At 38.8% G+C, this 115,343-nt stretch carries 106 protein-coding genes and 1 other annotated feature (1 of these 107 only partly in view); of the genes, 97 read left to right on the forward strand and 9 right to left on the reverse strand.

Annotation, left to right across the window (positions count from 1 at the left end):
• Positions 1-27: 27 nt before the first annotated feature.
• Together IV80_RS00290 and IV80_RS00295 are read left to right on the forward strand one after the other, a co-directional pair.
• Entirely contained in the window at positions 28-1,791 is a 1,764-nt protein-coding gene (locus tag IV80_RS00290) for an ABC transporter ATP-binding protein (RefSeq protein ID WP_057747836.1), read from the forward strand.
• 25 nt (positions 1,792-1,816) lie between these two features.
• A complete protein-coding gene (locus tag IV80_RS00295; protein ID WP_057748600.1) occupies positions 1,817-3,574 on the forward strand; it encodes an ABC transporter ATP-binding protein in 1,758 nt (585 codons plus the stop codon).
• 44 nt (positions 3,575-3,618) lie between these two features.
• On the opposite strand, the gene IV80_RS00300 is transcribed toward IV80_RS00295, so the two are convergent.
• On the reverse strand, positions 3,619-4,242 hold the full coding sequence (locus IV80_RS00300) for a lysophospholipid acyltransferase family protein (RefSeq protein WP_057747839.1): 624 nt from the start codon (positions 4,240-4,242) through the stop codon (positions 3,619-3,621).
• An 86-nt stretch (positions 4,243-4,328) separates the two neighbouring features.
• Between IV80_RS00300 and IV80_RS00305 the strand changes: the two genes are divergently transcribed.
• From IV80_RS00305 to IV80_RS00470, 34 genes are all read left to right on the forward strand, one after another.
• A complete protein-coding gene (locus IV80_RS00305; RefSeq protein ID WP_057747842.1) occupies positions 4,329-5,084 on the forward strand; it encodes a tRNA1(Val) (adenine(37)-N6)-methyltransferase in 756 nt (251 codons plus the stop codon).
• Positions 5,071-5,349, forward strand: a complete 279-nt coding sequence (locus IV80_RS00310) for a GIY-YIG nuclease family protein (protein WP_057747845.1) — start codon at positions 5,071-5,073, stop codon at positions 5,347-5,349. The genes IV80_RS00305 and IV80_RS00310 overlap by 14 nt, the downstream gene beginning before the upstream one ends.
• A gap of 71 nt (positions 5,350-5,420) precedes the next feature.
• Complete coding sequence (locus IV80_RS00315) at positions 5,421-6,416, forward strand: D-2-hydroxyacid dehydrogenase (protein ID WP_057747846.1); 996 nt, start codon at positions 5,421-5,423, stop codon at positions 6,414-6,416.
• A gap of 218 nt (positions 6,417-6,634) precedes the next feature.
• Positions 6,635-7,450 carry a 30S ribosomal protein S2 gene (gene rpsB, locus IV80_RS00320; protein WP_057747849.1) on the forward strand — a complete coding sequence of 272 codons (816 nt, stop codon included), beginning with the start codon at positions 6,635-6,637 and terminating at the stop codon, positions 7,448-7,450.
• Between the two features lie 94 nt (positions 7,451-7,544).
• A complete protein-coding gene (tsf, locus tag IV80_RS00325; RefSeq protein WP_057747852.1) occupies positions 7,545-8,423 on the forward strand; it encodes a translation elongation factor Ts in 879 nt (292 codons plus the stop codon).
• Between the two features lie 153 nt (positions 8,424-8,576).
• The gene (pyrH, locus tag IV80_RS00330) at positions 8,577-9,299 is read left to right on the forward strand and encodes a UMP kinase (RefSeq protein WP_057747855.1); all 723 of its coding nucleotides are present in this window, start codon (positions 8,577-8,579) and stop codon (positions 9,297-9,299) included.
• A 1-nt stretch (position 9,300) separates the two neighbouring features.
• Positions 9,301-9,864: a ribosome recycling factor gene (gene frr, locus IV80_RS00335; protein WP_057747858.1), complete on the forward strand. Its 564-nt coding sequence runs from the start codon at positions 9,301-9,303 to the stop codon at positions 9,862-9,864.
• Between the two features lie 171 nt (positions 9,865-10,035).
• Positions 10,036-10,806 (forward strand): isoprenyl transferase, encoded by a 771-nt coding sequence (locus IV80_RS00340; RefSeq protein ID WP_186806033.1) that lies wholly within the window; start codon positions 10,036-10,038, stop codon positions 10,804-10,806.
• A gap of 14 nt (positions 10,807-10,820) precedes the next feature.
• Positions 10,821-11,606 (forward strand): phosphatidate cytidylyltransferase, encoded by a 786-nt coding sequence (locus tag IV80_RS00345; RefSeq protein WP_057747861.1) that lies wholly within the window; start codon positions 10,821-10,823, stop codon positions 11,604-11,606.
• Positions 11,607-11,626: 20 nt separating this feature from the next.
• Positions 11,627-12,895 carry an RIP metalloprotease RseP gene (rseP, locus tag IV80_RS00350; RefSeq protein WP_057747864.1) on the forward strand — a complete coding sequence of 423 codons (1,269 nt, stop codon included), beginning with the start codon at positions 11,627-11,629 and terminating at the stop codon, positions 12,893-12,895.
• Positions 12,896-12,917: 22 nt separating this feature from the next.
• Positions 12,918-14,633 carry a proline--tRNA ligase gene (locus IV80_RS00355; protein WP_057747866.1) on the forward strand — a complete coding sequence of 572 codons (1,716 nt, stop codon included), beginning with the start codon at positions 12,918-12,920 and terminating at the stop codon, positions 14,631-14,633.
• 125 nt (positions 14,634-14,758) lie between these two features.
• On the forward strand, positions 14,759-19,087 hold the full coding sequence (locus tag IV80_RS00360) for a PolC-type DNA polymerase III (RefSeq protein ID WP_057747869.1): 4,329 nt from the start codon (positions 14,759-14,761) through the stop codon (positions 19,085-19,087).
• A gap of 122 nt (positions 19,088-19,209) precedes the next feature.
• Positions 19,210-19,683, forward strand: coding sequence for a ribosome maturation factor RimP (rimP, locus tag IV80_RS00365; RefSeq protein ID WP_057747872.1), 474 nt, complete (start codon positions 19,210-19,212; stop codon positions 19,681-19,683).
• 17 nt (positions 19,684-19,700) lie between these two features.
• On the forward strand, positions 19,701-20,819 hold the full coding sequence (gene nusA / locus IV80_RS00370; protein WP_057747875.1) for a transcription termination factor NusA: 1,119 nt from the start codon (positions 19,701-19,703) through the stop codon (positions 20,817-20,819).
• Between the two features lie 28 nt (positions 20,820-20,847).
• Complete coding sequence (gene rnpM / locus IV80_RS00375; RefSeq protein WP_057747878.1) at positions 20,848-21,144, forward strand: RNase P modulator RnpM; 297 nt, start codon at positions 20,848-20,850, stop codon at positions 21,142-21,144.
• The gene (locus tag IV80_RS00380; protein WP_057747881.1) at positions 21,137-21,451 is read left to right on the forward strand and encodes a L7Ae/L30e/S12e/Gadd45 family ribosomal protein; all 315 of its coding nucleotides are present in this window, start codon (positions 21,137-21,139) and stop codon (positions 21,449-21,451) included. The genes rnpM and IV80_RS00380 overlap by 8 nt, the downstream gene beginning before the upstream one ends.
• 4 nt (positions 21,452-21,455) lie before the next feature.
• On the forward strand, positions 21,456-23,984 hold the full coding sequence (infB, locus tag IV80_RS00385; RefSeq protein WP_057747884.1) for a translation initiation factor IF-2: 2,529 nt from the start codon (positions 21,456-21,458) through the stop codon (positions 23,982-23,984).
• Positions 23,985-23,998: 14 nt separating this feature from the next.
• Positions 23,999-24,352 carry a 30S ribosome-binding factor RbfA gene (gene rbfA, locus IV80_RS00390; protein WP_057747889.1) on the forward strand — a complete coding sequence of 118 codons (354 nt, stop codon included), beginning with the start codon at positions 23,999-24,001 and terminating at the stop codon, positions 24,350-24,352.
• A 138-nt stretch (positions 24,353-24,490) separates the two neighbouring features.
• Positions 24,491-25,408, forward strand: coding sequence for a tRNA pseudouridine(55) synthase TruB (gene truB, locus IV80_RS00395; protein WP_057747892.1), 918 nt, complete (start codon positions 24,491-24,493; stop codon positions 25,406-25,408).
• A 9-nt stretch (positions 25,409-25,417) separates the two neighbouring features.
• On the forward strand, positions 25,418-26,380 hold the full coding sequence (gene ribF, locus IV80_RS00400) for a riboflavin biosynthesis protein RibF (protein ID WP_057747895.1): 963 nt from the start codon (positions 25,418-25,420) through the stop codon (positions 26,378-26,380).
• An 80-nt stretch (positions 26,381-26,460) separates the two neighbouring features.
• Positions 26,461-27,507 carry a heat-inducible transcriptional repressor HrcA gene (hrcA, locus tag IV80_RS00405; protein ID WP_057747897.1) on the forward strand — a complete coding sequence of 349 codons (1,047 nt, stop codon included), beginning with the start codon at positions 26,461-26,463 and terminating at the stop codon, positions 27,505-27,507.
• A gap of 14 nt (positions 27,508-27,521) precedes the next feature.
• Positions 27,522-28,118: a nucleotide exchange factor GrpE gene (gene grpE, locus IV80_RS00410; RefSeq protein WP_057747900.1), complete on the forward strand. Its 597-nt coding sequence runs from the start codon at positions 27,522-27,524 to the stop codon at positions 28,116-28,118.
• 23 nt (positions 28,119-28,141) lie between these two features.
• On the forward strand, positions 28,142-30,007 hold the full coding sequence (dnaK, locus tag IV80_RS00415; RefSeq protein ID WP_057747903.1) for a molecular chaperone DnaK: 1,866 nt from the start codon (positions 28,142-28,144) through the stop codon (positions 30,005-30,007).
• Positions 30,008-30,114: 107 nt separating this feature from the next.
• A complete protein-coding gene (gene dnaJ, locus IV80_RS00420) occupies positions 30,115-31,251 on the forward strand; it encodes a molecular chaperone DnaJ (RefSeq protein WP_057747906.1) in 1,137 nt (378 codons plus the stop codon).
• A 169-nt stretch (positions 31,252-31,420) separates the two neighbouring features.
• A complete protein-coding gene (gene lepA / locus IV80_RS00425; protein ID WP_057748604.1) occupies positions 31,421-33,259 on the forward strand; it encodes a translation elongation factor 4 in 1,839 nt (612 codons plus the stop codon).
• A 166-nt stretch (positions 33,260-33,425) separates the two neighbouring features.
• Positions 33,426-33,731, forward strand: coding sequence for a hypothetical protein (locus tag IV80_RS00430; RefSeq protein ID WP_186806034.1), 306 nt, complete (start codon positions 33,426-33,428; stop codon positions 33,729-33,731).
• A gap of 254 nt (positions 33,732-33,985) precedes the next feature.
• Positions 33,986-35,299 carry a uracil-xanthine permease family protein gene (locus tag IV80_RS00435; protein ID WP_057747910.1) on the forward strand — a complete coding sequence of 438 codons (1,314 nt, stop codon included), beginning with the start codon at positions 33,986-33,988 and terminating at the stop codon, positions 35,297-35,299.
• A gap of 133 nt (positions 35,300-35,432) precedes the next feature.
• A complete protein-coding gene (locus tag IV80_RS00440) occupies positions 35,433-36,071 on the forward strand; it encodes a DNA-3-methyladenine glycosylase (RefSeq protein ID WP_057747913.1) in 639 nt (212 codons plus the stop codon).
• 14 nt (positions 36,072-36,085) lie between these two features.
• Entirely contained in the window at positions 36,086-37,036 is a 951-nt protein-coding gene (prmA, locus tag IV80_RS00445) for a 50S ribosomal protein L11 methyltransferase (protein ID WP_057747916.1), read from the forward strand.
• Between the two features lie 4 nt (positions 37,037-37,040).
• Positions 37,041-37,784 (forward strand): 16S rRNA (uracil(1498)-N(3))-methyltransferase, encoded by a 744-nt coding sequence (locus tag IV80_RS00450; RefSeq protein WP_057747919.1) that lies wholly within the window; start codon positions 37,041-37,043, stop codon positions 37,782-37,784.
• Between the two features lie 42 nt (positions 37,785-37,826).
• Positions 37,827-38,153 (forward strand): hypothetical protein, encoded by a 327-nt coding sequence (locus IV80_RS00455; RefSeq protein ID WP_057747920.1) that lies wholly within the window; start codon positions 37,827-37,829, stop codon positions 38,151-38,153.
• A gap of 30 nt (positions 38,154-38,183) precedes the next feature.
• Positions 38,184-40,418 carry a RelA/SpoT family protein gene (locus tag IV80_RS00460; protein ID WP_057747923.1) on the forward strand — a complete coding sequence of 745 codons (2,235 nt, stop codon included), beginning with the start codon at positions 38,184-38,186 and terminating at the stop codon, positions 40,416-40,418.
• Positions 40,419-40,505: 87 nt separating this feature from the next.
• Complete coding sequence (gene dtd / locus IV80_RS00465; RefSeq protein ID WP_057747926.1) at positions 40,506-40,952, forward strand: D-aminoacyl-tRNA deacylase; 447 nt, start codon at positions 40,506-40,508, stop codon at positions 40,950-40,952.
• Between the two features lie 14 nt (positions 40,953-40,966).
• Positions 40,967-41,584, forward strand: a complete 618-nt coding sequence (locus tag IV80_RS00470; protein ID WP_057747929.1) for an HAD-IA family hydrolase — start codon at positions 40,967-40,969, stop codon at positions 41,582-41,584.
• Between the two features lie 7 nt (positions 41,585-41,591).
• On the opposite strand, the gene IV80_RS00475 is transcribed toward IV80_RS00470, so the two are convergent.
• Positions 41,592-42,458, reverse strand: coding sequence for an N-acetylmuramoyl-L-alanine amidase family protein (locus IV80_RS00475; protein WP_057747932.1), 867 nt, complete (start codon positions 42,456-42,458; stop codon positions 41,592-41,594).
• A 126-nt stretch (positions 42,459-42,584) separates the two neighbouring features.
• Positions 42,585-42,764: a binding site (T-box leader), on the forward strand.
• A 58-nt stretch (positions 42,765-42,822) separates the two neighbouring features.
• Here IV80_RS00475 and hisS point away from each other — a divergent pair.
• From hisS to IV80_RS00510, 7 genes are all read left to right on the forward strand, one after another.
• The gene (hisS, locus tag IV80_RS00480) at positions 42,823-44,115 is read left to right on the forward strand and encodes a histidine--tRNA ligase (RefSeq protein ID WP_057747935.1); all 1,293 of its coding nucleotides are present in this window, start codon (positions 42,823-42,825) and stop codon (positions 44,113-44,115) included.
• Between the two features lie 12 nt (positions 44,116-44,127).
• Positions 44,128-45,918 (forward strand): aspartate--tRNA ligase, encoded by a 1,791-nt coding sequence (gene aspS / locus IV80_RS00485; protein WP_057747938.1) that lies wholly within the window; start codon positions 44,128-44,130, stop codon positions 45,916-45,918.
• A 143-nt stretch (positions 45,919-46,061) separates the two neighbouring features.
• Positions 46,062-46,592, forward strand: a complete 531-nt coding sequence (gene msrA / locus IV80_RS00490) for a peptide-methionine (S)-S-oxide reductase MsrA (protein ID WP_057747941.1) — start codon at positions 46,062-46,064, stop codon at positions 46,590-46,592.
• A 9-nt stretch (positions 46,593-46,601) separates the two neighbouring features.
• A complete protein-coding gene (locus tag IV80_RS00495) occupies positions 46,602-47,480 on the forward strand; it encodes a YitT family protein (protein ID WP_057747943.1) in 879 nt (292 codons plus the stop codon).
• A gap of 16 nt (positions 47,481-47,496) precedes the next feature.
• On the forward strand, positions 47,497-48,648 hold the full coding sequence (locus IV80_RS00500) for a CDP-glycerol glycerophosphotransferase family protein (protein ID WP_057747946.1): 1,152 nt from the start codon (positions 47,497-47,499) through the stop codon (positions 48,646-48,648).
• The gene (locus IV80_RS00505) at positions 48,649-49,854 is read left to right on the forward strand and encodes a CDP-glycerol glycerophosphotransferase family protein (RefSeq protein WP_057747949.1); all 1,206 of its coding nucleotides are present in this window, start codon (positions 48,649-48,651) and stop codon (positions 49,852-49,854) included.
• A gap of 4 nt (positions 49,855-49,858) precedes the next feature.
• Positions 49,859-50,782, forward strand: coding sequence for a deoxyribonuclease IV (locus IV80_RS00510; RefSeq protein WP_057747952.1), 924 nt, complete (start codon positions 49,859-49,861; stop codon positions 50,780-50,782).
• Positions 50,783-50,836: 54 nt separating this feature from the next.
• On the opposite strand, the gene IV80_RS00515 is transcribed toward IV80_RS00510, so the two are convergent.
• Entirely contained in the window at positions 50,837-51,649 is an 813-nt protein-coding gene (locus tag IV80_RS00515) for a pyruvate, water dikinase regulatory protein (RefSeq protein ID WP_057747955.1), read from the reverse strand.
• Positions 51,650-51,852: 203 nt separating this feature from the next.
• On the opposite strand from IV80_RS00515, the gene rpsU reads away from it, so the two are divergent.
• The 11 genes from rpsU to rpoD all read left to right on the forward strand — a co-directional run bounded on the left by rpsU (position 51,853) and on the right by rpoD (position 62,579).
• On the forward strand, positions 51,853-52,038 hold the full coding sequence (gene rpsU, locus IV80_RS00520) for a 30S ribosomal protein S21 (RefSeq protein WP_002830340.1): 186 nt from the start codon (positions 51,853-51,855) through the stop codon (positions 52,036-52,038).
• A 64-nt stretch (positions 52,039-52,102) separates the two neighbouring features.
• Positions 52,103-52,546, forward strand: coding sequence for a GatB/YqeY domain-containing protein (locus IV80_RS00525; protein ID WP_057747958.1), 444 nt, complete (start codon positions 52,103-52,105; stop codon positions 52,544-52,546).
• A gap of 87 nt (positions 52,547-52,633) precedes the next feature.
• Entirely contained in the window at positions 52,634-53,545 is a 912-nt protein-coding gene (locus IV80_RS00530) for a PhoH family protein (protein WP_057748607.1), read from the forward strand.
• 19 nt (positions 53,546-53,564) lie between these two features.
• Positions 53,565-54,041 (forward strand): rRNA maturation RNase YbeY, encoded by a 477-nt coding sequence (ybeY, locus tag IV80_RS00535; protein ID WP_057747961.1) that lies wholly within the window; start codon positions 53,565-53,567, stop codon positions 54,039-54,041.
• A complete protein-coding gene (locus IV80_RS00540; RefSeq protein ID WP_057747964.1) occupies positions 54,019-54,423 on the forward strand; it encodes a diacylglycerol kinase family protein in 405 nt (134 codons plus the stop codon). The genes ybeY and IV80_RS00540 overlap by 23 nt, the downstream gene beginning before the upstream one ends.
• A 16-nt stretch (positions 54,424-54,439) precedes the next feature.
• Positions 54,440-55,351 (forward strand): GTPase Era, encoded by a 912-nt coding sequence (gene era / locus IV80_RS00545; RefSeq protein ID WP_057747966.1) that lies wholly within the window; start codon positions 54,440-54,442, stop codon positions 55,349-55,351.
• A gap of 11 nt (positions 55,352-55,362) precedes the next feature.
• On the forward strand, positions 55,363-56,121 hold the full coding sequence (recO, locus tag IV80_RS00550) for a DNA repair protein RecO (protein ID WP_057747968.1): 759 nt from the start codon (positions 55,363-55,365) through the stop codon (positions 56,119-56,121).
• A gap of 284 nt (positions 56,122-56,405) precedes the next feature.
• Positions 56,406-57,314 (forward strand): glycine--tRNA ligase subunit alpha, encoded by a 909-nt coding sequence (gene glyQ / locus IV80_RS00555; protein ID WP_057747971.1) that lies wholly within the window; start codon positions 56,406-56,408, stop codon positions 57,312-57,314.
• A complete protein-coding gene (gene glyS, locus IV80_RS00560) occupies positions 57,314-59,392 on the forward strand; it encodes a glycine--tRNA ligase subunit beta (protein ID WP_057747972.1) in 2,079 nt (692 codons plus the stop codon). The genes glyQ and glyS overlap by 1 nt, the downstream gene beginning before the upstream one ends.
• A 168-nt stretch (positions 59,393-59,560) precedes the next feature.
• Entirely contained in the window at positions 59,561-61,390 is a 1,830-nt protein-coding gene (gene dnaG / locus IV80_RS00565) for a DNA primase (RefSeq protein ID WP_057747974.1), read from the forward strand.
• A gap of 7 nt (positions 61,391-61,397) precedes the next feature.
• On the forward strand, positions 61,398-62,579 hold the full coding sequence (gene rpoD / locus IV80_RS00570) for an RNA polymerase sigma factor RpoD (RefSeq protein WP_371861630.1): 1,182 nt from the start codon (positions 61,398-61,400) through the stop codon (positions 62,577-62,579).
• Positions 62,580-63,297: 718 nt separating this feature from the next.
• Here the strand turns inward: rpoD and IV80_RS00575 are convergent.
• Both IV80_RS00575 and IV80_RS00580 read right to left on the reverse strand, forming a co-directional pair.
• Positions 63,298-63,705 carry a type II toxin-antitoxin system death-on-curing family toxin gene (locus IV80_RS00575; protein WP_057747977.1) on the reverse strand — a complete coding sequence of 136 codons (408 nt, stop codon included), beginning with the start codon at positions 63,703-63,705 and terminating at the stop codon, positions 63,298-63,300.
• 1 nt (position 63,706) lies between these two features.
• The gene (locus IV80_RS00580) at positions 63,707-63,928 is read right to left on the reverse strand and encodes a hypothetical protein (protein ID WP_057747980.1); all 222 of its coding nucleotides are present in this window, start codon (positions 63,926-63,928) and stop codon (positions 63,707-63,709) included.
• An 858-nt stretch (positions 63,929-64,786) separates the two neighbouring features.
• Here IV80_RS00580 and IV80_RS00585 point away from each other — a divergent pair.
• Complete coding sequence (locus IV80_RS00585; protein WP_236699547.1) at positions 64,787-65,509, forward strand: hypothetical protein; 723 nt, start codon at positions 64,787-64,789, stop codon at positions 65,507-65,509.
• An 812-nt stretch (positions 65,510-66,321) separates the two neighbouring features.
• Here the strand turns inward: IV80_RS00585 and IV80_RS10045 are convergent.
• Entirely contained in the window at positions 66,322-66,477 is a 156-nt protein-coding gene (locus IV80_RS10045) for a hypothetical protein (protein WP_162259287.1), read from the reverse strand.
• Between the two features lie 236 nt (positions 66,478-66,713).
• Between IV80_RS10045 and IV80_RS00595 the strand changes: the two genes are divergently transcribed.
• Genes IV80_RS00595 through clpB form a run of 3 tightly spaced genes read left to right on the forward strand, consistent with a single transcriptional unit; the run spans position 66,714 to position 70,851 of the window.
• Positions 66,714-67,421 carry a tRNA (adenine(22)-N(1))-methyltransferase gene (locus IV80_RS00595; protein ID WP_057747989.1) on the forward strand — a complete coding sequence of 236 codons (708 nt, stop codon included), beginning with the start codon at positions 66,714-66,716 and terminating at the stop codon, positions 67,419-67,421.
• On the forward strand, positions 67,411-68,217 hold the full coding sequence (locus IV80_RS00600; RefSeq protein WP_057747992.1) for a Nif3-like dinuclear metal center hexameric protein: 807 nt from the start codon (positions 67,411-67,413) through the stop codon (positions 68,215-68,217). Before IV80_RS00595 ends, IV80_RS00600 begins: the two co-directional genes overlap by 11 nt.
• 33 nt (positions 68,218-68,250) lie before the next feature.
• Entirely contained in the window at positions 68,251-70,851 is a 2,601-nt protein-coding gene (gene clpB / locus IV80_RS00605) for an ATP-dependent chaperone ClpB (protein ID WP_057747995.1), read from the forward strand.
• 98 nt (positions 70,852-70,949) lie between these two features.
• On the opposite strand, the gene IV80_RS00610 is transcribed toward clpB, so the two are convergent.
• Complete coding sequence (locus IV80_RS00610) at positions 70,950-71,129, reverse strand: YjzD family protein (protein ID WP_057747998.1); 180 nt, start codon at positions 71,127-71,129, stop codon at positions 70,950-70,952.
• Between the two features lie 136 nt (positions 71,130-71,265).
• On the opposite strand from IV80_RS00610, the gene dnaE reads away from it, so the two are divergent.
• From dnaE to IV80_RS00710, 20 genes are all read left to right on the forward strand, one after another.
• Complete coding sequence (dnaE, locus tag IV80_RS00615; protein WP_057748001.1) at positions 71,266-74,625, forward strand: DNA polymerase III subunit alpha; 3,360 nt, start codon at positions 71,266-71,268, stop codon at positions 74,623-74,625.
• Between the two features lie 110 nt (positions 74,626-74,735).
• Positions 74,736-75,707, forward strand: coding sequence for a 6-phosphofructokinase (gene pfkA / locus IV80_RS00620; protein ID WP_057748004.1), 972 nt, complete (start codon positions 74,736-74,738; stop codon positions 75,705-75,707).
• A 67-nt stretch (positions 75,708-75,774) separates the two neighbouring features.
• Positions 75,775-77,538 (forward strand): pyruvate kinase, encoded by a 1,764-nt coding sequence (gene pyk, locus IV80_RS00625; RefSeq protein ID WP_057748007.1) that lies wholly within the window; start codon positions 75,775-75,777, stop codon positions 77,536-77,538.
• A 93-nt stretch (positions 77,539-77,631) separates the two neighbouring features.
• Positions 77,632-78,087 (forward strand): DUF441 domain-containing protein, encoded by a 456-nt coding sequence (locus IV80_RS00630; RefSeq protein WP_057748010.1) that lies wholly within the window; start codon positions 77,632-77,634, stop codon positions 78,085-78,087.
• A gap of 9 nt (positions 78,088-78,096) precedes the next feature.
• On the forward strand, positions 78,097-78,963 hold the full coding sequence (locus tag IV80_RS00635; RefSeq protein WP_057748013.1) for a CvfB family protein: 867 nt from the start codon (positions 78,097-78,099) through the stop codon (positions 78,961-78,963).
• 4 nt (positions 78,964-78,967) lie between these two features.
• Entirely contained in the window at positions 78,968-79,855 is an 888-nt protein-coding gene (xerD, locus tag IV80_RS00640) for a site-specific tyrosine recombinase XerD (RefSeq protein WP_057748016.1), read from the forward strand.
• 91 nt (positions 79,856-79,946) lie between these two features.
• The gene (locus IV80_RS00645; protein WP_057748019.1) at positions 79,947-80,315 is read left to right on the forward strand and encodes a hypothetical protein; all 369 of its coding nucleotides are present in this window, start codon (positions 79,947-79,949) and stop codon (positions 80,313-80,315) included.
• Positions 80,299-81,069, forward strand: a complete 771-nt coding sequence (locus IV80_RS00650) for a segregation and condensation protein A (protein ID WP_083490457.1) — start codon at positions 80,299-80,301, stop codon at positions 81,067-81,069. The genes IV80_RS00645 and IV80_RS00650 overlap by 17 nt, the downstream gene beginning before the upstream one ends.
• On the forward strand, positions 81,059-81,661 hold the full coding sequence (scpB, locus tag IV80_RS00655; RefSeq protein WP_057748024.1) for an SMC-Scp complex subunit ScpB: 603 nt from the start codon (positions 81,059-81,061) through the stop codon (positions 81,659-81,661). Before IV80_RS00650 ends, scpB begins: the two co-directional genes overlap by 11 nt.
• Positions 81,651-82,367 carry a pseudouridine synthase gene (locus IV80_RS00660; protein ID WP_057748027.1) on the forward strand — a complete coding sequence of 239 codons (717 nt, stop codon included), beginning with the start codon at positions 81,651-81,653 and terminating at the stop codon, positions 82,365-82,367. The genes scpB and IV80_RS00660 overlap by 11 nt, the downstream gene beginning before the upstream one ends.
• A gap of 6 nt (positions 82,368-82,373) precedes the next feature.
• Positions 82,374-83,435, forward strand: coding sequence for a helix-turn-helix domain-containing protein (locus IV80_RS00665; RefSeq protein WP_057748031.1), 1,062 nt, complete (start codon positions 82,374-82,376; stop codon positions 83,433-83,435).
• Positions 83,425-84,903: a RecQ family ATP-dependent DNA helicase gene (locus tag IV80_RS00670; protein WP_057748035.1), complete on the forward strand. Its 1,479-nt coding sequence runs from the start codon at positions 83,425-83,427 to the stop codon at positions 84,901-84,903. The genes IV80_RS00665 and IV80_RS00670 overlap by 11 nt, the downstream gene beginning before the upstream one ends.
• A gap of 47 nt (positions 84,904-84,950) precedes the next feature.
• Positions 84,951-85,541, forward strand: coding sequence for a LysM peptidoglycan-binding domain-containing protein (locus IV80_RS00675; protein WP_057748038.1), 591 nt, complete (start codon positions 84,951-84,953; stop codon positions 85,539-85,541).
• A 23-nt stretch (positions 85,542-85,564) separates the two neighbouring features.
• Positions 85,565-86,251, forward strand: coding sequence for a (d)CMP kinase (cmk, locus tag IV80_RS00680; protein ID WP_057748040.1), 687 nt, complete (start codon positions 85,565-85,567; stop codon positions 86,249-86,251).
• A gap of 74 nt (positions 86,252-86,325) precedes the next feature.
• Positions 86,326-87,564: a 30S ribosomal protein S1 gene (rpsA, locus tag IV80_RS00685; RefSeq protein WP_057748043.1), complete on the forward strand. Its 1,239-nt coding sequence runs from the start codon at positions 86,326-86,328 to the stop codon at positions 87,562-87,564.
• Between the two features lie 75 nt (positions 87,565-87,639).
• Complete coding sequence (der, locus tag IV80_RS00690; RefSeq protein ID WP_057748047.1) at positions 87,640-88,950, forward strand: ribosome biogenesis GTPase Der; 1,311 nt, start codon at positions 87,640-87,642, stop codon at positions 88,948-88,950.
• Between the two features lie 208 nt (positions 88,951-89,158).
• Positions 89,159-89,434: an HU family DNA-binding protein gene (locus IV80_RS00695; RefSeq protein WP_057748050.1), complete on the forward strand. Its 276-nt coding sequence runs from the start codon at positions 89,159-89,161 to the stop codon at positions 89,432-89,434.
• A gap of 110 nt (positions 89,435-89,544) precedes the next feature.
• Entirely contained in the window at positions 89,545-90,813 is a 1,269-nt protein-coding gene (locus IV80_RS00700; protein WP_057748052.1) for a tetratricopeptide repeat protein, read from the forward strand.
• A gap of 71 nt (positions 90,814-90,884) precedes the next feature.
• Complete coding sequence (locus tag IV80_RS00705; RefSeq protein WP_057748055.1) at positions 90,885-91,310, forward strand: hypothetical protein; 426 nt, start codon at positions 90,885-90,887, stop codon at positions 91,308-91,310.
• 16 nt (positions 91,311-91,326) lie between these two features.
• The gene (locus tag IV80_RS00710) at positions 91,327-91,803 is read left to right on the forward strand and encodes a nucleoside 2-deoxyribosyltransferase (RefSeq protein WP_057748058.1); all 477 of its coding nucleotides are present in this window, start codon (positions 91,327-91,329) and stop codon (positions 91,801-91,803) included.
• 54 nt (positions 91,804-91,857) lie between these two features.
• Here IV80_RS00710 and IV80_RS00715 read toward each other — a convergent pair whose 3' ends face one another.
• A complete protein-coding gene (locus tag IV80_RS00715; protein ID WP_057748061.1) occupies positions 91,858-92,733 on the reverse strand; it encodes a YitT family protein in 876 nt (291 codons plus the stop codon).
• 143 nt (positions 92,734-92,876) lie between these two features.
• On the opposite strand from IV80_RS00715, the gene IV80_RS00720 reads away from it, so the two are divergent.
• The 17 genes from IV80_RS00720 to IV80_RS00800 all read left to right on the forward strand — a co-directional run bounded on the left by IV80_RS00720 (position 92,877) and on the right by IV80_RS00800 (position 110,339).
• On the forward strand, positions 92,877-94,100 hold the full coding sequence (locus tag IV80_RS00720) for a CCA tRNA nucleotidyltransferase (protein ID WP_057748064.1): 1,224 nt from the start codon (positions 92,877-92,879) through the stop codon (positions 94,098-94,100).
• A 3-nt stretch (positions 94,101-94,103) separates the two neighbouring features.
• Complete coding sequence (locus tag IV80_RS00725) at positions 94,104-96,008, forward strand: ABC-F family ATP-binding cassette domain-containing protein (protein ID WP_057748066.1); 1,905 nt, start codon at positions 94,104-94,106, stop codon at positions 96,006-96,008.
• 17 nt (positions 96,009-96,025) lie between these two features.
• A complete protein-coding gene (locus tag IV80_RS00730; RefSeq protein ID WP_057748069.1) occupies positions 96,026-96,976 on the forward strand; it encodes a thymidylate synthase in 951 nt (316 codons plus the stop codon).
• A gap of 22 nt (positions 96,977-96,998) precedes the next feature.
• Positions 96,999-97,508 carry a dihydrofolate reductase gene (locus tag IV80_RS00735; protein WP_057748072.1) on the forward strand — a complete coding sequence of 170 codons (510 nt, stop codon included), beginning with the start codon at positions 96,999-97,001 and terminating at the stop codon, positions 97,506-97,508.
• 67 nt (positions 97,509-97,575) lie between these two features.
• Positions 97,576-98,421: a DegV family protein gene (locus IV80_RS00740; protein ID WP_057748075.1), complete on the forward strand. Its 846-nt coding sequence runs from the start codon at positions 97,576-97,578 to the stop codon at positions 98,419-98,421.
• Between the two features lie 90 nt (positions 98,422-98,511).
• Complete coding sequence (locus IV80_RS00745) at positions 98,512-99,450, forward strand: SGNH/GDSL hydrolase family protein (protein ID WP_057748080.1); 939 nt, start codon at positions 98,512-98,514, stop codon at positions 99,448-99,450.
• 4 nt (positions 99,451-99,454) lie between these two features.
• Positions 99,455-100,057 carry a YpmS family protein gene (locus IV80_RS00750; RefSeq protein WP_057748083.1) on the forward strand — a complete coding sequence of 201 codons (603 nt, stop codon included), beginning with the start codon at positions 99,455-99,457 and terminating at the stop codon, positions 100,055-100,057.
• A 10-nt stretch (positions 100,058-100,067) separates the two neighbouring features.
• A complete protein-coding gene (locus tag IV80_RS00755) occupies positions 100,068-100,295 on the forward strand; it encodes a YozE family protein (RefSeq protein ID WP_057748085.1) in 228 nt (75 codons plus the stop codon).
• Positions 100,296-100,309: 14 nt separating this feature from the next.
• Positions 100,310-101,737 (forward strand): S41 family peptidase, encoded by a 1,428-nt coding sequence (locus IV80_RS00760; protein ID WP_057748088.1) that lies wholly within the window; start codon positions 100,310-100,312, stop codon positions 101,735-101,737.
• A gap of 14 nt (positions 101,738-101,751) precedes the next feature.
• Positions 101,752-102,621 (forward strand): ribosome biogenesis GTPase YlqF, encoded by an 870-nt coding sequence (gene ylqF / locus IV80_RS00765; protein WP_057748090.1) that lies wholly within the window; start codon positions 101,752-101,754, stop codon positions 102,619-102,621.
• Positions 102,599-103,369, forward strand: coding sequence for a ribonuclease HII (locus tag IV80_RS00770; protein WP_057748093.1), 771 nt, complete (start codon positions 102,599-102,601; stop codon positions 103,367-103,369). The genes ylqF and IV80_RS00770 overlap by 23 nt, the downstream gene beginning before the upstream one ends.
• A 31-nt stretch (positions 103,370-103,400) precedes the next feature.
• Positions 103,401-104,315: a DNA-processing protein DprA gene (gene dprA, locus IV80_RS00775; RefSeq protein WP_236699548.1), complete on the forward strand. Its 915-nt coding sequence runs from the start codon at positions 103,401-103,403 to the stop codon at positions 104,313-104,315.
• Between the two features lie 51 nt (positions 104,316-104,366).
• Positions 104,367-106,445, forward strand: a complete 2,079-nt coding sequence (gene topA / locus IV80_RS00780; RefSeq protein ID WP_057748098.1) for a type I DNA topoisomerase — start codon at positions 104,367-104,369, stop codon at positions 106,443-106,445.
• A gap of 95 nt (positions 106,446-106,540) precedes the next feature.
• Complete coding sequence (gene xerC / locus IV80_RS00785; RefSeq protein ID WP_057748101.1) at positions 106,541-107,449, forward strand: tyrosine recombinase XerC; 909 nt, start codon at positions 106,541-106,543, stop codon at positions 107,447-107,449.
• Positions 107,450-107,466: 17 nt separating this feature from the next.
• The gene (gene hslV / locus IV80_RS00790; RefSeq protein WP_057748103.1) at positions 107,467-108,009 is read left to right on the forward strand and encodes an ATP-dependent protease subunit HslV; all 543 of its coding nucleotides are present in this window, start codon (positions 107,467-107,469) and stop codon (positions 108,007-108,009) included.
• Between the two features lie 11 nt (positions 108,010-108,020).
• Positions 108,021-109,442, forward strand: coding sequence for an ATP-dependent protease ATPase subunit HslU (gene hslU, locus IV80_RS00795; RefSeq protein WP_057748106.1), 1,422 nt, complete (start codon positions 108,021-108,023; stop codon positions 109,440-109,442).
• 18 nt (positions 109,443-109,460) lie between these two features.
• A complete protein-coding gene (locus IV80_RS00800) occupies positions 109,461-110,339 on the forward strand; it encodes an aldose 1-epimerase family protein (RefSeq protein WP_057748108.1) in 879 nt (292 codons plus the stop codon).
• 59 nt (positions 110,340-110,398) lie between these two features.
• Here IV80_RS00800 and plsY read toward each other — a convergent pair whose 3' ends face one another.
• Positions 110,399-111,010, reverse strand: coding sequence for a glycerol-3-phosphate 1-O-acyltransferase PlsY (gene plsY, locus IV80_RS00805; protein WP_057748111.1), 612 nt, complete (start codon positions 111,008-111,010; stop codon positions 110,399-110,401).
• 170 nt (positions 111,011-111,180) lie between these two features.
• Between plsY and parE the strand changes: the two genes are divergently transcribed.
• Together parE and parC are read left to right on the forward strand one after the other, a co-directional pair.
• Positions 111,181-113,193, forward strand: coding sequence for a DNA topoisomerase IV subunit B (gene parE / locus IV80_RS00810; RefSeq protein ID WP_057748114.1), 2,013 nt, complete (start codon positions 111,181-111,183; stop codon positions 113,191-113,193).
• Between the two features lie 78 nt (positions 113,194-113,271).
• Positions 113,272-115,343, forward strand: partial view of a DNA topoisomerase IV subunit A gene (gene parC / locus IV80_RS00815; RefSeq protein WP_057748613.1) — the 5' portion only. The gene runs 334 nt beyond the window's last position; the window shows 2,072 of its 2,406 coding nt (coding positions 1-2,072); its start codon is at positions 113,272-113,274; the stop codon falls past the right edge of the window.

Raw genomic sequence — 115,343 nt, forward strand, 5'->3', positions numbered from 1 at the left:
TATAAATAGATATTGGAGGATTTTATTGTGTCAATTTTTCGAAAATTAGCTTGGTTTTTTAAAATAGAAAAATGGAATTACTTAATTGGGGTCCTTTTCTTATTGTTGGTTGCTATTTTAAATGTTGTGCCACCAAAAATTATTGGTAATTTGGTTCAGGAAATAAGCACGCGTGGGTTAACAGGAAGATCGTTAATTCTTTCCTTATTGATTTTAGCAAGTGTGGGAATCCTGCAATACCTTTTTCGATTTATTTGGCGAGCCAGGATTTTTGGTGGCGCCGCACGACTTGAAAAAACCTTACGAAGTCGCTTGTTCACACATTACATGAAAATGGATCAGACGTTTTATCAAGAACATCGAACAGGAGACTTAATGGCACATGCCACTAATGATTTACAGGCAATTCAGCAGGTAGCTGGTTCTGGAATTTTATCATTTGCTGATTCCATTATTACAGGGATTACGACGGTTGTCGCAATGATGACTTTAGTTGATTGGCGTTTGACCCTTCTGGCAATGATTCCATTTCCATTATTGGCGATAAGTGCTGGTTATTTGGGCACAAAGATTCATATTGCCTTTCGTAAATCACAAGCGGCTTTTTCACGTTTGAACAATAAAACCCAGGAGAGCATCATGGGAATTAAAGTGATTAAATCCTTAGGGCAAGACAAGCAAGATACCGAGGACTTCGAAAAGTTAGTGGATCAAACTATCAAAATTAATCGAAAAGTCAACATGTTGGATGCTTTGTTCAATCCCATGACGACCATTTTGATCGGAATTTCCTATATGATTACATTGGTTCTAGGTGGTTCTTTTGTGGTTCATAATGTGATCAATATTGGACAGTTAGTTTCCTTTATCTCTTACATCACCATGCTCATTTGGCCAATGTTTGCAATCGGCAACCTATTTAACATTATGGAACGTGGAAATGCCAGCTATGACCGTGTTAATCTACTTCTACATGCAAGGTCAAGTATCATCGATGATAAACATGCCGTTCAAAAAAGAGCGACAGGTGATTTGGAGTTTGATGTAAAATCCTTTACGTATCCGGGAGATGAACAAAAAAGTATAGAAAATGTGTACTTTAAGCTTCTAGCTGGGAACACAATCGGCTTGGTCGGTCGAGTTGGTACAGGAAAATCGACCCTGATGAAATTGATTCTACGTGAATTTGATGATTATCAAGGTGCCATTACGGTTGGCGGAATCAACATTAAGGATTATGCTTTAAATTCTTATTTGCCATCGCTTGGATATGTACCAGAGGAGAGTTTCCTGTTTTCGGATACGATCAAAAATAATATTAAATTTGGCGACTTTGAAGCCACAGATGAAGAGGTGAAAGAAGCCGCCAAAAAAAGTGATCTATACGAAGATATTTTGGATCAGCCTGATCAGTTTGATACTGAAGTCGGAGAGCAAGGTGTTTCGCTATCTGGCGGACAGAGGCAACGTTTGGCCATTGCAAGGGCACTGATCATCAAACCAGAAGTGCTGTTGCTCGATGACGCCCTTTCGGCAGTAGATGGTGAAACAGAACACGAAATTTTACAGGAATTACGTGCTGAAAGAAAAGACAAAACCACAATCATTGCTGCCCATCGACTAAGTAGCGTCATGAACGCTGATGAAATCTTGGTCTTGGATGATGGACACGTCATTCAACGAGGGACACATGCTCAGTTAATGAACGAGACGGGTTGGTATAAAGAAATGTTCCACCGTCAACAAATGGAAACCAAGATTGAAAAAGAAGGTGAACTTCGTGCAGAATAAAAAAGAGTCCATTTGGGCCCACACAATGACAACAAAAGAGCAGTTTAAAACTATCAAACGTATGCTGCCTTTCACAAAGCCGTTTTGGAAGCAATTTGTGGTTGCTATTATTTTTGCTGGAATCGTGAGTGTTATCAATATCTTGTTGCCAAGGCTGATTCAATATTATATGGATCATTATTTAGTTCATAATTCGACACCATTGTCTGTGATGTTTGGATTTGCTGGATTATATTTCTTGGGTGCAATTTTCCAAGCAATTTTTCAATTTGCACAGACATTTCTCTATGCAATGGGAGCAGAACGAACTTTAGAGCGTGTGAGAATTCTTTTGTTTCGAAAACTGCATAAACTGGGAATGAGTTACTTCGATGCAACGCCAGCGGGCTCAATCGTTTCACGAGTCACAAATGACACAATGAGTTTACAGGATTTTTGGACCTTATTTATGACATTAATTGTCGGTGTTTTCGGAATTGCCTCTGCTTTGGTAGCCATGTTTACCACGGATGCCAAAATCACATGGGCGACACTAGTGTTATTGCCTTTTTTGGTATTTATTATTTGGTTTTATCAAAAATATAGTTCTACCGTTTATCGTCGTATGCGGGAAAATCTGAGTCAGTTAAATACTAAAATTAGTGAATCGTTAGTTGGAATTGGCGTAATTCAACAGTTTCGTCAGGAAAAACGTATTGAGTCAGAGTTTGAAAAAACCAATAATGATTATTTGTTTGCTCGCATGTCCATGATTCGAATGAATTCATTACTTTTAAATCCAATCATCAATCTAATGTATGCGCTAGGTGTGGTAATCGCTTTAGGTTTGTTTGGGATTAATGCCTTTAAGAATCCTGTGGCAGCTGGTGTGATTTATGCCTTTGTGAGCTATATCAATAGTTTTTACAATCCAATGTCATCCATGATGGATTATTTATCCACTTTCCAAGATGGTTTGGTTGCTAGTACCAGAATTTTGCGAATTTTAGATAATAAGTCCTATCAACCGAAGCAAAACGCTAAATCTCATTTGAAAATTACAGAAGGCAAAATTGAGTTTAAACACGTTACTTTTTCATATGACGGAAAAAATGATGTTTTGAAGGATCTTAATTTTACCGTTAATCCGGGCGAAACAGTGGCTTTGGTGGGTTCAACGGGAAGCGGTAAAAGTTCCACAATCAACTTGTTGATGCGCTTTTATGAATTTCAATCAGGGCAAATCTTGGTTGATGGCCATGATATTCGGGAGTTTCCTGCTGCCGAACTACGTCAAAAGATTGGTTTAGTTTTACAGGAACCATTCTTATTCTACGGTGATATTGCTTCTAATATTCGCATGTATAATGATGAAATTACGGACGATGATATTAGACGTGCTGCACAATTTGTTCAAGCAGATAAATTTATTGAAGACTTGCCTCAAGGCTACCACAACAAAGTTATTGAACGTGGTGCAGAATATTCAGGTGGTCAGCGTCAATTGATTTCCTTTGCAAGAACAATTGCGGGGGATCCCAAGATTTTGATTTTGGACGAAGCCACTGCTCATATTGATACGGAAACTGAAGATATGATTCAGGGAAGTTTGAAAAAAATGAGTCAAAGCCGAACATCATTGGTGATTGCTCATCGTCTCTCCACAATACAGGATGCCAACCAAATTCTTGTATTGAAACACGGACGAATTATTGAACGAGGAACCCATGATGAACTTCTAAAAAAACATGGTTTGTATTATGACATGTATGAACTTCAAGGGAATACTGACTTTAATGCCTAGAAAAAATCTGGTCATCACTCAAAAAAGGGTGTTGACCAGATTTTTTATTTTTTCGTCACATCAACGTATTTAAAATCAGGGTTAATCTTTTGGTCTAGCTGATTAAATGCTTGTTGTAGTTGCTTGTCTAGCGCATCACGACCGGCTTCGTCCATTTTTTGTTTGCGATCGATTTGAATGGGTCTTCCAAAGGCCACTGTAATTCTTTTTCGCGAAAAAAGAGATTTAAAAGTTAGTGGTCCTTGATACACAGTAGGGATGAGTGGCACATTTGCCATCTTTGCGATTACCACTGCACCCCCTTTTAAATGTTGAGAATGTCTTGAACCGGATGGAAAAATAACTGTCGACAGTTCACCCTGACGTAAGATTTTGACTGGCGTCTTTATTGCAGAAGGACCTGGATTAGTTCGGTTCACGGGAAAAGCGTGACAATGGACCAAAATCCAACGAATAACGGGATTTTTAAATAGTTCTTCCTTAGCCATGAACGAAAACTTTTTAGGGCTGGCAGCAAGTGCATAAAGGATTGGATCAAACCAAGTGCGATGTGGACCCACAAGGATGTAGGAACCTTTAGGAAGATTTTGGCGATTGACGTAATGTGGACGACCATTAATAATGTATAATAATATACGTATTAAAACTCTTAAAAATGAATAGACCATTTTGCAAGTCTCCTAACATGCTAAATTATTAACTCAAGTATGACCAAAAATTAAAATTGTTGCAAGTGTTGATTAGGGTGGGAACAATGAATGAATCAATTGAAATAAAAGAAAATGAACGTGTGGATCAACTTTACAGTCAAAACGTAAAAATTATTCAGAGTCCAGAAGTTTTTTCGTTTTCATTAGACGCTGTTTTGCTGGCAGATTTTGCTCAGTTCAAAAGCACGGCGAAAATAAAAATTATGGATCTTTGTGCAGGAAATGGTGCAATCGGGTTATTTGCTAGCCAAAAGACTAAGGGGCAGATCGATCAAATTGAATTGCAAGAAAAACTAGCTGATATGGGCAAACGAAGCATTTTACTGAACGGTCTGGAAAATCAAGTACACATGCACCAGCTTGATTTAGCCAATACGTTTACCAAGTTTTCAAAAGATAGTTTTGATTATGTCTTATGCAATCCGCCGTATTTTAAAAATGAAGTCAGCAGCAAGAAAAATCCCAACCCTTATTTGGCAATTGCCCGTCATGAAATAAAGACTTCGTTATCTCAAGTATTACAGGTAGCCTCGGGCTTGCTGAAAATGAATGGCAAGCTCTATTTGGTACATCGACCTGACCGTTTTTTGGATATTTTGAATACTTTGAAAGAAAATCGATTAATGCCCAAGCGAATTCGGTTAATTTATCCTAAACGTCATCAGGAAGCCAATATGGTTCTAATAGAAGCTATTAAGGATGGCCGCCCAGATGGCATTCGCTTTTTGGATCCTTTATATACCTATGAAGGGACAGAATATTCTAGCGAAGTAAAGGGACTTTTATATGGCAACAGATAAACGGGAACATTTTTTCTTTTATGTTTTGTTATGTGCAGATGGCACATTGTATGGCGGTTTTACAGTAGATGTTGCTAAAAGGGTGGCTACCCATAATGCAGGAAAGGGCGCAAAGTACACCAGAAGTCGGCGGCCTGTCCGGTTGGTATATTCAGAAGAATTTACTCATAAACACGACGCTTTAAGTGCAGAGTATCACTTTAAACATCAACCACGTAAACAAAAGCTAGCTTTCTTGAAAGCCAATGGTGTTTGCATAGAATGAAATGAAAGTGTCCAATGGCTTTTTTTGTTGTGTTATACTAAAAGTACATTTGTTAAGGAGGAATTTTTGTAATGAAAATTATTGCTTATGGTATTCGCGATGATGAAAAACCATATTTAGATGAATGGGTCAAGGATAATAATGTCGAAGTTAAGGCTGTTGCTGATCTTTTAACTGAAGATAACATTGACTTAGCTAAAGGTTATGATGGGGTTGTTGCATATCAACAAAAACCATATACTGATGGCATCTTTAAGAAGATGGATGAATTTGGAATCCATGCATTCTCCTTACGAAATGTTGGGGTTGATAACGTTCCGGTTGATTCCGTTAAGAAATATAATATTAAAGTTTCGAACGTTCCTGCGTACTCACCAAGTGCAATTGCTGAATTATCTGTTACTGGTTTGATGGCTTTATTACGTCGAATTCCTAGATTTGAAAACAAAATGGCAAAAGGTGACTTCCGTTGGGCTCCAGATATTGCTCAAGAACTCAACGAATTGACTGTTGGTGTTGTCGGTACTGGTCGTATTGGCCGAGCTGCGATGCAAATTTTCAAAGGCTTTGGCGCTAAAGTGATTGGCTATGATGTTTTTCGTAATCCTGAATTAGAAAAAGAAGGCATCTATGTAGATACTTTGGACGAAATTTATGCGCAATCTGATGTCATTACATTACATGTACCAGCATTAAAGGATAACTATCACATGTTAAATGATGATGCCTTTGGTAAAATGAAGGACGGTGTTTACATCCTTAATTATGCGCGTGGCTCACTTATTGACACAGATGCATTGATTCGTGCTTTAGATAGCGGCAAAGTTGCTGGTGCCGGCCTTGATACTTATGAAAATGAAGTAGGTATCTTTGATGTTGATCATAAAGGTGAAAAGATCAATGATGATGTCTTCAACAATCTTTTTGCACGTGACAACGTTTTGATTACACCACATGCTGCTTTCTACACGACTAAAGCTGTTAAGAACATGGTTCAAATTTCTTTGAACAATAATAAGAGCTTTATTGAAAATGGCAAGGCTGAAAATGAAGTTAGCTTTGACTAATTAATAAAAATCTCAGAAAAAGGAGCTTTTACGACAATTTTGTAAAAGTTCTTTTTTTGTATTCAAAACAATAACTTGCAGTATGCAAAGTTTTTCGGTATACTTATTGCTGGTGTTAAACCAAATTCGCACCTAGTTGGATGATCTGACCAGTGCTCAATGAGTTCTCAGACCAGTCGAAAACTAGGAAGGAAAAAACTATTGGAGGTATTTTTATTATGGCAGTTATTTCTATGAAGCAATTGCTCGAAGCTGGTGTTCATTTTGGTCACCAAACACGTCGTTGGAATCCAAAGATGAAACCATATATCTTTACAGAACGGAACGGAATCTATATTATCGATTTACAAAAGACCGTTAAAATGATCGATTCTGCTTATAATTTTGTTAAGGATATTGCAGCAGACAATGGTGTTGTGTTATTTGTTGGTACTAAGAAGCAAGCACAAACAGCTATCGAAGAAGAAGCAACTCGTGCTGGTCAATTCTATGTGAACCATCGCTGGTTAGGTGGAACTTTGACTAACTGGAACACAATCCAAACTCGTATCAAACGTCTTAAAGATCTTAAAAAGATGAACGAAGACGGCACATTTGAGCGTTTGCCAAAGAAGGAAGTTGCTCTTTTAAACAAGCAAAAAGACAAGTTAGAGAAGTTCTTGGGTGGTATTGAGGATATGCCTCACCTTCCAGATGCTATCTTTATTGTTGATCCTCGTAAAGAACAAATCGCTGTCAAAGAAGCTCGCAAGTTGAACATCCCGATCGTTGCTATGGTCGATACAAATACTGATCCTGACCAAATTGATGTGATTATTCCATCAAATGACGACGCAATTCGTGCCGTTCGTTTGATCACTTCAAAAATGGCTGATGCTGTTATTGAAGGCCGTCAAGGTGAAGATCAAAATACGGATCAACCAGCAGCTAACGAAGCACCTGCTAGTGAAAGTGCAGCAGATAGCAACGTTTCAGCAGATTCTCTTGAAAACCTCAAGAAAACTGTTGAAGGCGGCTCAGATTCTGCAAAATAGTTAATGATTAGGCTGTCGTAAGTCTCGACCTTTTTGGCCTGAGATTGAGATGGCCTTTTTAATGGAATGATGATTAAAAAAGGAGGCCATGGTTATGGCAAGTATTTCCGCATCACAAGTTAAAGAATTACGCGATAAGATCGGTGTTGGTATGATGGACGCCAAGAAAGCATTAGTTGCTTCTGATGGTGACATGGATAAGGCGATTGACTTTCTTCGCGAAAAAGGAATTGCAAAGGCTGAAAAGAAGAGTGGACGCGTTGCTGCTGAAGGTTTAGCCGACGTTGAAATTCATAATGATCAAGCAGCTATTGCTGAAATCAACTCTGAAACCGACTTTGTGGCATCAAATGATCAATTTATTGATTTAGTGAAGGGGATTACTTCACAGTTGGCTTTAAGTGCCCCAGCAAGTGTCGATGATGCTTTAAGTCTTGAAACTACAAAAGGTACAATTAAAGATGATATCATCGAAACGACTCAAGTAACTGGAGAAAAGATTACGTTACGTCGCTTCGATGTTGTTAAGAAGGCTGCCAACGAACATTTTGGTGCTTATTTGCATATGGGTGGTAAAATTGCTACTTTAGTAGTTTTAGACGGTGCAGACGACGCAACTGCTAAAGACATCGCAATGCATGTGGCTGCGATCAATCCTAAATATGTGAACCGTGAACAAGTCCCTAGTGAAGTGCTTGATCACGAACGTGAAGTTTTGACTAAAGAAGCTGAAGAAGAGGGTAAACCAGCTAAAATCATTGATAAAATGGTTGAAGGACGTCTCAACAAATTCTTAGCAGAAATTAGTTTGGACGACCAGGACTTTGTAAAGGATCCAGACCAAACTGTTGCCAAATATGTAGCTTCTAAGGGCGGTAAGGTAAAATCATTCATTCGTTATGAAGTTGGCGAAGGAATTGAAAAGAAATCTAATAATTTTGCTGAAGAAGTTCAAAAAGAAATGGGCAAATAACCGAAAAGTTTTAAAAAAGACATTTTGCAAAGCCAAGATGTCTTTTTTTATGCCTACATAAAATAGAATCAGGAACGAGTAAATTGCGAATAGATGGTTTCTCAGACTAGTTTTATGATAAACTAGAACGGAAGAATACGAGGAGGAAACACCATGACAGAAGTTAAATATAAACGCGTAATCATGAAGCTTAGTGGCGAAGCACTTGCGGGAGATAAAGGTTCCGGAATCAACCCGCCTGTTATTAAAACGGTGGCTGAAGAACTCAAGGAAGTTCATGATATGGGTGTTCAAATTGCTATCGTTTGTGGCGGTGGAAACATGTGGCGTGGTGAAACTGGCGAACAAATGGGAATGGAACGGGTGCAGGCAGACTATATTGGGATGCTTGCGACAGTTATGAATGCCTTAGCACTTCAAGACAGCTTAGAAACGCTAGGGGTTCCTACTCGAGTTCAAACAGCGATTGAAATGCGTCAGATTGCTGAACCATACATAAGGCGTAAAGCAGTCCGTCATTTAGAAAAAAATCGCATTGTTATTTTTGCGGCTGGAACAGGTAGCCCATATTTTTCAACAGATACAACGGCAGCCTTAAGAGCAGCTGAAATTAATGCAGATGCCATTCTCATGGCAAAAAACGGTGTTGATGGCATTTATTCAGCTGACCCAAACAAAGATACCTCAGCGGTTAAATACGAAAAACTTACACATATGGATATTATTGATAAGGGACTTAATGTGATGGATACCACCGCAAGTTCTTTGTCCATGGAAAATAATATTCCGCTAGTTGTCTTTAATTTAAATCAACCAGGGAATATTAAGAAGGTTGTTGAAGGACAAAACATCGGAACAACTGTTAGGGGGAAATAGTATGGCAGCAGAAAATGAAATTATCAAAACGGCTCAAGCAAAAATGACGAAGGCTGAACAAGCTTTAGAACGTGAATTAGGAAATATCCGTGCCGGGCGTGCTAATGCTAGTCTCTTGGATCGAATCAAAGTAGATTACTATGGCACCCCAACACCGGTTAACCAAATGGCTTCAATTACTATCCCGGAAGCTCGTGTTATTATGGTCACACCATATGATAAGTCAGCTCTAAAAAACGTGGAACAAGCAATTTTAATGTCTGATTTAGGAATTAACCCGGCTAATGATGGGACTGCAATTCGATTAGTGATTCCACAACTAACTGAGGATCGGCGTAAGGAGTTGGCTAAAGATGTTAAGGCAGAAGGCGAACGTGCCAAAGTGGCTGTACGTAATGTACGTCGGGATGCTATGGATGACCTTAAAAAAGGTGAAAAAGCCAACACTTACACAGAGGACCAATTGCATGACTTAGAGACACAAACGCAAAAAGTTACAGATGCTGCAATCAAAGCAGTGGATGCAATTGTGGCAAACAAAGAAAAAGAAGTTTTATCTGAATAATTGACGATCGATAAACTAAACAAAAACACAAAGAGCCTGACAGTTATCATCAGTGCTGTTTGTGTTTTTTAATTTTTTATGAAACGCAATGAAATTTTGTCCGATAATATCAACTTTAGGAATTTTCTGCTAAAATAGATGTTATGCATGTATACGAGATGGAGTGATAAAGTGTTTTCCAAGACGAACAAATCTGATGCACAAATGAGTAGTGAAACAGTCAAGTTGGATGAAAACATTCCTAACCACATTGCGATCATTATGGATGGAAATGGTCGCTGGGCTCAAAAGCGACATTTACCAAGAGTGGCGGGACACCGACAAGGAATGGATACTGTAAAAAAAATCACAATTAGTGCCAGTCACTTGGGGGTTAAAGTCTTAACATTATATGCCTTTTCAACCGAAAATTGGAAACGCCCATCAGGAGAAGTGAGTTTCTTGATGCATCTACCTGGCGATTTCTTTGATACGTTTGTGCCTGACCTAATTAAACATAATGTGCGTGTTAATGTTATGGGATATATTGATCAGTTACCGGATTACACGCAAGCGGCTGTGAAAAAAGCCATTAAAGATACAGAAAAATGTACAGGAATGGTTTTAAATTTCGCCTTAAATTACGGTGGTCGCTCTGAGTTGGTGACTGCCATTCAAAAAATAGCACAAAAGGTCTCAAATGATCAGTTACGTCCTGAAGACATTGACGAGACTACGGTTGATTCAGAGTTAATGACAGCTAGTTTAACGCCATACTCGGATCCCGATTTATTGATTCGAACAAGTGGAGAAGAACGTATTTCAAATTTCTTACTTTGGCAAATCGCCTATAGTGAGCTTGTGTTTACAGATGTGTTATGGCCTGATTTTACGGATGCTTCACTTAAAGACTGCATTTATCAATATCAGCAAAGAAACCGCCGTTTCGGTGGACTAAAATAAGGGAGTTATGAAGAATGAAACAACGTGTGACAACTGCAGTTATTGCTTTAATTATTTTTATCCCGGTAATCATTTATGGCCACTGGCTAATCGAGTTAGCGGGCCTCGTTCTTGGTCTGATTGCCGTTAATGAAGTATTGATCATGAAGAAGTTAATTTTAGTTTCGCCGGAAGCTATTATGGCAGATATTGGGGTGATTGCTCTGATTGCCCCGCTTAGCTGGTTTAGTTGGCTACCACCACAAATTGATCGAACTTTTGTGTTCTTCTTGTGCGTGCTTGCCTTATTAGTTCGAACAGTTTTCAGTCGTAATCGGTTTACGTTCGACGATGCCGGATCGGTGACACTTGCGGTTACTTACATTGGATTTGGGTTTAACTACTTCATTGCTGCACGTAATGTGGGGTTACCAATGTTGCTTTATATCCTGTTTGTCATTTGGTCAACAGACAGCGGCGCTTATATGATCGGAAGAAGGCTAGGTAAGCATAAACTTGCACCACATATTAGTCCAAATAAAACTTGGGAAGGTTCTATTGGAGGCAGTCTTTTGGCTACGGTTATTGGAACAATATTTTTAGCCTTTTATCCTACCCAATATAATTTCTTTTTGATGATTGTACTCACTCTAATCTTCTCTATTACAGGTCAATTTGGTGATTTAGTCGAATCAGCTTTAAAACGTCATTTTTCGGTTAAAGATTCCGGAAACATCTTACCTGGTCATGGTGGTATCTTTGACAGATTTGACAGTATGTTACTCGTTTTACCTATTGTTCATTTATTTGGACTAATCTAATTAATAAGTGAGGTATGCCATTGATACAAACGATTATTACATTCATAATTGTCTTCGGTATTTTGGTGATTGTTCATGAGTTTGGTCACTTTTACTTTGCAAAGAAATCTGGAATATTAGTTCGAGAGTTTTCAATCGGCATGGGTCCAAAGATCTATGCGTATTCCAAAAATGCAACTACCTATACATTGCGTATTTTGCCTATAGGTGGTTACGTGAGAATGGCCGGATTGGAAGATTCGGATGAAGAACTGAAGCCCGGAACGCCAGTTAGTTTAATCACAGGAAAAAATGGTAAAGTGGCGACGATCAATGCGAGTCATGATGCAACTCTTCTGAATGGCATACCTGTCGAAGTGACGGGGAGCGATTTAGAAAATGAATTGTGGATTGAAGGATATGAAAATGGGGACGAGGAAACACTTAAACGCTATGAGGTTGACCATGACGCTTCTATCATTGAATCTGATGGTACGAAGCTAAGGATTGCACCCAAAGATGTTCAGTTTCAGTCCGCTAAGCTATGGCAACGAATTTTAACAAATTTTGCCGGTCCGATGAATAATTTTATTTTAGCGATAATTGTGTTTGCCTTAGTTGGAATTTTGCAAGGTGCAGTTCCTACAAATTCAAATCAGGTCACAGTTATTTCAAATTCGGTGGCTGCTAAGGCCGGTTTAAAAACCAATGATCGTATTGTATCGGTTTCAGGTCAAAAAACAAACTCGTGGTCGGATTTGCAAGATACGATTTCGAAACGTCCTAATCAGAAAACAAAAGTGATTGTCAAACGAGATGGCAAAAGCCATTCGTATGAGTTAATACCTAAATCTGTTAAAGGCAATGAAGGCCGAATCGGCCAAATCGGAATTGAAAGTGCCTTGACCAGTAATATTGGTGCTCGAATCATGTATGGATTTACAGAAACGTGGAAGTTAACCGCAATGATCTTTACATTACTAGGCCATATGATTACGCATGGCGTGAGTGTCAATGATTTTGGTGGACCAGTGGCCATCTATGCGCAAACATCGGCTGCTGCTAAATTAGGCTTTACATCAGTGCTTACCATGCTTGCTTATCTATCACTGAATCTTGGAATTGTGAACTTAATTCCGATACCTGCTTTGGATGGCGGCAAAATTCTGTTGAACTTCATTGAAGGTATTCGTAGGAAACCAATGAAACCTGAAACAGAAGGGATTATAACCTTGATTGGCTTTGGTTTGTTAATGCTTTTAATGATTCTCGTGACTTGGAATGATATACAACGGTATTTTTTTAGATAATTAAAATTGATGGAGGAAAATAATGAAACAATCAAAAATGTTAATTCCAACTTTAAAGGAAGTTCCCAATGATGCTGAGGCTAAAAGCCATCAAATGATGTTGCGCGCCGGCTATATTCGTCAGGTTTCAGCTGGTATGTATGCATACTTACCATTAGCTTTTCGTACCATTGAAAAAATCAAAAAGATCATTCGTACAGAAATGGAAAAGATCGACGCTGTGGAAATGTTGGTTCCCGCTGTCTTACCAGCAGAGTTGTGGGAAGAATCCGGTAGACTAGCTACTTATGGACCTGAGCTTTTTAAATTTAAGAACCGTCATGATCGTGATTTTATTTTAGGCCCTACTCACGAAGAAACTTTTACCACTCTTATTCGTGATGAAGTGAAATCATATAAGCGATTACCATTGACTCTGTATCAAATTCAGATGAAATATCGCGATGAAGACCGTCCTCGTTACGGATTGTTACGTGGGCGCGAATTTTTGATGAAAGATGCTTATTCTTTCCATGCGGAAAAAGAAAGTTTGGATCAAACTTTTCGTGACATGGAAAAAGCTTATCAAAATATTTTTAACGCTTGTGGTTTAAATTATCGTGAAATTGTTGGAGATGCAGGAGCTATGGGCGGAAATGACTCAAAGGAATTTTCTGCAATTGCCCCAGTTGGTGAAGACACCATTGCTTATTCTGAAGAAAGTGACTATGCTGCTAATTTGGAAATGGCTAGCAGCAAATATTTAGAAATTGCAAGCGACGAATCACCTCGAGACATAGAAAAAGTTGCAACTCCTAATGCTAAAACAATTGACGAAGTTGCAGAATTTTTGAATCTAGAATCGGATAAACTGATTAAGACTTTATTATACGTAGCAGACGAAAAGCCGGTAATGGTGCTTGTCCGTGGTAACGATCAAGTCAATGAAACTAAGGTGAAGAACTTCTTGAAAGCTGATACCTTAGTTCCTGCAACTGACGACCAAGCTGAAACATATTTGAACGCTGATTTTGGCTCGTTAGGTCCGGTTGATGTAAATGTTGATGAGTTAACAATTTTAGCTGATCTTTATGTAAAAGATATGGTAAATGCAGTGGTAGGTGCTAACCAGAACGGTTATCATTACAAAAATGTGAACCCTGATCGAGACATCAAAGTTGATGAATTTGGGGATTTCCGGACTGTCCAAGAAGGAGAACTTGCGCCAGATGGCAAAGGTAAGTTGAAGTTTACCAAGGGAATTGAAATTGGTCATATTTTCAAATTAGGGACCCGTTATTCGAAGGCCTTGGGTGCGACTGTTTTAGATGAAAATGGACGAGCAAATCCAGTTATTATGGGAAGTTATGGCATTGGTGTCAGTCGTTTACTTTCAGCAATTGCAGAACAACGAGCTGATGACCACGGTCTAGTTTGGCCAAAAAATATTGCACCATTCGACATTCATGTAGTACCGGTTAATGCAAAAAATGAGGATCAAATGGCCTTAGCTAACCAAATTGAAGAAACGATGACAAATGCCGGTTATGAAGTTTTGGTAGACGATCGTAAAGAACGCGCAGGTGTGAAATTTGCTGACTCTGATTTGATTGGCATTCCAGTTCGTATTACAGTTGGCAAGAAGTCTGCTGATGGTATCGTTGAAGTGAAGTTACGCCGGACGGGGGAAACTCTGGAAGTGAAGATCGAAGAATTAGTAAATTCAGTAGGCATTTTGCTAAAAAACGAAAATCAATAATGTCTTTTGAGTAAAAACTTAGATAACGGCAAATCGGCAGGTACTTTTAAGTAGCGACTGATTTGTCGTTATCTTACTCATATGTCCATAGTTTGTTGAATTTATAAAGGGGAAGGAATTAAATTTTGAGTTTAGATAGCAAAGAGCAATTTCAAAAACTTCTCGAACAAATTGACTATCCTAATCGTGATGAGCCATACTTTCACTCGGCTGAAATCAAAAGTGTGGTTGTTCATCGTCAATCAAAAGAATGGACGTTTTCGTTTCGGTTTGAACAGCCATTACCATTTGATGTCTTTCAACAATTTTCCAATCACTTGTTAATTGCTTTCAAATCAATTGCAAAAATTACTTTTCAAATTGAAACGAATGCGTCAGAGATTGATATTAGCCTAATTGATGCTTATTGGGAATGGATCGTGAGACATAGTCATATTTCTTCACCATTGACTCAAGAGTTATGTGGGCATCATGTCCCGGTGATTAATGATGGACGAGTAATTTTCGCAGCAGAAAATGAAATTGTTCAAAACTTTTTAACCACGACCGCTTTGGGGCCAATCGAAGCAACGTACCAGCAGTATGGATTTCCTGCGTTTTCAATTCACACTATTGTTGATGCTTCAAATTCACAAAGCATGATTGAAGCCTTAAAGGCAAAAAAGGCAAAAAGTGATGCCGAATTAGCTCAGAAAGCTTCTGCAGCAATTTTGAAACAAGATGAAAAACGACAGAAGAAGCAAGTAGCAGGCGTTAATATTGATGGACCAGTCCGAATTGGGAAGCAGATTAATCCCGATGAAGATGTTACACGACTAGAACAAATTACACAGGAAGAGCGTTCGGTTGTCGTGGAAGGCTATATTTTTGATGTTGAGGTACGAACCTTACGCTCTAAACGACAATTGTTAATTTTTAAAATTACAGATTATAGTTCTTCGATCACTGTGAAGAAATTCTCACGAAATGATTCAGAGGAACAACTCTTCTCAACTGTTCAAAAGGGACTGTGGGTCAAAGTTCGGGGCAGTGTGCAAGAGGATACATTTATGCGTGATCTCACCTTAAATGCCTATGATGTCATGGAAGTGAGTCATCCAAGCCGACAAGATAGTGCACCGGCTGATCAAAAAAGAGTAGAACTGCATTTGCATACTAATATGAGTCAAATGGATGCCACCAATAATATTACAGATTATGTGAAACAGGCTGCTAAATGGGGACAAAAGGCTATTGCAGTGACTGACCATTCTGGTTTGCAGGCTTTTCCTGAAGCATACGCGGCGGGAAAGAAAAATGGTGTGAAAATTCTTTACGGTGTTGAAGCCAACTTGGTAGATGATGGTGTGCCAATTGGATACAATGACCAAAAGGTGCCACTAAAAGGTGCTACCTATGTGGTATTTGATGTAGAAACAACTGGGCTTTCGGCCATCTATGACAAAGTTATCGAGTTGTCAGCTGTAAAAATGCGAGATGGTAACGTCCTTGACCAGTTTGAAGAGTTTATTGATCCTGGATTTCCATTGTCAGAAATGACTACCAATCTCACGAGTATTACAAATGAGATGGTTAGAGGATCAAAATCTGAAAAAGAAGTTTTTACACTTTTTCGTGAATTTTATGGTGATGCCATTATCGTTGGACATAATGTGACTTTTGATATTGGGTTTATGAATACGGGATATGCGCGTTACGATATGCCACCGGTTAGCAACCCTATCATTGATACCCTAACTTTAGCACGATTTTTATACCCGACACTTAAAAGTTATCGTTTAAACACACTAGCTAAAAAGTTTAATGTGAATTTGGAACATCATCACCGGGCGATATATGATGCTGAATCGACAGGACATTTATGTCACTTATTTTTGAAAGATGCCGAAGATCGCTATCATATTAAATATCATAATCAACTGAACGACCACATGACTGAAAATGACGCGTATAAACATGCACGACCGTCACATGCAGTTTTGCTTGCACAGACACAAGCCGGGTTGAAAAATTTGTTTCGTTTGGTTTCTCTTTCAAACGTTCAATATTTTTACCGGGTACCAAGAATTCCGAAGTCTGAGTTAAATCGACTTCGAAATGGCATTTTGGTCGGATCAGCTTGCAGTTCCGGTGAAGTCTTTACCGCTATGATGCAAAAGGGGAAAGAAGAGGCAAAACAAAAAGCAAAATTTTATGATTATTTGGAAGTGATGGCCAAACCTGTTTACCAACCAGAAATTGAACAAGGGTTGATTCAGGATAATCGACATTTGGAAGAAATTCTTACCAATATTGTGAACCTTGGTGAGGAACTAAATAAACCTGTTGTGGCAACTGGGGATGTTCATTATTTGAATCCCGAAGATGCCATCTATCGGAAAATTTTGATCCATTCTCAAGGTGGTGCGAACCCACTTAATCGTTCTACGTTACCCGATGTGCATTTTCGAACGACTAATGAAATGTTAGACGACTTTGATTTTTTGGGGAAGCAGAAAGCGTTGGAAGTTGTGGTTAAAAATCCAGCAAAAATTGTCGATCAAGTCGAAGAAATAAAGCCAGTTAAAGATAAGCTGTATACGCCAAAGATGCCTGGGGCAAAACATCGCATTGAGCAGTTAACCATGGATAAGGCTCATGAATTGTATGGAGATCCATTGCCGCAAATCGTAAAGGAGCGGTTGGATAAAGAACTCAAAAGTATTATTGGTAATGGGTTTTCGGTAATTTATTTAATTGCGCAACGTTTGGTACACAAAAGTAATAAAGACGGCTATTTAGTAGGTTCACGTGGCTCCGTTGGGTCTAGTTTAGTGGCAACTATGTCTGGAATTACTGAAGTCAATCCTTTGCCGCCACATTATCGGTGTCCAAACTGTCAATACACTGAATTCTATACCAAGGGTGAATATGGATCAGGATTTGATTTACCTGACAAACTTTGTCCTGAGTGCCATACACCACTTATTGGGGACGGTCAGGATATTCCTTTTGAAACTTTCTTAGGTTTCAAAGGTGATAAGGTTCCCGATATCGATTTAAACTTTTCTGGAGATTATCAACCCATTGCGCATAATTATATGCAAGTGCTCTTTGGCAAGAAAAATGTTTTTCGTGCGGGGACGATCGGTACAGTCGCCGATAAAACGGCGTATGGATATGTCAAAGCTTATGAGCGAGATACTGGGAGCAATTTTAGAAATGCTGAAATTGATCGTTTAGCCAAGGGGGCCACAGGTGTGAAGCGCACAACTGGCCAACATCCGGCTGGTATCCTAATTGTTCCAGACTACATGGACATTTATGATTTTACGCCGATTCAATATCCGGCTGATGATCAGAGTGCGGCTTGGGAAACGACGCATTTTGATTTCCATTCCATTCATGACAATATTTTAAAAATGGATATTCTGGGTCATGATGATCCAACGATGATTCGTGCTTTGCAAGATTTATCTGGCATAGATCCTAAGACGATTCCGACGGATGATCCCGGAGTGATGAAGTTGTTTTCTGGTCCCGAAGTTTTGGGTGTTACGCCAGAGCAAATACAATCGAAAACGGGAACTTTTGGGGTGCCTGAATTTGGGACGCGATTTGTTCGTGGTATGTTGGAGGAAACACATCCAACAACTTATGCTGAACTCCTACAAATTTCCGGTTTGTCACATGGAACCGATGTTTGGCTGGGGAATGCTGAAGAGTTGATAAAAGCTGGAACCGCAACTTTGAAGGATGTTATTGGTTGCCGTGATAATATCATGACCGATTTAATTCATTACGGTATGGATTCTCAGACGTCGTTCCAAATCATGGAAAGCGTGCGTCATGGTCGCGGAATTCCGGACGGTGACGAAGATAAGATGCGCCAGGCTAATGTACCCGATTGGTACATTGATTCCTGCGGAAAAATCAAATATATGTTTCCACGAGCACATGCTTCAGCTTACGTTTTAATGGCGCTCCGGATCGCTTATTTCAAAGTCTATTTTCCAATTCTTTATTACAGTGCATATTTTAGTGTCCGCGCAGATGATTTTGACCTGGTTGCTATGGCTCATGGTAAAGAGGCAGTAAAAAATGCCATGAAAGCCATTAATGATAAGGGCATGGATGCGTCCACAAAGGAGAAAAACTTATTAACGGTTTTAGAGTTGGCCAACGAAATGTTGGAGCGAGGTTATTCATTTAAGATGGTTGATGTCAATAAATCGGATGCTTCACAGTGGTTGATTGAAGGAAAATCATTATTGGCACCATTTAACGCTGTGCCTGGCTTAGGTTTGAATGTAGCCAAACAAATTGTGGCGGCCCGTGAAGACAAGCCGTTTCTTTCTAAAGAGGATCTTTCTAAGAGAGGAAAGGTATCTAAAACTTTAATTGATTTTATGACTGAAAATGGTGTCTTAGCGGATTTACCAGATGAAAATCAGTTGTCCTTGTTTGATATGTAAGTTATTTGTACAGTATCCGCCAGATATGGTATACTGTTATTGAATCTAAGTGCAGTAGATGAGTGAGCAGAAATGCTCACTCTTTTTCTTGACAATATTTGAAAATTATTGGAGGTTTCAGTTTGGCAAGTGTTGTAGAAACAGTACAAAAGGAAGTAGAGCCCCTCATTGAAGCTCACCACTTTGAATTGGTAGATATTGAGTTTGTAAAAGAAGGCAAAAGTTGGTATCTTCGCGTATACATTGACAAACCTGGTGGGATTACAATTGAAGATTGTGCCATGGCTAGCGACCAGATTAGTGAAAAGCTGGATAGCTTGGAGCCAGACCCATTTCCACAGGCCTATTTTCTTGAAGTTTCTTCCCCTGGTGCTGAGCGACCAATTAAAACTTCAAATGACTGGGAAAAAGCCGTTGGGAAATACATTCATATCTCTTTGTATGCCCCTATTGATGGTCAAAAAGTATTTGAAGGAACGCTAGAAGATTATTCAGGTTCGACAATTTCATTATCATATATGGATAAAACCAGAAAAATCAATCAACAATTTGAGCTAAAACAAATTGGATTTGCGCGCTTCGCAATTAAATTTTAAAAGGAGAATTTGAAAAAATGAGCAAAGAAATGATTAGTGCCCTGAATACTTTAGAAGAGGAAAAGGGGATTAAAAAAGAAGTTGTAATTGATGCTTTAGAGGCTGCTTTAGTTTCAGCATACAAGCGTAATTATGGCCAAGCTCAGAACGTTGACGTTGAGTTTAACGAGAAAAAGGGAGACATCCACGTTTATGCTGTTAAAGAAGTGGTGGATGAAGTCCTTGATGATCAACAACAGGTGAGCCTATCTGAAGCTTTGTCAATTAACAAAGCTTATGAATTAGGTGATCATATTAAATTTGAAGTGACTCCTAAGAACTTTGGACGTATTGCTGCCCAAACAGCTAAACAAGTTATTTTGCAGCGTGTTCGTGAAGCAGAACGCGAAATTATTTACAACAAGTATAGCGAATATGAAAATGAAATTGTGACAGGTGAAGTGGCACGTCGAGATAATCGTTTTGTTTATGTCGACCTTGGTGGCGTTGAAGCTGTAATGTCTAAGCAAGACCAGATTCCGACTGAACAATATGAACCACATGACCATATTAAAGTTTATGTTACCAAAGTTGAGAATAGTGGTAAGGGCGCTCAGGTCTTTGTGAGTCGTAGCACACCAGATTTATTGAAACGTTTGTTTGAACAAGAAGTGCCAGAAATATTTGATGGGACAGTTGAAATTGTTTCAGTTGCTCGTGAGGCCGGTGATCGTGCAAAAGTGGCGGTCCGTTCTAATGATCCTGATATTGATGCCGTTGGAACCTGTGTGGGTCCCCGTGGTCAACGGGTTCAAACAATTGTGAATGAGCTTAATGGCGAGAATATGGATATTGTAGAGTGGGATGAAGATCCTGCTAAATACATTTCCAATGCCTTAAATCCTGCTGAAGTAGTTGATGTACTTTTTGATGAAGAAAATGAACGCACTTGCATTGTGATCGTTCCAGATTACCAGCTCTCGTTAGCAATTGGAAAACGTGGGCAAAATGCACGTTTGGCAGCAAAGCTAACGGGTTACAAAATTGATATAAAATCTGAAACGGATGCTAAAGATCTTGTTGAAGAACCAGATGACATGGAAATTAATGAATCTGATGATTCAGCAGATACCACTGATACAGATATAGAAGACTAACGTACAGGTTTAGTCAGGAGGTTCTAACATGAAAAAAAGAAAAATTCCGTTGCGTAAAGATATCGTGACGGGTGAAATGTTTCCGAAACGAGAGCTTGTTCGCGTTGTCAAGAACAAACAAGATGAAGTCTCGTTAGATCCAACGGGAAAGAAGCCAGGTCGAGGCGCTTATATTGAACTTGATGTCAAAATAGCAAAGCGAGCAAAAGAAGAGCGGACTTTTGATAAGGCTTTTAAGATTAAAATTGATGATGACTTTTATGATGAATTGATCGCATATGTTGACCATCAACAAGCCCGAAAGGAATTGTTCAAAAATGAATGATAGGCAAAAGTTTTCGAACTTGTTAGGCCTTGCTCGAAAAGCTGGAAAATTAATAACTGGGGAGCAACAAGTGTTACAATCAATTCGAAGCCAAAAAGCAAAACTGGTTGTTATAAGCACTGATTTAGGAATGGCAACCCAGAAAAAAATTTCAGATAAAAGTGAAACTTATCAAGTTCCTTTGCTATCATTTATGGATCGACTTGTACTTAGTCAAGCAATTGGACAACCAAGAGCGGTCGTTGCAATTGAAGATCAAGGATTTGCAAAAGCTTTATTAAAGTTAAATATTGAAGAAGGAGCGTGAAGATATGGGGAAAAAACGCATATACGAATTAGCTAAGGAAATTAATGTTTCTAGTAAGGATATTATTGCCAAAGCTAAAGAGGCGGGTTTTGACGTAAAAAATCACATGTCCACCCTTGGTGAAAATGAGGAACGTCAAATTCGACATTCATTCGCTACTAAAAATAATTCCAAAAATGAATCACCTAACAAGCGACCAGCTATGTATCGTTCAGCAAAAACTGGCAAAACAGTTGTTGAACGTTCTGAGGTGAAAAAACAGGAGAACAGTTTGCAGCAAAATACAACTAATAAACAGGGAATTCAATCTAACCATACAGAGCACAACAAACGACCAGCTGCTCAAAACCGCAACCAAACTAACCGATCCAATTCTACGTCGCAAAAACCACAGCGACAGAATAGTTCTGCAAGCAGCACTCGAAATAATTCAAATCATTCGAGTCAAAACAGGGCAGGTGGGCAAGCAGGACGTACCAGTTCGCAAACAAGAAGTTCACAAAATGGACAACCACAAAGAACTAACAATAACAGTACTGCTCGTACTACAAACAAGAGTCGTACCAATTCTAATTCAAATCGTCCAGGGAATAATTCACAGAATACTTCAAATAGTCGGGATAACCGTCGTAATAATTCTCAAGGTAATCGAAATTCAAATTCTGGAAGAAATCGATTTAATAATAACCGAAATCGTTACAAGAAGACTAAAAAGAATGGCCGATTACGTCAAGTTGAAAATAAACCAGCACCAACTAGAAAAAATAAGCCATTGCCATCAGTATTTGAATATACAGAAGGCACAAATGTGGCTGAAATTGCTAAAAAGATCCATCGCGAACCAGCGGAAATTATTAAGAAATTATTCATGTTAGGCGTAATGGTTAACCAAAATCAGTCGTTGGATAAGGACACGATTGAAATTTTGGCAGCTGATTACGGTATTAAAGCTGAAGAAAAACAAGAAGTAAATGTTTCTGATATTGATAAAATGTTTGAAGCAGAAGAAGCAAATACAGATCATCTTGAAAGTCGTCCACCCGTTGTGACTATTATGGGACATGTTGATCATGGTAAGACCACTTTACTAGATAAATTGCGTCACAGTCATATTACAGCTGGAGAAGCTGGTGGGATTACCCAGGCAATTGGTGCTTACCAATTAAAGCATGATGGTAAATTAATTACATTCTTGGATACACCAGGGCATGCTGCATTTACAGAAATGCGAGCTCGTGGTGCTGATATTACTGATATTACAATTTTAGTTGTAGCTGCTGATGATGGGGTGATGCCTCAGACTGTCGAAGCTATTAATCATGCTAAGGCTGCTAATGTACCAATTATTGTTGCAGTTAATAAAATTGATAAACCAGGCGCTAACCCTAACCATGTCATGGAACAATTGACCGAATATGGTCTTATTCCTGAAGACTGGGGTGGTGATACCATCTTTGTTGAAATCTCAGCTAAATTTGGCAAGAACTTGGATGAACTTTTAGATATGATTTTACTTCAATCAGAAGTCATGGAATTAAAGGCAAATCCAAAGCAAAATGGTGCCGGCTCCGTAATTGAAGCACGCTTGGACCCAGGTAAGGGATCAATTGCCACTGTGCTAGTTCAACAAGGAACAATGCATATAGGTGATCCAATCGTTGTGGGAAGCACGTTTGGTCGTGTGCGGACAATGACTAATGAATTGGGTCGTCGGGTTAAAGAAGCTACCCCTTCAACACCTGTTGAAATTACTGGCTTGAATGATGTCCCAGAAGCTGGTGATCGCTTTGTGATTTTTGATGACGAGAAATCTGCTCGTGCGGCTGGTGAAGAACGTGCTAAAGAAGCTTTGATGGAAGAGCGCCGTTCTAACAATCATGTCACTTTAGATAACCTATTTGATTCTCTTAAAGAGGGTGAAATGAAGGAAGTTGACATCATTATTAAGGCAGATGTTCAAGGGTCTGTTGAAGCCTTAGCCGGCAGTCTAAAGAAAATTGATGTGAAGGGTGTACGTGTCAATATCATCCATACAGCGGTTGGTGCAATAAATGAAAGCGATGTGGCTTTGGCCGAAGCAAGTAATGCCATCATTATTGGATTCAATGTTCGTCCAACTAATCAAGCTAAGCAATTAGCAGACTCATCTGATGTGGATATTCGTTTACATCGAGTTATCTACAATGCCATTGATGAAGTAGAATCGGCTATGAAGGGAATGCTTGAACCTACCTATAAAGAAGAAATTACAGGTCAGGTTGAAGTTCGCCAAATTTACAAGGTTTCTCACGTAGGAACTGTTGTTGGTGGTTATGTCACCGAAGGCTATATTCAAAAAGATAGTGGTGTTCGTTTAATTCGTGATGGTGTTGTCATTTATGAAGGTAAACTTGCTAGTTTGAAACGCTTTAAAGATGATGTTAAACAGGTTAAACAAGGTTACGAATTAGGGTTAACTATTGATGGCTACAATGATATTAAAGTTAATGATGTTATCGAAGGTTACATCATGAAAGAAGTTCCTGTAGAATAACAAGGAGGATCATTATGGCAAGATTATATCGAGCTGATCGACTTGGTCAGGAAATTGAAAAAGAAATTAGCGATATCATTCGTAAAAGAGTACGTGATCCTCGTGTTCAAGGAATTACTATTACTGGTGTTAACGTGACAGGCGATTTGCAGCAAGCGACTGTTTATTACAGTATCCTGTCTGACAAAGCTTCTGACGGTGAAAAAGTTGCGACTGGATTGAAAAAAGCCAAGGGCCTAATTAGAAGTGAATTAGGTTCAAGACTATCAATTTATAAAACACCAGATCTAATCTTTGAACGTGACGCTTCCGTACAATACGGTGATCGAATTGACCAATTAATCAATAAGCTCAATTCAAAAGATTAAGTTTTATTTCATTAATTACGAATTACGCAAAAAGAATGATCTGTTTTCTTACGGATCATTCTTTTTTTGTTTCTGGATTTTATAGATTATCGAGAGCTATGCTATAATTTAAAACAGTAAAAAATTGGAGGTTGTTTTATGGACGGAATCATTCCTTTGTATAAACCGAAGGGCATGACAAGCTTTGATTGTGTTGCAAAAATTCGACATATTTTGCACCAAAAAAAAGTTGGTCATAGTGGTACGCTAGATCCTAATGTAGATGGTGTTTTACCAATTTGTGTTGGGAAAGCAACAAAAGTGGTCAATTATTTGATGAATTCAGGAAAAGTCTATGAAGGATCTGTCACTTTAGGTTTTTCCACGACAACTGAAGATTTGGATGGCGAAGTTATTGACGAAAAAAACTTAGATAAGCCTTTTCGGGAATGTGAGATTGATAATGCCATGGAACAATTAACAGGTGAAATTACACAAATCCCACCTATTTATTCGGCTGTTAAAGTAAATGGCAAAAAGCTTTACGAATATGCAAGACAAGGTATTGAAGTTAAACGACCTGAACGTAAAGTTACTATTTATACTTTTGAACGAACCGGACAGGGCACCTTTGATAGTAAGAAAGGAACCCAAACGATTCCTTTTCGAGTGCAGTGCAGTAAAGGTACTTATATACGAACGCTAGCGGTCTCCCTTGGAAAGATACTAGGTGTGCCTGGTGTGATGTCACAATTAACTCGAATAAGTAGTGGCGGCTTTAAATTATCAGAAACAGTGACGTTTGAGCAATTGAATCAAGCAGTGATGACGCAAACGCTGTCTACACTTGTGCGACCAATTGATTTTGCGTTAAAAGACTATCCTCATTTTGCACTATCTGAAGATCTTTGGATGAGGGTTCAGAATGGTGCAATTTTAAAGCGGAGTAATTTTGATCAACCAAAACAAGCCACTTCAATCTTAGCGCTGACTTATCACGATCGTGTTCAAGCTTTGTATCAATATGATTCAAAACGGGCGGCCTACCGCCCGTTAACGATGTTAATTACTGGTTAGGAGGGTATCATGAAAATTATTTATTTACATCATCCATATGATAAAGAACAGATACCGGATCATCAAGTCGTACTTGCACTAGGCTTTTTTGGTGGTGTACATCGTGGTCATCAAGCAGTGATTAAAAAAGCTCGGATTGAAGCGAATAAACGACAGTTACCACTTGCTGCAATGACATTCGACCATCATCCTTCAGTTGTTTTTCCAAGACCTAAAATGGATAGCTTGAGATATTTAACATCTGTTAAACGAAAAGCGGAGCTAATGTCCCAGTTTGGCGTTGATGTGTTATACGTGGTGAGTTTTACGTCTGCTTTTGCGCATTTAAAGCCACAAGAATTTGTGGATCAATACATGATTGCCTTACATGCTCAAGCTGTTGTCGCGGGATTTGATTATACTTATGGACCACGCGAGATTGCCGATATGACACATTTACCAAAGTACACCAACGGACGTTTGGACATTATTACCGTACCTGAACTTTTACTTGATGGGCAAAAAGTGAGTTCTACACGCATTCGAAAAGATCTTGAAACTGGCAATGTAGATCATGCTAATCATTTTTTGGGCTATGTGTATCAAACCTCAGGATTAGTTGTGCATGGAGAAGCTCGTGGGCGAACACTGGGATTTCCGACCGCCAATGTGGTATCAGACCCTAACGTGCGTATACCCGGTATTGGAATTTATGCCGTTCGGATTAAAATCAATTCCAAATGGTGGCCAGCCATGGCATCAATTGGACGAAACGTGACATTTGGTGAAAATCGTCCGATTACGATTGAAATAAATATTTTCGATTTTAATCAGGAAATTTATGGTGAAACGGTTGATGTTGAGTGGTATCACTATGAACGCGGTGAAATCAAATTTGCTAACGCTACCGATTTAATTGAACAATTAAATAAAGACGAAAAAAATATTCGGCAATATTTCGCGAATTTAAAGATATCGGCGAAAAATGTTTGACTAATGTTGACATTTGATTCTCAATTTGTTATCTTTAATAGTGTCTTAGCACTCCGATGTGCTAAGTGCTAAAAGAGGTGATGGTTTTGCTGACAGACCGCGAGTTAATGATTTTAAAAGCAATCGTTCAAATGTATACGAATGATGGTCAACCGGTGGGCTCGAAAGCGCTAGTTAGCCAGTTGCCAATTAACGTTAGTTCTGCCACAATTAGAAATGAAATGGCAACTCTAGAAGGAATGGGGCTTTTAAAGAAAACACATTCTTCTTCAGGAAGAGTCCCTTCAATTCTTGGCTATCGGTACTATGTGGACCATTTGTTGAAGCCAGATAAGGTTCAGTCAAGCGATTTACGTCGCATTCGCGCTTCGTTTAATCAGCAATTTCAAGAGATTGGTGATATCGTTGCAAAATCAGCGGATATGCTTTCACAATTAACAAGTTATACTGCGTTTACGGTGAAACCGGAACTAAAGGATGCCAAACTTGAAGGCTTTCGTTTGGTACCATTGGGCGGTCATCGTGTCATGGCTATTCTGGTAACAGATAACGGTGATGTTCAGAATCGAACTTTCACGGTGCCGAGAAATGTTGATCCGGAAGCTATTGAGGCTGTTATCAGAATTATCAATGATGAATTAGTTGGCTTGACTTTAGCGGAAGTGTTTCAAAAGCTGAAGACAAGTATTCCAATTCAAATTGGCAAATATATTGAAACACCGGAAGGATTTCTCGACGTGTTTGAAGATGTCTTAAAGAAGTCAGCTACTGAACGTTTTTACGTGGGAGGGCGACTAAATTTATTGGACTTCTCCAAGCAACATGACCCAGGTTCAATCCGTTCGCTATACCAGTTGATGAATCATTCAAGCGATCTTGCTGATGTACTTGGTTCACCAGATCAAAATATTCGCGTCCAAATTGGTAATGAAATAACAAATAATCTATTGAAGAATTATAGCCTCATTACTGCCACGTATGATGTTGATCAACATGGTAAGGGCGTCATTGCGATTCTTGGACCTACCAGCATGCCTTATTCGCGCATGATTGGTTTGGTTGGCGCGTTTAGAACCGAATTGGCTCGACGTTTGATAGATTATTACCACGATATTGATGATATTTGAGAGGTGTGAGCAAGGTGTCTGAAGAAAAGAAAAATGAAGCGCAAAACGATTCAGCCAATTCAAAGACAAAGGATACTAAGCAACAGGCAACGTCGACGGGTAAAGTTGAAAAAAAAGATAAAAAGTCGAAAAAGACTGCTAAAGAAGTAGAAACTTTGAAGACGCAAATTGGTGAGTTGAATGATAAGGTTGATGCCATCACAGATCAGTACATCCGATCTAAAGCAGAAATTGCCAATATTCAAAAACGTAACGAAAAAGAACAAGCTAACCTAGTGAAGTATGACGGACAAAATTTGGCAAAAGATATTCTGCCGGTTATAGATAACTTGGAGCGAGCATTGTCTATTGAAGTTACTGACGAAAATGGCAAGCAACTAAAAAAGGGAATCCAAATGGTTTACGATCTCATGACTAAAGCACTTAAAGATAATCATGTAACTGAAATCGAATCTGTTGGAAAACCTTTTGACCCGCATATTCAACAAGCAGTGCAAACAGTTCCAGCTGAAAAAGGACAAAAGGCTGATCAAGTCGTCCGTGTTTTGCAAAAGGGCTATATGTTAAAAGATCGTGTCTTACGACCAGCAATGGTTGTTGTCACACAATAAATTAAAAAAGAGGGATATTTAAAATGGCAAGCAATAAAATTATTGGAATTGATTTAGGAACCACAAACTCCGCGGTTGCTGTCCTTGAAGGCGATAAACCAAAGATTATTACGAATCCTGAAGGTAGTCGAACAACTCCTTCTGTTGTTTCATTCAAGAATGGCGAAACACAAGTAGGTGAAGTGGCTAAACGTCAGGCAATCACAAATCCAGATACCATTGTTTCAATTAAACGTCATATTGGCGAAAAAGATTACAAAGTTACTGCTGGTGGTAAATCTTATACACCACAGGAAATTTCTGCCATGATTTTGGAATACTTAAAACATTATGCAGAAGATTATCTTGGTGATACAGTCGATAAAGCTGTTATTACTGTACCTGCTTACTTTGATGATTCACAACGTCAGGCCACTAAAGATGCTGGAAAAATTGCTGGTTTAGATGTTAAACGTATTATTAATGAACCAACCGCATCGGCTTTGGCTTACGGGCTTGACAAAAAGGATAAAGACGAAAAAATTCTCGTTTATGACCTTGGTGGCGGAACTTTTGATGTCTCCATTCTTGAATTGGGCGATGGTGTTTTCCAAGTTCTTTCCACAAATGGGGATACTCACCTCGGTGGTGATGACTTTGACCAAAAGATTATCGATTGGTTAGTCGATGAATTTAAGAAAGAAAACGGCGTGGACCTTTCTAAAGATAAGATGGCATTACAACGTTTGAAGGATGCTGCTGAAAAAGCTAAAAAGGATCTTTCGGGTGTTAGTGAAGCTCAAATCAGTTTGCCATTTATTTCTGCAGGCGCTAATGGCCCACTTCATCTTGAAAAAACCTTAACACGTGCACAATTTGATCAAATGACGTCTGATCTTGTTGCTCGTACAAAGACACCGGTGGACAACGCATTACGTGATGCAGGACTCTCAACTGGTGACCTTGATGAGGTTATCCTAAATGGTGGTTCTACTCGTATCCCTGCTGTTCAAGAAGCTGTTAAAAACTGGACTGGTAAAGAACCTAACCACTCCATTAACCCGGATGAAGCAGTTGCCCTTGGTGCCGCTGTTCAAGGTGGTGTGCTAACCGGTGATGTTAAAGACGTTGTTTTGCTTGATGTCACACCGCTTTCATTAGGTATTGAAACCATGGGTGGCGTCTTCACGAAACTGATTGATCGCAACACTACAATCCCAACTAGCAAGTCACAAGTATTCTCAACCGCTGCTGATAATCAGCCAGCTGTAGATATTCATGTCCTACAAGGAGAACGTCCAATGGCTGCTGATGATAAGACCCTTGGAAGGTTCCAATTGACGGACATTCCACCGGCACCACGTGGTGTGCCTCAAATCGAAGTTAAATTCGATATTGATAAAAATGGGATTGTCAATGTTTCTGCAACCGATAAGGGAACCGGCAAAAATCAAAAAATTACGATTAAGAGTTCTTCGGGTCTTTCTGATGAAGAAATTGATCGTATGATGAAAGAAGCCAAAGAAAACGAAGCTGCTGACGAGAAGCGTAAAGAAGAAGTTGATTTGAAGAATGAAGTTGAACAACTAATCTTTACAACTGATAAGACTCTAAAAGAACTTGATGGCAAGGTTTCTAAAGAAGAAATTCAAAAAGCCAAAGATGCTGAGGAAGCTTTGAAGAAGGCTCAAAAAGATAATAACATTGAAGATATGAAGACCAAGAAAGACGATCTGAATAAGATTGTTCAAGATCTTTCCGTTAAATTGTATCAACAAGCACAACAGCAGGAACAAGCTAAAGGTGGCAATTCAAAAGACTCCTCGACATCTGATAAGAAAGATGACAAAGGAACAGTTGATGGCGACTTTGAAGAAGTAGATCCTGACAAAGACAAAGATAATAAGTAATTTAATTACTTAATAGTTAATAAAAAGTCAAAGTCAAATGGACTTTGGCTTTTTATTACATTTGGACTATGATATTCTAAGTTTATCGATAAAAATGGAGGTTCATGATGGCGGAGAATAAAGATTACTATAAAATCCTCGGCGTATCCAAAGATGCATCTGCCGATGAAATAAAAAAAGCGTATCGCAAGTTATCAAAAAAATACCACCCAGACTTAAATAAGGCACCAGGCGCAGAACAAAAGTTTAAGGATGTTAACGAAGCTTATGAAGTTTTAAGTGACGAACAAAAAAGATCGCGTTATGATCAATTCGGTTCTGCTGATGCTAACGCAGGATTTGGTGGTGGTAACGGTGGTTTTAGTTCTGCTGACTTTGGTGGTTTTGGCGGTAACGGCGGATTCGATGATATTTTTAGTCAATTCTTTGGTGGCGGACGTGCGCGCAGTACACAACCTAATCAGCCTCAGCAAGGTGAGGATTTACAGTATCAGATGGACCTTACTTTTGAGGAAGGTGTTTTTGGTAAAAAAACAACTATTAAGTATAATCGTGAAGGATTATGTCAGACTTGTGGGGGTTCCGGGGCTAAACCAGGAACTTCTCCTGTGACGTGTTCAAAATGTCATGGTGCAGGATATATCCAGGTAACCCAAAATACACCACTAGGTAGAATGGTTTCTCAACAGGTCTGTGATGTTTGTCATGGTACTGGGAAAGAAATTAAAGAGAAATGTACAACTTGTCAGGGATCTGGACATGTCAATGAACGCCATGAAGTTAAAGTGACGGTTCCTGCAGGCGTTGAAGATGGTCAACAGATGCGCTTACAAGGGCAAGGAGAAGCAGGTAGAAATGGTGGTGGCTACGGAGACTTATTTATAATTTTCCGTGTAGCACCAAGTAAAATCTTCAAGCGCGATGGTGCAGAAATATTTTTGGATAAAAAAATTAGTTTTGTACAAGCCGCATTGGGCGATGAAATTAAAGTAAAAACTGTTCACGGTGACGTTAAGATGAAAATTCCAGCTGGTACACAGACTGGCACAACGTTCCGCTTACGAGGCAAAGGAGCCCCACGTTTGCGAGGCAATGGCAATGGTGATCAACAAGTAACAGTAATTATTGAAACACCTAAAAATATGAACGCGGGCCAACGTGAGGCAATGCGTGAATTCGCCAAGGCAAGTGGTGAAAAGGTTTCAGGTTCAGGTAAAACGGGTTTTTTTGACAAATTTAAATAATTTTCAAACACGAATGAGAACACCTTGCAAGAAGAGCCCATGAAGGGGAGCTACTTGACAATAGTGTCAAATTCGTGTTTTTTGTATGGTTCGTCAAATGAATTAATTGAGATTGGCCTGAAACGTTGCTATAATAGGATGAATGAAGATACATGAAAGTAGGATGAAAATGCCTGAATATAAAGATTTAAAGGATCGGCAACGTCATATTCGTAATTTTTCCATTGTTGCGCATATTGATCATGGCAAGTCCACGTTGGCGGACCGAATTTTGGAATTAACCGATACGGTAGCAAAACGTGATATGCAAGACCAACTGTTAGATTCAATGGATTTGGAACGTGAACGTGGCATCACCATTAAATTAAATGCAGTTGAATTACATTATAAAGCTAAAAATGGTGAAACTTATATTTTCCATTTAATTGATACGCCAGGACATGTAGATTTTTCGTATGAAGTTTCCCGTAGTCTTGCTGCTTGTGAAGGAGCCGTATTAGTAGTTGATGCTGCACAAGGGGTTGAGGCACAAACACTGGCCAACGTTTATTTGGCTTTAGATGATGATTTGGAAATTGTCCCCGTTATCAATAAAATCGACTTACCGTCCGCTGATCCAGAGCGTGTACGTGAGGAAATCGAAGATGTGATTGGATTAGATGCTTCAGATGCCGTATTAGCCAGTGCCAAAAAGGGGATTGGAATATCTGAATTGTTGGAGCAAATTGTGGCGAAGGTGCCAGAACCCACAGGTGATTTAGAAGCACCATTAAAAGCTTTAATTTTTGATTCCAAGTACGATGATTATCGTGGTGTTGTGCTAAGTGTTCGGGTTGTTGAAGGTATGGTTAAGGCTGGAGACCGCATTCGCCTCATGAATGGTGGTACGGAGTATGAAGTCAATGAAGTTGGTGTCAACTCACCTAAACCAATTAAAAGAGATTATTTGATGGCTGGTGATGTGGGCTACCTGACAGCTAGTATCAAAGATATCAAGGATACGCGGGTGGGTGATACGGTGACGGATGCCGTTCATCCCGCAAAAGAAGCCCTTCGCGGCTATCGCGAGATGAATCCGATGGTGTACGCGGGTTTATACCCAACTGATAATGCCAAGTTTAATGATTTGCGTGAAGCCCTTGAAAAGCTTCAATTGAATGATGCAGCCTTAGAATTTGAACCAGAATCTTCACAAGCATTAGGCTTCGGCTTTCGTTGTGGTTTTTTAGGTTTGTTGCATATGGATGTTGTACAAGAGCGATTAGAGCGTGAGTTTAACCTAGATCTTATTACCACTGCGCCATCTGTGACTTATCGTGCTGAATTGACTGATGGCACGACGAAAGTAGTTGAGAATCCTTCAGAGATGCCTGACGCTGCCACAATCAAAGCTATCAATGAACCATTTGTCAAAGCCTCAATAATGGTTCCTAATGATTATGTGGGTCCCGTCATGGAACTTTGCCAGCATCGGCGCGGCATATTTGATACTATGGACTACCTAGACAAATTCCGGGTCAACGTGATCTACTATATCCCTCTGTCAGAAATCATTTTTGACTTTTTTGATAAATTAAAATCTGGGACACATGGGTATGCATCTTTGGATTATGAATTAGCTGATTATCGTCCAAGTGACTTGGTTAAAATTGATATTCTTTTAAATAGTAAAAAAGTGGATGCACTTAGTTTTATTGCTCATCGTGATTTTGCGCAACAACGTGCAATTGAAATTACAAGTCGTTTGAAAAAAATTATTCCACGACAAAATTTTGAAATTCCAATTCAAGCTGCAATTGGCGTCAAAATCATTTCACGAACCAATATCAAAGCTTATCGGAAAGATGTCACTTCTAAAATTCATACTGGAGATCCCGATCGACGTGCTAAGCTTTTAGATAAACAAAAACGAGGCAAAAAGAGAATGAAAGCCGTCGGAACTGTTGAAATTCCTCAAGAAGCATTCATGGCTGTTTTGAAGACTGATACCGAACAAAATGAGAAATAAGCTAGTTCATTACACTATTATGGATTGGATTGTACTTATTTAGTTTATAAATGATAATTAATGTTTAAGTTGCTGATATTGGTTTACATTTCGCAAGGAATAGATTAATATAATGGATATCTAGAACAAATCGAATGCTTTAATTAATTTTTTTGGAGGTGGTATTATTTTAAAACGAACAAAGCAATTTATGAACTCCAATAAATATAGATATGAAAAACATTACATTCGACCACTTATGGCACCTGAAAATGTTTATGTCTTTAAATTTGGCAAAGACGAACTTAATAATCGTTTAATCATTAAATATTCCCATACATGGACGGGACGCATTAAGATTAATGAGATAGATTTGCGTTTGCATAAGCAACAACATCCACGTATATTTAAACGAGAATCTGAGTTGATCAAGTATTTGAAACAACATTTTGCGCAGCAAAAAAAGGTGTCTGAAAGTAATGGCAAACACTAATAGTGTCAAAAATAACAATTAGTCCAAAATACTAATTGTTATTTTTATACGCTGAAAAGTTGACCAAACTAGAGATAAGGGATTAAATAGGTTGACCTGGTCGAAGTTAAAGTGTATCTTAATTGTAATGAAACCTTTAACGCTGTCCTGTGAGACTTCAAAGGTTGGTCCAGAATAAGTGAATCCTAAACTATTATTCTACCCCTTTGAGTTGAAACAGCTCATTGGGGTTTTAATTATTTAGGAGGGTTAAAATGGCAGAGACAAACAATTTTCACAACGATGACGTGGTGTTAGATATTCATGACCGGCCAACTTTAGGGCATTGGATAGGGTTATCTGTTCAGCATATGTTTGCAATGTTTGGATCAACAGTTTTAGTACCAATTTTAGTAGGTTTAAATCCTGGGATTGCCCTTTTCAGTTCGGGAGTTGGCACACTGATCTATATTTTAATCACTAGGGGAAAAATTCCTGCTTATATGGGTTCTAGCTTTTCTTTTATTGTACCGATGGTGGCGTTGATGAAGACGACCGGCTATCCTGGAATAGCGCAAGGGACGGTTGCTGTTGGTCTTGTCTATCTATTGGTAGCCCTATTAGTGAGTTTTATCGGCTCGGACTGGATCAATAAATTGTTGCCTCCGATTGTGGTTGGCCCCATTGTAATGGTAATTGGCCTATCTTTAGCAGGAACTGCGGCAACTGATGCCACAATGCGAACATTAGCCTCCGGAACCACGACTTATGATTGGCGGTACTTTATGGTGGCACTGGTCACTTTGTTAGTGACAATTGGATTTAATATGTTTCTAAAAGGATTCATCAGCTTAATTCCAATCTTATTAGGTATTATCGTGGGTTATTTATTAGCTGTAGTCGTTGGTATTGTCGATTTCAGTGGCGTTATGGCTGCTGCTTGGTTCTCGCTTCCAAAATTTCAAATTCCATTTTTAACTTATCATTTGCATTTTTACTGGGGTGCGGTTCTGAGTCTGGCACCTATTGCTTTTGTCACGATGACAGAGCATACTGGTCACATTATGGTGCTAAACAAACTCACTAAACGTAACTTTTTCGAAGATCCAGGCCTGAATCACACACTGGCTGGAGATGGTATGGCTTCGGTTATTGCTGGATTTGTTGGTGGGCCACCCGTAACGAGCTATGGCGAAAATATTGGCGTGCTTGCAATTACAAAAGTGCATAGTGTGTATGTACTTGCTGGTGCCGGTGTATTCGCAATTATCTTTAGTTTTATTGGTAAACTCAGTGCTTTAATTCAAAGTATTCCTTCCCCCGTAATTGGGGGGATTAGCTTCTTGTTATTTGGTACTATTGCAGCTAATGGTTTACGCGTGTTAATTGATGAAAAGGTTGACTTTAATCGTAAAAAGAATCTTATGGTTGCTTCATCAATTTTGGTTATTGGCATTGGCAACGCCTATCTACAAATTTCTCAATACAAGTTTTCTGGCTTAGCTGTAGCAACGGTGTTAGGCATTTTCTTAAACCTCGTGTTGCCAGAAAAAGCTGTTAGTGAAAAAGAATTTGAGCAAAAACATTAGAAGGTACTTTATAAGATGTCATCATCAGAATTTGATTCTCAACAAGGATCAAATTCTTTTTTTGCTTTCTAAGATTGTAAAGCTGTAAAATATACTTAATGCAAAGTTTTGAAACTGATGGGATGAATTGAACATGCAAACTAGTTTTGATCAGGTACATACTTTTTTAACCAATGGCTCCACGGCACAAATTGCACAGCGACTTTTGGGTAAATGCTTGCGTTTTCAGTCCGCGACTGGTATTCTGACAGCTTATATAGTTGAGGATGAAGCCTATATTGGCCCAAAAGACCAAGCAGCGCATGCTTATAAAAATCATAGAACACCCAAAAACGAGCCCTTATACCATGAAGCGGGGACAATTTATATTTACCAAATGCGGACACAACTTCTTTTAAACCTTATTACTCAGGCAAAAAATGATCCGCAAGGGGTACTTATCCGGGCGGTTCAACCGGATGCTGGGTTGATAAAGTTCCAACAAAATCGGCCCGACAAATCATCTTTTGAATTAACCAATGGTCCTGGTAAATTAATGCAGGCATTCGGTATTCCAAAGAGACTTAAGGGAACCCATTTAAATGAGGGACCACTGAGCCTAGATCTTACCCAGTTTAAAATGCCACGTAAAATCGAAGCGAGCAGTCGAATTGGGGTTCCTAATAAAGGAATTTGGACGGATGAACCTTTACGCTACTTTGTTAAGGGAAATCCTTATGTTTCAAGAATGCGAAAACGTGAAGTAGACTTAATCAATTATGGTTGGCAATAGAAAGGAATTTGAATATGAAATGGACAGAAGTCATTGTACAAACATCAAACGAAGCAGTTTCAGCCGTCAGTAATATTCTTCAAGAAGCTGGATCAAAAGGTGTCAAAATTGAAGATGCCGCTGACTATAAGAAATTGCGTGCGGGTCAATTTGGTGAAATTCTTGATTTAGCTGAAATTCCACACATTGAAACAGGCGCATTAGTGACTGGCTATTATCCAGAGTCGATGCCAATTGATGACGTAATTAGCCAGGTAACCCAGCAAGTTAAACAGTTAAGTCGTTATGGTTTAGATGCCTCTCCTGGTAAAGTCTTACAAAAGCCATTAGTTGAAACGCAATGGCAAACGGCTTGGAAAAAATACTATCACCCGGTCCGAATTACGCGCAATTTGACGGTTGTTCCAGAATGGGAAAATTACCAAAAGTCATTTCCTGAAGAAAAAATCCTGAAGTTGGATCCAGGAATGGCTTTTGGAACAGGGACACACCCAACCACACAGCTTTGTCTACAAGCCTTAGAAATGTTTTTGCGTGGAGGTGAAACCCTTATTGATGTCGGCACAGGATCAGGCGTTTTAAGTATTGCGGCAAGTAAAATGGGAGCAAACAAAATTTTGGCTTACGATTTGGACGAAGTTGCAGTGCAATCCGCGTTAGATAATTTACAGCTCAATCCGGATGTGAAAAACGTGACGGTTCAGGCTAATGATCTTTTATCTGGTATTCAGGTACGAGCAGACATGATTGTGGCTAATATTCTTGCAGAAATTATTGAGCCTTTAATCCCACAAGCAAAAGCATGTTTAAAACCAGGTGGCGTTTTTATCACTTCAGGAATTATTAAAGAAAAATTACCAAACATCTGCCAAGGACTAAAAAAAGACAATTTTGAGATCATCGAAATTTTGCAAATGAAAGATTGGCGTGCTATTGTAGCAAAAAGACCATTAGAAAAGGAGTAGGCCAATGCAACGTTATTTTACGGACTATCCCATTCAAAAAAATGTTTCTTTTTTAGTGAGCGGCAATAATTTTCATCATTTAATTATTGTGATGCGCTCTAAAGTGGGTGATGAGGCAGAATTTGTTGCTAAAAATCACAAAGTATTTATTGGCAAAATTTTAGCGACTGCAGACCAACAGGCAGAGATTTTGCCCATTACTGAGCTTAAAAACTCTGCCGAACTTCCAGTTGAAGTGACAATTGCGTGTGGTATCTCTAAGGGAGACAAGAGTGAGTATATCGTACAAAAGAGCACGGAACTAGGTGCCTGTCATTTCGTCTTCTTACCAACTGCTTTTTCGGTCGCTAAATGGCCGGCTAAAAAAATTAATCGAAAAATCGAGCGCTTACAGAAAGTGGCTAAATCAGCGGCTGAACAGTCTCACAGGAATTATGTTCCCACGGTGACCTATGTCAACAGCTTGCAGGAGTTAAAGCAACTTCCTGCTGCATTCAAAATCGTTGCCTACGAAGAATCCGCGAAAAATGGTGAACACACTCAGCTGCATCACCAAATTGAGCAAATGCAGTCCAATAGTACCGTTTTAAGTTTGTTTGGTCCTGAAGGTGGATTGGCGCCAAATGAGGTTACACAGCTACAGGATGCGGGTTTTACAAGTGTGGGATTAGGACCAAGAATTTTGCGTGCAGAGACGGCGCCGTTATATTTACTAACTGCTATTTCGGTTTACAAAGAAATGCGGTAAAATCAAGTAATACACTTTAAGAATATGTAGGGAGGGATAACTTTGAATAAAACCTTAAAATTTTTTGTCCAAATAAAATGGCGGTATTGGCTAGCAGGGATTGTTTTTGGCTTTGTCTTACCGTTTGTTTTACATATTACAAGTGCCTCGCACGTTTTTATCGACCTATGGTTTCTCATGATTATTAACACATTAGCGGCCATAATTTTGGGGTCGTTAATTAAGGCTAATCGCGTGCATTGGGTCTTATTATGGCTATTTCCACTATTCTTTTTACTTGGGGTTCATTTCTTTTTACCCAATTATGCTTACTACTTTACGATTATCTATTTGAGTACCAGTTATATTGCTTATGGATTAACAAGTTAATCAACTAACTTTAAACAAGGGGGCTTAGTTATGTCGCAAGAACCAGTACTTTCTGCACAAGATGTCTTAAATATGTGTCGAAAATATATGAATAAAGACCATGTGGCAATTGTGCAAAAAGCATGTGATTTTGCCACCTATGTACACCAAGACCAATATCGGCAATCGGGTGAACCATACATCATGCATCCCATTCAAGTTGCCGGTATTCTGGCAGATCTGAGAATGGATCCAGCAACAATTTGTGCGGGATTTCTGCACGATACTGTTGAAGACACATTAATTACTTTGGGAGATATTGAAGAACTATTCGGACACGATGTTGCCGTTATTGTTGACGGTGTTTCAAAAATTAGCAAAATTCGTTACAAATCAAACCAAGAACAGCTTGCCGAGAATCATCGTAAGTTGCTCTTAGCTATGTCTAAAGATATTCGAGTGATTATTGTTAAATTAGCAGATCGGTTGCATAATATGCGTACACTTGAACATTTACGACCTGATAAGCAGCGCCGAATTGCAAACGAAACACTTGAAATCTATGCACCATTGGCAGATCGACTAGGAATTAGTACCATTAAATGGGAATTAGAGGATATTTCTTTACGTTATTTAAATCCGCAACAGTATTACCGAATTGCGCATTTAATGAATTCTCGTCGTGATCAACGTGAAGAGTATATTTCACTTGCAATCAAAGATATCAAGAAAGCACTTGATGCGCTAAATTTGCATGAAATTGATATTTATGGTCGCCCCAAGCACATCTATTCTATTTATCGAAAAATGGTGGATCAACATAAGCAGTTTAGTCAAATTTACGATTTATTAGCCATTCGAGTAATCACGCCTTCAATTAAAGATTGTTATGCCGTCTTGGGAGCCATCCACACGCGCTGGAGACCTATGCCGGGTCGTTTTAAGGACTACATTGCAATGCCAAAGGCAAATATGTATCAATCATTGCATACTACAGTGGTAGGCCCTGAAGGGAAACCACTAGAAGTGCAAATCAGAACCGAAGAAATGCATCGTGTCGCTGAATATGGTGTTGCAGCTCATTGGGCTTACAAAGAAGGAAAAACTGACAAAGTTAAAACTTCTGACACAGGTAAAAAACTAAATTGGTTTAAAGAAATTGTTGAACTGCAGGATGAGAGTAAAGATGCGGCTGATTTTATGGATTCCGTCAAAGGAGATTTGTTTGGCGATCGGGTGTATGCTTTCACTCCCAAGGGTGATGTCTTTGAGTTGCCAAAGGGTGCTGGGCCTCTTGATATGGCCTACACCATTCATACTGAGATTGGCAACAAGACTACCGGTGCGAAAGTAAATGGCAAGATTGTACCGTTAGATTATAAAATCAAAAATGGAGATATTGTGGACATTCTGACCTCTTCAAGTTCAGCGGGCCCTAGCCGAGACTGGATCAATTTGGTTTCAACGCGTCGTGCGCGCAACAAAATTAAGCAATTTTTCCGACAACAAGATCGTTCTGAAAACATTGAAAAAGGTCATGAGATAATTGAACATCAATTAAAGCAAACTGGCTTTGATCCTGTTGAAATTTTGGACAATCACAAACTTGAAAAGGTGGCAAATAAACTTCATTACAGTTCTGTTGATGACATGTATGCCGCAATTGGATTTGGAGATTTACCTCCTGTTGGTGTGGCTAATCGGTTAACTGACGATGTTCGTGCGAAACGAGAAGAAGATCGAAAGCGACAAGAAGAACGAGAATTACTCGAAGAACATCAAACCATTTCCAATGATAATGAAAGTGAAAAGGAACGTAAGAAAAAGAGTTCTTCCAGTGGTATTATCATTGAAGGCGCTGATAACTTACTGGTACGTTTAAGTCATTGTTGCAATCCTGTTCCAGGCGACCCTATTGTGGGCTACATCACAAAAGGGCGTGGCGTGTCTGTACATCGTACGGATTGTCCAAATGTAGCTCATGCGGAATCTCAGGATGAACGTTTGATTGGCGTTGAGTGGGAAGCTCCTAGTGACTCACGCAACAATTATTCAGCCGATTTAGAGGTTCAAGGCTATAATCGAAATGGCATGTTAAATGATATTCTGAAAAAAGTTAATAATACAACACGGTATTTAAATTCAGTGAACGGGAAAGTAGACCACAATCGGATGGTTACAATTAGTTTGACAGTTGGCGTTCGAAACCTGGAACATTTGAATCATATTATCGATAGCTTGAAAACGGTTAAGGATGTTTATGTAGTTAAACGCCCTACACATTAAGTTTACAATAAGGCATTCAGGTCGAATCAAATTATCTAATTGGTTCGGTTTGATGTCTTTTCTATTACATAAGGAGAGACAGAAGACATGAAAGTAGTTTTGCAACGTGTGAAGCACGCGCAAGTCAGCGTTGAAAATCGGATCATCGGAAAAATTAATCAAGGATATTTACTATTAGTTGGTTTCGAAGATTCCGACACAGAAACGCAATTGGATTACGTTGTTCACAAAATTTGCCATCTTCGCATATTTGAAGATGAAAATCAAAAAATGAATCTCGATATTCAACAGGTTGGAGGAAGTATCTTATCAGTTTCGCAATTTACGCTTTATGCAAGTACAAGACATGGGAACCGTCCCAGTTTTACGGCAGCAGGTGACCCTGATCATGCCAAACGATGTTTTGCTCGGTTTAATGAAAAATTAAAGCAGACTGAAATTCCGTTAGCAACGGGTGAATTTGGAGCAAATATGCAGGTTGACTTACAAAATGATGGTCCTGTAACCATTATTTTGGATACGGATCAACTTTAAAGGGGGAGACCAAATTGGATTTATTTTGGGATTTTGATGGGACCTTGTTTGATACGTATCCTGTTATGGTAAAAAGCTTTCAAAAAACTTTGACTCATTTTGGTGTTACAAATTTCAACAGCATTGAAATTTATCAAACCATGCGACAATATTCATTAGGAAAAGCGATTGACAAGTACCGTCCTAAGCAAACGTCAAGTTCGATATTTCGAACTAGTTATCGCCGCGTTGAAGATCAATACTTAAATCAGGCGAAACCCTTTGACAATGCTTTAAAGGTTTGTCAAAGAAATGTACAGGCCAGTGGACGCAATTTTTTGTTAACTCACCGCAACGACCAAGCAAAGCAATTGCTAGATGACTATAAATTCACATCTCTATTTAGTGGTTTTGTGACTGAAAATGATCATTTTCCAAGAAAGCCGGATCCGGCTTCATTAGTCTATTTAATCCAAAAGTTTCAGGTAAACAAAAAAGCTGCCATCATGATTGGAGATCGAAATCTCGACATTTTGGCAGCCCACAACGCTGGTATTAAAGGTATTCTTTTTGATCCAGATAATTGCGTTTTAGTAGAAAGTGCGCCGGAGCGACAAATTCAGCAATTATCAGAATTATTATCCGAAATTTAGTGATTGTTTAATTGTTCGAGAAAAATTGATTTAAACCAGTGGCAATGGCCTGAGATACTTGCTTACGGTAATGATGGCTACTGATTTGACGAAAGTCCTTGTTGGTATTAATGTAGCCACCTTCGATGAGAAGCGCGGGTCTGTAGTTGTCGCGAATCACTTCAAAGTCGCCAAATTGAACGCCACGATTATCTAAAGCAATTTTTTCTTTTAGCCGGGCATTAATAATTTGTGCTAAGCGCAGAGAAGTATCTTTATGGTAATAATAGGTCGTATCGCCAGACCCGGAATTATTTGTTGGTGCCGAATCATAATGGAAGCTGATAAAAGCATCTGCCTTATGTTTATTTGCTAACGCTGGCCTTGGTGCTAAGCCGACGTACACGTCAGATGATCGAGTCATGAAAACCCGTGCTCCTCTGTTTTCAAGAGCCTTTTTAACGGCTTGAGCAGTTTTTAAGGTGTATGTTTTTTCTTCGTGCTTTTGGTTAATCCCTAAAGCACCAGAATCGTTACCACCGTGCCCCGGGTCAAGTACAATCGTGGCTTCTGATAAATTGGTAGCTTTTTGCGCTGGAAAAGTCCGGTTCGTAAGCCATTGGGGGATCCAACCAAAATGATGGTCATGGTACCGAACTCGGATCCAGCCATTTTTGTTTTTTAATACGGTAACGCGGGTGTCTTCGCTTAGTGACCCTACCTTTTTGTAAGATAATGCGGGACCTGTACGTACAGCAACTTGGTCTAAGCCTACACGGACGGTTTTGTCCATAAAGAGCATCCTAGTTAACAGGACAGTTATTATTAAAAAGAAAAAAACAATCAGCAATTGATAACGATTATTTCTGATTGTATGCAAGATTTTATTGGTCATAGGCAATACTCCGTTTTTTAAGCTTCTTTTCATTATTATATACCAGATAGAGTTAAAATAGGGATATTTATCGAAGAGCTCTTGACAGAAAGGCCAGAGTTTAGTAATTTTAATGGTAGTTTCATATTAAAGCCAAAGACAAAGAATAGTAGGCAGTTACCTTTTTCAGAGAACCCAAGAATGCTGCGATTGGGTAGAGGGTCTGCCAAAAGACACTTTCGAGGTGGACCTGGGATCAGGTTCCGTTGTAAAACGTTATCTAGATAAGTAATCAATTAAGGTGGTACCGCGCCTAGCGCCCTTGTAAAAACAAGGGCGCTTTTTATTATTTTTCGGAAAATTTAAAATTAATGGAGGTTTTTTTATGAAGTATCAACGTCCAAAAGGAACAGCCGATATCTTACCAGAAGAAGCGGTTGCGTGGAGTTACATTGAGGATATTGCCAAAAAAACATTTGCAAAATATCGATTTGAAGAAATTCGGACACCCATGTTTGAAAATTTTGAGGTGTTCTCTCGTAGTGCAGGCGATACGTCTGACATTGTAACGAAGGAAATGTATGACTTTGAAGATAAGGGCGGCCGGCATATTACTTTGCGTCCAGAAGGAACGGCGGGCGTCGTGCGCGCTTTTGTAGAAAATAAGCTCTATGGTCCGGAGCAAATTAAGCCTGTCAAGCTTTACTACATGGGGCCAATGTTTCGTTATGAACGTCCTCAATCAGGTCGTTTGCGTGAATTTCATCAAATCGGAGTGGAAGCCTTTGGCAGTGAGAGTCCCAATTTAGATGTTGAAGTCATTGCCATGGGGATGCACCTCCTGAATCGCTTAGGCATCAAACATTTGAAGTTGGTGATTAATACATTAGGGGATCAAGAAACAAGATCTGCTTATCGTAAGGCGCTAATTGATTATTTAGAACCTCACTTTGAAGAACTGAGTGAAGATTCTAAGGAAAGATTGCACCGCAATCCACTACGGGTGCTGGACAGTAAAGATAAAAATGATCAAAAGTTGGTTGCTGACGCGCCTTCTATCTTGGATTATTTGACTCCAGAATCAAAAACTCATTTTGAAACCGTCAAAACTCTTTTGTCAGATTTAGACGTTCATTATGAGGTGGATGCTTCAATGGTCCGTGGATTAGATTATTATAACCACACCATCTTCGAAATTATGGCCAACGATAAAAGTCTTGGTGAGGGTGATGTTACTGTTTGTGCAGGTGGTCGGTATAATGGTTTAGTTGAAGAATTGGGCGGTCCACAGACACCCGGAATCGGTTTTGGATTAGGTGTAGAGCGCTTATTGCTTCTAATGCAAGCACAGAAAGTTGCTTTGCCGGTGCAAAACGCATTAGATGTTTACGTGGTTGGAATTGGTGATCAAACCAAAGCAGAAACTTTGAAATTGGTGGAGACTGTTCGCCAAGCTGGCTTTAGTGCTGATCAAGATTATTTGAATCGCAAACCAAAAGCGCAATTTAAAACGGCGAATCGCTTGAATGCCAAAATTGTGATCACCATTGGAAATGATGAATTAGAAAAACAGGTTGTTAATTTAAAAGTCATGGCAACTGGTGAAGAACAACAGGTCAAGCTGGAAGATGTTTATCAAAATTTTCCCGCATTATTTGGGGAATTTTTAAAACGGTAGGGAGATAAGAGAATGAAGCGCACAACATATGCAGGATTAGTTAATAAAGATTATTTAGACCAGGACATTGTCTTAAAAGGATGGGTTCAAAAACGTCGTGATTTGGGTAATTTAATTTTTATCGATTTACGTGATCGAGAAGGGATCGTTCAACTAGTTTTTAGTAAGGAATTTTCTCAAACCGCATTAAATGTTGCGGATGAGTTACGCAGTGAATATGTCATTGAAATTAAGGGGAAAGTGGTTCCTCGTTCCGAAAAAGAAATTAATCCCAAAATGAAGACAGGCGAAGTTGAAGTTGAAGTTCATGAAGCAAAAATTTTGAATAAAGCCAAAACACCACCTTTTTATATACAGGATAATATCAATGTTTCTGATGAATTGCGTCTTAAGTATCGTTACCTTGATTTAAGGCGTCCTGAAATGCAACGTGGTCTAATGATTCGTAACCGTATTACGCAAGCGGTTCACAGCTATTTTGATTCAAAGGGTTTCATTGACATCGAAACGCCAGATCTCACAAAATCAACGCCTGAAGGTGCACGCGATTATTTAGTTCCTTCACGTTTATATCCTGGTCATTTTTATGCTTTACCACAGTCACCGCAATTATTTAAACAATTATTAATGGGTGCTGGATTTGACCGCTATTACCAAATTGCGCGATGCTTCCGTGACGAGGATCTTCGCGGTGACCGTCAACCTGAATTTACGCAGATTGATATGGAAACTAGTTTTTTGGATGCAGAAGAGATTCAAGATTTAACAGAAGGGCTTATCGCCAAAGTGATGAAAGACACGTTGGATATTGAGGTTAAATTACCGTTTGATCGAATCACGTGGAACGAATCTATGGCACGTTTTGGAACTGATCAGCCGGATGTTCGTTTTGGCATGGAATTAAAGGACCTTTCTGACATTATGAAGGACTCTGAATTCAAAGTCTTTTCTGGCGCAGTTGCTAATGGTGGTCAGGTTAAAGCCATTGCTGTTCCTGGAGGAGCTGGTCTGTATTCTCGTAAGGCAATTGATGGATACACTGAATACATCAAGCGTTTTGGGGCTAAAGGCTTAGCTTGGCTAAAGGTCACAGATGACGGTTTCTCTGGGCCAATTGCCAAATTCTTTAAAGACGATGAGATACGGCAACAGATTTTGCAGGCTACCGAAGCTCAAAGTGGCGATCTACTCCTATTTGTTGCTGACCGTAGTAAAGTAGTAGCGGATACATTAGCTTATCTTCGTGTCACAATCGCTAAGGAACAGAACATGATTCCAGAAGACAAATTTGCTTATTTATGGGTTGTCGACTGGCCATTGTTTGAATATGATGAAGGCGACGGTCGCTGGGTGCCAGCTCACCATCCATTTACAATGCCTAATGAGGAAGACGTCCATTATTTGATGAATGACGATGAAGATCCCCACAAGGCTCACGCACAAAGTTATGATATTATTTTAAATGGTCTTGAACTAGGCGGTGGTTCAATTCGTATTCATGATCGCCAATTACAAGGCAGAATGCTAAAGGCATTAGGCTTTACCAAGGAACGTGCAGAAAAGAGTTTTGGTTATTTACTGGATGCATTAGACACTGGCTTTCCGCCTCATGGTGGTCTGGCTATTGGATTAGATCGCTTTGCTCGTCTGCTAGCTAAACGAGACAATATTCGAGACGTTATTGCTTTCCCGAAGAACTCGAAAGCGATTGAACCTATGACTTCCGCCCCACGTCCCGTAGCCGAGAAACAATTACAAGAATTACACTTATTCTCCGTTAATGAAAATGAGGATAATCAATAAAAAGCATAAGAGACTGGGAAAATTTACTTTTTCTCAGTCTTTGCTTTTTGAAGCTGATTAAGGTAAAAAGCGGATAAGTTAAGTGTGGTTATGATACTATATAAGCTGAATACGTAAATCATGAAATATGGAGATGTTTTAAAATGAGTAGAGAAGAAACCGCTATTTTCGCAGGCGGATGTTTTTGGTGCATGGTACAGCCGTTCGATTCTTTACCAGGAATTAAACAAGTTATTTCTGGATATACCGGAGGGCACACGGTTAATCCAACCTATGATGAAGTTAAAGCGCACAAAACGGGTCATACAGAGGCCGTTAAAATTACCTTTGATCCTGATGTGATGTCTTATGAAAAATTGGTGGAAATATACTGGCATCAAACAGATCCAACTGATGCGATGGGCCAATTTCAAGATCGTGGTGATAATTATCGGCCAGTAATTTTCGTGAACGGTGCACAACAGCGTCAAATAGCTGAAAAATCACGTGCTAAATTAGCTGCAAGTGGCGAATTTGATCAACCCATTGTGACTAAAATTGAAGATGTGGCCCCATTCTACCCAGCCGAAAAAGAACATCAGGATTTCTACCGTAAAAATCCCGAAAAATATAAGCTGCAAGAGGCTGGTGGTCGCGAAAACTTTATTCAATCACATTGGGAAAAGGAGAATTAATGGCTTCTTATGGACAAACAGTTTAAAAGAATTGCCAAAAGGCACCAGTATACAGCTCTGGCTGGTACTGCCTTTATTTATGCTATTTTGGTTTCAATTGCCATGAACTTTTTTTGGACCCCTGGAAAAATCTATGCTTCTGGGATTACTGGTTTTGCGCAACTGATTTCTACGTTAAGTTCACATTATCTGCCGTTTGGATTATCAACGGCTTTGATGCTTTTTGTTTTAAATGTGCCTTTATTCTTTCTAGCTTGGGCGCAAATTGGGCATCGCTTTACGCTTTTCACAATCCTATCCGTTGGTTTAGCCAGTGTGATGATTAAAGTTCTCCACCCGATTACCTTAACCACAGATCCGATTATATGTGCTATTTTCGGTGGGGCTGTGAATGGCTACGGTACAGGTCTTGCGTTAAAAAATGGGCTTTCAACTGGTGGATTAGATATCTTGGGTATGGTGTTGCGAAAACGTACGGGGAAAAGTATTGGTACCATTAATATTGTATTCAACGCATTTATTGTTTGTGCGGCGGGGTATGTTTATGGTTGGCCATTTGCTTTTTATTCAGCAATTGGGCTAATTGTGAATGCTAAAATTATGGACATGACTTACACGCGACAACAAAAGATGCAAGTGATGATTGTAACAGACCGCCCTAAGAGTGTGATCGATAGTGTGCAAAATCATATTCGCCGCGGTATTACCATTGTGCATGGCGCAGAGGGTGCTTACAATCATCATCAAAAGACGATTCTTTTCACAATTATTTCCCGATATGAAATGAGTGAATTGGAAATGGCCATGCACGAATCAGATCCAAAAGCATTTGTCAGCATTTCCGGAAGCGTCAAAATTTTAGGGCATTTTTATGAACCCTCACTTTAAAGAAGGCACAAACGTGATGAAAACAATTTATATGTTTCTGGTACGAATCTGTTCACTAATGTATGCAGGACAAAAGAAATCGCAAGTTGCTTATCTCATGAGTTTTAGCAACAATCAGGATTTTATTTTGAAATTAGCCGATCGAATTTCGCCTTTGCCACTGTATGTTTTTTATGAGGCTTCTGGGCAAGCAGATTTAGATAATTTAAAAAACCATCCTGCAATTAAGTTAATTCCTTTTAATAATGGTCTCGCTCTCTTCTTGAAGGTTATTCCAATTCTCATGCGTAGTAAGCTGATCGTAGTGGACAATTATTTTCCAGTTTTAGGTGCTATTATTAAAACGAAACAGATGCGAATTACACAGTTATGGCATGCAAATGGGGCAATCAAAGCTTTTGGATTTAGTGATCCTAGTACAGAACGTCGTGGAAAAGCGGCACAATTGAGATTTCAGCGAGTGTACGATAGTTTCGATGACATTATTGTTGGCTCTCGAAAAATGGCAGATGCTTTTCAGATTAATTATCGACTAGATGGTCATCAGACGCGCCTTTTAGGCTATCCTCGTTCAGACAAGTTCAAAAATAAAGATTGGATTGCACAAGCAAGAGAAAAATTTTACCGGTACTATCCTGCTTTGCGCGGCAAACAATTAATCTTATATACGCCTACATATCGAAAGGGGATTAGTTTTGCGTTCGCACCGGGGTTCGAAAAACTGAAACTTCCCCAAAATGCCGTTTTTATTTTAAGGTTACATCCCCATCTTCAACAATTAGAAAAGGCTTGGGAACAAAAAGTACCATTTGTAACAAGTATCCGTTCAGATATTACAACTGATGAATTGTTGACGGTTGCGGACACTTTGATTACAGATTATTCTTCAATTTTATTTGACTACACACTGCTTGATAATGCGCATCAAGTTGGGTTATTTGCGTTTGATCAGTCTCAGTTCGAAAAGACAGTGGGACTTCAACGTGACTTTTCTGAGGACTTTGACAAGCTTCTTATAAAAGATGTGCCTGAGTTGTCAGAATTCTTGGCACAGCCAGCACCGCAACAAATGGTCATGTCACAATTGAATGAACGGTGGAATACGTTTAATGATGGACATGCAACCAAACGGACTTTAGATTTTTTAATGAAACGGAGTGGCAATTAAATGCGTCATAAAATTGCACAAATCGGTAAGCTTTGCGCGCGGTATTTTTTAATTTTGATTAATGAAATTTTTGTGCACTTACCAGTCAAACGTCATTTGATTATCTTTGAAAGCTTTAATGGTCGTGATGTGAGTGATAATCCTGCAGCTATTTATCGTCAATTAACTGCTACTTATCCGGAATATCAAAAAACTTGTTTTTTTGGAATCAAGGGCAGTAATTTTCTAAAGGTAAAGAATGAATTTCCTGACATCCAGCTTGTCAAACGCTGGTCTTTTAAATGGATCTGGATAGTTGCTCGGGCACAATACTGGGTATTTAATTCACGGATGCCGTTATGGTGGCGTAAAAATAAACAGACCTATTATGTTCAAACTTGGCATGGCACGCCCTTAAAAAAACTTGGGCTAGATATTGATAACGTTGAAATTCCTGGAGTCACAACCCATAAGTATCATCTTGATTTCAAAAAAGAGGCAACCCGTTGGGATTACTTGATCGCTCCAAATGCTTATTCCGAAAAAATTTTCAAACGTGCCTTTGGCTTCAAAGGTCAATTTATTCGTTCTGGATATCCTCGTAATGACATTTTATATACTGAAAATAGCCCTCAAACGGTGGCCAACCTAAAATATCGATTACTCGGTCAGAAGACTGCTCAAGTCATTTTGTATGCACCTACCTGGCGGGACGATAATTATATATATAAGGGACGTTATCGATTCAAATTGCCGTTTGAGCTTCAAGAGTTTTTTCAGCACGTTGCTTCCAACACGATTTTAATTATTCGCCCACATTATTTAGTCAAAGATAATATTGACATTCGTGGCTACGAAAAGCGTGTCAAAATTATGGCAGACACAGATATTAACCAGCTGTATTTAATTAGTGATCTTTTAATTACCGATTATTCTTCGGTTATGTTTGATTTTGCTAACTTGCAAAAACCAATGCTTTTCTTCCCATACGATTTGGCACACTATGCTCATGAATTACGGGGCTTTTACTTCGATTATTTGAAAGAATGTCCTGGACCCATTGCCACGAATACACATGATTTTTATCAGCAATTAGAACAATTCAAGCAATATCGTGCATTTCCAAAATTTGATCAACAGACTAGACGTTTCGAGAAAAAATTTACCGACTGGGAAAACGGTACTGCGGCAGCACAAGTTATTAAAGCAACTGGAATAGGGAGGTAGATTAATTATGCTATTAGGCGCTCATGTCAGCATGAAGGCTCCTAAAATGTTTTTAGGATCAGTCGAAACAGCTCTAAATTATCATGCCACAACTTTTATGATCTATACTGGGGCTCCTCAAAATACACGTCGAAAACCAATCGAAGCATTAAAGATTTCCGATGGGCAGCGATTAATGAAAGCAAATCATTTGGACAGCTTAGTCATTCACGCGCCATACATTGTAAATTTGGGCAACACAATTAAGCCAGATAGTTTTCAATTTGGTGTTCGCTTTTTAAAAGAAGAAGTCCAACGAGCCGATGCTTTGGGGGCAAGCGAGATTGTGTTGCATCCCGGTGCTCATGTGGGCGCAGGCTCAAAAGTAGCTATTGAACAGATTGCTAAGGGTTTAAATCAAATTCTTACGGAAGATCAACATGTTCAAATCGCGATTGAAACCATGGCTGGAAAGGGGACTGAAGTTGGGAAGACTTTTGAAGAGATCAATGAGATTATAAAGCGAGTTGAACTACAGGATAAAATTTCTGTTTGTTTTGATACTTGTCATACCAGTGATGCCGGTTATCACATCCGTGATGATTTTGATGGTGTTTTAAATGAATTTGATCATGTCATTGGACTTGATTACTTAAAGGTTATTCATTTAAATGATGCCAAAAATCCTCAGGGAAGCCATAAGGATCGACATGCAGATATTGGTTTGGGCACGATTGGTTTTGAGGCTTTAAATTATATTGCTCACCATTCAAAACTGACTGCTGTGCCCAAAATTATGGAAACACCATGGGTTCCAGATCCCGAAAACGCAAAGAAGAAATATGCGCCATATGGCTATGAAATTGCGATGTTAAATGCACAACAATTCAATCCAAATTTGACAGCCGATATTTTAAGTCAAAAAGCTTTTGACTATTTTCTGAAATAAAAAGGTGAAGTAAGACGCTGAAATGTCTTACTTCACCTTTTTGGTATGTGCGTGTTAGGCGTTGCTAATATCAGATTCAAGACTTTCCATGATTAAAGTGGCGGTCTCTTCGATTGATTTATTTGAAGTATTGATAACTAAACAACCAATTCGTTTAAAAATTTTATCCGCATATTCAAGTTCTAGCTTGATGCCCTCTGTATTTGAATATGAAGACTCTGGGTTCAATCCATACGAAATCATACGTTGACGCCGAATATCATTTAAGACTTCTGGTGTCGTGGTTAATCCAAAAATTTTTTTAGGATCCACTTTCCAAATTTCATCGGGAATTGTTGCCTTAGGGACTAGTGGTAAATTGGCGACTTTGTATCCTTTGTTAGCAAGATATAGAGAAAGCGGCGTCTTAGAGGTCCGGGAAACGCCGAGCAAGACAATATCGGCTTTGAGGAAACCATTTGGATCTTTACCATCGTCGTATGTGACCGCAAATTCCATAGCCGAAATTTTATCGAAATAGCCTTCATTCAAATTATGAACAGTCCCCGGTTTATTGGCTGCTTGCAACCCAGTTCGTTCTTTGAACATTGCAATAGCCGGTGTGAGTACGTCGAGATAGATCAATTGGTCCTGTTGACAACGTTCCTTAGCAAATTTATTTAATTCGGGATTAACGAATGTTGAAAAAACCATTGCTTGTTGTCGATGTGCACGCTTCAAAATTCCATCTAATAAAGATGTTGTTTGCGTAAATGGATAACGGTCAAATTCAAACGTTTCACTAGGAAACTGAGCCGCCGCTGCTTTGGCTACAGATTCCGCAGTTTCACCAACAGAGTCAGAAAGAATAAATATTTTTGTTGTCATAATTAATCACCCTCATCTTTTTAACTTTAGTCTACCATACCGTTACAGGAATGAAAACGGTTTTATAAATAGCTGCGTAATTTTTGATAAAAGCGTGTTTGTTGTATTGACGTAAAAATCTATGTTATGTATAATAATAAAGAACAACAGATTTAATTTAATAATTCTGTCGTTACTTTAGAGCTCGGAGGGAGGGATTCAAAATGTCAAAAACAGTCGTTCGTAAAAACGAGTCACTTGATGACGCTCTTCGCCGCTTTAAACGTACAGTTTCTAAATCAGGTACTTTACAAGAATATCGTAAACGGGAATTCTACGAAAAGCCAAGTGTTAAACGCAAGTTAAAATCAGAAGCTGCAAGAAAACGCAAAAACAAGAAACGCTTCTAATTTTTAATGCTCCTGAAAATCAGGAGCTTTTTTTGTATCAAAAACTTTGAAAAGGGGATAAACTATGAGTTTAGTACAAACCATTACTGATGACATGAAAACCGCAATGAAAGCTCGAGACAAAAAAACATTAAGTGTTATTCGCATGTTGAAGGCGGCATTAATGAATGAAAAGGTCAAAGTGAATCATGAACTGAATGATGAAGAAGCACAAGCAGTGATTGCTCGCGAATACAAGCAGCGAAAAGAGTCTCTAGACGAATTTAAAAAAGGAAATCGGGAAGACCTGGCTGCTGATACTCAAGAAGAATTAAAAGTGGTTGAAAAATACATGCCAAAGCAGTTATCACAGGCAGAAATTGAAAAGATTGTTGCTGAGACGATTTCTACAGTTGGTGCAACTAACACTGCTGATTTCGGTAAAGTCATGGGAGCTGTTATGCCTAAGGTAAAGGGCAAGGCAGACGGAAAATTGGTTAACCAAGCTGTCAAAAGTCAGCTCAGCTAAAATTCTAAACGCAAAAGGAGTCAAGGCTACTTGGTAGAACAAAATGCAGTAGAAAAAGAATTTCTATTATCAAATCCAAGCGAAGAAATGTCACTTCTGGGTAATCAGGATAAATTTGTGCATATTCTTGAAGAAGGCATGAATGTGAGCATTCGTCCTTTTGGAGAAAAAATCAACGTTTCGGGGCAGGAACAAGCCGTTAATCGTACCATTAACGTTTTTAAAAATTTATTATCTTTGGTGAAACAAGGTATTCAGTTAAACAGTGCTGATGTGGTTAGCGCTATGAAGATGGCGGATAAGGGAACACTGAATTATTTTCAGGATATGTATAAAGAAACATTAATTAAAGATAATAAAGGTAAGGCTGTTCGTGTTAAGAACTACGGACAAAGACAATACGTAGATTCTGTCAAAAGAAATGATGTAACTTTTGGAATTGGACCAGCTGGAACTGGAAAAACATACTTAGCTGTTGTTATGGCAATTGCCGCACTTAAACGTGGCGAAGTCGATAAACTCATTTTGACACGGCCAGCAGTTGAAGCTGGTGAGAGTTTAGGGTTCTTACCTGGAGACCTAAAAGAAAAGGTAGATCCTTACCTTCGCCCAGTTTATGATGCACTTTATCAAATTATTGGTGCGGAACATACAACGCGATTAATGGATCGCGGAGTTATTGAAATTGCCCCATTAGCATATATGCGTGGGCGAACACTGGATGATGCTTTTGTCATTCTTGATGAAGCTCAAAACACCACAAGTGCTCAGATGAAAATGTTTCTTACCCGATTAGGATTTGGATCTAAGATGATTGTGAACGGGGACGTCACCCAAATTGACCTTCCACACGGTGTTCGTAGCGGACTGGTGGAGGCACAACGAATCTTACAAAATGTCAGACACATTGGATTTGTCGCTTTTAATTCTGAAGATGTTGTCCGCCATCCTGTCGTCGCTCAAATTATCAATGCTTATGAAACACACAAATCAAAGTAAAATGGAGTAATTTTAAAGTATGGATATTCAAATTTATGATCATACCAAAGAAGAGTCAAAAGAAAATCTTGAGTTAGTTCAAAACGTGTTAAATTTTGCCGGAGATTATCTCAAGTTAGCCAACAATACCGAAATGTCAGTTACTTTGATGCATAATGACGAAATTCATGAGATTAATAAAACCTATCGCCAGGTAGATAGAGCGACGGATGTCATTAGTTTCGCCATCGAGGATGATCCAGATGATGATCCCATCATTTTGGATGATGAATTAGCAGCTGAAATAGCACCAAATATTGGTGATTTGATGATTTCTGTAGACAAAGTTAAAGAGCAGGCTGATTTTCTTGGTCACTCTTATCAACGTGAATTAGGCTTTCTTTGTGTACATGGTTTCTTACATCTAAATGGTTATGACCACATGAAACCAGAAGATCAAAAGGTAATGTTTCCCTTACAGAAGGAAATTTTGAATGCTTATGGCCTTAAAAGATAAAAAACAAATTCAAAAAAATCATTCATTTAAGCAATCGTTTACACATGCTTGTTTTGGCATCTACCGCATTTTCAAAGAAGAACGAAACATGCGAATTCACACGAGTATAGCCGTTTTAGTGATTTTCGTCGGGTGGCTACTTCAAATCACAAGTTCTGAATGGTACTGGGTTATGGCCTGCATTGGTTGGGTTTTTGTGGCTGAAGTTTTAAATACGATTGCCGAAAATATAGTAGACTTGGTTACTGGAAAGACTTATAGTGAGCTAGGTAAACATATTAAAGATATGGCAGCTGGTGCAGTTCTGATTTCAGCTTGTTTTGCTGGAATTATCGGATTATGGATCTTTTTACCTAAAATCTGGCTACTTTTAATTCATTAGAAATAGGAGAAATATTTTGGAAAATTCAAACAAAAGTTTCCACTCTGGATTTGTGGCAATCGTTGGTCGGCCTAATGTTGGTAAATCAACCTTTATGAATTATGTCATTGGCCAAAAAATTGCTATTATGAGCAATGTGCCACAAACGACCAGAAATAAAATTCAAGGAATTTATACCACGTCTAAAGAACAGATTATTTTTATTGACACTCCCGGAATTCACAAAGCACATAATAAATTGGGTGACTTCATGGTTCAATCATCTTTGTCAACATTAAACGAAGTTGATGCCATTATGTTTATGATTAGTGCTAACGAAGAGCGCGGTGCTGGTGATAATTTCATTATTGAACATCTCAAACAAACTAAAAAACCGGTTTATCTGGTTATCAATAAAATTGATTTAATCAATCCCAATAAATTACTTGAAATTATGGATGATTATAAGGACGCTTTGAATTGGAAAGAGGTTGTGCCAATTTCAGCAACACAAGGCAATAACGTTTCCGAATTAATTGATACCTTAGCAGATGAGCTGCCTGAAGGACCACAGTATTACCCAGACGATCAAGTTACCGATCACCCAGAACGCTTTATCGTGGCAGAACTTATTCGAGAAAAAGTTCTCATGTTGACGAGACAGGAAGTACCGCATTCAGTTGCCGTGGTTATTGACAGTTTAAAACGTCAAGATAAACGAAAAATCCATGTGCAGGCGACCATTATTGTTGACCGTCCTACTCAAAAGGGCATCATTATCGGCCATGGTGGACAAATGTTGAAAAAAATTGGGACGTTAGCTCGCGAGGACATCGAGCGCTTGTTGGGAGATAAAGTTTATCTGGAACTTTGGGTAAAAGTATCTGAAGGCTGGCGTGACAAACAGTCCTTATTACAATCATATGGGTATCGCAAGGATAACTATTAAGGCAGGTTAGCATGGCATTACAAACAACGGCGCAATTTCATGGCATTGTCATGTACCGAAAAGACTACCGAGAACGTGACCAGTTGGTTAAATTTTTCACGCGCGAGTTTGGTAAAAAGATGTTTTATATTCGTGGTGCTCGAAAAAAAGGGTTTAAGCTGGCCGCGGCAATTTTACCCTTTACCACCGGTTCTTACGTTGGGTTGATCCGGGAAAAAGGGTTGTCTTACCTAAATGCAGAGAAACACATCACCCAATTCGAACAAATTAATTTGGATATTGAGCGAAATGCTTATATTACTTACATTTTAAATCTAATTGATACGGCATTTGCGGATGGTCAACCAATTCCTGTTTGGTTTGACATGACCAATCAAGCTTTAAAAATGATTGATGAAGGCCTGGACGCTCAAATCATTGGTCACATTTTCGAATTGCAGCTTTTGGATACGTTAGGTGTCCATCAAGAATGGCAGCAGTGCATTGTTTGCCATCGAAATGATTTACCACTTGATTATTCAGAGTCGTCAGGTGGCGTACTTTGTCAAAATCATTGGCATTTAGATCCTAAACGATCACATCTTGATCGACGGACTTTATATTATTTACAACAGTTAAGCCAAGTACAGTTAGCGAATATTCGTTCTATACATGTACAAAAAGCAACGAAAAAGAAACTTAAGGCAATTATCGATATGATTTATCAAGATGAGGTAGGGCTCAATTTAAAGAGTAAACACTTTATTGATACAATGGATTCTTGGAATTAGTACTGATAATATTGACTTTGAGAAGTAATTAAATTAGTATTAAAGAGAATTTAATATTGAACAATGATGAAAAGGATTTTTAGACCGATTTAAAGAGAGCTTAGGGTGATGGGACTAAGTAGGAGGTTTAAGGATTGGCGTTTCGGAGTTCGCAAATTAAGCTGCCGATAGTTTGTATCGGAAGTAGGGTGGAACCGCGAATAAAATCGTCCCTACGTAGATTATTCTGCGTAGGTTTTTTTGTGTTCAAATTAGCACTTATTAAAATTAAGAGGAGAGGTACAATGGTAGAAAAATTAGCTGTTCAGGATATTATTTTAACGTTGCAACATTATTGGTCTGACCAAGGTTGTATGTTGATGGAGGCTTATGATACCGAAAAAGGTGCTGGTACAATGAGTCCATATACCTTCTTACGTGCGATCGGGCCAGAACCCTGGAATGCCGCATATGTGGAACCTTCTCGCCGTCCTGCTGATGGTCGGTACGGTGAAAATCCTAACCGCCTTTATCAACATCATCAATTTCAAGTTGTCATGAAGCCATCACCAGAAAACATTCAAGAATTATACTTGGGAAGTTTAAAGGCTTTGGGTATTGAACCCTTAGAACATGATATTCGCTTTGTTGAAGATAACTGGGAAAATCCTTCAATGGGTTGCGCTGGTGTTGGTTGGGAAGTTTGGCTTGACGGGATGGAAGTCACACAATTTACATACTTCCAACAAGTTGGCGGTTTGGAAGTATCACCCGTTACCAGTGAAGTTACTTATGGATTGGAACGTTTGGCTTCATACATTCAAAATGTTGATTCTGTTTTTGATCTTGAATGGGGTCACGGCGTTAAATATGGTGAAATTTTTAAAGAACCTGAGTATGAACATTCAAAATACTCATTTGAAAAGAGTAATCAGGAAATGCTGTTACAACTCTTTGATGATTATGAACGAGAAGCTAAAGCTCAAATCAAAAATGGACTGGTTCATCCAGCTTATGATTACATTTTAAAATGTAGCCATACATTTAATTTGTTAGATGCACGAGGTGCTGTTTCAGTTACGGAACGTGCAGGTTATCTTTCTCGAATTCGAAACATGGCAAAATCAGTTGCAAAAGCCTTTGTTCAAGAACGGGAAGCACTCGGTTTCCCATTGTTAAAGGAATCTGATCGTCCAAAGGAGGCCACCAAATAATGTCACACTCTTACTTACTTGAAATCGGATTAGAAGAAATTCCGGCACATGTTGTATTACCTAGCATTGAACAATTAAAAAAACGAGTCGGCGACTTCTTGAAGGAACAACGACTTGAATACGCAGAAATTAAGACTTTTTCGACACCTCGGCGATTAACAGTTTTAATCAATGGACTGGCTGATCGTCAGGCTGATACTGAAAAAGAAGTCAAGGGTCCAGCAAAAAAAATAGCGCAAGATCAAGATGGAAACTGGACTAAGGCTGCCATTGGCTTTACACGTGGTCAAGGCTTATCAACAGACGATATTACGTTCAAAACAATTAAGGGCACAGATTACGTTTATGTGGTTAAAAAAACTGCGGGTAAAAACGTTCAGGATATTCTACCACAAATTAAGTCAGTCGTTGAAAAAATGAACTTCCCAACAATGATGAAATGGGCTAGTTTTAATTTTAAATACATTCGTCCCATTCGTTGGCTTGTATCTCTTTTGGATGATGAAGTCGTACCATTCAATATCCTAGATGTTAAGGCTGACCGTGTTTCACAAGGTCACCGCTTCTTAGGCAAGCCGGTCACAATCAAAACAGCAACCGATTACGAGGCACAATTAAAAACGGTTTATGTGATTGCTGATGCTCAAAAACGAAAACAATTAATTAAAGATCAAATTCATGATATATCCCAAAATAATAATTGGAATATCGCGCTTGATCCAGATTTGCTGGAAGAAGTTAATAATTTGGTTGAATGGCCAACTGCTTTTGCGGGGCATTTTGATGAAAAATACCTGGAAATCCCAGAAGAAGTTTTGATTACTTCAATGCGAGATCATCAAAGATTCTTTTATGTTCGTAATCAAGACGGTCAACTACTTCCTAATTTTGTTTCTGTTCGTAATGGTAACCAAACCCATTTGGACAACGTTGTCCGTGGTAATGAAAAAGTGCTGACTGCACGACTTGAAGATGCTGCGTTTTTCTACCACGAAGATCAAAAACATTCAATTCAATATTACGTTGAAAAGCTCAAAAAAGTTAGTTTCCATGATAAAATTGGGACGATGTATGAAAAAATGCAGCGGGTTCAAATTATCAGCCAGGAATTAGGTAAATTTGTCGGCTTAAACGACCAAGAACTTGCGGATGTGAAACGGGCAAGTGAAATTTATAAATTTGATTTGGTTACTGGCATGGTTGGCGAATTTCCGGAACTGCAAGGTACAATGGGTGAAAAATATGCGTTATTGGCGCATGAACGGCCAGCCGTTGCCACTGCAATTCGGGAGCATTATTTACCTATTAGCGCAAAAGGAGACTTACCAAAAACTAAAGTTGGGGCTGTCTTAGCTATTGCGGATAAATTTGATGACATTGGCAGTTTCTTCGCGGTTGACCTGATTCCTACCGGTTCAAATGATCCGTACGCCTTAAGACGGCAAGCACTTGGTATTGTTCGTATTGCTAGAGATCAGAATTGGCATTTCCCAATGCAAAACCTACAGCAGACCTTTTTAAGTGACTTGAAAGAAAAGCAAGCAATCTTTAATTTGAATTTTGCGCAACATGCAACCGATGTGCGTGACTTCATGAAAGACCGTGTTCGCCAGTGGTTCAGCACTAAAAAAGCACGCTATGATATTGTCGAAGCTGTGACAAAGGGAAGCAATACAGATATTTTAAACATGCTGGATGCCGCCAAGGTAATTGAATCACACAAGAACGATCCTAGTTTTAAAGAAAACATTGAAGCTCTCACGCGAGTGCTTCGGATTGCAGAAAAGGCTGATTTTAGTGCCATTAGTTTACAAGTTGATCCTCAACTTTTTGAAAATGATTCAGAGAAGGACTTGTTTGAAGCCGTAAATGACATTCAAAAGAAAGCTAATGACCGCACAATTAACGAAAACTTTGAAGCCTTACAGCGCCTCCGTCCTTTAATTGATGCATATTTTGATCAAACGATGATTATGGTTGATGATCAAGCGGTTCGAGAAAATCGACTGAAACAATTAACCATCTTAGCAAAACTAATTTCTTCAATTGGAAATTTGAAAGAATTAATTGTCAAATAAGTTAAACAATAATCTCTGTTTAAAATTACACTAAGTAATTCAAATGGAGATTATTTAGTTTCACTTTTATGCCGAGCGTTTTGATTGCTTTTTCTGTTGTCAGGCGGTATTATTTGATATGTGTCGATATTGTGGTGAAGTGTGCATTTGAGAGGGGGAAATCGTTTTTTGGCAAGACCAATTCCCGAAGATCTTATTGATCAAATTCGGACCTCTGTAGATATTGTTGATGTTATCGGTCAGTACGTACAGTTAAAAAAACAAGGAAAAAACTTCTTTGGATTATGCCCCTTTCATGAAGAGCGGACAGCCTCCTTTTCAGTATCCGAGTCAAAACAAATTTTTCATTGTTTTAGCTGCGGGCGCGGTGGAAATGTCTTTAAATTTTTAATGGAACTTAATCACGTTGAATTTCCGGTTGCCGTTCGTCAGATGGCAGATTTTGCTAGCATTAAAATTCCTGATGAATATTCTGAATCAGCGCAAAACGCAAACTCACAAAATAGTGAGCAAGCACAACTAATTTCGTTGTATGATCAGACGGCACAACTATATACGCATGTACTATTAAACACAAAAATGGGGCAACAAGCTTTAGAATATCTGCATCAGCGCGGATTAACCGACGATATTATTGAAAAGTTTCAATTAGGTTTTGCACCTGGCGAACAGTTGTTGAAAGAATTTTTTGATGAGAAAAAAGTGGATTACCAGGTGTTGCGTAAATCTGGGCTTTTTATTGAAGACCAACAAGGCCAGCTGCGAGATCGCTTTCGTGGACGTGTGATGTATGCCATTAAGAACCCGCAAGGTCATGTCATTGCTTTTTCGGGACGAATTTTAAATAAAGCTGATTCGCAAGCTAAGTATATCAACAGTCCAGAAACCAAAATTTTCAGTAAAAGTAATGTCTTATATAATTTTGACATTGCTCGGACTGCTATTCGACAAGAAAAGCGTGCGATTTTATTTGAAGGATTTATGGATGTCATCGCCGCTTACCAATCTGGGGTTACCAACGGAATTGCATCAATGGGTACTAGTTTTACAAATGAGCAAATCTACCTTCTGCAAAGGACAACTACGCAGCTAGATATTTGTTATGATGGTGATGATCCCGGACAAGCAGCAATCAATCGAGCTATTGACGCATTTAGTCAAAACAGTCAGCTAAAATTGAGTGTGATAGAGATACCGGAAAAGCTTGATCCTGATGAGTTTGTCCGTCAACATGGCGGCAAACAGTTCAATGAAATTGTGCATTCAGCAAGACTAACACCAACAGCATTTAAATTGGACTACCTCAAGCGAGATTTTAATTTAAATAACGAAGCTGACCAACTCACTTATATTGAACGTGCCTTAAAAGTAATTGGTCAGTTAGGTTCAAGTGTGGAACAAGATCTTTATTTGAACCAGTTAGCACAAGAATTCAATGTTCAGGTAGCTGATTTGCGTCAGCAGTTACGACAGATTCGTTCACAACAAAGTGTGGATGCACACCAACAAGCTAAACGAGAACCTTTGGTAGATAAGCCACAAGATTTTCATCGTCAAAAAGTTAAACTTGATAAGGTGGAACTTGCTGAACAGCGGTTACTAAATTATTTACTTTATGATCATAATGTTTGGCTAAAATTAGCCGGATTACCCAACTTTCATTTTGTTCATGAAGAATATCAAACAATTTATATGTTAGCAACTGGATATTTTGAAAATCATAATTCTTATGATTCAGCAGCGTTTATGGACTTTGTTCATGATACAAAACTCCAAAATATCATTGCGGAATTAGATCTACAAGATTTAGATGATGCTAACGTGGACCAATCTGTAAGTGACTACATTGATGTCATTACGGCGCAGGCACCACTCAGCCAGCAGATATCGGAAAAAACGAAATCGTTAAACGAAGCTAAAAAAATGGGTAATACTGAATTGCAGCAAAAACTCGCAGTCGAATTAGTCGAGTTGTATCGACAACGTCAAGGCGCTTAACACGTTCATGGAGGGACTAATAACTATGGCAAACACCAAAAAAAGTAATAGCAAAGTAACACCAAATCAAAAAACAGATAAAGGTTCTGCGAATGTGTTTAATACAAAAGCCTATAAAAAAGAAGTAAATGCTTTAATCAAGGCAAAAAAGCCTTCAAAACAGCTTCAATACAATGAACTATCTGATAAAATTGCCACTCCGTTCAAACTGGATGCTCGTCAGATCGATGATCTTATTCAAAAAGTCGAAGATGCAGGAATTAGCATTGTCGACGAAAATGGCGATCCTAGTACACATGCTTTGAAAGCTCAGAAAATAAGCAAAAAAGAATTGGATGACACCAAAGCACCAGCAGGGGTCAAAATTAACGATCCAGTTCGAATGTATCTAAAAGAAATTGGTCGTGTGCCTTTGTTAACCGCAAAACAAGAAGTTGATTTAGCGCTCCGCATTGAAAAAGGCGAAGAAAGTGCGAAACAAGAACTTGCAGAGGCTAACTTACGATTAGTAGTTTCAATTGCCAAAAGGTACGTAGGTCGAGGCATGCAATTTCTGGATTTAATCCAAGAAGGTAACATGGGTTTAATGAAGGCGGTTGAAAAGTTTGATTATCGCAAAGGATTTAAGTTCTCAACTTACGCTACCTGGTGGATTCGCCAGGCAATTACACGTGCCATTGCGGATCAGGCGCGCACGATTCGTATTCCGGTTCATATGGTTGAAACAATTAATAAATTAATTCGTATTCAACGTCAGTTACTTCAAGATCTTGGTCGAGAACCTACTCCTGAGGAGATTGGTGCTGAAATGGATATGCCAACTGAAAAAGTTCGAGAAATTCTTAAAATTGCTCAAGAGCCAGTCTCCTTGGAAACTCCAATTGGTGAAGAAGATGACTCGCATTTGGGCGACTTCATTGAAGACTCGGATGCCACAAGTCCTGCAGACCATGCCGCTTACGAATTATTAAAAGAACAATTGGAAGGTGTTTTGGACACGTTAACGGATCGCGAAGAGAACGTCTTAAGGTTGCGCTTTGGCCTAGATGACGGGCGTACACGCACTTTGGAAGAAGTCGGTAAAGTCTTCGGCGTGACTCGCGAACGAATTCGTCAAATTGAAGCAAAAGCTTTACGTAAATTGAGGCATCCTTCAAGATCTAAACAGTTAAAAGACTTCTTGGACTAAGAAAACTAGGGTTTGAATAGATTTGAATAGGTTTCAAAAAGACACTCCCAATCCACTCTCGCTGGTCTTTCAGCGGGTAAAAAAGACTTTTTAGAAGTAAATTGCAACATTTTTAAAGTTTTTTCAGGATTTTGAATAAAAAATTCAGTTTTTAGCACAATTCATCCAATCTATGCAGATAAAATTAAAAATGAATCACACTCCTTGAATCGAGAGTAAGATAACCAACAAATGCCGTTAAACAGGGATTTATAGCGTTTGAGCTTTTCTTATAATTCGATTAGACACTCTCGATCCACTCCCACTAGGCTTTCAACGGGTATAGATTTAAATTTCAGGAGTGAGTAGATTTCATGAATTTTATCAGTGGTAAAAATAAGTTAAACTTATTTTAAATAAAGGGATAATGATTTTAAAAATTCAATTCATGATTTGAATTTTACGGGAATTTTGATTGATTGAAAAAAAGGAGTCAGTTCACAATAAGAACTGACTCCTATTTTTTTGTTTATTTTCCCGACAAAAATTATTTTAGGTTTTGATTTTTTCGGTCGATTTCCTTGTTAACTTCCTTGTAATAATAATATTGTAGAGGAAACAATACGGTAAAAGAAAAAAGTTCCACTAATTCGACATAAATGTTTTTACTCAAAGAAGTGTCGGCCATAAATAGAATTAATGTGCCTAGGAAGAATCCTTGTTTTGAAAAATGAAAATGCTATTTTTTTGTGTGTATCTCTTGTAACCAGTCAGCTATTTGTAGCATGGTTTCTTCGTTGTCAGGAGAATTGGTCACTGAAAGAATAAAATCACCAGCTTGGTTAACAATTTCATTATTAATTAATCGGTAACCATTTTGATTAATGAAATAAAGACTTGCCATTAGAGCTGTTCGCTTGTTGCCATCTACAAAAACGTGCTTTTTAGTGATTTTTTGTAGAATAAAGGCCGCTTTTAGCCAAATGGTTGGATACAGTTCATGACCAAATACGACCTGGGCTGGTTGTTCAATAACTACGTGTAAAGACTCGGTAGATTGGACACCATAGTTGGTTCCATCAACCTGAAGAACAACTTGCTTATTTAGTTCAATCAGTTGCTGTGCCGTTAAATATTTAACTTTCATATTAGCGGTCCTTTAAATACTCAAGAACTGGTTTGAATTGATCAACAAATTCAGTAATATTGGTAACTTCTTTTGGTTTTAATTGATCAATCCGTTTAAAAATTATATCTCCATGTTCATTGATTGATGGCTCAAATTGAATATCAGTGGGCACATTTAACTCACTAGGTACAGTGATGACAGTAGTTTTAGCGACTTTACGAGTTTTAACGGTTTTTGGCATGAGTATCATTCCTTTCATTAGCAATAAGTTAACACAGAACGACGACATATGCAAGACATATGTTACTTGTGTTACGTATGATTGTTTTTCTGTAAAAAACAAGTTCTAGTGTTAGCGAAATTAATCATCAACATCAGCATCAATTTTAGCTTTAGTCAATTTCTTGAATTTTGCTTCTGTTGTGGCGTAATACCACTGAACATTTGCGTATAGATATGCGTATTCTATCATGCCATCTGGTATAATATCTTCCTTAGATTTCCAAGTCATAATATCAAGTTTTCACCACGGACACTATGATAATCCGTTGTATATTTACCATGATTATTTTCATTTTCCAAAGCATCTTGGCGTGCTTGGGATAAAGCTTTGAAGAAGCTTGATAGAAAATAGTCGAATCCATATCTTTTGACTGCAGGACTGGATTCAATTGATGCGCCTAGACTTGAAAGGGCCCCTAATAAAATTGAAGGTTAAGATTTTGCCTTCAGGTAAGATTAATAGACATAATTCGACGCTCCTTTTCGGTTTTTCATTTTGAGTTGGGCATTAGTTTTTATAAAATCGACTAACTTTGTTATGATAAAATTAGGAACCCACCCGCACTCAGATGAGGAGGATGATGGTATGAAAACACTAGAACATTACCTAGATAGTAAGTTTGCTGCACTACCAGACACCGCTGAAACAAGAAGGACAAAAACGGACCTGTTGGCTAAGATGACAACGCGTTATGACGAGCTCTTAGGTCTTGGCAAAAATGAGAACGAAGCACTGGGTACTGTGATCTCGGAGTTTGATTCGGTTGAATCGCTCTTTGAAGGGATAACTCCGACCAACGCACCGCCCGGAGATGAAATGACGCAGTCGGAAGCGGAGGCCTTTTGGCGAAGTACAAAGCGACTGGCAGTGGCGATTGCTGGCGGAATATTAAGTATTGCCATCGGTGCCGGTCTCATGGTTGCACTACTCCCGACCTCACTAAACTGGCTAGGTGTGCTGCTTCTAATTTTCGGTTTAATTATTGGGATTAGTGCATTTATCGTGGTTGGCTTGGCTCATGTCCGGGTGAAGGTGCCGCTTGATAAACGCGTGCTCTCCACTCAAATTAAAGTACTAGCAAAGGATCGTCAGCAGGACTACTCCAGCAGTTTTACGATCGCTTTAGTTGGTGGGGTAGCGCTATGCCTCTTCGCACTATTTCCGCCAATCTTACAAACCATTTGGAGCGCTGAAAGTTTTGGCTTACTCAGCGTGGCGGCTTTCATTTGGATTTTAGGAAGTGGCCTATTTGCGATTGTTTATGGCAGCATGGTTTACGCTGGATACAGCCGATTGGCCCGCGCTGACGTCTTTTATGCCGTAACTGATCCGGATGATAGGATGCTAACCGAATTAAAACAGCGAAACCCAAAACTTCACGGATTCTTGTATCAACTTTATTGGCCACTAGTATTTGTAGCCTACCTGTTGTTCTCGTTTGTTTTTGGGTTCTGGACGCTGTCCTGGCTCATTTTCCCGATTGCCGGTGTCCTGTTTGCAGGCATCCGGAATTATGCGTTGCAGATCCCTAAAGGATGATTAATCCAGTTCAAATCGCTTACACATTAGTGGGCGATTTTTTGTTTGCACGGATGGTTGCATTTTGAGAAAGAGTGAGTGTAATGATTAGTGAGTGTTCACCCACTTTTAAATGAGAAGCGACAAACGCGACGGAAACGATTCACGTAACCGGTTTGCGGTGGGGATACGGTAAAACAGTCGAGGCTATCAGTTTAATGGTACAATCTGGTGAAATTTCAGCCTCGATTGAGGTTCCGAGTGGTTCTGGAAAAACGATGCTGATTAACAGTATTATAGAGATGCTCAAGCCAATGCCTTAATCGAATGTACTTTTACAACATCAGATTGTATGTTAGGCATTGCAATAAAATCTAGCTGCAACACTGGATTACAAGTTTTTTGTAAAGTTGCCACAAATTTATTGAAGAACTTCAATTGATCAACGGCCATTACAAAAGGATATTCATTGGTGCGTTTGCAATTATATAGCAGTTTGATTAAAAATGAAATTGACGTTTTTGATGAATCGTCAGTGAGTCCATATTCTTTTAATTGGCATTTTTCTTTCAATATTTGATTAGTTCCATCTAACCGTTGATGTCGTTATTTACCTCCACAATGCTAAGCAAGTGTTTTATGCTGTCACTTAAACAAGATTTATCTTTGACAAACATTTTAGTGAATTCAGTTGCTTTTAAATTATATTGATCACCAAACTCTTTATTCCAACGCTCTTCATAGGTATTATCAGAATTTAACTCATCAAATAACTTTTCAACTCAGTTAAAATTTCAGAGATAGACATCGTTTCAATTGATTGTTCACAAAAATCAATAAAATTGTAGAATGGTGAGAATCATCAATTGAAACAATCCAACCATCTTTTTTTGTAATTCTCCATTGCCATCGGCCAAATCGAAATGACTGATGATATCAGTTAGTAATTTTTCAGCTTCTTTATCTGTTCTTATAATCACATTTGTCAAATTCATTCTACTTTGAAGGAAAGCTGGACATGGCATTGTTTGCTAGTTTAGTAGACTAGTGCATCAGCCACTCGACCAATATTCCATTATAAGAGGAGCTGAACGCCAATAATTGGATAAATCCAAATTCTCGAGATTCAGTTCATCTTTTACTTTGGATTCTTTTTATTTTTTAAAATTTAAAAGCTAAATAACCACGTGATATAATGAATTCAAAAACAAAAAGGAATTTTTAAATGAATGCAGATAAACTTTCAAATCGATTACAGACAGTTGCAAATTTGGTAAAACAAGGCGCTCGAATTGCAGATATCGGGTCTGACCACGCATACTTACCCGTATATTTAGCAAAACAACAAGTAATTGATTTTGCGATTGCTGGTGAAGTTGTACCTGGACCACATGCTAATGCAACCCACGAAATTAAAGTTCAGGCTGTTCAAGATATTGTATCTTCACGTTTGGGCAATGGCCTTGCGGTTGTGACGCCAGATGACCGAATTGACACCGTAATTATCGCCGGAATGGGTGGCACTTTGATTGCAGATATTTTGGAAAAAGGTCAAGCTAAGCTTCTTACAGTCACTAATTTGGTTTTGCAACCTAATGTAGGTGAGCCACGCGTTCGTCAATGGTTAATGAAGCACCATTATGAAATTACTGGGGAACAGATTCTAAAAGAAGATCATCATATTTACGAAGTACTAGCAGCACAAAAAACAACGCAAACGATTCGTTATTCAGAAAAAGAATTATTATTTGGGCCACAGTTATTAAAAGAATTACCTAACCCAATTTTCACTGAGAAGTGGCAAGCAGAATTAAAACGTGAGCAACAGGCCATACAGCAAATGAAACAAGCCCAAGTTTTGCCACAGGACCGAATTGACCATTTGCAACAAAAAATTCGTTTGATAAAGGAGGTTTTAAACGATGAAAATTAGGAGTTTCACACAACAACTTGATCAATTTGCTCCCAAGCAATTGGCCGAACCGGGTGATCCAATCGGTTTACAAATTGGTGATCTTGATGCGCAATTCACACGGGTTTTAGTCACGTTAGACGTTCGCCCAGAGGTGGTTGCCGAAGCCATAGAAAAGCACTGTGAGTTGATTGTGGCTCATCATCCGGTTATGTTTCATTCAGCTCGTAACCTTGATTTAAGTGTTCCCCAAAATCACTTATATGCAGAAATTATCAAACACAACATGACGGTCTATGCGGCACATTCAAATTTAGATGCCGCCGAGAACGGTATGAACGATTGGTTGGCCGAAAAAATCGGTCTTAATAAACCGCAACGTCTATTAGACGGTTATGTGGATGAACACGGTCAACAATTTGGTATGGGGCGAATTGGGACCCTGGAAAAACCTATGTCAATTAAGCAGCTTGCTGAAAAACTAAAAATAGATTTTAACCTTCAGGGGTTGCGTTTGATTGCACAAAACCCACAAAAAGTGATTTCTCGTGTTGCGGTGCTTGGCGGTGATGGTGGCAAATACTTCAATCAAGCATTAGCCAAAGGCGCTGAGGTTTTCGTCACTGGTGATGTCTATTATCATACCGGTCATGATATGCTAGCAGCCGGCTTGGCAACTATTGATCCAGGACATAATATTGAGAAAATTTGTATCCCAAAACTAGCGAACTTATTTCGTTCGTGGAAAGATATCCAAAATAATCATATACAGGTGATTGAATCAAAAGTTAATACAGATCCTTTTACGTTTATTTAAAACCTATTTTTTTACAAAGAGGGGGCTAGTGCTTTGAATCCGGACAAATTTACAAATGCTTTGCAAGAAGCCTTGGGGCAAGCACAACAAATTGCCATAAATCGCAAGCATCAAGCTATTGGTGTCCCAGAATTGTTTAAATTTTTAGGACAACCTGATCAAATGGCAGGTAGTCTATTAACCGAATTAGGTGTTAACAATCAGGCTTTACAAAATGAACTTGACCGTCAACTAGACGCAATTGCAATCGTTGAAGGCGACAATATTCAATATGGTCAGACATTCAGCTCTAATTTATTAAAATTATTTCAAGTGGCTGAACAACTAAGCAAGCAGCTGGGTGATGAGTACGTGGCCACAGAGATTGTGGTGCAAGCGCTGCTTAAAATTGAGGATCCCCTTACGGATTTCTTAAAAAAACAACAAGTTAGTGAAACGAAATTGGCTGCACAAATCAAAAAAATGAGGGGAGGAGATCGTGTGACATCTAAAGATCAAGAAACTCAGTACAAAGCTCTCAAAAAATATGGTGTTGACATGGTTAAACTCGTCCATGAGGGTCACCAAGATCCGATTATTGGACGTGACGAGGAAATTATGGACGTCATCCGAATTTTATCTCGCAAAACTAAAAATAATCCAGTCCTCATTGGGGAACCTGGTGTCGGAAAAACAGCCATTGTTGAAGGATTAGCACAAAGAATTGCTCGTAAAGATGTGCCCGACAATCTAAAAGACAAAACCATTTTTTCACTAGATATGGGTGCTTTGATTGCAGGTGCCAAATATCGAGGAGAATTTGAAGAGCGTTTAAAAGCTGTTCTAAAAGCGGTCAAAAAATCTGACGGACACATTATCCTTTTTATTGATGAAATTCATAATATTGTCGGTGCGGGAAAAACTGAAGGCAGTATGGATGCCGGTAACTTGCTCAAACCAATGCTCGCTCGTGGCGAATTACACTTAATTGGAGCAACCACGCTAGATGAATATCGAGAATACATGGAAAAGGACAAAGCCCTTGAAAGGCGTTTTCAACGTGTGCTAGTTAAGGAGCCTTCTGTAGCTGATACCATCAGCATTTTACGCGGGCTTAAAGAAAGTTTTGAGATCCATCACGGTGTCAAAATACACGATAATGCCATTGTGGCTGCAGCTAATTTATCAAATCGGTATATCACTGATCGTTTTTTACCTGATAAAGCAATTGACTTAATTGATGAGGCTTCTGCCACAATTCGTGTTGAGATGAACTCTATTCCAACTGAACTGGACCAAACAAACCGACAGCTTATGCGAATGGAAGTTGAAGAGACAGCTCTTAAAAACGAGACTGACACAGCTTCAGCACAAAGATTGAGTGAATTAAAAACAGAACTTGAAAATACTCGTGAAAAGAAAAATCATCTACAGAGACAGTGGGAAGCTGAAAAGAAAGCCATCAAAACGGTTAACGCAAAACGAACTGAACTTGAAGATGCTAAGCACAAATTAGAGGAAGCTGAAAATAATTATGATCTTGAACAAGCAGCCAAACTTCAACATGGTGTTATACCGCAATTAGAACGCGAACTGAAACAACTTCAGCAAAACGAAAAGCAGGATGCTAGCCATTGGCTAGTTGAGCAGTCTGTGACAGAAAATGAGATTGCTAACGTTGTCAGTAAAATGACGGGTATTCCAGTGACAAAATTGGTCAAAGGCGAGCGTGAAAAACTATTGCACCTTGCAGATAGTTTGCATAAGCGTGTGATTGGTCAAAATGAGGCGGTTGAAGCAGTTTCAGATGCTGTTTTACGTTCCAGAGCCGGTTTACAAGATCCTAATCGGCCACTGGGATCGTTCATGTTTTTAGGTCCCACTGGCGTTGGTAAAACTGAACTTGCAAAAGCCTTAGCAGAGAATTTATTTGATTCAGAACAGCATATGGTAAGAATTGACATGTCAGAATACATGGAAAAAGAATCCGTTTCTCGCTTAGTAGGTGCCGCGCCTGGCTATATTGGCTATGAAGAAGGCGGACAACTCACCGAAGCTGTGCGCCGCAATCCGTACACAATAGTGTTGTTTGATGAAATCGAAAAGGCCCATCCAGATGTCTTTAATATTTTATTGCAGGTCTTGGATGATGGTCGGCTTACTGATGGTCAGGGGCGAACTGTAGATTTTAAAAACACCATTTTAATTATGACCTCTAATCTTGGCTCAGATGTCTTATTACATGGTGTGGATGAAAATGGATTTTTGATAGAGCAAGCCAAACAGGCCGTGTTGTCTCTCACACAAACTAAATTTAAGCCTGAATTCTTGAATCGAATTGATGACATTATTATGTTTGCACCACTCAACTTAAAAGATATTGAGCAAATTGTTGAAAAGATGATTGCCCAATTATCAAGCCGATTAGCTGATCAAGAAATTCACTTAGAAATTTCGTCTGCTGCTAAAGAATGGATTGCAAAACAGGGATATGATCCTGCCTATGGCGCACGCCCACTACGTCGCTACATCTCTACAGAAGTGGAAACGCCTTTAGCTAAGGAAATTATATCGCAACGCATTAAGCCACATAGTACGGTCAATATTGATCTAATTGCCAATCAATTGGCATTTCAAAATACGATAAATGCATAATACAAAAAAGCGTAGGATTCACAATAAATATGAATGCTACGCTTTTATAAATTATTAAAGGTTCAATTGGTAAAAACACCGAACATACTCGGGAGTCTTTATTTAACTGAATCACTTTTAGATAATAAACTAATTCCATTAGAAGTAATTAGTGCGGCCACCGCGGCCACAATTCCAATAGTTAATGGTTTATATGTCATAACTTCTAGGGCACCCCCGATGGCACCAATAACTTCGCCAAAAATAAATGACCAGAAAATAATAACGACTTGTTTCATTACAGGACACCTCTCAATCAGAAATAGTTTAGCACAATTTACACAAAAATCAACTCAATTAGAGTCAGTCTAGTTTCTTATTACGCATATTTTTGTATAATGAAATTAAGAATTAAATCGAAAAGGAGGCGATATCATGAGTTTTGTACCCTTACAGGTTTCCAGTAGTTTCAGTTTATTACAAAGCACCACAAAAATTGTCGACCTGGTTAAAACCGCCAAATCAAGAGGCTTTCGATCCCTAGCACTTGCAGATACAAATGTGATGTACGGTCTAGTTGACTTCTACAATGCTTGCCGGACCGAAGGGATCAAACCGATTCTTGGCTTAAAGTTGGAGTTGTTTGGGGCCGTCGATTCTGAAAACCGCTTTCCAATTTTATTATTTGCTAAGGATTCGGTTGGTTATCAGCATCTGATGAAGATAAGTACCAAGAAAAACACTGAACCCAATGGTCAGGATCTTTTTTATAAACAAATCGAACCGCTTTTGAGTCATCTTTATCTTATTTTTCCAGCTGGCAATTCAGAGTTAGTTACCTTAGTAGAACGTGGGGATACCAAACTTGCCGAGCAACTAATCGCCTACATTCAGCAATACACTGACACTCAAAGCCTTTTAGTTGGCGTTAACGATCAACAATCAGAAGTTTTGCAAGCAACCTTACAACAAGTCACGCAAACGACACATACAGCAATGGTCACATTGCCTGAAGTGAATTATCTAAATGCCAGTGATCACTTTGCAACACAAGTTCTACGCGATATTGAAAAGGGCGAGGTCATTCGTAATCCAGAGCAATTTGAGAATTACAAGGGAGGAAATTGGCTACATCCTCAAAGCGAATATGAAAGTCATTATCAAGAAAAACATTTAGAAGCCGCTATGAATTGGACGCAAACGGTAGCCAAAAACTGCAATGTCACCTTAGAATTTAAAAAACCAGAATTACCTGCTTTTAATGTACCAAAAGGTTTTAACTCAAAGACATATCTGAAAAAGCTCACGAACGATGGTCTGCAAGCTCGATTAAGTCATCAAAAAGATAATGAAAAAGTTTATCAAAACCGGTTGAATCGTGAGCTCGATGTGATTGATAAAATGGGATTCGATGATTACTTTTTAATCGTCTGGGATGTGATGAATTTCGCGCACCAACATGAAATCACAACTGGTCCAGGTCGAGGCTCTGCGGCGGGCTCGCTTGTTGCTTATAGTCTTAGAATTACAGATGTTGACCCGTTGAAATATGATCTTTTGTTTGAACGCTTTTTAAATCCAGAGCGTTCCCAAATGCCAGATATTGATTTAGATATTCCTGATAATAAACGTGACGAAATTTTGCAGTATGTCCACGATAAATATGGCCATAACCATGTCTCACAAATTATTACCTTTGGAACATTAGCTGCCAAACAGGCTTTACGTGATGTCGGACGCGTATTTGGTATGGCACCTTATGAAATTAATCAACTCAGTAAACTAGTACCTAGTACTCTAAAAATCACTTTAAAAGAAGCTATGCAACAATCTCAAAAATTGCGTAATTGGTTATCGGACAGCTCTAAAAATAAGCTTTTATTCAGTGTGGCCCTTCAAGTTGAGGGGCTTCCTAGACACTTTTCCACACATGCTGCGGGCGTTGTTTTAAGTGCTCAAAATTTAAGCGATGTTGTGCCGTTGCAATCTGGTAGTGATGAGTTACTGCTCACACAGTATCCCAAAGATACAGTAGAGGCATTGGGCTTACTAAAAATGGATTTTTTGGGTCTTCGTAATTTAAGTATTATGGCAAACACCATCCGCATTATAAAACGGACAGTGAATGCCAACTTTGATGTCAGTCAAATTAATTTGACTGATAAAGCCACCCTAGAACTATTTCAAAATGCGGATACAACCGGCGTTTTCCAATTTGAATCGAGCGGTATCCGAAATGTGTTAAAACAATTGCACCCCGAAACCTTTGAATTGGTTGCGGCAGTGGATGCCCTGTACCGACCGGGTCCGATGGAAAATATTGACACTTTTATTAAACGAAAAAAAGGGCAAGAAGCTGTAAAGTATCCAGATAAAAGTTTGATTCCAATTTTAAAAAATACTTATGGTATTTTGGTTTATCAAGAGCAAGTTATGCAAGTGGCCTCTATCATGGGCGGTTTCTCACTTGGAGAGGCTGACTTACTGAGAAGGGCCATGAGCAAGAAGAAACGCACTGTCATTGATGAAATGAAGGCTAAATTTATTTTTGGTGCCACACAAAAGGGCTATCCTGAGCAAACTGCTAGGCAGGTGTATGATTATATTGAACGTTTTGCAAATTATGGATTTAATAAATCACACGCCGTTGCATACTCTAAAATGGCATTTGAGCTTGCTTATTTAAAGGTTCATTATCCAGCAGCTTTCTTTGCGGCATTATTGAATTCAGTCATCAACAATGCTAGCAAAATTAAACTATACTTGTCAGAAGCAAAACAACACGGCGTCCAAGTTGAAGCACCAAATATTAATTTAAGTCAATCTACTTTTATTTTAAAACAAGGAAAAATTCTTTTTGGGTTATCCTGCATCAAAGGTGTCCGACGAGATTTTGTGAATGACATTTTACAAGAAAGACAGAAAAATGGGCCATTCATTGATTTGCAGGCGTTTTTACAGCGAATGCCAGCAAAGTGGCTTAAACAGGACTTAATGGAAGCGCTCATTTATGCTGGGACTTTCGATACTTTTGGTTATAATCGTGCTGAGCTGATTTTGAGTTTGCCAGATTTATTAAGTAGCGTAGAATTGAGCGGCAGCAGCATGAATTTATTTGAAAAACTTGCTCCCAAAATTAAAAAAATTCCGGATTTGACGTTAGAAGAGAAATTAGAGAAAGAAAATGAATTTTTAGGTGCTTATCTTTCAGGACACCCAGTCGAACAATTTGATCAATTACGTCAACAGTATAAAATTACAGATATCTTAAATCTTTCCTTGAACCAAACAGCAACCTGTTTAGTGTACATCAATAAAATACGTACCATTCGTACTAAACGGGGCGAACAAATGGCGTTTGTGACCGCAAGTGACTTGACTGGTGAAATTGACATTACAGTTTTCCCGAACCAATATAAAGCATTTACTAGTGTGTTGGAAAAGGGGAGAGTGATCTTAGTACAAGGCAAAGTTGATGAGCGTAATGGGCTTCAATTAATTGCTAACCAGATGACCTTAGCTGAACAACTTATGAAATCTGCGTCATTAGAAAAGCAACGTTGGGTGCTTCGAATGGTTTCCGATAGACCAGAAGAAAAGAAAAAATTACTCCAAATCATACGGAATCATCCGGGAACTATTCCTGTTTTGTTATTTTATCCAAAAACAGATAAAAAAGTTTTATTAGAAAAACGCTTTTGGCTGACCAACACTGCCGAAACTAATTCAGCGCTTACAACCCTTTTAGGGAGGGGAAATGTTGTCTTGCAAGTTGTTAAAAATACCGGTATCTAGGGATTTGTTCGTCATGTTTTTCAATAAGAATAAAGACATTCAATTTCAAAAGTGGTAAAATTACAGATGAAGTTTATGAAACTCAATAATTATTTACTTGAGGTGAAGAAATGAAACGCATTGGTATTTTAACCAGTGGTGGCGATGCTCCAGCAATGAATGCTGCAATCCGTGCGGTGGCACGAAAAGCAATTAGTGCTGGATTAGAAGCTTATGGCATTAATTATGGTTTTGCTGGCTTAGTAGCCGGAGATATTCATAAGTTTGCTGCTGCTGATTTGGACGACTCAATTGATGAAGGTGGAACATTATTATATTCTGCTCGGTATCCAGAGTTTGCCCAAGTAGAAGGACAGTTAAAAGGAATTGAGCAACTGAAGAAATTCGGGATTGATGCTTTAGTTGTTATTGGTGGCGATGGTTCTTATCATGGTGCTTTAAGGCTTACTGAACATGGCTATAACACAATTGGTCTTCCAGGCACAATTGATAATGATATTCCATACACTGATTTTACAATCGGTTTTGATACAGCCTTAAACACAGCTGTTGAGGCTATTGATAAGATTCGAGACACAGCCAAGAGTCATCAACGTGTGTTTGCCGTTCAGGTCATGGGCCGTAAAGCTGCTGATATTGCACTTTGGGCTGGTGTTGCTACTGGTGCAGACGCAATTGTTGCTCCAGGACATGATTACGATATTAAAGAAATTGCCGAAAAGCTCAAGCGTAACCGAGTTGATGGCAAGGATTATGGTATTATCGTGATTGCCGAAGGGGACGCTAATTCTGATGCAGCGCCTGAATTCTTAGAAAAGCTTAAAGAATATGGTGACTTCGATGCACGAGCAGTTGTCTTGGGACATGTTCAACGTGGTGGTCGTCCAACAGCTCGCGATCGTGTCTTGGCAAGCAAGATGGGTGCATACGCTGTAGATCTTTTATTGCAAGGTAAAGGCGGTTTAGCTGTTGGTATCTTGGATAATAAAGTTCAAGCACACGACATTACTGACTTGTTTAATGCAAAACATCAACCTGATTCTTCGCTTTATGAATTGAATCAAGATCTATCATTTAAATAAACATTTAAACTCTGGTAAAAACGACATTAAAGTCTTTTTATAAACTAATCAAGGGAGAGATATAGTTATGAAGAAAACCAAGATTGTTTCGACACTTGGTCCTGCAAGTACATCAGTAGATACAATTGTTAAATTGATCGAAGCTGGTGCAAATATTTTCCGTTTCAACTTTTCACATGGTGATCACGCAGAACATTTAGACCGCTACAACAAAGTTATGGAAGCAGAAAAGATTACTGGAAAAACTGTTGGTATCCTTTTAGATACTAAGGGTGCAGAAATCCGTACGACAGTTCAAAAAGATGGTAATCAGGAATATCATACTGGTGACAAGGCACGTATCTCAATGGATGACTCATTAGAGACAACCAAAGACAAAATTGCAGTTACGTATCCTGGCTTGTACGATGATGTGCATGTTGGTGGCCATGTGTTGTTTGATGATGGTTTACTTGACTTTAAGATCGACGAAAAAGATGAAGAAAATCATGAATTAGTTGTTCATGCAATGAACAACGGTGTTCTTGGTTCACGTAAAGGAACAAATGCACCTGGCGTTTCAATTAACTTACCAGGAATTACTGACAAAGACTCAAGCGATATCCGTTTTGGTTGTGATAACATGAACATCAACTTTATCGCTGCAAGTTTTGTTCGTAAACCACAAGATGTCCTTGATATTCGTCAACTTTTGGAAGAAAAGAACATGACTGATGTTCAAATCTTCCCTAAGATTGAATCTCAAGAAGGTATCGATAACGCTGATGAAATTCTTAAAGTTTCTGATGGTTTGATGATTGCTCGTGGAGACATGGGTGTTGAGATTCCTGCTGAAAATGTACCTTTGGTTCAAAAATCATTGATCAAGAAATGTAATGCACTAGGTATGCCTGTTATTACAGCTACTCAAATGTTAGATTCAATGATTGAAAACCCACGTCCAACTCGTGCTGAAGCTTCTGATGTTGCTAATGCCGTTTGGGATGGTACAGATGCCACAATGCTTTCAGGTGAAAGTGCTAATGGTGCTTATCCTGTTGAATCTGTTGCAACCATGGCTAAGATTGACGAAAAAGCTGAAAATGCTATGGCTGAAGATGGTAACTTGCAAATTAACAAGTTCGATCAAAGTGACGTTACCGAAACAATCGGTGCTGCTGTTGCTCGTGCTGCAAAGAACTTGGGTGTTAAAACCATTGTTGCTGCAACTGAATCTGGCTACACTGCAAAAATGATTTCAAAATATCGTCCAAATGCTGATATTTTAGCAATCACTTTTGATGAACGTACTCGTCGTGGATTAACTGTTGAATGGGGCGTACATCCAATCGTAGCCGAAAAACCAGCTACAACTGATGATATGTTTGACTTAGCTGCTAACAAAGCTGTTGATTTAGGCTTTGCAAAAGAAGGCGACTTAATTCTTATCACTGCTGGTGTTCCTGTTGGCGAACGCGGCACAACTAACATGATGAAATTACAATTAATTGGTTCTAAGTTAGCATCTGGTCAAGGTGTTGGTGACGAAACAGTTATTGGTAAGGCAGTTATCGCAACTTCTGCTAAAGAAGCTAACGATAAAGCAGTCGAAGGCGGTATTCTTGTAACAAAGACTACTGACAAAGATTACTTACCTGCTATTGAAAAATCTAGTGCATTAGTTGTCGAGAATGGTGGTTTAACTTCTCACGCTGCAGTTGTTGGAATTTCAATGGGAATTCCTGTAATTGTAGGTGTTCAGAATGCTACATCAATTCTTTCTGATGATGAATTAATCACTGTTGATTCACGTCGTGGTGTTATTTATCACGGTGCTTCAAACGCTATTTAATTGATTCATTGATGCTTTTACAAAAAGACCGCTGTCAAAACAGCGGTCTTTTTCATACATATTAAGTTAAAATAAAGGAGTGAAATTTTTTCAATGGAGAGTTGGTTATTCTTAATCGGCATTTTGATTATTGCAATTTTAGGTCATAATCAATCTTTAATGTTTGCTACAGCTGCAGTCTTAGTACTTATGGCTATTCCTAATTCATCAAAATTATTGTCCCTTATCGAAAAACAAGGAATTAATTGGGGTGTCACCATTATTACAGTCGCAATTTTGATTCCAATCGCAACGGGACGAGTTGGTTTTTCGGATTTACTAAATGCTTTTAAATCTCCAGTTGGGTGGATCGCCATATTTTGTGGTATATTGGTATCGATTCTTTCTGCTCGTGGGGTTGGATTTTTAGCCATCTCACCAGAAGTAACGGTGGCCTTAGTTTTTGGAACTATTTTGGGTGTGGTTTTTCTGCGTGGGGTAGCCGCTGGTCCTATCATTGCTTCGGGAATTGCCTTTTGCATTCTCCAGTTATTAAATATAAAAATTTGAGGAGTTAACATGAATAATTTATTAGGTCACGTGATCGATACAAAAATGACGGATGAAAATGAAGATTATTATTTCTTACAAAACGAAGGAACTGTCTTCGAACTAGATAAAAAAGAACCAGTAAAACCTTTACACATTGGGGGACATTTTCAAGGATTTGCTTACGAAAATGAAGATCATAAGTTGCAAATCACCTCGCAAATCCCCAAAATTCAAGTTGGCCGTATGGGCTTTGGCACAGTCGTACAAAGTCGCAGGGACCTAGGTGTTTTTGTAGATATCGGCCTCCCCAACAAAGATATGGTGGTCTCTTTAGATGAATTACCAACGATCAAGAGTCTTTGGCCTCAAAAAGGAGATCGCTTATTAATTAGTTTACGAATCGACCATAAAAATCGGATGTGGGGAACATTGGCTGACGAATCAACCTTCCAAGAAATCTCACAAAAAGCTCCCCAAAACCTCAAAAATAAAAATTTAAAAGCCACTGTTTATCGCTTGAAGTTAGTTGGGACGCTAGTGATTACAAAAGATTATTACCTGGGCTTTATTCATCCAAGCGAACGTGATCAAGAACCACGGCTAGGCGAAGAAGTTGCTGCACGAGTGATTGGTATCCATCCAGATGGGACGTTGAATCTTTCGTTAAAGCCTCGCAGTTATGAAGCTATTGGCGACGACGCGGCTATGCTGCTTGCCATGTTGCAACACAATGAGGACCATGAATTGCCTTTTACCGACAAAAGTAGTCCGATTGCCATAAAAAATGAATTTGGTATTAGTAAGGGACAATTCAAACGTGCAGTTGGCCATTTATTGAAGGCTGGTGTGGTGACACAAGCAGATGGTTATCTAAAATTAAAAGAAGAAGGGTAGTCATATGGAAAACGTTCTTCAAGATTATTTGCATTCACTTCTGGTAGAACGTGGGCTTTCCCATAACACGATTATTTCCTATGGACAAGAATTGAAAGAATTTTTTGAATTTTTAAAAATTCAAAAAATAAACTCATTCGATCGAATTGATAGATATACTATTTTGAACTATTTAAAGCATTGCGATGCTGAACAAAAATCGCGTAATTCGATCATTCATACTGTGACCAGTTTGCGTCAGTTCTTTGATTACTTGGTTACAGAAAATAAAATCAATTCTGATCCAATGCTTAAAATTGATACACCAAAATCGGCTCATCATCTACCTCAAGTTTTAAGTGCTACAGAAATTCAAGCCTTACTAAACGTCCCGGATACACATAAAAAGCTTGGCGTTCGCGATCGAACTTTACTGGAAGTGATGTATGCAACAGGACTACGTGTAAGCGAAGTTGCAAACTTAAAATTAGATGATTTGAGACTAGAGATGGGTTTAATTACTACAATTGGTAAGGGCGATAAACAGCGAATTATCCCCATTGGAGACGTAGCGATTCATTGGTTAGAGGACTATCTGGATGGTGCCCGACAAATACTATTAAAAGGTCGAACAAGTGACTATGTCTTTTTAAATAACCATGGCAATCAAATGACACGTCAGGGCATTTGGAAAAACTTGAAAGCCATGGTGAGAAAAGCTGGTATCACAAAGGATGTGACACCACATACAATTCGTCACTCTTTTGCTACAACGCTATTGGAAAATGGCGCAGACCTTCGAACTGTTCAGGAATTACTTGGTCATGCTGATATTTCTACGACTCAAATTTATACCCACGTCACCAAACGACATTTAACGGAAGTTTACAATAAATACCATCCACGAGCTTAGCCAAAATTGTCGCATTAGTTAAAATATGGTAAAGTTGTTTATAATGTTTATAATTTTAATTGAAACAGACCCTTAGGAGGCTGAGTTCAACTTGTTAGTAAAATATAGAGATTCTTTCCAAAAAATAGTCATGGGATTACTTTCTTTTATTCCCGAACTGAACAATATTGACCGCATCAATCACGAACTAGATTGGTATGCAGCTAGTGATGATCGCAGCTTATTTTTGCAAAAAAATCAAGACGGTGATTTTATTGGATTGGTGGGTATTGAAAAACAAGCCCCTTATTTAATGATCCATCATTTGGCTTTCATACCACAACAACAAACGAGTGAACATGAAGATGAAATTTTCGATTTTTTATCAGATTATTATCCAGATTTACAAATGATGGGTACCATTGAAACCACTCCAATATTAGCAAAATGGGAAAAGAAGAAACATGACCAGGATGAATGATGACCGCTTACAACAGTTACCAAATGTGAAAATTAGTGCCTTTGAAGGTCCGTTAGATTTACTTTTACACCTTATTAAACAGGCTGAAATGGATATTTATGATATTCAGATTTCTGAAATCACTTCACAATATTTGGCGTATTTACATGTAAACCAACAGTTAAAACTGGACGTAGCGGGTGAATATCTCATTATGGCGGCTACTCTCATGCGTATTAAAAGTAAAATGCTTTTACCTACTAAACTGGAAGTCGATGATGAGTCGGAAGAAGAGCAAGATCCTAGGTTAGATCTTGTGACCCAGTTGGTAGAATATCAGAAGTTTCAGCAGGCAGCACAAAATCTGAAAACTTATGAAGAAAAACGTCAAGCTTTTTATACACGACAAGAATCCTCGGTCCCATCTGGAATGAAACTAGCTCATTTGGCGCCAGGGCTGACTGTTGATGCCCTTCAACAGGCTTTTCAAAAAATTATAATTCGACAGGAAAATGCACAACCCATCCATCGGACCATCACAGAAGAAAGCTTTTCAATTGCCGACCAATCAAGACTAATTGAAAAGAAATTGAGCCACTCTGCAAACGGACTTGATTTTAATCGATTATTTGAAAAAACGACTAGTGTTGTGAACGTTGTGGTAACTTTTATGGCAATGCTAGAGTTGGTAAAAAAAAGACAAATAACCTTTCAACAATCTGATCGGCTGGGGACCATTAAATTATTTAGTTTGGAAGATGATCATGGCAAGTAATATTCAAAAAATAGAAGCCCTGTTATTTGTCTGTGGGGAGGACGGTTTAAGTATTAATGATCTAGCTGATATGACCGGCTTTATGAAACCAGCTGTCTTATCGATGCTAGATAAGCTCACCCAAAAATACCAACAAGACTCTGATTGTGCGTTACTAATTCTACAAGCAGGTGGGCGTTATCGCCTTGCCACTAAGCCGAGCGTTGCCCCAGTGATAAAGAACTATTTTGATGCGCCACAGTTAACAAAACTCTCTACCGCTTCGCTTGAGGTACTCGCCATTGTGGCCTACAAACAACCCATAACGCGGATAGAAATTGACGAAATTCGTGGCGTTCAAAGTGGTTCAATGTTGCAAAAACTCTCGCTACGCAATTTGATTCAAGAAGCAGGAAGACTTGAAGAGCCGGGAAGACCAATTCTTTATAAAACATCACCATATTTTCTTAATTATTTTGGCTTAAAGAATCTTGAAGATTTACCAGCACTCCCTCAGATCAAGTCTGAAGATAGTGAAGATACGCACGATCTTTATTTGAAACGGTTCAGTGAAAAACTAAAGAAAAATGAGGATACACAAGATGGCAAATGAACGGTTACAAAAGGTAATGGCAGAAGCAGGAGTGGCTTCACGACGTAAGTCTGAAACCTTGATTACCTCTGGACACGTCACAGTAAATGGCAAAAAAATAACGACCCTTGGCACAAAAGTTGAAGATGAGGATCGTATTGAAGTTAACGGGATTCCGCTTCAAAGAGAAAAGCTAGTTTATTTACTTTTCTATAAGCCTCGTGGTGTTATTTCAAGTGTAAGTGATGAGAAACATCGTAAGACTGTCATGAGCTACTTTCCAGATGTCAGACAACGGATTTATCCAGTAGGTCGTCTGGATTATGATACTTCTGGAATTTTGTTAATGACTAACGATGGTAAATTGGCTAATCAATTAACACATCCTAAATATCATTTTGAAAAAACCTATGTGGCAAAAGTTGAAGGAATTCCGACCAATGATCAATTAGAAAAGTTACGACATGGAATTCGAATTGATAGAAAGCTAACCTCCCCAGCAAAGACCAAAGTGCTTAGTTCCGATTTGGAAAAGAAATCTGCAATTATAGAGCTTACAATTCATGAAGGCAGAAATCACCAGGTCAAAAAGATGTTCGAAAAAATTGGTCATCCCGTCACTAAGTTAAAACGTGAGAAATATGGTTTTTTGACTTTAGACGGCCTTCAGTCTGGAGAATGGCGCGCATTAAAAGCAACTGAGATTACGCGTTTAAAGAAAAGGTAGCCCAACATGATGACCAAATTAGAGTTTTCTGATTTCTTATTACAGTTTATGAGCGAATCCGATTGGAGACGCTCCAAAGTTTTTTTTAACAATTTAATCGGGAGAAGAACGGTATCTAACCTTTTTTGGGGGGCACAATACGGACTTCTGCCTTTTTTTAATTTGTTTAAACATCTGTCAGCCACTGATTTCCAAAAAAGTTTACACGCTTTAAGCCAACAAGGATTGATCCTTTATCAAGATAATAAAGTACGGTTAACTAAACAAGGCGTCAAGCAAAAGCAAATCTTTACGCCAATAATCGCGCTTTTTAAATTTAAGGGTATAGGCTTATATACAAACATAGAAACTGTTCAAAGCTGTATCCAATTAGCTGTTCAAATCACTTCAGAATTTGCCTTTCAAAATAATCGTTACTATCCTATACAGGCGTCGGGGCAAATTATGAATTTTTGTAAAAAGTGGTTTTCACAAAACAAATCGCGTACCTTGCCTCAACAATTAGAAAAAGAACTTAGTATTTTTTTGGCTAAGCTTAGTGATGACGATGCTAATGCATTTGCTAATCGCTTTATTGGCCATGAAAATTATGGTTTAACCGATCAACAGATAGCTAGCGCTCTAGAAATATCTAATTTTGATTGGGAACTTAAAAAATTAGATTTAATGACCCAGTTTATCAGTTGGACCCAAAGTGATTCGGACCAAGCGCCATTGTGTGCGCAACTGGTAGCTCCTTGGCTAAAGCAAACTCCGGTTTCAATGAGCAGCGATTTATCTTATCAACTTTTTCTAAAATACACTAATTTAGATCGAGTTGCACAACTACGACAAGTTAAACTTAATACGATCAAAGAACATCTCTTGGAAGCAGCTATTTTATTACCGGATTTTCCTTTTACACAACTCTTACCGGCTTCATTTCCCGACAAGGTTTTATCATACTTAAATGCTACACCACCACAGCAGTGGCAGTTTGCTACCGTCGTGCAGCTTGATTCTAAAATTTCTTTTTTTGAATTTCGCTTACTTCAAATTCAGAGAGGTCCCATTTCATATGTTGATTAGTGATTCACAAATATTTACTTTATTGAGAGAAAAGTTTGGCTTTTCAGACTTTAAAAAAGGACAACTTGAAGTTATTCATCAGTTAATGGCAGCAAAAAATGTCTTGGCTGTTTTACCAACAGGAACGGGCAAATCCTTAATTTATCAATTGTTTAGCTATTTAGTCAATAAACCAATTATTGTGATTTCGCCATTGATTTCTTTAATTGATGACCAAGTCGCTGGTTTAAATCGATTGGGAGAAAAACATGTAATTGGTTTAACATCCAAATTAGATCACGAACAAAGACGTTTTGCGCTACGCCATTTAAATACTTATCGTTTCATTTACCTGTCTCCGGAAATGGCAAACCAGCCTGAGGTTTTAGCAACACTTAAAAAGTTGCAATATGGTCTATTCGTCGTGGATGAGGCGCACTGTCTTTCACAATGGGGACCTGATTTTCGACCGGATTATTTGAAACTAAAGGATCTTTTATCCCAGTTGAATTCGCCAACAACACTTATGCTAACCGCAACTGCTACCGAAAGTGTTCGCCAAGATATCATCAAGAAGATGGGATTTACTGATAGCACCGTTCAAAAAGTTGTTTATTCTGTTGACCGTCCAAACATATACTTGGCCGTTGAGCATTGTGACACCTCTAACGCTAAGGATGAAAAATTAATGACCTTACTACAAACTTTAGAGGGGTCTGGTATTATTTACTTTTCCAGTAAAAAAAAGGCCAATCGAATGACTGAATTAATATCACAAAAAACAAATCGATCTGTGGCAGCTTATCATGCGGATGTTAATTTGGATGATCGTTACCGCATTCAGCAGCAATTTATGCAAGGAAGAATTGATATTATTTGCGCTACAAGCGCTTTTGGGATGGGAATTGATAAAAATGATGTTCGCTTTGTGATTCATTACCACATGCCAGGGAACCTTGAAGATTACCTACAAGAAATTGGCCGTGCTGGAAGAGACCAATTGGCTAGTATTGCAATTTTACTTTATACAGCAGGCGACGAATACATTCCTAGTACACTTAATCTAGCTACCTTCCCAAAATTGGCAAATATTCAGACTTTTTTTGAGAGGCCAGAAAGTCGTGATTCATTTGAACCTGATCAAAAACAACTTTTAGACTTTTATCGTCAGCAAAACGTTTCCGTAGATGAAGTGAATGAGATTTTTGAGGTACGTCAACAGGCCAAACAGACAAGTTTGCTACAAATACTAAATTTCGTTAATGAAGAAGCGTGTTTACGTGCTGATTTATTGGCCCATTTTGACGAACCAGCACCCGTTCATGATTCTAAATGTTGTGGAATTGATCAGGCACTATCAGCCATTAAGGCTTTGGGACTGGATACTAAGAAGCAATCAGTCCCACCGTCATATAAAACATTGAACCTTATTTCTTGGCAATCTCGTTTAACACAACTTTTTCACCGAAAAAATGAACATCAAAATTAGACAATATGGTACAATTGTGCTGGTAGTTTTTTCGAGGAGGAATAAAAATGCATCAAAATAAAGATAATAGTTCTGAAGAAAAGCAAGCAAACGATTCACAAGACAACGCGCCTTCAAGACGAGCTAATCGAAAGTCATATCGATACACGAAACTCATTGTTACCGTTGTAGGAATTGTTATTGTCCTGCTATTCATTTCACCAATTATTGCCTACATGCACAACCAAAACAATTTCAATCGACCTCAAACAGACGCTCAGATTGCTTCTTCAAAAGCGAAATCTCGCGCTTCTAGTCGCGCTATAGTGGAAAAAAATGCTAAGACGCAAGCCAGTTCTGCTAATGCAAGTCGTTCTAAAGCAAAAAAAGCTTCCAGTCTCGCGGCTGCTAAAAGCAGTTCTTTAGCTGCGACAAGCTCGAAAACCTCAACTAGTTCTGCTGACTCCAGTTCTAAAACAAGCAGTTCAAGTTCTTCACAAAGTAGTCAAACCGAAAAGAAATACGTGACGGTTCCAGCTGGTGAGGGACTTTATCGGATTGCAGTCAATAATGGCATTACTCAACAGAAACTAATGGAATTAAATGGGTTAACGTCAAGTTCAGAACTAAAACCAGGTCAACGTTTAAGGGTGAAATAATCAATTGAGGAGTCGTTTATAACATGAATAAGCAGCACATACAAGTTGCCATTGATGGTCCAGCATCTGCAGGAAAAAGTACTGTCGCAAAATTGGTCGCAAAGAAATTTGGATATGTCTATTGTGATACAGGCGCCATGTATCGTTCAGTCACATTAAAGGCGATGCATGAGAAAATTGACTTAACTGATGAAACTAAGATTGTAGCTATGCTAAAGCAAACCAAAATAGCATTCACTCCCGGTGATCCAGTGCAGCATGTGTTTGTCGATGACATTGAGGTCACAGATGATATTCGTCAACCGGAAATCACCAACTCTGTTTCTACCGTAGCCAAATTAGCTGGTGTCCGACATGAACTGGTTAATCGGCAACGAGAAATTGCGGATGTGGGGAATATTGTGATGGATGGTCGGGATATTGGCACTGCAGTATTACCAAATGCACAAGTTAAAATTTATTTGATTGCCAGTGTTTCAGAACGTGCAGAACGTCGATACAAGGAAAATATTAGTAAAGGGATTAATACTCCCTTAGAGCAGTTAAAAAAAGAAATTGAAATTCGAGATCAAAAAGATTCAACCCGTAAAGTATCTCCTTTGACGAAAGCTCAAGATGCCATTGAAGTTGATACGACTTCAATGAGTATCGATCAAGTAGTTGAAAAGATCACGAAAATCATCAATGAACGAATAAAATCGGAATTCTAATTTATTTAACTAGCTTTTATCGTGAATTTCGGCTATGATAGAATAGTATAGTGTTGTTAAGGAGGAAATTCGTAATGAGCGAAAACGAATCAGGTCAAAATAATGATTTATTAAACGCACTGAACAGTGTGGAAGAAGTAAAAATCGGTGATGTTGTAAAGGGAGAAGTCCTAGACATTGACGACGATAAACAAGTAATTGTGGGAATTGAAGGTACTGGTGTTGAAGGTGTTGTACCATTGCGTGAGCTTTCTACAACTCATATCGATGATATTAATGATGCCGTTAAAGTTGGTGATAAGTTAGATCTTGTTGTTGTTTCCAAAATTGGTAATGACAAAGAGGGTGGCAGTTACTTACTTTCTCATCGACGTATTGAAGCTCGCAAAGTTTGGGATGACATTCAAAAGAAGGCCGATGATGGCGTTGAAATTGAAGCACCTGTTACTCAAGTAGTTAAGGGTGGTTTGGTTGTTGATGCTGGTGTTCGTGGCTTCATTCCTGCCTCAATGATTGAAGATCGCTATGTTGAAGATCTGAATGCATACAAAGATCAGACATTGAAATTGAAGATTATTGAAGTTAACCCTGCAGAAAACCGTTTAATTCTTTCACATAAGGCTGTTGTGCAAGAAGAAAACGCTGTGAAACGTGAAGAATTAATGTCTCATTTGACTGCTGGTGATGTTGTCGAAGGAACTGTGGCACGTTTAACTAACTTCGGTGCTTTTGTTGATCTTGGTGGTGTTGATGGATTAGTTCATGTTTCAGAAATTGCTTATGAGCATGTCAACAAGCCTTCCGACAAATTGAAAGTCGGCGAGAAAATCAATGTGAAAGTTCTTTCAATTGATGAAGATCGTGGTCGTATTTCATTGTCATTGAAGCAAACATTGCCTGGACCTTGGGATGATATTGAAGAAAAGGCACCAGCAGGTTCTGTATTAGATGGAACCGTAAAGCGTCTTACTGATTTCGGGGCTTTTGTTGAAGTATTCCCAGGTGTGGAAGGATTAGTTCATATTTCACAAATCTCTCACAAACACATTGATAATCCTAGTGATGTTCTTAAAACTGGTGATCAAATTAAAGTTAAGGTTTTGGAAGTTCATCCAGATGCACATCGTTTGGCACTTTCAATTAAGGCTTTAGAGGAAGCTCCTAAGTCTGAACCAAAACAACGTAATACTCGCAACAACCGTTCTTCAGCTAATAGTTACAAGAATGATGCACCTGAGGAGAGTACTGGTTTCACATTAGGTGATTTAATCGGTAACGAACTTAAGGGTAGTCAAGAAGACGACGAAAAGTAAGTTAACATAACAATTATTACTGAGGCTGTGATGATTTCACAGCCTTTTTTATAAACTAGAAAGTGAGGTTTTACTATGGCAAATCCAATTGTTGCCATTGTTGGCCGTCCCAATGTGGGAAAATCAACAATCTTCAACCGAATTGTTGGCGATCGTATTTCGATTGTGGAAGATACACCAGGTGTCACACGAGACCGCATTTACGCACATAGCGAATGGATTGGACATGAATTTAGTGTCATTGATACTGGTGGTATAGATATCAGCGATGAACCATTTGTGAATCAAATACAGGATCAAGCCGAAATCGCTATTGATGAGGCTGACGTCATTGTCTTTCTTGTAAGTGTTAAAGAAGGCATTACTGATGCCGATGAAAAAGTGGCTCGCATTCTTTATAAAGCGAAAAAACCAGTTATTTTAGCCGTTAATAAAGTCGACAATGCCGAATTAAGGCAGGAAATTTATGATTTTTATAGTTTAGGCTTTGGAGATCCTTATCCTATTTCTGGTAGTCATGGATTAGGATTAGGGGACTTGTTGGATGCCATTGTAAAAGAGTTTCCCCAAAATGAGACAGATGAAGAGGATCAATCTATTCGGTTTAGTTTAATCGGTCGTCCCAATGTGGGAAAATCTTCATTAGTAAATGCAATTTTGGGTGAGGACCGGGTCATCGTCTCTGATATTGCAGGAACCACACGCGATGCCATCGACACCAAATTTACGACTGAAGATGGTACCGATTTTACGATGGTTGACACCGCAGGTATGCGTAAAAAAGGGAAAGTTTACGAAAACACTGAGAGATACAGTGTCATGCGCGCAATGAAAGCAATCGACAACAGCAATGTGGTATTAGTTGTGCTCAACGCAGAAGAAGGTATCCGTGAACAAGATAAACGTATCGCCGGTTATGCTCACGAAGCTGGCCGTGGGATCATTATCGTGGTCAACAAATGGGATACTCTCAAAAAAGATAATCATACCTTGAATGAATTTGAAGCTGGAATTCGCGAACAGTTTGCTTATTTAAGTTATGCACCCATTATTTTTGTCTCTGCCGTCACAAAGCAACGACTATCCCAGTTACCTGAATTGATTGCGCGTGTTGACCAAAATCATCGTCGTCGGGTTCAGTCTTCAACGCTGAATGATGTCTTAATGGATGCTATTGCTATTAATCCAACCCCAAGCGATAACGGCAAACGATTACGCGTTTACTATGGCACTCAAGTTAGCACAGAACCACCGACCTTTGTCATTTTCGTTAATGATCCAGATATGATGCATTTTTCTTATGAACGTTTTCTTGAAAATCGTATACGAGAAGCGTTTGATTTTTCCGGGACACCAATTCATTTAATTAAACGACATCGTAAGTAATTTCTTAAAAATACATGTTTTTTTAACGAAAACGCTTCTTTTTTGGGTAAATAGCATGAAAATCCTTGTCATAACGGACTTCCTGTGATATCTTTGAAATTGAAATAATACCGTTCAGGGTTATTGTTTCGTTGATCTTGGACCACTCAGGATTAACAAGCTTGATGATTTAGGTCATCAATGTAAACTTACCTAGGAGGTGAATCACATGGCAAATAAAGCTCAATTAGTAGATGATGTTGCATCAAAAACTGGCTTAACTAAAAAGGACGCAGCTGCAGCTGTAGATGCTGTATTTAGCTCAGTTCAATCCACTTTAGCAAAAGGCGAAAAGGTTCAATTGATCGGTTTCGGTAACTTTGAAGTACGTCAACGTGCTGCTCGTAAGGGACGTAACCCTCAAACTGGTAAGGAAATTCAAATTCCTGCTAGCAAGGTTCCTGCATTTAAGCCAGGAAAAGCATTGAAGGATGCTGTTAAATAATCTTTCATTATTTTATCTGTGATCCAGCATAACAACTGTTATGCTGGATTTTTTAATTTAAAACACTTACTATAGAGATACTGAATTTCCAATAATGAAGGGTGAAAAATATGAGCTACTCACAACAAGCACTAGAAAAAATTGAGAATGGCGACATTAAAGAGGCCAATCGATTATATGCCTGGGCATTACGTAAAGATGACGATGATACTCTTAATAGTTTTGCAGAAGAACTATATAGCCTTGGCTTTGATAATAAGGCTAAACGCATTTATGAAAATCTGTTAAAGAAATATCCTGATGAAGATTCTCTCCATGTTAATCTTGCCGATATCGAAATTGGTCAGGGAAACGCAGATGGTGCTCTGCAACATCTGGCATTGGTCAAACCAACTTCAGACGCTTATTTGCAATCTCTGCTTGTTTCAGCCGACTTATATCAAACGGAGGAATTATACGAGGTCAGTGAACAAAAGCTGTTAGAAGCTCAAAGAATTGCACCTGATGAGCAAGTGGTCCTCTTTGCGCTAGGTGAGTTTTATAATATGATGCAGAACTACAAAAAGGCTGCTAGTTACTACTTAACTTTGATTAAGCAGGGCGTTTTGTCTCTTTCAGCTGTTAATCTTGTGGCACGGCTGGCCACTGCATACGCTGGTATGGGTAAATTCGAGACCAGTATGGCTTACTTTGAACAAATTAAAGCAGCTGATAAAACACCGGACATCCTCTTCCAACAGGGATTTGTCTATTTACAACTTAAAAATTACGATCAGGCCATTACGTTACTAACGCAACTTCGGGATACCAATCCTGACTATGTTTCACTTTATCCCATTTTAGCAACGGCCCAAGAAAAAAATGGTGATCATAAGGCGGCTTATAAAACCATCCAAGAGGGTATTGGGTTTGATGAATATAACGAAGATTTATTCATTCAGGCAGCCCAACTGGCAAATGAATTACAAAAGCCTGAAGATGTTGAAAAAAATTTAAAGAAAGCACTAGCCATCAACCCTGAACAAATGAAAGCCGTTGTTCAACTGAGTAATTTGTATATTCAACAAAACCGTTTCCAAGCAAATTTCGATTTACTGAAACCTTATATTCAAGAAAACGATTTGGATCCTCAGATTTATTGGAATATTGCCGTATCCGATGAACATTTAGAAAAATTTGTTGAGGCTAAAGAGGCTTACCAAAATGCATATCCATTTTTCACAAATAACGCTGACTTTTTACATGCTGCTGTTTATTTTTTCCGACAAGTAGGGGCCCAAGAATGGGTTTTAAAAAGCTTACACGCTTATCTCAAGCTTGTTCCTGACGATTCTGAATTCAGTGACATGTTAAACGAATATGAGTCCAATGACTTTTGAGATTCACAGTTAAGTTGTGATAAGATAGATGAGGCTGTTTTAAATCTATAAATCATGATCGAGGAAAAGTAATGAACGCTGAACAATATAAAATTAAGGACTATTCACCAAAATTCGCCAAAAAAACCGTTACCGTCATGCGCAAGGTTACACAGCGCGCTTTCGGTGAACTGGCTGACGACAGTTTTGATAAACAGGTCAATCATTTCAAGAACGTCATCGCTAAACAGTATGCGATGCGAATCGTCACAAGCTTTAACGAACGCACAATTTATGGGGTCGTAATTTTTGATCAAAGTCATCTGATTGAGCTTCTGGTTGATCCGGCTAAGAAAAATTTAGGCATCGAAGCACGTTTGTTAAAAATAGTTCAACAACAAAGTCAAGGTGTTCTTGAATGTGATACGGCCAATCGGCAACTTAAACGGTTTTTAATCCAAAACGAGTTCCAAGAAGTCGCTGCGGATCATCTGATTTGGCGCCAAACTAGTCTATAAATGGAGAGATATGAATATGAGTAACCAAATTTATCTGGCAGCACCTTTTTTTAGTCCCAAACAAGAAGAACGGATTCGTACGGTTCAAAATTTACTCGCAAAAAATCCCACATTAGATAAAAAGAATATTTTTATTCCTATGGAACACCAAATGGAAAGCGAGGAATTTGGTTCATTTCGTTGGCAAACCGGTGTTTTTGGCAGTGATATGCGACAAGTACACCGTGCCGATGCAGTTGTTGCAATTCTTGATTATAAGCTAGACGTTGATGGTCTTAACCAGCCTGACAGCGGTACGATTTTTGAAATTGGAGCTGCTTTTGAAGCAAACATTCCAGTAATTATGGTACAGTTTCAACAAGATCAGGAATTAAACTTAATGCTATCCAGAAGTTATACCGCATTTTTTAACGGCAGTGACGCCATTAAGCAACTAGAAACTTATAATTTCAATGATTTACCAACCATTTTCAGTGATGTTAAGGTCTTCTAATTTAAAAATACCGCATATACACAGTTAACAAATTGTGCACATGCGGTATTTATTTTAAGAAATTTTCTTACCAGAAGGGGAGTCATAAGTAAATCCTTCACCAATTACTTCATGAACGTCAATAACCGAAATAAATGCATGGGGATCGATTTCATCCACAATCCGTTTGGCCTCACTAAGTTCATTCGATGCCAATACACAAAAAACCATTTTCTTTTCGTTTTTTGAATACGCGCCTTGAACATGAACGAAACTTGCTCCTCGTTGGAGTTCGTCCATCAACTGGTCTGCGATCAACTGGTAACTTTCACTAATAACCAAAATGCCCCTTGCGGCATATGAGCCTACTTGGGTAAAGGTCACAATTCGAGAAAAGACGAATGCTGCCAACAAAGTGTACATCATCTGACGCACATCGATATAACAAAGCGAAATTGTCAGCACAACGGCATCCAATGCAAATAGGGTTTGACCCATGGGAATGCCTCTTTTTTGCTCAATAATGCGAGCAATAACATCTGTCCCGCCGGTTGTTCCTCCAAATCGATAAACCAGACCACTTCCAAAGCCGCCTGCTAGACCTGCTAAAATACCTGCAATAAACATATCGTGGCCAATGTCAATGTTAATAGGAACACGTTGCCAAATCCATAACCACATAGATAACATCAAAGTGCCAAAAATTGTGTAGTACAAAGCACGTTTTCCTAAAAAGCGGTAGCCAATTGCTAATAAGGGTATATTAATCAAAATGGTCGAATAGGCAGGATCAATTTGAAATAACGCTCTAAAAATTAGCGTAATCCCTGTCGCACCACCTTCAGCCAAATGATTGGGAATATTAACTGTGGCTAAGCCAAGTCCGTATAAACTACAGCCAACCATAATCATAAAAAGATCTTTAAAGCGAATGGGTTCTTTTTTAATCATTTTTTCACCTACTTTACCCCAATATCATAACATACTGAACATGTAAACTAACCGTATGCATTTTAAAAAAACACGGTTTCTGTTAAGATTGAGACTAACAGAAAAAATTTGAATTTTAAAAGTTTAGGTTGGCGAATTTGAATATGAAAATTAAAAAATTACCTTCAGAATTTAATGCGGCCCGTCCTGTTCTTCAAACAATCGAAAAAGCAGGTTTTGAGGCTTATTTTGTGGGTGGCAGTGTTCGTGATACCATCTTAAATGACCCCATTCATGATGTTGATATTGCCACTAGTGCGTATCCATCAGAAGTTAAGGCACTATTTAAAAAAACTATTGATACAGGTATTAAGCACGGGACAGTCATGATTCTTGACCATCACGAAAAATATGAAGTCACCACTTTTCGAACTGAAAGTGGTTATCAAGATTTTCGTAGACCAGATAAAGTCACTTTTGTACGTTCTCTTTCTGAAGATCTGAAAAGGAGAGATTTTACAGTTAACGCGTTAGCACTAAAAGAGGATGGCACGATCATTGATCTTTTTTCTGGATTAAACGATCTTGATAATCACATCTTGCGAGCCGTTGGCAAACCCGAGGAACGTTTTCATGAGGACGCACTCCGCATGATGCGTGCCATTCGTTTTGCTAGCAAACTTGACTTTACGATTGAAAGAAACACCCAAGAAGCTATCAAACATCATGCGCCACTCCTCAAAAAGATCGCCGTAGAAAGAATTTTAGTAGAATTCGAAAAAATGATGATGGGGCAAAATCTAATTAAAGGTGTTCAATATTTCATTGAAACTGGACTTTTTCAGTACTGCCCTGGCCTTAAAAACCAGCAACAAGCTTTAAAAAAGCTCCTACACATAAATCCTAACGCACAATTGACAAACACTACGCAGGTCTGGTTACTCATTTGCCGAATACTCAAACTGTCGCCTAAGCAAAGCCATCAATTCTTGAGAAATTGGAAGACCTCTAATGAACTCATTGCATCCGTTGAACAAGGCTTGAGATTAGCAGATGCTATTGATAAGCATCAGGTCAACGAATTAATCCTTTTTCAATCTGGCTTATTTGTAGTTGAGCAAACTACCGCCGTTTTGGCTCTGCTTGATCCAAACTTCAAAGCAGATGATCCAATAAAGGCATACCACAAGTTACCAATTAAGTCCCAACAAGAATTAGCCATTAATGGCCGTGACTTGTTACAGGCTCAAATTATCAGTCCGGGACCTCGACTAGGTAAAGTTTTAACCGACTTACGGGATGAGGTACTGACCAACCGGATAAAGAATGAAAAATCCATCTTAATTTTAGAAGCCCAAAAACTACTTTTAAAACTGGAAAGTGAATAGCACATGCAAACTTTAAAGGCAGAAAATTTAACAGAAACATACGGAACTAAAATTCTTTTTGATAAAATCAATTTTTTGATTAATGAACGTGATCGAATTGGATTAATTGGAACTAACGGAACCGGAAAAACAAGTCTTTTAAATGTCTTAGCAAAAATTGATCCACCAGATGAAGGTACTCTTGAAACACCTAAGAATTATACAATTGGTTATTTGCAACAAGTCCCTAATTTAAATGAAAAAATGACTATTTTAGACGCCATTTTTGCAGGTTCACAGACGGTTTTTAAAACCATTCGCTATTATGAAAATGCACTGGCTGCCTACGCCAAACAACCGCAAGAACCAGAAGTTCAGCATCGATTCGAGTTAGCTGAACAGCAAATGAATCAAGAAGATGCTTGGGATGCAGAGAGCAACGTCAAAACTATTTTAACCCAATTGCATATCACCAATCTTGATCAAAGGGTAGGAACCTTATCTGGGGGTCAGCAAAAAAGAGTGGCGCTCGCTCAAACGTTAATCCAAGCGCCGGACTTATTGATGTTAGATGAGCCGACTAATCACTTGGATTTTGATTCAATTGCTTGGTTGGAACAGTATTTAGCAGCGTACAAAGGTGCTCTTTTGATCGTGACCCATGACCGTTATTTCTTGGACCAGGTTGCTAATCAAATTTGGGAGCTGTCTTTCGGAAAACTCTACCAATATCCTGGTAACTACCAAGCTTACGTTGCGGAAAAAGCTACTCAAGAGGAGCAAAACACCATTCAGCAACAAAAGGCCAACCGACTTTATAAGCAAGAACTTGCTTGGATGCGCAGAGGCCCACAAGCACGTGGTACGAAACAACAAGCTCGCATCAACCGTTTTGAAACACTAAGTCAAGCGGTCAACGCGCCTGAGCAAAAACAGACTAATATTGCTGTTCAACTTGGGCAACAAAGGTTGGGTAAAAAAGTTATCCAGTTGAAAGATGCTTCGCTAAAATTAGGCAAACATACTATTTTGAAGTCGTTTTCTGAACTGATTCAAGCTGATGAGCGAGTTGGCATTACTGGCAATAACGGAACAGGGAAATCAACCTTGCTAAACGTCATTGCTGGCATCCAAAAATTGGATGAAGGAATACTAGACATCGGAGAAACGGTCAAGTTAGGCTATTATACACAGAAAATTGAACCTATCCTAGAGGATAAGCGAATTATCAGTTATCTAAGCGAAATTGGATCAGGCGTTTTAAATGCCAACGGTGAACACATTAGTGTGACAAACTTGTTGGAACAATTTCTTTTTCCTCGTTCTATGCATGGAACACTGATACGCAAGCTATCTGGTGGTGAAAAACGACGCTTATATTTATTAAAGATTCTTATGCAGCAGCCCAACGTTTTATTATTAGACGAGCCAACTAACGATTTAGATATCGGCACCCTAACTGTTTTAGAAGATTATTTAGCCCACTTTAAGGGAACTGTCATTACCGTTTCTCATGATCGCTACTTCCTAAACAAAGTTGCCAATCATTTACTTATTTTTGATGGTAACGGCAAAATTGAACGTTTTACCGGCAGATTTACCGATTTTCTGACACAAAGCAACGGCAATGCACAAGCCAGCATACCCGAGAATACAAAGCACGTCGTTTCAATGACTCAAAAACAGGCCCCGAAAGCACCAGACAAAAAAGTAAAATTAACTTACGCTGAACAACTTGAATGGCAAAGTATTGAATCTGAAATTGATCAGTTAGAAAACCAAAAGGCAGAACTACAGACACAAATGAATGATAGTGGGGAAGATTATGGGCACTTAGCTGATCTACAAAAACAGGTTGAGGAATTGGATGAAAAAATCGACGCAAAAATGAACCGTTGGGAATATCTAAGCGAATATGCAACTGACTAGTCATGAGGAGGATAACAATGTTAGAACAACCATATTTGGATTTAGCAGCCTATGTTTTGAAAAAGGGAAACTTTAAAAATGATCGGACAGGAACCGGAACGTACAGTACCTTTGGTTATCAAATGCGATTTAATTTAGAAGAAGGTTTTCCCTTATTAACCACGAAAAAAGTTCCCTTTGGCCTTATCAAAAGTGAATTAATGTGGTTTCTTCATGGTGATACAAACATTCGTTACTTATTACAGCACCACAACCACATTTGGGATGAATGGGCTTTTAAAAAGTGGATTCAAAGTGACGCTTATACGGGACCGGACATGCACGACTTCGGACGACGATCATTAAAAGATGCCAAATTTGCGGAGGCCTATCAGGAACAAAAGAAGATCTTTGATCAAAACATTTTGACCGATGACACTTTCGCCAAAAAATTTGGTGACTTGGGAAACGTATATGGAAGTCAGTGGCGTGCATGGAAGACTTCCACTGGTGGAACAATTGATCAAATTAGTGACATCATTCATACGATCAAAACGAATCCCGATTCAAGAAGAATGATTGTTTCAGCCTGGAATCCTGAAGATATTCCTGCTATGGCTTTACCGCCTTGTCACACAATGTTTCAATTTTACGTTTCCGAGGGTAAGTTAAGCTGTCAGCTTTATCAAAGAAGTGGTGATATTTTCTTGGGTGTACCATTTAACATTGCAAGTTATGCCTTATTAACCTGCTTAATTGCAAAAGAAACGGGCTTAAAACCAGGAGATTTCATTCATACACTTGGGGATGCACACATTTACGCAAATCATCTAGAGCAAGTGAAAACGCAATTGACTCGTACCCCAAGGAAAGCACCAACTTTGGAAATTAATGGGGATGCCAAAAGCATTTTCGATTACGACGTGAAAGACATTCAATTAAAAAACTACAATCCGTACCCGGCTATTAAGGCACCAGTGGCTGTCTAAGTCGAAAGAAAGGGAAGGGCAAATGTTAGCTTTTGTTTGGGCTGAGACTAAAAATGGCATAATTGGAAGTGATGGTAAGCTACCCTGGCATATACCTGATGACATGCATTATTTCAAGGAGTTAACCACGGGACATCCCGTTATCATGGGTCGCAAAACATTTGAGTCTTTTGGAGGCAAACCGCTTCCCAATCGGCTCAACATCGTTTTAACGAGAAAAGACACGTTGAAAGAGACACAAAACCTAAAAGTGTCGCATTCTGTCAAAGAATTAATAGAGACGTACGCTTCTTCTCAGAAACTTATATTTGTCATTGGTGGCCGTGAAATTTACCAGCAGTTTTATCCATATGTAACCCGGCTTTATCGAACGTACATTGATATGACAATTTCCGGGGATACAAAAATGATTCCTATTGATTATAAACAATGGTGTTTAGTTGCCTCTCATCATGGCGTGGGCCCCGCACAGCAGCCGATTCCACACACTTTTGAAATTTATGAACGCAAAATTGATCTTAAGAACCACTGATGAAAATCGACGAATTCTCTGTTATAATCAATTCATAAACATAACTGTGTAGAAAGTGTGAATTTCAATGTCAAAAATTAAGATTGTCACTGACTCATCATGTGGCGTTACAGATCAAGAAGTAAAGGATTACAACATTACGATCGTTCCATTGACCGTGATGATCGATGACACCATATATGTGGAACGGGAAACCATTTCAAACGAAGAGTTCTTAACTAAAATGCAAAATTCAAAAGCTTTACCAAAAACAAGTCAACCACCAATTGGTAAGTTTGTAGAGGTATTTGATCGTTTAGGTGCTGATGGTAGTCAAATCATCTGCTTTAATATGTTAGAAGCGATTAGTGGCACCGTCCATGCTGCTGAACAAGCGGCACAACTTTCCAAAGCAGACGTGACAGTTGTAGATAGTCAAACGACTGATCGCGCACTAGCTTTTCAGGTTATTGAAGCAGCCAAACTTGCTCAACAAGGTAAGAGTCGCGACGAAATTATTAAAGCAGCTCAAGATATTCGTGATCATACTAAGTTATATATGGGCGTTATGACACTTGATAACTTAGTAAAGGGTGGCCGGATTAATCGAATGACCGGAATGATTAGTGGTTTACTCAACATTAAAATCGTCCTGCAGGTCACGGAAGGTGAACTCAAGGTCGTGGCCAAGGGTCGTGGCATGAAGACGATTAGTCGTTTCTTTGATGATGTTTGTGAAAAAATGGCAAAAACGCCTAACGTTAAAGCAATCGGCATTTCTCATGTCGGCGCCTTAAAAACTATCGCACCAATTAAGGCTAAGATTCAGGAACTTTTCCCAGACATTAAAATTCTGGTTCGCGAAACAGTTCCGATTATTGCAACCCATGGTGGTCCGGGTGCCTTTGCCTTAATGTATTATACTGGTGATTAAGTCGTAAATTAGCGGGACAATTGGTAGACACTACAAAACTACCATTTGTCCCGTGTTTGTATGATTAATAATGAATCAAGGAGTAAATTTATGAAGAAAATGATCGATTGGATCATCATGCTAATTGTTTTTGTCATGATCGTTGCAATGGTCGTTTTGGGCCTAAACTATTATTTCCCTAAATCTTCTCCAAATGAACAACAGACAAACACAGCCAAAGTCACACGTAAGCACAATAACGTGCAAAAAAGGCAAGTTCGGGTCACCGCATTAGGAGATTCACTTACTCAGGGAGTTGGTGATTCGAAAACAGATCAGGGTTATCCCAAGCGATTACAAAACAAGCTTAAAAAGACGTATCATGTTAAAGCAAAAGTATCTAACTATGGCATTGCAGGAGAACGCAGCGATCAAATTTTAAAGCGCGTCACTGAACAGTCGAAATTGCAAGCTTCACTGAAAAAAGCGGATGTCATTACTTTGACCGTGGGTGGAAATGATCTTTTTCAGGCCCTTCAAAAATATTCAACAGCATCTGAAGGGGAATTTACGTTGGCTGCTGAACGTTTAAATATTAAGTACGCAACTCAAGTACAACGGCTTCTAAAACAAATTCGGCATTACAATGCAGATGCTCCGATTTTCGTATTTGGAATTTATAACCCGTTTTTCGTTTATTTCCCTAACATTACGCAAATTAATCGTGCCGTAACTAACTTCGATGAAACAACTAAGGCAACGGTGTCTCAAGCGCACGCAGCATACTTTATCTCCGTCAATAAACTACTTTCACAAGGACAGTATCAAAGTTCTAAATCCTTAGCCGATTTAAAACAAAGTTCCGATGCCAAATCAATCGGTGACATGCAAATTAGTAAAGTAGAAAAGAATTTGGCAAATACTAAAGAAAAGAATATCTATTTGACTAGTACGGATCATTTTCATCCTAATGCAAAGGGCTATGACCAAATGACTCGTCTTTTATTAAGAAGTATGCGTATTCATGACAAGTGGCTTTATAAGGAATAAAATCATGCAAAATAAAAAAGCACAATTAACAAATAAACATCTCAATTTATGGAAATGGGCATTTATAATCCTATTGGCATTCCTCGTTGCCTTAGGGATCTTTTTTAAGATGCGGATCGCTAACACACCAATTCCAGAATCGAAAAGTGCGCAAGTTGCCACTCCAGAAAGTTCATTTAATGTCACCCTCAATAAGAAGCAGCTAAATGCACTAATGGCAGCGTATTTAAAACCCTATCAAACCAATAAAGGATTTTCTTATCAACTACGGGTCAATAAACAGGTTTTTCTGATGGGCAAGGTAAAAGTATTAGGAAGCCATGTCAATTATGCGCTATCTTTAGATCCAAAGGTGACAACAAATGGTAATATCAAATTAAAAGCTGACCATCTCGCAATTGGCGCACTAAGTATTTCGCCTAAAATGGTCTTAAGCTATATCGGTTCCAATTATAATTTGCCAAAGTGGATTTCAATAAAAAATAAAACCATAACTTTGAATTTACAAAAAATAAAAACACCAAACGGCATCTATTTCCGTGCTAAAAAATTGGATATCGCAGCTAATAAATTTATTTTTAGTGTCAATATTCCTAAACAAGATTAGAGGCTTAATAATGACCAAAACATTTTATCAATTTTTGATGACACAGCGAAATCCAGAAAGTTATGATCCCATAGCTGAATTCGCAAACAACGCTTTTTTTGATCAGTCTTTTCCAAAACAATCGACTGATTTCAATGAAATTTCCAAATATTTAGAACTAAATGCTGGGTACTTACCAAGTATGACAATTTTTGATGATACTTGGCAAAAGTATCTTGAAACAAATACACATGCATAATAGGAAGGTACTGAATGACTAATAAAAAACCAAAAATGGTAAAAAAAGCGACTTTAATCTGGTCAATTATCATCTCTTTAATTGTAGGCGGTGGTCTGGCGTACGGAATAGCTTACTTTCAAACTCGAGCTATTGTTTCACAAGCCCAAGCCACAAGTACCTCAATGCAAAAAATTCAGTCTGTTTATGCGACGATCACAGGAAATTATTACAAATCTGTTGATACCTCCAAGCTAACCAATGGCGCAATTAAGGGTATGATTTCTGCTCTGAACGATCCATTTTCAGAATATATGGATAAAACCGAAGCAACAAGTTTGAACAACCAAATTTCTTCTAGCTTTTCTGGGATTGGCACAGAGGTTCAAAAAGCTGATCAATATATCAAGATTATTTCCGCAATTAAAGGGACTCCTGCCAAAAAAGCTGGGTTATTACCGGGCGATCTCATTACGGCCGTTAACGGAAAATCACTTGCTGGAAAATCAATCACTCAGGCTGTGAATCTGATGCGGGGTAAAATCGGTACTAAAGTAACGGTCACAATCAAACGCGATGAAAAAACATTTAATCAAACCCTAACTCGAGCCAAGATCCCGGTTAGCACAGTTAATTCAAAAGTTGTGGCGCATCACATTGGCTATATACAAATTACGTCTGTTTCTCAACGGACAGCTTCTGAATTGAAGAAAGCTTTAAAACAATTAGACGAAAAACATGTCAATTCATATATTTTAGATGTCCGCGATAATCCAGGTGGGCTAATGGATCAAGCCTTAAAGATGTCGTCGATGTTTTTAAAGAATGGCAAAACCATCATGCGTGTTCAAACTCGAGATGGTAAGCAAGAAATTTATAAGGCAAGTAAAAAATACGACGATGGCTACAAAGTTACCAAGCCAGTTGCTGTTTTGATGAACGGCGGAAGTGCTAGTGCTGCTGAGATTTTTGCTGCCGCTTTGCACCAATCTGCTCATGCACCTTTAATAGGTACACAATCCTATGGAAAGGGTACAGTTCAAACAGTTAGTGACTTTAGCGATCAAAGTGAGATGAAGATCACTATTGCTAAATGGTTAACGCCAAATGGCACTTGGATCAACAAGAAGGGACTAACGCCAACAGATAAAGCTGATTATCCCAAGTATGCTTACTGGCAATTAATTGATACCAAGAAAACTTTCGTATTGGGAGATGTTTCATCCCAGGTAAAGACATTACAACGGGAATTAAATGTTCTCGGCTATTTCAAGGACAAAATGAACGGTTATTACGGCCGAACAACTCAGGTAGCTATTCAAAACTATCAAGAAAAAGCTGGTCTTCCAGTAACTGGAAAAGCAAATTCAAAAACTATTTTAAGTATTGAAACAAAGGTCCAATCAAAAGTTGCGAAGCACGATAACGCCTTGAAACGGGCACAGTCGATACTTAATAAATAACCAAGGAGGTAAACATGGCAAATATTCAATGGTATCCAGGTCATATGGCGAAAGCTATTCGTGAGATCCAAGAAAAATTACATTTGGTCGATATTATTTTTGAACTTGTAGATGCCCGGATTCCAGAGTCTTCACGTAATCCTAAGGTAAAAGAAATCATCCAACAAAAGCCACATCTCTTAATTCTTACAAAAAGTGACTTGGCTGACCCTTCAATCACTAAACAATGGTTAGACTATTATCATGCACAAGGGCAATATGCCATTGCTGTCGATTCTCGTGCACGGACCATTGAACGCGATATTCAAGGGCCTGCGCAAACTATCTTAGCGCAACGTTTACAAAATCAAACGGAACGCGGCCTAAAAAAACAAACGATTCGGGCCGTTTGTGTGGGTATACCAAACGTGGGCAAGTCTACACTGCTCAATCATCTGGTCAATAAAAAAATTGCCAAAACGGCAGATCGTCCCGGAGTGACTAAAAATCAACAATGGTTAAAGTCTAAAAACGGGCTAGCTTTGTTAGATACACCGGGTATCCTGTGGCCAAAATTTGAAGACCAATTGATAGGTCAAAAATTGGCTTTTACTGGCGCTATCAAAGAAAAATTGTTTGCAAGCGACGATGTTGCCTTATTTGGCTTGGCTTTTTTCATCCAACATTATCCAGAGGTATTAAAAGAACGATATAGATTGACAAAAACTGACCTAGAATTAGCCACGCCAGACTTACTACTAAAAATAACTAAATTTTTAGGCATGGGAGATGACTATGACCGGGCAAGTAATCGCATCATGCTAGACGCAAGAAAGGGTAAGCTCGGTCGATTTACATTAGATCGAATCGAGGACTTTGACCATGAAACAAACGATCACAATTAAAGCTCTAAAGGCACAACTTGCAAAAGTTACACAAGATTCTGATCCACTTTTCGAACAATTTCAAAATGATTCTAGGATAGGTGTTCAAACACTATTGAAACAAACCCACCGTCATCTTCATCAACAGCAGCTGGCAATGGTCAAATTTCAACAGCGCCTAAAACTGGAACATGAGGCTTGGCAACACGGTATCAATTTTGTTGCTGGAATTGATGAAGTAGGTCGGGGCTGCCTTGCTGGTCCAGTCATTACCGCTGCCGTAATTTTACCGCATGACTTTAATTTAATTGAAGTGAACGATTCTAAGCAATTGTCGATGGAAACACGACAACGTCTTTATCCCCAGATCATTGAACAGGCGGTTGCTGTAAATATTGGGATTGCTTCACCACAAGTGATTGATCAAATTAATATTTTACAAGCTACTAGACAAGCCATGAAACAGGCTGTACTAGGCCTATCTGTTCGTCCCGAAAAACTACTAGTTGACGCAGTGGATATTCCTATAAATATTCCTAAACAAAGAATGTTTAAAGGAGACGCTAAGAGTGCTAGTATTGCTGCTGCCAGTATCGTAGCCAAGGTCTATCGTGATCATTTAATGGCGATATATAACGACTTGTACCCTGGTTACGATTTTGCCCACAATGTTGGCTATGGCACTGCTAACCATTTGCATGCCTTGCAGACTCTAGGCGTAACACCTATTCATCGGTTAACGTTTGCACCTGTCAACAAATTCAAATAATTAGTTTCTTTTTGCGTATTTTGCCTTTGAGGTGAAAAATTTGCAAATAAGAAATTTTCTATTAAAATTACATTTATGTCAGGGGATAGGCTGTCACGGTGAGCTTCAATTCTGGCGTTGGTGGCGAGCACATCATGAGCCGGGAGATGAATGTTACCTGACCGCAAATGATTTGATTGCTCTAAAATGTGTGAGTGCGCAAAACCAAAAAAAATTTTCAAGTGCTTTTTCTTCAGTTGCTTTGCAAGAGTTGCTAGAAACTCATTTAGAGCAAGTAAATTATTTAACCATTGCTGATCCGCAGTACCCTGTTCAATTAAAAGAAAGTTATTTAGCTCCAATATGCCTTTTTTACCAAGGGTCATTGGAGCTTTTACGTTTTCCTCTACTTAGCATCGTAGGGGCGCGCTTAGCAGATCACTATGGTGCAACCAGCTTGTCCCAACTAATACCACCGGTTGTCAAACGTAATATTGTGGTTGTTAGCGGCCTAGCTGCTGGAATTGACGCCATGTCACATCAGGAAACGCTACGAAACGGCGGCCGAACAATTGCCGTAATCGGAACTGGACTAAATCGCTCATATCCTAAGCAAAATACAGCTTTACAACAATACATTGGAAAAAATCAATTGCTGTTGACCGAATACCCTTTGAACTCAGGTCCTAAACGTCATCATTTTGTAGAGCGTAATCGTATCATTGCTGGGCTTTGTGAAACTTTGTGTGTCATCCAGGCTAAACAACATAGTGGTAGCTTAATTACCGCCAACTTAGCGCTGCAAAATAACCGCAATGTCTTAGCCGTTCCAGGTAAAATTACGGATCCGCTTTCCGCTGGTTGCAATGAATTAATCGTAGCGGGTGCAAAGCCAGTTTTGAATTCACAGCATATAATAGAAGAATTTAGATTTGACAGAATTCAGAATATGAAATACGATTACTAGGAATTAACAGCGATTATCGATCTTAAGATAAGATCAAGTTAGGAGTTGGGTATGGCTACGAAAACCAAAAAGAAACTCGTCATTGTGGAATCACCATCTAAAGCAAAGACGATTGAAAAATACCTTGGCCGAACTTACAAGGTTATTGCAAGTTTAGGCCATATTCGAGATTTACCAAAAAGTAAGATGGGCGTTGATGTTGACCATGATTTTGAGCCTCACTACATTTCTATTCGAGGTAAGGGCGATGTGATTAAAAATTTACGCTCAGAAGCAAAGAAGGCAAAAAAAGTTTATCTAGCATCTGACCCGGACCGTGAAGGCGAGGCTATTGCTTGGCATTTGTCTTATTTACTGGGATTAGACACTAAAGACAAAAATCGAGTAGTCTTTAACGAAATCACCAAAGATGCTGTTAAGAACGCCTTTAAAGAACCTCGATCCATTGATATGAGCTTAGTTGATGCTCAGCAAGCTCGACGCGTTTTAGATCGGCTCGTGGGGTATTCGATTAGTCCTTTACTTTGGAAGAAAGTAAAAAAAGGGCTTAGTGCTGGACGTGTACAATCCATTGCGCTAAATCTTATTATCCAACGCGAAAATGAAATCAAAGCATTCAAACCAGAAGAATATTGGACAATTGAAAGTGAATTTCAAAAGGGGCGTCAGAAATTCCAAGCTAATTTCTATGGTGAAAACAATAAAAAACTAGCTTTGCCTAATAATGATGCCGTTCAAGCTATTCTTCAAAAAATTGATAAGAAAAAAGCATTCAATGTCACTAAAGTCGTAAAAAAGGAACGTAAGCGTTTCCCAGCACCACCCTTTACGACTTCTTCAATGCAACAAGAAGCTAATCGTCGTTTGAACTTTCGAACTCGAAAAACGATGATGGCGGCTCAGCAATTATATGAAGGAATTAATATCGGTAAAGAAGGTACTGTGGGTTTAATTACGTATATGCGAACTGATTCCACTCGAATTTCTTCAATTGCAAAGCACGAAGCTTCTGTTTTGATTCATGAAAAATATGGTGCCGAGTACGCGGCTACCAAACCACGAAAAGGTAAAATGCCAGAGGGCGCACAAGACGCCCATGAAGCTATTCGCCCTTCATCAGTGAGACGAACACCTGAAGAATTAAAAGACTACTTAACCAAAGATCAGTACCGTTTGTATAGTTTAATTTGGTCTCGTTTTGTAGCTAGTCAAATGACACCTGAGGTCATGGATACTATGGCCGTTTCTATCGAACAGAATCAGGTTAATTTCCGTGCAAATGGTTCTAAGACAAAATTTGCTGGATTTACCACAATATATAAAAACGCAACTGATAAAGATAATATCTTGCCTGATTTAGCTGAAGGCGACGAAGTTAAATTAACTAAGACAAATCCTGCTCAACATTTTACTCAGCCCCCGGCTCGTTACAGTGAAGCAAACTTAATTAAGGCCTTAGAAGAAAATGGCGTTGGACGACCATCTACGTACGCGCCCACTCTAGATACGATTCAGCGTCGTTATTATGTTAAACTGGTTTCCCGCCGATTCGAACCCACAGAGTTAGGTGAAATTGTTAACGAAATTATCGTCGAATTTTTCCCTGATATTGTCAATATTACATTTACTGCGGACCTTGAAAGCGAACTAGATGGTATCGAAGAAGGAAAAGAAAACTGGGTTCAAGTTGTAGACGAATTCTATAAACCTTTCTCTAAAGAAGTTGCACATGCTGAAGAGAATATGGAGTCCGTACAAATTAAAGATGAACCAGCAGGCTTTGATTGTGACGTTTGTGGCTCACCAATGGTTGTAAAAATGGGACGATATGGCAAATTTTTTGCTTGTTCTCGATTCCCAGATTGTCGAAACACAAAAGCAATCGTAAAAGAGATCGGTGTCATCTGTCCAAAATGTCACAAAGGACAAATTATTGAACGCAAATCGAAACGAGGACGCCTTTTTTACGGTTGTTCACGTTATCCAGATTGTGATTTTGTTTCTTGGGATAAGCCAGTTGGTCGTGATTGCCCCAAAGATGGTCACTTCCTGGTCGAAAAGAAAGTAAAAGGTGGGGGAAAACAAGTCGTTTGTCCAAATGGCGATTATGAAGAACCCGTTCAAAAATAATCAAATTTCAAGCTCATCATACAACATTAAATGAGAGTTGTTATTGAGTTTTCCTCCGTACTTTGCTAAAGTGGCAAGTGTACGGAGGTTTTGTTATGGAACAAAATAAAATCAAGTTATTTTTAGAATATTTGCAAGTGGAACGCCAATATTCTGATCAGACCGTGAAGGCATATCGTAGTGACTTGGAAGAGTTTTGCACGTTTTTGGCACAAAATGGTGGCGAAAAACCGTTCAAAGAAATTGATCACTTAGATGTAAGTGTGTTTATGACCCATTTATTTGATCAAAACTATAGCCGTACAACGGTGTCCAGGAAATTATCTTCATTACGTTCCTTTTACAACTTTTTAGCTAAAAATGACCTGGTGACTAGTAATCCATTCAAAAGTATCAAACTAAAAAAACACCAAAATCAGCTTCCACGTTTCTTCTATCAAAAAGAAATGAATGCTCTTTTTGAAGCCGCAAATTCTGATTCAGCCCTAGCTCCAAGAGATACAGCGCTACTTGAAGTTCTCTATGGCACTGGAATTCGAGTTAGCGAATGTGCAAGTCTAAAGTGGGCTAACGTCGATTTTAGTTTAAGAATGATGTTGATTCGTGGGAAAGGTGATAAAGAACGGTACGTCCCTTTTGGGCAATACTGTGATAACGCCTTACGAATCTATCAAGCCTCCTGTGAAAAGCCACTCATGTCCAAATATCATAAGAAGCATGACTATGTGTTTGTAAACCATTATGGAGATCCTATTACAGCGACAGGAATCGAATATGTTCTAAATCAGATTATTGCCAAAAGTAGTCTAACTAGTCATATTCATCCCCATATGTTGCGACATACATTTGCCACACAACTTTTAAACAATGGTGCGGATCTACGAACAGTTCAAGAGTTACTTGGTCACAGTAGTTTGTCGACCACACAAATATATACACATGTGACACCAGAAAACTTACAGAGCAATTACCGTAAATTTTTTCCGCGTGCCACTCACGAATAACGAAGGGAAGAAATTTTATGACAGTAAAATTTGAAGCAACTACCATTATTGCCGTCCATAATAACGGCACAAACGCCATGGCTGGCGACGGTCAGGTGACAATGGGTGAAAAATATATTATGAAAGGCACTGCCAAAAAAATTCGGCGTATTTTCAATGATCAAGTCGTTGTTGGCTTCGCTGGTAGTGTTGCGGACGCATTTAATTTGGAAGATAAATTTGAAAAGAAGTTGTCCGAGTATTCTGGAAATCTTCAAAGAGCGTCGGTTGAGTTAGCACAAGCTTGGCGGAGTGACCAAAATCTCCAAAAATTAGAAGCCATGTTGATTGTCATGAATAAAAATGAGATGTACCTCGTTTCGGGAAGCGGTGAAGTTATTGAACCTGACGAGGGAATCCTAGCTATCGGATCTGGGGGTAATTTTGCCCTTGCTGCTGCCAAAGCACTCAAAAAACATGCCCAACAACTTTCAGCAAAGGAAATTGCCGAAACTGCCATCAACGTTGCTGGCGATATTGATATTTTTACAAATCACCATGTTATTTCTGAATCGTTTTAGGAGGAATTGAAATGGCCGAAATTGATAAAACACCAAAACAAATTGTTCGTGAACTTGACGAATACGTCATTGGTCAAAATGCAGCTAAAAAAGCTGTTTCGATCGCTTTGCGTAACCGTTACCGTCGGCTACAATTACCTGTAGGTATGCAAAATGATATCACACCCAAAAATCTTTTGATGATCGGACCAACAGGTGTCGGAAAAACTGAAATTGCTCGCCGGCTAGCAAAAGTGGTTGATGCACCATTTGTTAAAGTTGAGGCTTCAAAATTTACTGAAGTAGGATACGTTGGCCGTGATGTGGAGTCAATGATTCGTGATTTGGTCAATGTTTCTGTTCAAATGGAAAAAAAGAGCCAATTTAAAGATGTTCGTGCTGAAGCAGTAAAAAGAGCTGACAATCGACTAGTGAAACTGTTAGTGCCTGCTACAAAGAAAGAAACAACCCAAAAACAAAACGGGATAGATTTTCAAAACCTAATGTCAATGGTGGAAAAGATGCAACAAGGAGAAAATCCTGATGTCACTAACAACGTCAACGAGGAGGTAAGTGACGAGGTTCGTGATCAGCGCCTATCAGTAGCTGAACAACTTAAAAGGGGCCAATTAGAGAATAGTGAAGTCACCATCTCAATGGAAGATCCACAGCAAAATACTGGTATGAATAGTATGATGGGACAAATGGGTATCGACCTTAGTGAATCATTAAGTCAGATGATGCCTAAGAAACGAATTCAAAGAACGGTTCCCGTTTCCGAAGCGCGTGAAATTCTAATTCGTGAAGAGTCCGAAAAATTGGTTAATTCAGGAGATCTGTATCATGATGCCATCAAGAGAGCTGAAAATACAGGGATCGTATTTATCGATGAAATCGATAAAATTATTGCGAAATCAAAACAAAATTCAGGAGAAGTGTCCCGTGAAGGTGTGCAACGCGACATTTTACCTATTGTCGAGGGCTCACAAATTAACACCAAGTACGGGCCCATAAATACAGACCACATTCTTTTTATCGCGTCTGGTGCCTTCCACGACTCTAAGCCAAGCGATTTAATTGCGGAATTACAAGGACGTTTTCCAATTCGCGTGGAACTTAACGACCTGTCTAAAGAAGACTTTGTGAAAATTTTGACTGAACCTAATAACGCATTAGTTAAACAGTACATCGCCTTAGTTGGCACAGACAATATCAAATTAACTTTTACAATTGAAGCTATCAATAAAATTGCCGAAATTGCTTTCAAAGTGAACCATGAAACTGAAAACATTGGTGCACGTCGTCTGCATACAATTCTTGAAAAACTTCTCGAGGATATTCTATATGAAGGTGCGGATATGGAAATGGGAGAAATTACGATTACCGAGCACTATGTTGAGGAAAAAATTGGTGACATTGCTGGTGACAAAGATCTTAGTCAGTATATTCTATAAATAAACGGGGTTTGATTAATGGTTACATTAAAAAATGAGTTTTTACAAGTTGTGATTAATGAATTAGGGGCTGAGCTCACTAGCGTTCGCTCCTTAGATAATGATCTTGAGTACATTTGGCGTGCCGATAAGCAGGTTTGGGGCAGACATGCACCCGTCCTGTTTCCAATCGTTGGTCGACTCAAGGACGATCATTATGAGTATCAGGGGACCACTTATGAGATGCACCAACACGGTTTTGCCCGTGATTCAAAGTTTGAAGTTGTGGATGCTAATGAAACACACGCCACACTTAAATTAACGGATAGCGATAAGAGCCATAAATTATATCCATTTGAGTTTGAATTAGTCATTAGTTTCGATTTAAAAGACCACGAATTACATGAAACTTATCGTGTTTACAACCCAGATGCTGAAAATCCGTTATTATTCTCAATCGGCGGCCACCCTGGATTTAACACAAATCTTGGTGCAGGACAGGTTTTTGAGGATGTTAGATTAAGCGTAGCGCCAAAGAAAACTTACCAGCAAATACCACTAAAGGCGCCTTTAAACGATGCCGACAATGCGTTTTCTGTGGACTTCAGCAAATCATTACCACTTAATCATGAGGCATTTAAGGACGATGCTATTATTCTTGAATTACACAATCAAGAAACTACATTAATGTTAGACAATCAAAAGAATGATCATGGGGTTGCCTTAACAATTGAAAATGCGCCTTATGTGGGCGTGTGGTCACCTTATCCTACCAAGGGGGACTTTGTTTGTATCGAACCTTGGTGGGGAATTGCTGACAATGTAAATAGTTCGGGAAAACTAGAAGAAAAGATGGGCATTGTTAATTTGGAACCACAAAGTGAAGCTTCTCAAAGTTTTGAAATTTCTTTCTTTTAAATGAGTCAAAAGAAAAGAGGTTGTCACATTATGACAGCCTCTTTCTTGTTGATCACTTCTCATTTATTTTTATGATGATACCAATATCCAAATGGGATAAGGTTCTCCGTACCATTCCTAAGTCTCTTAATATTTTCCCGGTGTCGGTAAAATATAAAAATCGTTAACACTAACGCCACAAGTGTCAAAATGAAGTCATGGTAAGCTAATGACCACACACTAATAATTACCATTGCCGACATGCTAGCCACACTTACCATACTCGTTAGATAAACCAGACTGGCAAATACGAAACAGGCAATTACAAAAAATGAGGGATTATATGCCAATAAAATACCGGCACTAGTCGCAACCGCTTTACCACCTTTGAAATGATCAAAAATAGAAAAAGTGTGTCCTACAATCGCAGCAAGACCAATTAATAACGGGTTAACATTAGGCGTATTAAATATGTAAGGTTGGCTTGCCGCCAAGGTGCCCTTTAAAATATCCATGAGTAAAACAACAGTACCCGCTTTAGGTCCGAGAACGCGAAAAGTATTCGTGGTGCCAATATTGCCACTTCCTGACAGGCGGATATCAACATTGAAGAATTTTTTGCCAATCATGACGCCTGAAGGGATCGATCCTAACAGATACGCAATAACTAGCATTGCAATAATTTTTAACAAAGGTTTGCCCTCTTTTCACTTGAGAATCACTTGTAATTTTAGCATGTTTAAAATTCAATTCCAACGTTTGTTTTGACGTATGTTATATTAAGTAAGATGGTATTTTCAGATTCGCCTAAATTAGATATGATAGAAACGCATGAAGTATATAAGTAGAAAGGGTATTTGAAATGAGTAAACGCAGTTCAGCAGAGTATAATGATTCCTCAATTCAAGTTTTACACGGCCTAGAAGCTGTGCGAAAGCGCCCCGGGATGTATATCGGCTCTACAGATTCAAGAGGACTACATCATCTTGTTTATGAAATCGTCGATAACGCCGTAGATGAGGCACTTGCGGGGTTTGGAAAAGAAATTAACGTTACCATTCACCCGGATAACAGTTTGACTGTAACCGATCATGGTCGAGGAATGCCAGTTGGCATGCATGCGTCTGGTATCCCAACCGTTGAGGTTATTTTTACAGTTTTACATGCAGGCGGTAAGTTTGGACAAGGCGGCTACAAAACATCAGGTGGTTTACACGGTGTTGGCGCTAGCGTTGTGAATGCTTTGTCCGAATATTTGACGGTTGAAATTGTACGAGAAGGTAAAAAATACCGCGAAGAATTCAAAAACGGCGGTCATCCAGTTGGCACTCTTAAAAAAATTGGTAAAACAAAGCAAACCAATGGGACGACTGTCACATTTAAACCAGATCGAAAAATTTTCACCACCACTGTCTTTAATTTTAATACATTGGCCGAAAGATTACGGGAATCTGCCTTTTTATTAAAGGGTGTTAAAATCACTTTAACAGATGAACGTGAAAATCAGGAACAGTCTCAGGTCTTTCTTTACGAAGAAGGTATTAAAGAATTCGTCAGTTATTTGAATGAAGACAAAGACACTCTTGGTGACATTCTTTATTTTGATGGCTCAAAAGATGGTGTTGAAGTCGAGATTGCTGGTCAATACAATGACGGCTATTCAGAAAATATCCTATCCTTTGTAAATAATGTCCGCACCAAAGATGGCGGGACACATGAAGTCGGCATGCGCTCAGGATGGACCAAAGCTTTTAACGAATATGCTCGTAAAGTGGGACTTTTAAAAGAAAAAGATAAAAATCTTGAAGGTAGCGATGTTCGTGAAGGATTATCCGCGGTTATTTCTCTAAGAATTCCAGAAAAAATTCTCGAATTTGAAGGACAAACTAAAGAAAAACTTGGAACACCAGAAGCACGAACCATTGTCGACAACGTTGTGAACGAGCAATTGCTTTTCTACTTAATGGAAAATGGTGAATTTGCTCAAATGCTTGTACGTAAAGCACTAAAAGCAAGAGAAGCAAGGGAAGCTGCACGAAAAGCTCGTGACGCAAGCCGAACGGGTAAGAAGAGAAAAAAAACAGATCGTCTCCTTTCAGGGAAGTTGACCCCTGCACAATCTAAAAACGCGGCCCATAATGAGCTTTTCTTGGTTGAGGGGGATTCCGCTGGTGGAAGTGCTAAACAAGGCAGAGATCGCAAATTTCAAGCTATCCTACCACTACGAGGTAAGGTACTCAATACCGAAAAAGCCAAGTTGCCTGATGTGATGAAAAATGAAGAAATCAGTACCATGATTTATACCATTGGTGCTGGAGTGGGAGCCGAATTCAATATTGAAGATCGGAATTACGATAAAATTATCATTATGACCGATGCAGATACCGACGGTGCCCATATTCAAATCTTGTTATTAACATTCTTCTATAAGTACATGCGTCCAATGATTGATCATGGCCATATTTACATCGCTTTACCACCACTATACAGATTGCAAAAGAAAAATGGTAAAAAACTAAAAACCGTTTATGCTTGGACCGATGAAGAACTCGAAAAAGCTTCCAAAGAAATGGGTCGCGGATTTGCTTTGCAGAGATACAAAGGACTTGGCGAAATGAACGCAGACCAGTTATGGGAAACCACTATGAATCCAGAAACACGTACTTTAGTTAGAGTTCGGATTGATGATGCTGCTCTAGCAGAGCGACGAGTTACCACCTTAATGGGCGATAAAGTGGAACCACGAAGAAACTGGATCGAAGATAATGTTGAGTTTTCTCTTGAAGAAGAGGGCAGTATCTTGGACAACGAAGCTGTAAACGTCGCTCATGAAGATGAATTCGAAGAAATAGATGACAATCAAGACCAAAAATAATGAGGGGAGGAACCTTAATTGGCTAATTCAAAAAAAGAATATACACCAAAAATACAAGAACTAACTTTGGAAGACGTCATGGGTGATCGTTTTGGTCGTTACTCTAAATACATTATTCAAGAACGTGCTTTGCCAGACGTCCGTGACGGATTGAAACCGGTCCAACGTCGTATTTTATATGCCATGAACCAGGACGGTAACACCTACGACAAAGGCTTTCGTAAGTCTGCCAAATCAGTCGGAAATGTTATGGGTAATTTTCATCCCCATGGTGACAGCTCCATTTATGAAGCATTAGTCCGTATGAGTCAGGATTGGAAATTGCGAGCACCCTTAATTGAAATGCACGGCAATAACGGTTCTATCGATAACGATCCGCCAGCCGCCATGCGTTATACAGAAGCCCGGTTAAGCAAGATATCTAGCGAAATGCTAAAAGACATTGATAAAGAAACCGTGGATTTTGTTTTAAATTTCGATGATACAGAATACGAACCAACTGTTTTACCCAGTCGTTTTCCTAATTTATTAGTAAACGGTGCTACGGGAATATCAGCAGGATATGCCACTGATATTCCACCACATAACCTTAATGAAGTCATTGATGCCTTACTATACCTACTTAAGCATCCCAACGCTGACTTAGAAAAACTGATGACTTTTGTAAAAGGTCCAGATTTTCCAACTGCAGGTATTATCCAAGGACTGGATGGAATCAAAAAAGCTTACCAAACAGGCCGTGGCAAGATTGTCGTACGATCCAGAACTAAAATATTGCCATTGCGTGGTGGTAAATCACAAATTGAAATCACTGAAATTCCTTATGAAGTCAATAAAGCACAGTTAGTCAAAAAAATTGATGAAATACGTATTCTGAAAAAAGTTGACGGCATTGTTGAGGTACGAGATGAGTCAGATCGCCAAGGTCTTTCTATTGCGATCGAGTTAAAACGTGATGCTGATGCAACTGGTATTTTAAATTACCTTTTCAAAAATACCGATTTACAAATTTCGTATAATTTTAATATGGTTGCTATTAACCATAAGCGTCCCGAACGATTGGGTCTTAAAGCGTTTTTACAGGCCTATTTAACTTTTCAAAAAGAAATTATTACTAAACGAACACGCTTTAGCTTGAAAAAGGCAGAAAAACGCCAGCATATCGTTAAAGGATTGATCAAAGCTCTTTCTATTTTAGATCAAGTCATTGCCACTATTAGAGGTAGTAAAGATAAAAAAGATGCCAAAAATAATCTGGTTCAACAATTTGCTTTTACAAACGAGCAAGCAGAAGCCATTGTGTCATTACAACTTTATCGATTAACCAATACTGACGTCACAGCTTTGGAAGCTGAATCCGCTGAATTAGATAATCAAATTGCGAGTTACAAAGAAATTTTAAATAGTGAGGCTGCTTTGGCACAAGTGCTTCACACAGAACTAGTGCATGTCAAGAAAACATATGGCACACCTCGTTTAACCGAAATTCAAGACGAAATCGAAGAAATCAAGATTGATCGAAAAGTAGTTGTCCCGGAAGAACAGGTTATGGTTCTTGTCAGCCATGATGGCTATCTAAAGCGTAGTTCACTTCGTTCATACAATGCATCCGGTGATGACAACGGTCTTAAAGATGAAGATTATCCTATCTTCTTGAAACAACTCAGCACGCTAGACCATCTGATGATGTTTACTAATAAGGGAAACCTAATTTCAAGACCTGTCCATGAACTCACAGATTCACGTTGGAAAGACACAGGTGAACACATCTCACAAACGATTGGTTTGGGTGATGATGAGCGCATTATTAAGACATTTTCTTTCCACACGTTGGATGAAAGTGGCGAATTTTTAATTGCAACCAATGATGGTTTTATTAAGAAAACCAGTTTTGCTAATTTAACACCTGGTCGTAATTATAAGAAACACGCAGCCGTTTATATAAAACTCAAAAATCAAGACTCAATCGTCGTTAATATTTTTTATCTCGCACAACCTGTTAAAAAAACTGTGATGCTCGTTTCAGAGCATGATTATGGGCTAAGATACGATCTTGCCGAAATTCCTACGATTGGCGCACGAACGGCTGGTGTGAAATCGATGGATTTACGTGATGATCAAATTGCGAATATACAACTTGTTAATGATAG

This window comes from Pediococcus cellicola (assembly GCF_001438655.1).
GTDB classification, from domain to species: domain Bacteria; phylum Bacillota; class Bacilli; order Lactobacillales; family Lactobacillaceae; genus Pediococcus; species Pediococcus cellicola.

What these genes read in the sequence shown, in the direction of transcription:
- IV80_RS00295 (WP_057748600.1), top strand. Translation starts at nt 1,817, where the DNA reads ATGACAACAAAAGAGCAGTTTAAAACTATCAAACGTATGCTGCCTTTC.
- IV80_RS00300 (WP_057747839.1), bottom strand. Translation starts at nt 4,242, where the DNA reads ATGGTCTATTCATTTTTAAGAGTTTTAATACGTATATTATTATACATT.
- IV80_RS00305 (WP_057747842.1), top strand. Translation starts at nt 4,329, where the DNA reads ATGAATGAATCAATTGAAATAAAAGAAAATGAACGTGTGGATCAACTT.
- IV80_RS00310 (WP_057747845.1), top strand. Translation starts at nt 5,071, where the DNA reads ATGGCAACAGATAAACGGGAACATTTTTTCTTTTATGTTTTGTTATGT.
- IV80_RS00315 (WP_057747846.1), top strand. Translation starts at nt 5,421, where the DNA reads ATGAAAATTATTGCTTATGGTATTCGCGATGATGAAAAACCATATTTA.
- rpsB (WP_057747849.1), top strand. Translation starts at nt 6,635, where the DNA reads ATGGCAGTTATTTCTATGAAGCAATTGCTCGAAGCTGGTGTTCATTTT.
- tsf (WP_057747852.1), top strand. Translation starts at nt 7,545, where the DNA reads ATGGCAAGTATTTCCGCATCACAAGTTAAAGAATTACGCGATAAGATC.
- pyrH (WP_057747855.1), top strand. Translation starts at nt 8,577, where the DNA reads ATGACAGAAGTTAAATATAAACGCGTAATCATGAAGCTTAGTGGCGAA.
- frr (WP_057747858.1), top strand. Translation starts at nt 9,301, where the DNA reads ATGGCAGCAGAAAATGAAATTATCAAAACGGCTCAAGCAAAAATGACG.
- IV80_RS00345 (WP_057747861.1), top strand. Translation starts at nt 10,821, where the DNA reads ATGAAACAACGTGTGACAACTGCAGTTATTGCTTTAATTATTTTTATC.
- IV80_RS00355 (WP_057747866.1), top strand. Translation starts at nt 12,918, where the DNA reads ATGAAACAATCAAAAATGTTAATTCCAACTTTAAAGGAAGTTCCCAAT.
- nusA (WP_057747875.1), top strand. Translation starts at nt 19,701, where the DNA reads ATGAGCAAAGAAATGATTAGTGCCCTGAATACTTTAGAAGAGGAAAAG.
- rnpM (WP_057747878.1), top strand. Translation starts at nt 20,848, where the DNA reads ATGAAAAAAAGAAAAATTCCGTTGCGTAAAGATATCGTGACGGGTGAA.
- IV80_RS00380 (WP_057747881.1), top strand. Translation starts at nt 21,137, where the DNA reads ATGAATGATAGGCAAAAGTTTTCGAACTTGTTAGGCCTTGCTCGAAAA.
- infB (WP_057747884.1), top strand. Translation starts at nt 21,456, where the DNA reads ATGGGGAAAAAACGCATATACGAATTAGCTAAGGAAATTAATGTTTCT.
- rbfA (WP_057747889.1), top strand. Translation starts at nt 23,999, where the DNA reads ATGGCAAGATTATATCGAGCTGATCGACTTGGTCAGGAAATTGAAAAA.
- truB (WP_057747892.1), top strand. Translation starts at nt 24,491, where the DNA reads ATGGACGGAATCATTCCTTTGTATAAACCGAAGGGCATGACAAGCTTT.
- ribF (WP_057747895.1), top strand. Translation starts at nt 25,418, where the DNA reads ATGAAAATTATTTATTTACATCATCCATATGATAAAGAACAGATACCG.
- hrcA (WP_057747897.1), top strand. Translation starts at nt 26,461, where the DNA reads ATGGTTTTGCTGACAGACCGCGAGTTAATGATTTTAAAAGCAATCGTT.
- dnaK (WP_057747903.1), top strand. Translation starts at nt 28,142, where the DNA reads ATGGCAAGCAATAAAATTATTGGAATTGATTTAGGAACCACAAACTCC.
- dnaJ (WP_057747906.1), top strand. Translation starts at nt 30,115, where the DNA reads ATGGCGGAGAATAAAGATTACTATAAAATCCTCGGCGTATCCAAAGAT.
- lepA (WP_057748604.1), top strand. Translation starts at nt 31,421, where the DNA reads ATGCCTGAATATAAAGATTTAAAGGATCGGCAACGTCATATTCGTAAT.
- IV80_RS00435 (WP_057747910.1), top strand. Translation starts at nt 33,986, where the DNA reads ATGGCAGAGACAAACAATTTTCACAACGATGACGTGGTGTTAGATATT.
- IV80_RS00440 (WP_057747913.1), top strand. Translation starts at nt 35,433, where the DNA reads ATGCAAACTAGTTTTGATCAGGTACATACTTTTTTAACCAATGGCTCC.
- prmA (WP_057747916.1), top strand. Translation starts at nt 36,086, where the DNA reads ATGAAATGGACAGAAGTCATTGTACAAACATCAAACGAAGCAGTTTCA.
- IV80_RS00450 (WP_057747919.1), top strand. Translation starts at nt 37,041, where the DNA reads ATGCAACGTTATTTTACGGACTATCCCATTCAAAAAAATGTTTCTTTT.
- IV80_RS00460 (WP_057747923.1), top strand. Translation starts at nt 38,184, where the DNA reads ATGTCGCAAGAACCAGTACTTTCTGCACAAGATGTCTTAAATATGTGT.
- dtd (WP_057747926.1), top strand. Translation starts at nt 40,506, where the DNA reads ATGAAAGTAGTTTTGCAACGTGTGAAGCACGCGCAAGTCAGCGTTGAA.
- IV80_RS00475 (WP_057747932.1), bottom strand. Translation starts at nt 42,458, where the DNA reads ATGACCAATAAAATCTTGCATACAATCAGAAATAATCGTTATCAATTG.
- hisS (WP_057747935.1), top strand. Translation starts at nt 42,823, where the DNA reads ATGAAGTATCAACGTCCAAAAGGAACAGCCGATATCTTACCAGAAGAA.
- aspS (WP_057747938.1), top strand. Translation starts at nt 44,128, where the DNA reads ATGAAGCGCACAACATATGCAGGATTAGTTAATAAAGATTATTTAGAC.
- msrA (WP_057747941.1), top strand. Translation starts at nt 46,062, where the DNA reads ATGAGTAGAGAAGAAACCGCTATTTTCGCAGGCGGATGTTTTTGGTGC.
- IV80_RS00495 (WP_057747943.1), top strand. Translation starts at nt 46,602, where the DNA reads ATGGACAAACAGTTTAAAAGAATTGCCAAAAGGCACCAGTATACAGCT.
- IV80_RS00500 (WP_057747946.1), top strand. Translation starts at nt 47,497, where the DNA reads ATGAAAACAATTTATATGTTTCTGGTACGAATCTGTTCACTAATGTAT.
- IV80_RS00505 (WP_057747949.1), top strand. Translation starts at nt 48,649, where the DNA reads ATGCGTCATAAAATTGCACAAATCGGTAAGCTTTGCGCGCGGTATTTT.
- IV80_RS00515 (WP_057747955.1), bottom strand. Translation starts at nt 51,649, where the DNA reads ATGACAACAAAAATATTTATTCTTTCTGACTCTGTTGGTGAAACTGCG.
- rpsU (WP_002830340.1), top strand. Translation starts at nt 51,853, where the DNA reads ATGTCAAAAACAGTCGTTCGTAAAAACGAGTCACTTGATGACGCTCTT.
- IV80_RS00525 (WP_057747958.1), top strand. Translation starts at nt 52,103, where the DNA reads ATGAGTTTAGTACAAACCATTACTGATGACATGAAAACCGCAATGAAA.
- IV80_RS00530 (WP_057748607.1), top strand. Translation starts at nt 52,634, where the DNA reads ATGTCACTTCTGGGTAATCAGGATAAATTTGTGCATATTCTTGAAGAA.
- ybeY (WP_057747961.1), top strand. Translation starts at nt 53,565, where the DNA reads ATGGATATTCAAATTTATGATCATACCAAAGAAGAGTCAAAAGAAAAT.
- IV80_RS00540 (WP_057747964.1), top strand. Translation starts at nt 54,019, where the DNA reads ATGCTTATGGCCTTAAAAGATAAAAAACAAATTCAAAAAAATCATTCA.
- recO (WP_057747968.1), top strand. Translation starts at nt 55,363, where the DNA reads ATGGCATTACAAACAACGGCGCAATTTCATGGCATTGTCATGTACCGA.
- glyQ (WP_057747971.1), top strand. Translation starts at nt 56,406, where the DNA reads ATGGTAGAAAAATTAGCTGTTCAGGATATTATTTTAACGTTGCAACAT.
- glyS (WP_057747972.1), top strand. Translation starts at nt 57,314, where the DNA reads ATGTCACACTCTTACTTACTTGAAATCGGATTAGAAGAAATTCCGGCA.
- rpoD (WP_371861630.1), top strand. Translation starts at nt 61,398, where the DNA reads ATGGAGGGACTAATAACTATGGCAAACACCAAAAAAAGTAATAGCAAA.
- IV80_RS00575 (WP_057747977.1), bottom strand. Translation starts at nt 63,705, where the DNA reads ATGAAAGTTAAATATTTAACGGCACAGCAACTGATTGAACTAAATAAG.
- IV80_RS00580 (WP_057747980.1), bottom strand. Translation starts at nt 63,928, where the DNA reads ATGCCAAAAACCGTTAAAACTCGTAAAGTCGCTAAAACTACTGTCATC.
- IV80_RS00585 (WP_236699547.1), top strand. Translation starts at nt 64,787, where the DNA reads ATGACGCAGTCGGAAGCGGAGGCCTTTTGGCGAAGTACAAAGCGACTG.
- IV80_RS00595 (WP_057747989.1), top strand. Translation starts at nt 66,714, where the DNA reads ATGAATGCAGATAAACTTTCAAATCGATTACAGACAGTTGCAAATTTG.
- IV80_RS00600 (WP_057747992.1), top strand. Translation starts at nt 67,411, where the DNA reads ATGAAAATTAGGAGTTTCACACAACAACTTGATCAATTTGCTCCCAAG.
- IV80_RS00610 (WP_057747998.1), bottom strand. Translation starts at nt 71,129, where the DNA reads ATGAAACAAGTCGTTATTATTTTCTGGTCATTTATTTTTGGCGAAGTT.
- dnaE (WP_057748001.1), top strand. Translation starts at nt 71,266, where the DNA reads ATGAGTTTTGTACCCTTACAGGTTTCCAGTAGTTTCAGTTTATTACAA.
- pfkA (WP_057748004.1), top strand. Translation starts at nt 74,736, where the DNA reads ATGAAACGCATTGGTATTTTAACCAGTGGTGGCGATGCTCCAGCAATG.
- pyk (WP_057748007.1), top strand. Translation starts at nt 75,775, where the DNA reads ATGAAGAAAACCAAGATTGTTTCGACACTTGGTCCTGCAAGTACATCA.
- IV80_RS00630 (WP_057748010.1), top strand. Translation starts at nt 77,632, where the DNA reads ATGGAGAGTTGGTTATTCTTAATCGGCATTTTGATTATTGCAATTTTA.
- IV80_RS00635 (WP_057748013.1), top strand. Translation starts at nt 78,097, where the DNA reads ATGAATAATTTATTAGGTCACGTGATCGATACAAAAATGACGGATGAA.
- xerD (WP_057748016.1), top strand. Translation starts at nt 78,968, where the DNA reads ATGGAAAACGTTCTTCAAGATTATTTGCATTCACTTCTGGTAGAACGT.
- IV80_RS00650 (WP_083490457.1), top strand. Translation starts at nt 80,299, where the DNA reads ATGACCAGGATGAATGATGACCGCTTACAACAGTTACCAAATGTGAAA.
- scpB (WP_057748024.1), top strand. Translation starts at nt 81,059, where the DNA reads ATGGCAAGTAATATTCAAAAAATAGAAGCCCTGTTATTTGTCTGTGGG.
- IV80_RS00660 (WP_057748027.1), top strand. Translation starts at nt 81,651, where the DNA reads ATGGCAAATGAACGGTTACAAAAGGTAATGGCAGAAGCAGGAGTGGCT.
- IV80_RS00665 (WP_057748031.1), top strand. Translation starts at nt 82,374, where the DNA reads ATGATGACCAAATTAGAGTTTTCTGATTTCTTATTACAGTTTATGAGC.
- IV80_RS00670 (WP_057748035.1), top strand. Translation starts at nt 83,425, where the DNA reads ATGTTGATTAGTGATTCACAAATATTTACTTTATTGAGAGAAAAGTTT.
- IV80_RS00675 (WP_057748038.1), top strand. Translation starts at nt 84,951, where the DNA reads ATGCATCAAAATAAAGATAATAGTTCTGAAGAAAAGCAAGCAAACGAT.
- cmk (WP_057748040.1), top strand. Translation starts at nt 85,565, where the DNA reads ATGAATAAGCAGCACATACAAGTTGCCATTGATGGTCCAGCATCTGCA.
- rpsA (WP_057748043.1), top strand. Translation starts at nt 86,326, where the DNA reads ATGAGCGAAAACGAATCAGGTCAAAATAATGATTTATTAAACGCACTG.
- der (WP_057748047.1), top strand. Translation starts at nt 87,640, where the DNA reads ATGGCAAATCCAATTGTTGCCATTGTTGGCCGTCCCAATGTGGGAAAA.
- IV80_RS00695 (WP_057748050.1), top strand. Translation starts at nt 89,159, where the DNA reads ATGGCAAATAAAGCTCAATTAGTAGATGATGTTGCATCAAAAACTGGC.
- IV80_RS00700 (WP_057748052.1), top strand. Translation starts at nt 89,545, where the DNA reads ATGAGCTACTCACAACAAGCACTAGAAAAAATTGAGAATGGCGACATT.
- IV80_RS00705 (WP_057748055.1), top strand. Translation starts at nt 90,885, where the DNA reads ATGAACGCTGAACAATATAAAATTAAGGACTATTCACCAAAATTCGCC.
- IV80_RS00710 (WP_057748058.1), top strand. Translation starts at nt 91,327, where the DNA reads ATGAGTAACCAAATTTATCTGGCAGCACCTTTTTTTAGTCCCAAACAA.
- IV80_RS00715 (WP_057748061.1), bottom strand. Translation starts at nt 92,733, where the DNA reads ATGATTAAAAAAGAACCCATTCGCTTTAAAGATCTTTTTATGATTATG.
- IV80_RS00720 (WP_057748064.1), top strand. Translation starts at nt 92,877, where the DNA reads ATGAAAATTAAAAAATTACCTTCAGAATTTAATGCGGCCCGTCCTGTT.
- IV80_RS00725 (WP_057748066.1), top strand. Translation starts at nt 94,104, where the DNA reads ATGCAAACTTTAAAGGCAGAAAATTTAACAGAAACATACGGAACTAAA.
- IV80_RS00730 (WP_057748069.1), top strand. Translation starts at nt 96,026, where the DNA reads ATGTTAGAACAACCATATTTGGATTTAGCAGCCTATGTTTTGAAAAAG.
- IV80_RS00735 (WP_057748072.1), top strand. Translation starts at nt 96,999, where the DNA reads ATGTTAGCTTTTGTTTGGGCTGAGACTAAAAATGGCATAATTGGAAGT.
- IV80_RS00740 (WP_057748075.1), top strand. Translation starts at nt 97,576, where the DNA reads ATGTCAAAAATTAAGATTGTCACTGACTCATCATGTGGCGTTACAGAT.
- IV80_RS00745 (WP_057748080.1), top strand. Translation starts at nt 98,512, where the DNA reads ATGAAGAAAATGATCGATTGGATCATCATGCTAATTGTTTTTGTCATG.
- IV80_RS00750 (WP_057748083.1), top strand. Translation starts at nt 99,455, where the DNA reads ATGCAAAATAAAAAAGCACAATTAACAAATAAACATCTCAATTTATGG.
- IV80_RS00755 (WP_057748085.1), top strand. Translation starts at nt 100,068, where the DNA reads ATGACCAAAACATTTTATCAATTTTTGATGACACAGCGAAATCCAGAA.
- IV80_RS00760 (WP_057748088.1), top strand. Translation starts at nt 100,310, where the DNA reads ATGACTAATAAAAAACCAAAAATGGTAAAAAAAGCGACTTTAATCTGG.
- ylqF (WP_057748090.1), top strand. Translation starts at nt 101,752, where the DNA reads ATGGCAAATATTCAATGGTATCCAGGTCATATGGCGAAAGCTATTCGT.
- IV80_RS00770 (WP_057748093.1), top strand. Translation starts at nt 102,599, where the DNA reads ATGAAACAAACGATCACAATTAAAGCTCTAAAGGCACAACTTGCAAAA.
- topA (WP_057748098.1), top strand. Translation starts at nt 104,367, where the DNA reads ATGGCTACGAAAACCAAAAAGAAACTCGTCATTGTGGAATCACCATCT.
- xerC (WP_057748101.1), top strand. Translation starts at nt 106,541, where the DNA reads ATGGAACAAAATAAAATCAAGTTATTTTTAGAATATTTGCAAGTGGAA.
- hslV (WP_057748103.1), top strand. Translation starts at nt 107,467, where the DNA reads ATGACAGTAAAATTTGAAGCAACTACCATTATTGCCGTCCATAATAAC.
- hslU (WP_057748106.1), top strand. Translation starts at nt 108,021, where the DNA reads ATGGCCGAAATTGATAAAACACCAAAACAAATTGTTCGTGAACTTGAC.
- IV80_RS00800 (WP_057748108.1), top strand. Translation starts at nt 109,461, where the DNA reads ATGGTTACATTAAAAAATGAGTTTTTACAAGTTGTGATTAATGAATTA.
- parE (WP_057748114.1), top strand. Translation starts at nt 111,181, where the DNA reads ATGAGTAAACGCAGTTCAGCAGAGTATAATGATTCCTCAATTCAAGTT.